Here is a 115343-nt window from a genome sequence, read left to right on the forward strand (position 1 = left end):
CTTCCCATCCCGAACAGAGTAGTTAAGCCCGCCTGCGCAGATGGTACTGCAGTTATGTGGGAGAGTATGTCGTCGCCTTTCTTTTAAAAACCCTATCCAAATCGGATAGGGTTTTTTGTTTTATATACTTTTTTTTTAAAACCATATAAGTGATGTAAGCTCAGTTTAGACTTACTTTGCGAGCCTTGCGTAAACCCCTTGCGATCCTTGCGGTAAAAAACAGTACATATGACACCATTTTGCAACCTTGTTTTCTTGCTAAATAGAAGTTTTTGCAAAAATTAGGGCAACTTTAAAACCCTATTTACTATTTTGGGAATAAATTTTATATTTTTACTTAACTATAGAACAGTAGAATTATGCAAAATATTTTTCTTAGAGAAGATTGTGATCAATTCATTAATCGAATTAATCAGTTGAACTTGGATTCAAAAGGACTTTGGGGTAAAATGTCTATAGATCAGATGTTTGCTCATTGCAATGTAGCGTATGAAATGGTCTATGATACGATTCATCCGAAACCTAGTGGCTTTGTGAAATTTATTCTTAAGACATTGGTAAAGAATAAAGTAGTCAGTGATAAGCCTTTTTCAAAAAATAATCAAACAGCGCCACAATTTATAATTGCAGGGAATCGTGATTTTCAGGCCGAAAAAAATAGATTGATTGCGTATTTGATTAAAACTCAGGAATTGGGAGAAAGTGAATTTGATGGTAAAGAATCACATTCTTTTGGAAAACTGACTTCGAAAGAGTGGAATAATCTGTTTGCCAAACATCTGGATCATCATCTGACTCAGTTTGGGGTTTAAGAAAAAAGAACGGTTTATGAAAAAATATGTCCTTATTGTATTTTTATTTATTGGATTAATAACGAATGCACAAAAACAAGAAGTCCAAAAGTCTATTGAATTATTTTTTGAAGGTTTTCATGAAAAAGATTCAATGAAAATTAAGTCTGTTTGTTCGGATAAAATTATTTTGCAGTCTATCAGTGAGAATTCTCTGAAAGGAAACAAATTATCTGATGAAAAAGCAAAAGATTTTTACAAATCGATCGTATCAATTCCTGCCAGTGTCAATTTTAAGGAGAAAATTTTAGATTATAACATTCAAATAGACGGATCTATGGCTCATGTTTGGGCTCCTTATGAGTTTTATCTTAATGGTAAATTGAGTCATACAGGAGTAAATACATTTACTTTGTTTAAAGAAGAGACTTGGAAAATTATTTATTTAATTGATACAAGAAGGAAATAGCAGTGACCTATTGTATTTGAGTTGTATAATAATGACAAGAATCAGTTATTAAACAATCCTCACATTTGGGTTTTGGCCTACAGGTTTCTCTTCCCAGGAAGGAAATTGCCATTCCAATTTCAGACCAAATTGATTTAGGTATCGCAAGCATAAGATCTTTTTCTGCTTTAATCCCGTCTTTTGCTTCTTTGATTATTCCGATTCTGGGAGCTACACGAATAACATGTAAATCTGCAATAATACCTTCCGCAGGTTTGTTGGTTTCCCTTAAAATCACATTAGCAGATTTTCTTCCAATGCCTTTTAAAGCTGTTAATTCTTTCATATTCAAAGGGATATTATCATCCTTTTGTAGTGTTTTAGCGATATCAAGCAGCCATTGCAATTTTGTTGGATAATTTCTAACCTTGGTTATATACGATTTAAATGTTTCGGGATCTGCGTACGCTAAACTTTCAAGTGTAGGAAATTTTTCAAATAAAGCGGGCGAAATTGTGTTTATATTGGCATCAGAATCTTGGGCCGACAGCACGACCATTACAAGTAACTGATACGTATTTTTATAGTCCAAGGGATGCTTTTTACCTTTGTATTTCTTTAAAATTGGTTCCAGTTTTACTTCCCAATTTGGTGTTTCTTCAAATAAATCCATTTCTGTTTTTCTTTAAAAGTGACTAATTAAAAATTATAACTATCACAAAATTAAGTAGTTTCGATGAATTCTATTGTTTTTTTGATAACATTTTGATTTCCAAGGATTTTTCGGTGCCCCAGACCATCTGTAAGCGCTAAAGTTCCGTTTTCTAAATGTTTGTGAATATGAATTGCAGCCTTTACCGGTACTTCGGGATCATCATTATCGTGAATTACCAAGACCGGAATTTTAACTTTAGAAGCAGCTCTGTAAGCAGAATAATCATCCATTTTTGTCTGATATTGGCTTTCAAAATGATCGCGTAAAAGGGTACTCATTTTAGGTTTTAACCCAACTTTTGAAGTAAAATCATCCAAAATATCCTGTACAATATCTCCACTTCCGATAACGACAGCTTTTTTTACATTTAGTCCGTCTTTTATTGCATTCAAAACAGACATTCCGCCTAATGAATGTCCAATAGCAAACTCAAAAGGGCCATACAGCTTCTCAATTTCTAAAACAGATTCTATAAAATCAGACATTATAGTTGTTTTTCCATCCGATTTTCCATGTGCGGAAGCATCAAAACTTACTGTAGCATACCCTTTTCGTAAAAGTTCGTCGGCAATTTTGAATAATTGAGTACCGCGTCCCGACCAACCGTGTACAAGTATAACCTTCCGATCACTTTTTCCGTATTCATACACCACAATGTTTTTATTTATTGCCGGAACAAGAATGGTGCGTTGAATGCTTTTGTGATCCATATCGAGTTCTCTTTTAGGAACCTTGTGTTTTATGGGGGTTGTAAAAAGTTTTGCAGCATACTTTACGGTCAATTTTGTAGAGAAAAAAGCGCAAATTTTGCAGGATATAATAATAAACTGGGGAATTTTTAAAGATTGAATAGGATTGGAAGCCTTTTTTGTCATATTGGTAAATTTTGTCTCAAGCGCAGATTTCGGTTATTTTTCCTTAAATTTAAAGAACATAAAAGTAGTACAATTAATAAATTTTTGCTTTAAAAAACAGCAAGAATTTAGTTTGGTAAATGTGTTTTTAAAATTTTAGGATGGAAATATTTCATGTAAGTGCAGAATGTTACCCTATGGCAAAAGTTGGTGGACTGGCAGATGTTGTAGGAGCATTACCCAAATATCAAAATAAGGCCGGTCATCAGGTTCGTGTGGTTGTGCCTTGTTATGATACTAAATTTAAAAGAGAAAATGAATTTGAATGTGTTCATTGGGGAAATGTTAAATTGGGGAATTTTGATTTTCCATTCAGTGTTTTAAAAGAGACAACAGAGCAGTTAGGCTATGAGCTGTATCTGATTGAGATCAAAGAATTATTTGATCGCCCAAATATCTATGGTTATGAGGATGATATTGAGCGGTTTTTATCTTTTCAGATCGCTACTTTAGATTGGATTACAGCTCGAGAAACGGTTCCGGATGTAATAAACTGTCATGATCATCATACGGGATTAATTCCTTTTTTAGTAAAATATGCCTATAAGTATGAGCGATTAAAAAACGTTAAAACGGTAATTACCATTCATAACGGCTTGTATCAGGGCTGGTTTGGTTTTGATAAGCTGCATTATTTGCCTGAGTTTGATTTAATTCATGTCGGCTTTTTAGAATGGAATACTGCTATAAATTCTTTGGCTGTTGGTATTAAATGTGCACACGCGGTTACTACGGTTTCGCCAAGTTATTTGGATGAAATTAACCGTTCTGCAAATGGTTTGGAAGCGTTATTTAACCAGGTTCGGGACAAGTCAAAAGGCATATTAAATGGTATTGATATTGAAATCTGGGATCCGTCTAAGGACCAGATGATTGTAGAAAACTATTCGGTCGAAACTTTTGGTGCAGGAAAGCAGAAGAATAAAGAAAAGTTATGCGAGGAGTTCGAATTGGATCCATCAAAACCTTTGTTCAGCTTTATTGGAAGGCTGTTTGAAGAAAAAGGCGGTGATTTATTGCCTCAGGCTTCGGCGTTGGCTTTATCAGAGAATTTTGAAAGTATCAATATTCTGATTTTGGGATCCGGAAATTCAGATATAGAAGCTCAGTTGGTTCAATTGAGGAATGATTATAAAGGGTATTACAATGTTTTTATTGGTTATAATGAAGAATTAGCGCATTTGATTTATGCGGGTTCTGATTTTATCTTAATGCCATCCCGTGTTGAACCCTGCGGTTTAAATCAGTTGTATGCGCTGCGTTACGGGACGGTGCCTATAGTTAGAAGAACCGGAGGATTGCGTGATACCGTAATTGATTTTGGTGATGATGGAAACGGAATTTGTCATGATCAGGCTTCTGTGGGGGATATTTGTTACTCGATTAATCGGGCGGTTAAACTTTATGCCGATAAATCAAATTTTAATAAAATAATTGAAAGAGGAATGCGGACGGACCATTCCTGGGAAAGGGTGTGTGAGGAATACATCGAAATTTACAACTTAATAATTCAGAAAAATGAAGTTTAAAAAGAAAAATGTAGTTGCCATTATTTTAGGAGGAGGACAAGGATCACGTTTGTTCCCTTTAACAGAAACCAGATCAAAACCGGCTGTTCCGATTGGAGGAAAATACAGATTGGTTGATATTCCAATTTCAAATTGTATTAATTCTGATATTTTTAAAATATTCGTATTGACACAATTCAATTCAGCATCTTTGAATGCTCACATTAAAAACACCTTTAATTTCAGTATTTTCAGTCAGTCCTTTGTTGATATTTTAGCCGCTGAACAAACGCCTGATAATCCTACTTGGTTTCAAGGAACGGCAGATGCTGTGCGTCAATGTATGGCTCATTTTCAAAAACATGATTTCGAGCATGCTTTGATTTTGTCAGGGGATCAGTTGTATCAAATGGATTTTAATGAAATGTTAGAAGCCCATATTGCCAGTAATGCAGAAATTTCTATAGCCACACTGCCTGTAAACGCAAAAGACGCACCTGAATTTGGTATTCTTAAAACCAATCATGAAAGTTGCGTTGAAGCTTTTATTGAAAAACCCGAAGCTTCGCTCTTGCCACAGTGGGAATCGGAAGTAAGCGGACAAATGCAGGCCAAAGGAAAAAAATACCTGGCTTCTATGGGGATTTACATCTTTAATAAAAAATTATTAGAAGAGTTAATGGCCAATCCGGATACGAAAGATTTCGGAAAAGAAATTATTCCACAAGCCGTTGGTAAACATAAAATTTTGAGTTATCAGTACGAAGGATATTGGACCGATATTGGAAATATTGAATCGTTTTTTGAAGCGAATATTGGCTTGACAGCAGATATTCCGGAGTTTAATTTGTTTGATAATGACAATAAGATTTTTACACGTCCGAGGTTACTTCCTCCGTCTAAATTTCGAAATTCAACGATCAATCAATCTTTGATTTCTGAGGGATGTATTATTAATGCTAAAGAAATTAAGAGTTCAGTAATTGGTATTCGTTCCAGAATTGGCGAAGGAACCATTCTTGAAAACTGTTATGTGATGGGGAATGATTTTTATCAGGATCTTGATGAATTGAAAGAGGATACTGAAAAGAATAAAATTCATGTCGGAATTGGAGAAAATTGTTTTATAAAAAATGTTCTGGTCGATAAAAATGTACGTATTGGAAACAATGTTCATATTAACGGAGGAAAACATTTGGACAACTTCAGTAATGAATTATACAGCATCAAAGACGGAATTGTGGTCATTAAAAAAGATGTTATACTTTCTGATAATTTTAGAATAGAATAAAAAAGAATCTAATTGTTGCCTTTAAAAACCAATTATGAATAAAGTTATTACGCACTCTCTTTTTACTGATTTTGACATCGATTTGTTCAAGGCCGGAAAGCATTTTAGATTGTATGAAAAGCTCGGAGCACATTTGACAGAAGTTGACGGAGTAAAAGGAGTTTATTTTGCGGTTTGGGCACCTACAGCAGCTACCGTTTCTGTTGTTGGTGATTTCAACTATTGGACACAGGACGAGCATCAGCTAGAGGTTCGATGGGATTCTTCCGGAATCTGGGAGGGTTTTATTCCCAATATCGAAAAAGGATCACTTTACAAATATAAAATTAGATCGAATATAAATGGGGTGGTAACCGAAAAGGCTGATCCATTCTCTTTATACTGCGAAAAACCACCGCATACCGCTTCTGTTGTCTGGGATTTGAATTATGACTGGAAGGATGAAAACTGGATGCAATCGCGTCAGGAACATAATGGTCTCGATAAGCCTTATTCGGTTTACGAAGTACATTTAGGCTCTTGGAAAAGGGGAGAAAACAATCGTTTTTTGACGTATTTGGAGCTTGCCGAAGATTTAGTTTCTTATGTTAAAGAAACAGGTTTTACACACGTAGAATTTATGCCGATTATGGAGTACCCTTATGATCCTTCGTGGGGGTACCAATTAACCGGATATTTTGCCCCAACTTCCCGTTTTGGAAAGCCTCAGGATTTTATGGTTTTGGTCGATAAATTGCATCAGGCCGGAATAGGGGTGATTTTAGATTGGGTTCCGTCTCATTTTCCTGATGATGCACACGGTTTAGGCTTTTTTGACGGATCGCATTTATACGAACATCCGGATCGCAGAAAAGGTTATCATCCGGATTGGAAAAGTCTGGTTTTTAATTACGGACGCAATGAAGTTCGGGCCTTTTTGATTAGCAATGCTGTTTTCTGGCTGCAACATTACCATGCAGATGGTCTAAGAGTCGATGCCGTCGCTTCGATGTTGTACCTTGATTATTCCAGAAAAGAGGGTGAATGGGAGGCCAATATTTATGGAGGAAGAGAAAATCTCGAGACCATTAGTTTTCTGAAAGAATTTAATGAAGTTATTTACGCTAATTTCGAAGGAGTTCAGACCATTGCAGAAGAAAGTACTTCTTTTCCGATGGTGTCAAGACCTGTGTTTTCAGAAGGTTTGGGGTTTGGAATGAAATGGATGATGGGCTGGATGCACGATACTTTAAAATATTTTCAAAAAGAAACCGTCTACAGAAAATACCACCAGAATGAATTGACTTTTTCGATGACCTATGCTTTTAGCGAAAATTTCATGTTGCCGTTTTCGCACGATGAAGTGGTCTATGGAAAAAAATCAATTGCCAATAAAATGCCGGGTGATGAATGGCAAAAGTTTGCCAATTTACGTTTGTTGTACGGGTATATGTTTACACATCCAGGCACCAAACTGTTGTTTATGGGTTGTGAATTTGGGCAAAGTGATGAATGGAATTTCGAAAAAAGCCTTGATTGGTATTTATTGCAATACGATTATCATTCGGGAATAAAAAAAGTAATTACAGATTTAAATCAGTTCTATAAATCACATCCGGCATTGTACGAAAAACAGTTTGACAATGATGGTTTTGAATGGATTAATTATTCGGATCATCAAAATGCGGTGTTGGCCTACATTCGAAAAGGAAATGTTGCAAAAGAAAATTTGATTGTCGTTTGCAATTTCACGCAAGTAATACGGGAAAAGTACCGAATCGGAATTCACCAGAAAGGGAAACTAAAGCAGGTATTTAACAGTGATGATAAAAGTTATGGAGGAAGCGGAATCAGTAATCCGGGATCTCTAAAAATAGAAGCATCACCTTACGATGGAAGAGATTATTCGATTGAATTGACCTTGCCACCTTTGAGTGTAACGATTTATTCTTTTGAATAAAATCAGTCTGTTTTTGTACGATGGGATTTTGTCATTTTTTGGCTCGTAAATTATCGATTTTTTGCTTTTTTAAGACGGAATTGTTCACTCCCACAGAGAAAACGTTTTCGTGAATAAACCTCATATTTATAGAGGTTTAACTAGTTTTTTTGTATGTTTGAAAGAGATAGAATTGTTATAATTAATTTATCAGCGATATGATTACAAACACATCATTAGAATACAAAGGCGATTTATATCCATCAAAAATTGTCTCGTATGAACATGAAGGAGATTCCATTTTTTTTCACACAGACAATAAAGTAATCTTAAAAGTTACCATTCTCAGGGACAGTTTAATTCGGTTTCGCTTTACTACAAAAGGGTATTTTAGTACTGATTTTTCATATGCAATTGATAAAACACAGTTACATGGATATAATTTCCTTGAATTAACAGAAGAAGCAACTTATTTTCAAATCAGAACCAGCAAAGTAAAATGCAAAATTCAAAAGGCCGATCTTCGTTTGTCAATTTATGATTTAAGTGATTTTCTTATTTTGGAAGACGAACTTGGTTTTCATTGGGAAGAAAGTTATGAATATGGTGGCAACATCGTAAAAATGAGTAAGTCTTCTAAAGATGGAGAATGTTTTTATGGTTTAGGAGATAAAGCAACTCAGATGAATTTAAAAGGCAAAAGAGTAGAAAATTTTGCCACAGATCAATATGCTTTTCAAAAAGAACAAGATCCGCTATATAAAGTAGTTCCATTTTATATTGGCTTACATAACAAACAATCCTACGGGATTTTCTTTGACAATACCTTTAGAACTTTTTTCGATTTTTGTCAGGAAAGAAGGAATGTTACGAGTTTTTGGGCAGAAGGAGGAGAGATGAATTATTACTTCGTTTATGGTCCCCAAATGCAGGATGTTGTGACGACCTACACCGATTTGACTGGTAAACCCGAATTACCACCACTGTGGGTTTTGGGATACCATCAGTGTAAGTGGAGTTATTACCCGGAAAGCAAAGTAAAAGAAATTACCTCAAAATTTAGGGAGCTCAAAATTCCATGTGACGCGATTTATCTGGATATTGATTATATGGAAGGCTTTCGCTGTTTTACCTGGAATAAAGACTATTTTCCGGATCCAAAACGTATGGTAGCCGAATTGGCTGAAGATGGTTTTAAAACAGTGGTAATTATCGATCCTGGTATCAAAATCGACAAAGACTATTGGGTTTACAAAGAAGCATTAGAGAAAGATTATTTCTGCAAAAGAGCCGATGGTCCTTATATGAAAGGAAAAGTATGGCCCGGCGAATGTAATTTTCCCGATTATACAAATCCTGCGGTAAGGGAATGGTGGGCGGGATTATTTAAAGAATTAATTTCGGACTTTGGTGTAAAAGGAGTTTGGAATGATATGAATGAACCGGCCGTAATGGAGGTTCCAAATAAAACTTTTCCGATGGATGTTCGTCATGTTTATGATGGGAATCCGTGTAGTCATAGAAAAGCGCATAACATTTATGGTACACAGATGGCCAGAGCGACGTATCACGGGGTAAAACGATTTGCTTATCCAAAACGACCGTTTGTGATTACAAGATCGGCCTATTCCGGTGCACAACGATATACCTCTTCCTGGACTGGGGATAATGTTGCCACTTGGGAACATTTGTGGATTGCTAATATTCAGGTACAACGAATGTCGATTTCAGGAATGGGTTTTACCGGTTCTGATATTGGCGGCTTTGCAGAACAACCAACCGGAGAATTGTATGCACGCTGGATTCAATTAGGTGTATTTCATCCGTTTTGCAGAACGCATTCTTCGGGAGACCACGGGAATCAGGAGCCTTGGGCTTTTGACGAAGAAGTGATCAATATTACCCGAAAATTTGTTAGTCTTCGTTATCAGTTATTGCCGTATTTGTACACCATGTTCTGGCAGTATATTGAAGAAGGGATTCCGATGTTAAAACCGCTTGTTTATTACGACCAGGAGGATACACAAACCCATTATCGCAATGATGAATTTATCTTTGGGAATCAGATATTAGTTTGCCCGATACTGGAACCTAATTCGTTAGGCAGACGTATGTACATTCCAAGAGGAGAGTGGTACAATTACTGGACCAATGAGTTCTCAAACGGAGGAAGAGAAGTGTGGGTAGATACTAAATTTGATGAGATTCCAATTTTTGTAAAAGGAGGCGCTATCATTCCAAAATACCCTGTTCAGCAATATGTCGGAGAGTTAGAGTTTGATGAATTGACATTGGATTTGTATTTCAAAAACGGAAAAGAAAAATCGTTTGTATACGAAGATTCTCAAGACGGTTACGATTATAAAAAAGGACGCTATAGTTTTCTGTCTTTCACAACAATCGGAAAAGAAAAAGAACTGATTGTGCAGTTGCACAAAGAAGGAAAATTCGAAACAAATTACAGCAAGTATAAAATCAATTTAATCGGATTGCCTTTTAAAGTGACGGCAATTGAAATTGATAATGAAAAAGTAGCATTTGATGAAGTTGGCTTCTCAGAAAATCAATTTTTAATAGTAAATAAAGAATTCAGCGAACTCCACATCACAGGAGAATAGTACTATTTTGATATATTTTAATTGAATTATGTAAATGAGGATTTCATAATAATCGTATTTTTGTTACTTTAAATATCAGGAATTATGAAAAAATATTGGTTAGGAGGAACAGCTGTTATTCTTATGATGGGCTGTGCAACAAATCCGATTACAGGAAAGCAAAATTTGAACTTTGTTTCAAACAGTGAATTGTTTCCGTCTTCTTTTCAGCAATACAACCAGTTTTTAACTGAAAATAAAGTGATTACGGGGACAGCAGATGCTAAAAAGGTAGAACTTGTTGGTATGAAAATTAAAGCTGCTGCAGAAAAATACCTGACGTATTTAGGACAAACACAATATTTAAAAGACTACCGTTGGGAATACAAGTTAGTTGACAATAAAGAAGTTAATGCCTGGTGTATGCCGGGCGGTAAAATTGTAGTGTATTCCGGTATTTTGCCGATCACCAAAGACGATGCAGGTTTAGCAACCGTAATGGGACACGAGGTTTCGCATGCCTTGGCTAATCACGGAGCACAACGAATGAGTGCGGCTCAATTGCAACAAATCGGAAGTGTTGCTCTGGGAGCAGCTACCAGCGGAAAAACACAACAAACACAACAAATATTCTCGCAAGCTTACGGACTTGGTACGCAGGTTGGCGTTATGCTGCCATTTAGCAGAGGAAACGAAACCGAAGCAGACAAAATTGGACTGACACTTATGGCAATTGCCGGTTATAATCCGGATGATGCAGTAGCATTTTGGAGTAGAATGTCTGCTAAATCAGGTGGAGCATCAACTCCCGAGTTCATGAGTACACACCCGTCTGACGCTACAAGGATTGCTAATATAAAAGCATTGATACCTGAAGCAAAAGCTACAGCACTTAAGGTAGGAGTTATTAAATAGGGCTTCGACTTCGCTCAGCCTGACATTTTAGGTTTTAGGTTGTTTTTTTAGTCTTTGCTTTTTTTATAACGATTGTCCTGTTGAGCGAAGCGCTTCAGCTTTGCTCAACAGGACATTTCAGTTTTCAGTCTCCATTTTATTTGCACCGATTGTCAGGCTGAGCGAAGTCGAAGCCCCTACAGCTATAACTTAAAACCATACACTTAAAACAAAATAAGCCTTTCCCTATTATTTTTGTTGATCTTTGAAAGGTGCGATGCGTTTCTTTTTTTATAAAAAATGATGTTCTTAATACTGTAATAATGAATTCTTAATAAAAAAGAGATAAATTCGCAGCTTAATTAACCAACCCATTTTTATGAAGAACTTACAAAAAGGAGATAAAAAATTGCTAAATGCCTGGGCATTTTACGATTGGGCAAACTCTGTTTATACACTTACCATTGCATCGGCAGTATTTCCAATTTTCTACGACAGCTTATTCTCAGATGACAACCATTATATAGATGTTTTTGGGATGCACTTAAAAAATTCTGCTTTGATTAGCTTTATTACAGCTGCAGCATTCTTGGTTGTTTCTTTTATTTCCCCTTTCTTATCCGGTATTGCGGATTACGTTGGAAACAAAAAATCTTTTATGAAGTTCTTTTGTTATGTTGGAGCATTATCCTGTATGGGATTGTATTGGTTCGATCTTGCTAATATTTATGTTGGGTTGGCTTTCTATTTCTTAGGATTGATAGGATATTGGGGAAGCTTGGTCTTCTATAATTCCTATCTTCCGGATATTGCTTTTCCGGAACAGCAAGATAAAATTAGCGCCAAAGGCTATTCATTAGGATACGTGGGAAGTGTTCTCTTGTTAATTATTAATTTGGTGATGATTATGGGGGCAGAAAATGGAGCAGCAAAGATGCAAGCAATGCGATATTCTTTTATCATGGTTGGTGTTTGGTGGGTTCTGTTCAGTCAATATACTTACTTTTTCTTGCCTAAAGGAAGTAAAGAAACTACTCAGAAATTATCACGTGATGTTATATTTAATGGTTTCAAAGAGCTAAAAAAAGTTTGGGGTCTTATGAAAGAGAATATTCCATTGAAACGTTACTTGGGAGGGTTTTTTGTTTCAAGTATGGCAGTTCAAACCGTTATGTTAGTTGCTACTTATTTTGGAGCTCAGGAAATTCAATGGGAGACAGAAGAAGATGGTACTATTGGTTTAATAAAATGTATCTTGATCATACAGTTGGTAGCCGTTGTGGGTGCAATTTGTACTTCAAAAGCTTCAAATAAATGGGGTAATATCCCAACCCTGATCGTAATTAATGGTATTTGGGCTACATTTTGTGCTTTGATCTATTTTATCACTTTACCAATTGAGTTTTATGTAATGGCAACCATGGCAGGATTTGTAATGGGTGGAATTCAGTCTTTGTCTCGTTCTACTTATTCGAAATTATTGCCGGAAACAGAAGATACAGCTTCGTTTTTTAGTTTCTACGATGTTGCGGAAAAAATCGGAATCGTAATCGGAATGTGTGTTTACGGAATTATTGATCAAATTACCGGAAGTCCACGTGCGGCAATCGTTATTTTAGCTCTTTTCTTCTTAACATCTATTTTTCTTTTGAGAAGAGTTCCAAAAAATGCAACTTCAAAGTAATTAGTAGGTCAAAGACCAGTTGTAAATCTATTTTAATAAAGAGTAATACCCTGATAAATCCTTTACGGATTCATTAGGGTATTAATTTTTGCAATCATCTGTTTGGCATTGTTGTTCTGGGGATTTAGCTCCAATGATTTTTTATAGTTTTGTTTTGCTAATTCTAATTTTCCGGTTAGCTCATAGATTTCACCCAGACTATCGTAAACATTAGCAGATTGTGGGTATTCGCTGCAGTTAAGTGAAAATAACTGTATAGAAAGAGCGGTTTGCTTTTTGTTATAAACACTGTATCCTAAATTGTTGATGGCCTCTTCAAAATTAAAATCAGGATATTTTTGTCTCAACTTTTTGAATGCAACAACGGCAGTTTCAAATTTAGAGTTATCAAAAATTTCAATCATCCTAGTTTGTGGAGTCCTGATTTCATCTAATGTAAGTTCCAGTTTTTTAACCGCATCACCTTGGCGGGAAATGGTGATTCCTTTTAACTCATTTTTGTTATTCAAGTTAAATTGAATGTTATTTGGGTAATTGTCAACCTTAAAAGTATTATTGCCTAGGTAGTACATTCTGCTTTTTTCGGTATCAAAATTTTCTTTGAAGAAAGGGGAATGGAGGTATAGTTTTTTGTTTTCTTCGAAGATTTTTGTCGTTCCGAGACGGTTATAGCCGTAAAGAATTTCGGTGTAATATCCTTTTATGGCATTACGTAGTGCGAAGGGAGTTTCTTTGGTTGTTTGTTCATCGACCGGAATAGTCCAATTGAGTTTGTTTATAACTTCTTTAGTGATATAACTCATTAAAGGATAACGATTAGGTTTGTCACCATTGGCTAAAATCGCAATTCCGTTCCCTTTTTTCATAGTGGCTAAAAGTTCTCCGCCAACGCCTGTGTTAGAGCCATCATGCGTAAACCAATCCTGATTGCCCCAACCTAAACTTCGTTGCCAGCCGTAACTCCAGCCTCTTGGACCGTTTAACGTCACGATTTGGGTCACTTTTTGAGCAACGGCCGTGGAAATTACAGTGTTTCCTTTTCCCAATAAAGCCTTTTGCATTTCGATGGCAATAGTGGCCAGATCAGTGGGAGTAGACCACAAACCCGAAGGAGCTACTTGTGGCGTAATCGGAATTCCGGTTTTGATAATTTCTCCTTTTGAATTATGCACTTTTGCTATATTGCTTAGAAAGCCGTTTTCATTAGGTTGAACCATGGTTGAGTTTTGCAATTTTAAAGGATCAAGCAGCTGTTCTTTTACAATTTGGGCCAACGGCTTTCCAAGACGGTCTTCGAGAGCACATTGAAGGATCACATATCCACCGCCGCTGTATTCCCAATTGGTTCCCGGTTTAAAAAGAAACTCAATTTCCTTTTTGGATCTGGGCAATAATTTTCCCTGCAGACTCTCCACAATTGTTGGAATTGAATCACCTTGATAATAATCTTCAAAACCGCCTTGACTTGTTCCGGCTGTATGAGCTAAAAGCTGTTTCCAGGTTACATTGCTGCTTTTTGTGAAGTCATTTTCGGGTAATTTCCATCTTTTAAGGTAGTTGGAAATAGGATCATCGAGATTAATTAAACCTTTTTCTTCCAGAATAGCGCAAACTATTGCCGTAATGGGCTTTGATATGGAGGCGGTTGAAAAAGCTGTATTTGCATTGATTTTTTCTTGTGAATCGGCGGCTTTAATTCCCCATTCGCTTGTCCAGATTATTTTGTAATTTTCAAATACTGCAACACTTAAGCCCTTTAGATTGTGTTGGGCCATAAGTGATGTTGTACTTGCTTTTAAACTATTTAAAGCACTTATTTCAACTGTATTTTCTTTGCTCTGACCAAAAGATAAGGCACAAGAAAGCACCAGAAGGAAAATGTAAATTGTCCGTCTCATTATTATCGGTTTTTTTAAGGAATGGTTTTTAGATTACGCTAATTCTTTGCATTTTTTAAGGCGTAACATTTTTAGTAGCAGGTTTTAAATCTGCCAAGAGACCTTCGGCAGCAGCCTCCAGATGTGTGCCTGAATCTTTATCACTTTGATTCATGATAATTGAAAAGCCTAAATTATACTCTGAGTGTATTTTAAGTATATTTTGTGTGCCATTAGAGCCTCCATCTTTGGCATAAGCAATAGTTTTATCGGGAGCTTGTTGAATTTCCCAAAAATAACCCATATCGCCATTTGTATAAATTCTTCGATGGGATTCAGTAACAACCTTGTTAGTTCTGTCCAGTTCAAATTTTATAAATTTAATTAGGTCGCTCATAGTAGATTTGAGCATCTTAGAAGCGCCCCAAAGATTGCTGGATAAAGGAGTCATTAGTAATCCGCTTGCATTATAGCCGTTGGCAAGTACATCGGTAGCAGCCAATTTAACCTTTGTGGATTTCATTCCGGCTTTGTCAAAAATATGTTGCTGTAATAAATCCTGATAGTTCTTTTTGTAAACATTCTCCAGAATATGGGCGCACAATTCAGGGCCCAGTGCTCCGTATTTAAAGGCTGTTCCCGGAAGAGTGTCCACTTTTACACGTCGCAGAGCAGTAAAAAAATCGGTTTTGGTATACGATTTATCAAGTCTGTTTTTGTGAACAAGAAAGCTGTCAGGGCTGTATTCCTGTCTAATTTCTTTGGTATCCGGAAAAGGAGTTAATATCCCGCTTCTGTGGGTAACCAGATTTTTAATTTTTATTGGGTTTTTCTGAAACTCCAAATTTGAAAATTCTTCGTTCAGATATTTCCGAATGTCATCGTCTAATTTTATTTTCCCGTCCAGGACTGCATTTGCAACAAGTGTCCCTGTAAAAATTTTTGTGGTAGAAGCGATTTCAAAAAGAGTCTCGTCAGTAGCTTTGTTTCCTTTTCCTTTGTCGATTTCGCCATAATGTCTGGTGTAGACTTTATCGTCTATTACAACACCAATAGAGACAGAATAAGACTTTGAATTGGTTAGTAATGTAGCGGCATTTTTATCGAGAGAAGCAAAAATTTCTTTTTCGCTAATTGGGTTTGCTTTTTGCTGGCTTAGACATGGAAAACCGATGCTTAATAAAAAAGCAATAATTAAATGTCTCATGATTTTTACGTTATTAATTATTGCTTTTTATGATTTTAGTTAGCTGTTTTTATGCTTTGGAAATGTTTCCAGAACCCGAAACTTTTACATCACGTTTCTCTGGATTCCCTTCATATTTGATATTACCGGATCCGGATACTCTTGCTGTTAGAGTTTCATTGCAGTTAACACGACCGTTGCCGGAACCTGAAATGTTGATATCAGCATTTTTTGATTTCAAGTCCGCTGCATCTATATCTCCTGAACCTGATAGTTTAGTAGTAAAATTATTGGCTGTTCCTTTCAATCGTACATTTCCTGATCCGCTTAAATTAAGATCCAGATCATTAGAATCGATACCTAAATTAAAGTTTCCTGAACCCGAAAGTTTAGCCGAAAATTTATCGTTTTTGATATTGTTTTTAGTTTGAATATCTCCTGAACCGGATAAAGTCACTTGAGATATTTTTTCGAACGGAATCGTAATTTGTATTTTTTGACGGGAACGAATATTGGTGTTTTTCTTCATGGAAATTTTCAAAGTATTTTCTGAAACTTCAACTTGCACCAAGGGCAGTAAATTTTCTTCTCCTTTGAGGGTAATATTTCCTTCTTTTCCGGAAACCAGGTCTACATCAAAAGAACCTGAGACTTTTATTCCGTCATAATCACTTGTATTTCGGGTTTCGGTACTTATTTTACCGTTTCCTGTTACCTTATTTGACGACTGTGCATTAGCTGTTAAGCTTAAAAGAAATGCACCACAAACTAATAATTGAATTGATTTTTTCATATTTATACTTTTTTTGGTTATTGTTTTTTAGTTAACGTTACACTGCCATAACTTGAATTGACAGCGATTTTATTTTGTCCTTTTTTCTTATAAAAGCCACTTATTCTTTTACTACTGTTTTTAGTTTCTGAAGATGAGATATCTAATGAACCATCATTTTTAATACCACCATATCGGTTGTTGATATCAAAATCAAAAGCGAAGTTGGTATCATAACCCAACGAAATATCGGAGTATTCGGAGGTTACAGTCACGTTATTGGCTTTTTCGTTTATGATTCCAACATTTAGTTTACTGTAGGTCAGATCGGCGCTTAAGCTGTTTAAAAGTTCGCCGACATTGACTGTAAGGTAATTTCCGGAACCGGCAACAGAGCCTATTTTTTCAAACTTAAATTTACCGTAATTACAATCGTATTTAACACTTTGTCCATCACCAATCACTAGGTCTGTATAATTGGTATCGAGGGTAATTTTACCGGCATCATTGATTTTTAGTCCGGAATATCGGGCTTCAATAGTTCCGCTTTTAATATAATCAATGCTTGAATTTTGACAGTACTCGATTTGAATGTTATTAGCATTTCCGTTTAATTTACTAAGTTCTACTTTGCCGTATTTGCAAAAAATATCAGTAGTAGAAGCCAAATCTCCTGTAACAATGTTTCCATATTTGTTACTAAGTTTTACCGTCCCGTTTTTCGGGATTTTAATGACGTAGTTAATTTCAAAACTATTACTGCTTCCTCTGCTTTTAAAAGAAGAACTTCCAAGCGACGTAACAGCGCTAACCATTGCTTTTAAAGCCGTAATATCTACCGTTATGCTATTTAATCTTTCGTTTACCCAATTTTCATTCCCTCCGGTTACTTTGATGGTAATGTCCAGATCAATTTTATCTTCATCCCAGGTTGTTACAGTGATGTTGCCGTATTTATTGTCAATATCTATTCCGGCATTGGAATTGACGATATAGGTTTTTTTGATTGTTTTTTGTTTTGAAATGTAGCCTTCATCGTTTGAAAATCCCAAGAAAGGAATCAAAAGAAAGAGCATCAGGAGGTTATAGTGTTTTTTCATTTGTCGTATTTTTTAAGTTTTCGTTTTCTTCTATTCGTTGTAAAACCGTTTGTAAAAAAGAGATTCGGGTTTGAAGATTGCTAATCATGGCGTAAATAATCTGTTTGTTTTCACCATTTTTCTGCAATTCGTTTATGATTTTCTGATAATCGGCATCAAAAACTTTCATCTGTTTTAAAGCGTCATTTATAATTTGCTCATTTTCAGGCGAACTTTTTTCTTTTAGTTTAACCAGTTCGTTATCAATTAAAATATTGAATATAGAATCGGTTCGTTTGGTTTCGTTGGACGCAAATTGAAACTGCTTTGGCTTCGTGTCATTGTTATAAAAAACAGATATTCCAATCAGTAAGGCAATAGACGCTGCAATTCCCCACACGGCATAATTATTTCTCTTAGGTTTCTTTTGATGGTTTAGTTTATTCAGGAAATCAAGTTGGTGATCCGGATTTATTTCCTGTACATCCCACTGATTTTCCAATTTTTTAAACAATTGTTCTAAGTTGTCATTTTCCTTTTTCATATTTCCTCTAATTTTTTTCGTAAATTTTCTTTAGCTCTGCTTAATGTGGTACGACAATTGGCATAGCTGATATTTAAAATTTCGCAAATTTCTTCCTGATCATAACCTTCAATAAAAAAGAGGGTCAAAACCATTCTGTAATTGTCTTTTAATCCTAAAATGGCATCTAAGACCTGTTTTACTTTTAAGGAGTTCAAATCAATACTTTCAGAAAAGAAACTATCATCTTCCTCAATTTTGTAAAGTGTCTTGCTTAGATCCTCGATTTGAAGAGCATTATTCTTCCTATAAAAATCAATACTGTAATTGACAATTATTTTTTTTAACCACGCCCCAAAAGCAACTTCCTGCTTATAGTCGTTAATTTTTGTAAAAGCTTTCAAAAAACCTTCCTGCATGACGTCTTGTGCAAAATGTTCGTCTTTTACAATTCTGTACGCCACATTATACATGGCTTTACAATAACGGTTGTAAACTTCGAATTGTGCTTTTTGATTGTTCTCTTTACAAAGCGTGATTAATTCTTCGATATTTTGGTTTGTTATATTCAAGTAATGGTTGCTAGTTTTTAATAAGGACTTTGCTTTTTTTGGTTTGTTACAGTTTCAATGAAAATTAATTTATTTTTTTTCTGAAATATTCTTTTTTTGTTTGATAGTCGTTGTTCATTGGGGAGTAGGAGTGGTTGTAATTGATTGTCTATTCCTGATTTGTGTTTTTATTAAAGCCGTCAGAAGGTTTAGGATTATCCACACAATAAAAATAAGGTATAAATTTGTTTTGGCACAATGATTGTCTATTTTTACGGTCTATCTTGTGGAGGATATACTTAGGATTGTTTTACCAAAAACTAGCATATCTAAGACCATATCTACAGTTAGGATTGAACTTTTAATGACAAAACGACTTATATATTATTATGTCAAACCATAAAATACTTACTATTGACAATCTGTCACTTCAAGAATTTGACTCAGAGGCAGAATTAATTCCATTATTAACTCCAGAAGACGAAGAAGAAATGAATAACGAAGAGCTTCCGCTTTCGTTACCTATCTTGCCTTTGCGTAATACTGTTTTATTTCCTGGTGTTGTGATTCCTATTTCGGCAGGAAGGGATAAGTCTATAAAATTAATTAATGATGCGAATGCCGGTGGAAAAATCATTGGTGTTGTTTCTCAGATTAATGAAGAAGATGAAGATCCGTCTAAAGATGATATTCATAAAATCGGAACGGTAGCAAGAATTCTGCGTGTTCTGAAAATGCCTGACGGGAATGTTACTGTAATTCTACAAGGAAAAAAACGTTTTGAAATTGACGAAGTCGTTTCAGAAGATCCTTATATTACAGCTACTATAAAAGAAGTTTCAGAAGAACGTCCCGATGAAAATGATACCGAATTTGTAGCGATTTTGGACTCTGTTAAAGAGTTGGCTATTCAAATTATAAAAGAAAGTCCAAACATTCCTTCCGAAGCTACTTTTGCGATTAAAAATATTGAAAGTCAATCGTTTTTAATCAATTTTGTTTCTTCTAATATGAATTTATCGGTAAAAGAAAAACAAGGTTTATTATCGATAAACGGACTAAAAGACAGAGCCCTTGAAACTTTACGTTATATGAATGTAGAGTTGCAAAAATTAGAATTGAAAAATGACATTCAGTCAAAAGTTCGTTTTGATTTAGATCAGCAACAACGCGAGTATTTCCTTCATCAGCAAATGAAAACCATTCAGGAAGAATTGGGTGGCGTTTCGCAGGAAGAGGAAATGGACGAAATGGGGCTGAAAGCAAAAACTAAAAAATGGGACGAGAAAACGCAAAAACATTTCGAAAAAGAACTGTCGAAAATGCGTAGAATGAATCCACAATCTCCTGATTTCGGGATTCAACGTAACTATTTAGAGTTGTTTTTAGAATTGCCTTGGGGTGAATATTCTAAAGATAAATTTGATTTAAAACACGCTCAGAAAATATTAGACAAAGATCATTTCGGACTTGAAGAAGTTAAGAAAAGAATGGTAGAACATTTGGCTGTACTGAAACTTCGTAACGATATGAAATCGCCAATTATTTGTTTAACAGGACCTCCGGGTGTTGGTAAAACCTCTATTGGTCGTTCTGTTGCCGAGGCTTTAGGACGTGAGTATGTGCGTATTTCGTTAGGTGGTTTACGTGATGAAGCAGAAATTCGCGGACACAGAAAAACCTATATCGGTGCCATGCCGGGAAGAATTATCCAGAGTTTGAAAAAAGCAGGAACATCAAATCCGGTTTTTATTTTAGATGAAATTGATAAACTTTCAAGCGGAAACAGCGGTGATCCTTCTTCTGCTTTATTAGAAGTTTTAGATCCGGAGCAAAACAATTCTTTTTATGATAATTTCCTTGAAATGGGATATGATTTGTCTAAAGTAATGTTTATTGCGACTTCAAATAATATGTCAGCCATTCAGCCGGCGTTACGTGACAGAATGGAAGTGATTAAAATGTCAGGGTATACGATTGAAGAAAAAGTAGAAATTGCAAAAAGACACCTTTTTCCAAAGCAATTAGAAGCACACGGTTTAACGACTAAAGATTTGACAATTGGTAAAAAACAATTGGAGAAAATTGTAGAAGGATATACACGTGAATCCGGTGTTCGTAATCTGGAGAATAAAATCGCTCAGGTCATTCGTAATGCAGCAAAAGCAGTTGCAATGGAAGAGGAATACAATAAAAAAGTTACAGACGAAGATATCGTAACTGTTTTAGGTGTGCCAAGATTAGAACGTGATAAATACGAAAATAACGATGTTGCAGGAGTTGTAACAGGTTTGGCCTGGACAAGTGTTGGAGGAGATATTTTATTTATTGAATCTTTGATCTCTGAAGGGAAAGGAGCTCTTACCATTACAGGAAATCTAGGAAATGTAATGAAGGAATCGGCTACAATTGCTTTAGAATACATCAAAGCAAATGCTAAGAAATTAGGTCTTAGTGTTGAGTTGTTCCAGAAATACAACATTCACTTACACGTTCCGGAAGGAGCTACACCAAAAGACGGTCCAAGTGCCGGTATTGCCATGTTGACTTCTTTGGTTTCTTTGTTAACGCAAAAGAAAGTAAAGAAAAGTCTTGCTATGACGGGAGAGATTACACTTCGTGGAAAAGTTTTGCCGGTAGGTGGAATTAAAGAGAAAATCTTAGCAGCAAAAAGAGCCAACATCAAAGAGATTATCCTATGTCACGAAAACAAAAGTGATATTGACGAAATAAAAGCGGAATATTTAGAAGGGCTGACCTTTCATTATGTAAAAGAAATGAGTGAAGTATTGGCTTTGGCATTGACAGATCAAAATGTTAAAAACGCTAAAACGCTGAAATAAATTTCTATATAAAATCCCAAAAATATAAATTCCAAATTCCAATAAACTGATGCTTTTTTAGTTTGGAATTTGGAATTTATATTTTTGGGATTTATTTATTTTTATAAGTTTATAATTTTATCTTCGCAGTTGCGTTATCTCCCTATAGGAACGCCTCAAAAAGCATGTTAAAACGACTTGTTGTATTTTTTATGTTATTGATTTGTTCGATTTCTTTCGGGCAAATAGGGGGACGTTACACGTATCAGTTTCTTAATTTAACGACTTCACCAAGGCAGGCAGCGTTAGGTGGAAAAACGATTACAATTTACGACGACGATGTGAATCAGGTTATGTTTAATCCGGCGACTTTAAACGAAGATATGGACAATCATCTGGCTATGAATTACGGAAGTTATTACGGGCAGGCCTCTTACGGGACGGCTTCCTACGCTTATACGTATGACAGGCACTTGCAGACTTTTTATGCCGGAGTAAGTTATGTAAATTACGGTACATTTGAAGGGTATGACGAAAACGGTCAGGCGACTTCAGATTTTACAGGTAATGAAGGAGCGCTTTCGTTAGGGTATGCATATAATATTCCTTTTACAGATGTTCATGTCGGAGCAAATGTGAAGCTAATAACTTCAACGTTAGAAACTTATAATTCTATTGGAGGTGCAATTGATTTAGGTTTTTTGTATATAATTGAAAAAAATGATTTAAATTTGGCTCTTGTAATTCGAAATATTGGAACTCAGTTCACAACTTATTCCGGAATACAGGAAAAATTGCCCCTTGAAATTATTGCAGGAGTGTCGCAAGAACTAGAGCACGTGCCGCTTCGCTGGCATCTTACTTTAGAGAATTTGCAACAATGGAATGTTTCGTTCTCGAATCCGGTTCGTGGCGAAACAAACTTAGACGGTACGGCGAGTAAAGAGAAAGTTTCTTTTGTAAACAACGCCTTACGACATGTTATTGTTGGTGTCGAGCTTTTTCCTAAAAAAGCATTTAATATCAGATTGGGGTATAATTTTAGAAGAGGTGAGGAGTTAAGAATTGAAGAACAACGTAATTTTTCGGGAGTTTCTTTAGGGTTTGGTTTAAAAATGAATCGATTAAAGTTTAATTACTCATATTCAAAATATACTTTAGCGGCTAATACTAGTCTTTTTGGACTAATGTTTAACTTTCAATAGGTGATTTTATGAAGCTATTTTATTTAATTCTCTTGGTAACTGCAGGTTTTTTTAATACCTCGAATATTGCTTTGGAAGAGGAGGATGTATTGACTGCTATAGATATTGAAAGGATAAATACCCATATCAATGAGGTAAAGGAAAAGATTGCGATTAGCTCTAATTACAATCAAAAAATTGCTTTTCTGGTTGATATGAAAATCAAATCCGGTAGAAATCGCTTTTTTGTGTACGACATTGAAAATGATAAAATTATAGATCAAGGACTTGTTGCCCACGGATCCGGATCAGAAACAGGAATTGGTGGGGAGTTAAAATTTAGCAATACACCGGAATCTAAAGCAACTGCATTAGGAAGATACTCCATCGAAAAATGTTATAAAGGAATTTTTGGTAAGGCCTACAGACTTGCTGGTCTGGATGAAACCAATAATAACGCTTTGAAAAGAGCTATAGTTTTACATCAATATTCAGCTGTTCCGGAAAACGAGCAGGATTATTATATTTCACGTAGCCAGGGTTGCCCAATGGTTAGTGAAGCCTTCTTCAAAAGAATAGAAAAAATAATTGATACTTCCAGATCAAGAATTATTTTAGATATTTACTACTAAAAAATCGTCCACACTTATTATTAATTTATAAAATCAAAAAGATTATTTTGAAAAAAATAACCATTGCAATTGACGGATTTTCGTCAACAGGAAAGAGTACTTTAGCAAAACAATTGGCAAAAGAATTAGAATACGTATACGTCGATACGGGAGCAATGTACAGAGCGGTAGCTTTATTTGCAATGCAAAATCAATTAATAGGACCTGAATTCTTCGATAAAACAGGCCTTGTGGATTTCCTTCCAAAAATTCAATTAGAGTTTAAATTCAATGCAGATTTAGGATTTGCAGAAATGTATCTGAATGATGAAAATGTTGAAAAACAGATTAGAACCATTGAGGTGTCCAGCTATGTAAGCAAAGTGGCTGAAATTTCAGAAGTGCGTGCTAAATTGGTAGAGCAACAAAAAGAAATGGGTAAAAACAAAGCTATCGTTATGGATGGCAGAGATATAGGTACTGTAGTTTTTCCTAATGCTGAGCTTAAAATTTTTATGACTGCAAGTGCGGAAACGCGTGCGCAGAGGCGTTTTGATGAATTGCAGGAAAAAGGCGATGCTGTTTCGTATGAAGAGGTTTTGAAAAATGTGGTCGAAAGAGATTATATTGATACACATCGTGCAGATTCTCCATTAGTAATTGCAGATGATGCAATTGAAATCGATAATTCTTATTTAAATAGAGAAGAACAATTTTCAGCTGTTCTTGAATTAGTAAATGATGTTGTTAAAACGGTTTAATTTTTTGCAGATATCATTTTTAATGGTAGTTTTACCGCTTCATTTATTATTTTACAAAGACAATTTTATTATATGACTATAAAATTAAGGCTGACAATTATGAATTTCCTCCAATTTTTTGTTTGGGGAATATGGTTGATTTCATTAGGTGGATATATGGGCCAGGTTTTTGGTCCTTTAGAAGGAGGTAGTATTGGCTTGTCTATAGGAAGAACTTATGCTTCTATGGGATGGGCAAGTTTATTCATGCCTGCTTTACTTGGGATCATTGCTGATAAATATTTTAGTGCGCAAAAAGTTTTGGGAATTGCTCACGTTATTGCGGGAATTGCAATTTTCTTTGCAACTAAAGCGACTAATTCAACAGAAATGTATTGGATTATTTTTGTAACAAGTTGTTTTTATATGCCAACAATAGCCTTAAACAACTCCGTTAGTTATGCGGTCTTAAATAAATTTAGTTTTGATGTTCAAAAAGCATTTACTCCAATTCGTGTATGGGGAACAGTTGGATTTATTATAGCAATGTGGGTAACTGATTTGACTGATTGGAAATCAAGTACGAATCAGTTTGTTTTTGCGGCCGTTGCCATGATTATTACCGGTATATATTCATTCTCTATGCCTGATGTTCCTGCTGAAAATAAAAACACAAACCAATCATTTTCTAGTAGATTTGGATTAGATAGTTTTGTGCTTTTTAAGCAAAAGAAAATGGCTATATTTTTTGTTTTTGCGATGCTTTTAGGTGCTGCATTACAAGTTACTAATATGTTTGGTGATACTTTTATAAGAAGTTTTGGTTCTAATCCTGAGTATCAAGGAACCTTTGGAGTGGAGCACTCCGTATTTATTATTTCATTATCTCAAATTTCAGAGACACTTTTTATTCTGACTATTCCTTTCTTTTTGAAGAGATTTGGTATTAAACAGGTAATGGTTTTTAGTATGATTGCATGGGTATTGCGTTTTGCTTTATTTGGTATCGGAAATCCTGGATCAGGTGTGATTTTCCTTGTTTTATCAATGATCGTTTACGGAATGGCTTTTGACTTTTTTAATATCTCAGGTTCATTATTTGTTGAAAGAGAAACGGATAGCAAAATTAGATCAAGTGCTCAAGGATTATTTATGCTAATGACTAATGGTATTGGAGCAATTTTAGGAGGTGAATTTGCTGGAAGAACGGTAGGTTATTTTACTGATGGAAATACAGTGCAATGGTCTAATGTTTGGTTTTCATTTGCTGGTTATGCATTTGTAATTCTAATTTTGTTTGCTTTTCTTTTTAAGTATAAACACGATCCAAAGGAGGTTGAGAATTTAAGGCATTAAATAAGATTAATTTTAGCGATTAAATGAAATAGAATGTTAAGTCATTTTTGATTTTAATTTATTCAAACCCGACAGGTTTTTAAAACCTGTCGGGTTTAATTATTTTTTAAGGTTTTAGAACTTAAAAAACATCAACTGTACTACCGCAGAAAGACTAGCCTGATAATCATTTGTATTTTATTTTGTCAGTACAAATAAATGTAGTAATTTTGCAGTCCTTTTGGCAGAGTAGAGTTTCCACTAGGTATCAACAATTTATGTAAAACAACTTCTGTTTTTTCTATCGCTTTATGAAACTCAAGAAAAACAGAATACAAATTTTTTATCAGCATGTCTGAACAATTAAAATCACAAGAAGAGTTTTTAGCAAATTTTAACTGGCATAACTTCCAAGAAGGAATTGATGCAGTAGATGAGAAAAACTTATTAGAATTCGAAGAACTAGTTTCAAAAACTTTCATCGCTACAGATCAAGAAGAAGTAGTAGAAGGTGTAGTTGTTAGAATTACAGATAGAGACGTTATCGTTGATATCAACGCAAAATCGGAAGGTGTTATTTCTTTAAACGAATTCCGTTACAACCCAAACTTAAAAGTAGGTGACAAAGTAGAAGTATTAATCGACATCCGTGAGGACAAAACTGGTCAATTAGTATTATCTCACAGAAAAGCACGTACTATCAAATCTTGGGATAGAGTTATTGCTGCAAATGAAACAGGAGAAATCGTTAATGGTTTTGTAAAATGCAGAACTAAAGGTGGTATGATCGTTGACGTTTTCGGTATTGAAGCTTTCTTACCTGGATCTCAAATTGACGTTAAGCCAATTAGAGACTACGATGTATATGTAAACAAAATGATGGAATTCAAAGTGGTAAAAATTAACCACGAATTCAAAAACGTTGTTGTATCTCATAAAGCGCTTATCGAAGCTGATATCGAAGTACAGAAAAAAGAAATCATCGGTCAATTACAAAAAGGACAAGTATTAGAAGGTGTTGTTAAAAACATTACTTCTTATGGTGTGTTTATTGACTTAGGTGGTGTTGATGGATTAATTCACATTACTGACCTTTCTTGGAGTAGAATCAACCACCCAAGTGAAGTTCTTGAATTAGACCAAAAATTAAACGTTGTAATCCTTGATTTCGATGATGAGAAAACAAGAATTCAATTAGGATTGAAACAATTAAACGCTCACCCATGGGATGCTTTAGATGCTAATTTAACTATTGGTGATAAAGTAAAAGGTAAAGTAGTTGTAATCGCTGATTACGGTGCTTTCATCGAAGTTGCTGAAGGTGTTGAAGGTTTAATCCACGTTTCTGAAATGTCATGGTCTACTCATTTACGTTCTGCTCAGGATTTCGTAAAAGTTGGAGATGTTGTTGAAGCTGTTATCTTAACTTTAGATAGAGATGACCGTAAAATGTCATTAGGTATCAAACAATTGACTCAAGATCCATGGACTGATATCACTTCTAAATATCCAGTAGGTTCTAAACATACAGGTATCGTTAGAAACTTTACAAACTTTGGTATTTTCGTAGAATTAGAAGAAGGAATTGATGGATTAATTTACATCTCTGACTTATCTTGGACTAAGAAAATCAAACACCCATCTGAATTTGTAAATGTTGGTGAAAAACTTGATGTAGTAGTATTAGAATTAGATGTTGAAGGACGTAAATTATCTTTAGGTCACAAACAAACTACTGCTAATCCTTGGGATCAATACGAAGATTCTTTCGCTGTAGGAACTATCCACAATGGTGAGATTTCTGAAATCGTTGACAAAGGAGCTACTGTAGAATTCGGAGATGATATCGTTGCTTTCATTCCTACTCGTCACCTTGAAAAAGAAGACGGAAAGAAATTGAAAAAAGGTGATACTGCTGATTTCAAAGTAATCGAATTCAACAAAGAATTCAAAAGAGTAGTTGCTTCTCACACTGCTATCTTCCGTGAAGAAGAAGAGAAAAATGTGAAAACTGCAACTGAAAATACTTCATCTACTTCTACAAATGCACCAGCTGCAACTTTAGGAGATAACAATGATGTATTAGCTGCATTAAAAGCTAAAATGGAAAAAACTGAGAAAAAATAATTCTTGATTTTTTTAAATATAGAAAGTCCCACAGCAATGTGGGACTTTTTTTTATGTTCTAATTTTTAGAATTAGGTTTCAGAAGACTCACTATTCAAATAATAGCTGGAAAAAACCTTATACTGTTATTTTAAAAGCGTTTTTGGATAAAAATTAGTCTATTTAAGAAAGATATTTGCTCTAGGTTTTGATCTGTTCTGAGAATTAACAGATTATTTAGTAAGTTCTTTTTTAAAATGAGGAGATTTCGGTTTCCTCATTTTTATTTAAAATCAGATGTACTTGCGATTTCGTAAGTTGACAAAACTAGTTAGAGGCTAATAATTTAGTTTCTTCAGGAGTAAAATCATTTGCAATTGCATAGGAGTTAATTCCTGTTATCTTCATTTCATCCAGAATATCGACCAGATTGCCGTAATTAGATTTTTTGGTAGGTTTTATAATTACTGTAATTCCACTTCCGGGTTTCCCGCGACGGGAAGAATATTCAAGCATACTTTTATTTCTAATTAAAAGTTCTTTGCGAATTCCCTCTTTTCCATAATTTAATTCTTTTGGAGCCATAATTGGATATGCCAGAAGTCCTATATATACTATCAATTTATTATTATCGTCCAGTAATATTGTTACCGAACGATTTTCACCACAAGAACCCAGACCGCAAGTATCACCACAATTAGGCATACTTAAATCCAGTGTTTTTGGCTTTGCCAATTCAGTAGCAACCATAAAGAATATTATCAACAGAAAAGAGACACTTACCATAGCAGTTAAGTCTATTTTTGGGCCTAATTTTTTACTTCTGACTTTTTTAGGGAGTTGCTGCATATTTGATGAATTTGTTGTTAAAGTAGAAAAAAAATATAAGATTATACGTGGTTTAACATGATAGTTGTAAAGTATTTAATTTAATGATAGTAAACGGTTTCTAAACAGGTAATTATACTCGTTTTTTAAATGGGCTTTTGACGTAATTTAGATGTGGTTTTCAAAATTGGAAAATCCGGTTTTTGAAATACTAATAATTGGAATGAATAATTAATTCTCCTTTTTTATTGAGGATTAAATAGTTTGAATTTTCTCCTGGAATCTATAGTATAGTAATTACCTAATTTTATTCGTTATGGACATTGTAACCGACCTCACCGCTGAAGCGATATCCTATCTTACCCTTTTTCAGGATATATTAAAAAGCAATCCTCAGAATACTTTTCCTAAAGCATTTCTTAAAAAAGATTCTTGGAGCACTCTTGTAAGTAAGGATGAAAATAAAGACAAAAACCATTATGGTATAAATCAATTGACTCCCGGTCAAATAGACGAAATAACTGACCTGGTCTGGCACAGTATTGATAAAGATGGAGAAAAGAATTTGACAAAAGTATATTTAGACATCGTTTATGATCTTTTAGAATGGCTTGCCACCAATATTGATAAAAAGTATATGGATAAGACCGAATCCAGTGAACTTTTATTGTTTAGGGTGCCTTTTTTTTGGAGGCAGCGAATACGGGCAGCACTTTATAAAGAAAATTTAGAGGAGCGAAAAAAATTGGCAACGGTACTTCGATACATGCCGGTACAGGTGGTTCAGGCCATTACCGGACAGCACAAATCAGCATATGATATTCGTCTCTATCAATTTTATGCAGCAAAAGAGAAGGAGTATGATTATTCAAATATTCTAAATGATACCGATCTTAAAAATCATAAAACATGGTGGGATGAAAACGAGGATGATGCTATAAAGTATCTCACTGATGATAGAGTACTTCTTAGACAATTGCTAAATAATAGTTCGGAAAGGAAAATCAGAACTGAGTTTCCCTTGCCGTTTGAAACCTTATTTAATGACGAACTGGATGAAATTAATAAAGCCCGTAAGAAGAGAGGCGAGGAATGGCAGGCATCCGTAACTGTTGATGAAAGTACAAATGAGAATCTGCTAAAAGTAACTTCTGACGGAGATAAAATATACGATCCGATGGTACGGGCTACAGATATGAAGCTTACCGGTATCGCTTTTTCCGGAGGAGGTATTCGTTCAGCCACATTTAATCTTGGTATACTGCAAAGACTGGCAAGTCTGGACGTTTTAGAAAAAATTGATTACATATCGACAGTATCTGGAGGTGGTTATATCGGTACCTGGTATACATCGTGGATAAAACGATCCGGTTCTTTCAGTAAAGTTACGGATCAGTTATGTCCCGAGAAATCATCCGATCCGTTTGCCGATGAAGTCCGTCCGATTCGATGGCTTAGAATGTTCAGTAATTATCTTTCTCCAAACGTAGGTATGATGTCTCCCGATGCCTGGACGTCCGGAATGACTTGGTTAAGAAATACTCTAGTCAATCAGACCTTGTTATTACTGGTGTTATTAACCGTTTTCTCTTTCATTTTGGATCTTTACAAAGGATGGGAAATTCTCGGACTCCTATTTAAAGGATTGGAGAAGAAGGATGAAATTCCGTTTTTTTGGTTGAATACGGCAATGCTGATTTTTGGAGCGCTTACAGCTGCTTTTGCCATGCGATCGTTTTATAAAGTAAAACAGAAGAGAAAAGTTGCCCGGGTTACCAAGATTTGGAATATTTTTAATATTGACATCCCCTTTCTTACCAATATCACAAGTGTTCTGCCTTATTTGCTTATCGTATGGACTATTATTTGCGCTTTTTTAGTCAGTACATTTATGTTTAATATAAGTATAGATGAAATTTGTCGTAAGAGTGAAAACCTGTATGTATGGTTTGGTCTTAATGTCTCATTGCCGGCATTTATCGCATTGATTTTAGTCGCATTGCTGGGTAATTATCACAAAAGGTATGATCTTATTCAGTTAGGAAAGGCCAATGTAGTGAAGGAAAAATTGTCTGACGAAGAAAAAATAGAGGTAAAAAATGAAATACATAAAGTTGGAGTTATCAATTGGTTTCCAATAATACTAACGGTATCTTCAGCTTCAGCTGCGGCGATTTTAAGTCTATTGTTATATTTGTTTTGGAAAAACTATGAATTGATATTGATCTCAATCAGAAATTTCAATGGAACTATATGTTCGGATAAAGTAATGTTGTTATTTGGACTTCCTATTGTTCTTGAAATTTTTTCGCTTGCGATAATAACCAGAATGGCAATATTGGGTAAAATGTTTCCCGATTACCGTCGCGAGTGGTGGGGAAGAACGGGAGGTTATATCAACCGGTTTGTGCTTTTCTGGGTCATTATTTGTTTTGCTGTATTCATTATGCCAGATTTATGGACTGATACACCAATTGTTTTGCCTGTCGCTTGGGGTGGTTGGGCCGGTATAGTTGCTTGGGGAGTAAAAATAGCATTTGCATCCAAAGGGGATGAAGACCCTAATAAGTCTAGTAACATTGTGAACATCGTTGTTAAGGTGGTACCCTTTATTTTCATGATTGGGGTATTACTAATAGGTTCCGGGATTATAAATTTCATAAGGGAAGGTAATACTGATGTTATAAATCGCCTGACAACGGGAGGATTGTTTTTGATAACACTTTTTCTTAGCTGGCGTGTGGGGGTTAATGAGTTTTCCCTTCACCATTTTTATCGCAACCGCCTTATAAGAGCTTTCATGGGCGCTACGCGTAGCAGGGAAGATCGTATTAAAACAGCAAATGCATTTACGGGTTTTGATACCAATGACGACATATTGTTATCGTCTATGAAGGTTGATGATGGTTATTTTGGTCCGTATCCTATTCTTAATACAGCCCTTAATGCAACTGTTGTTTCAGCTCTCGACCGACAAGATCGAAAAGCAGAATCATTCGTGTTTACACCCTTATATTGTGGCTATGATTTTAGTCCTACGCGTCCGTCTACATACGATGTTGATCATGTTTATGAATACGGCTATCGTCCTACCAATAAATTTTCTAATGAAAAAGGTGGGCCAACTATTGGGACTGCAATGGCAATATCCGGAGCAGCGGTAAATCCTAATTGGGGCTATCATTCTTCAGCACCTATGGCTTTTTTATTGACAATCTTTAATGTTCGTCTGGGATGGTGGATTGGCAATACAAGACTTAAAAGGTGGAAGGATTCTGATCCAAGAGGTGGTTTGTTGTACCTAATTCATGATTTGACCGGTAAATCCGATATCAATATGGATTATGTTTGTCTTTCGGATGGAGGTCACTTCGATAATATGGGCTTGTACGAACTCATCAGAAGACGCTGTCACTACATTATATTAGGAGATGGTGAGCAGGATCAGGACGTCGCTTGCGAAGGTTTAGCAAACGCCATTAGAAGATGTCGAATTGATTTTGGTGTAGAAATTACCTTTGATAATTTTAAAGATATTACAAAACATCAAGGTATGTCGAAGGAGCATATTATTAAAGGAACGATCACTTATCCGGGTATAAAAAGTACAGGTACATTAATTTATATCAAAGCTAGTTTGACAGGAAATGAACCTATTGATATACGAGAATATGCTTTGGCGAATCCCGATTTTCCACAGCAGTCTACAGCAGATCAGTTTTTTGATGAAGCACAGTTTGAGAGCTATCGCAAATTGGGCTATCATTCAATACATGATATAGGGGAATTGCACTTGCCATAATCATTAAGTTAAGCATTGTAAAAAAAAGTCTCACGCAGATTTTAGCGGATTGATAAAAAATCCGCAGAATCTGCGTGAAAAAATAGCATTAACTTAATGGCATTGCGCTTTAGCTGAAGCTAAATAGTCGGATAGGCATAATAGGCTTTAGCCAAACTAGCGGCTTATTTTGGCTAAAGCCATTAACTTTTCCATCAAACTATAACCTCCAGCTAAAGCACAATGTCATTAAGTTAAGGATCGTTTAAAAAAAGTCTCACGCAGATTCTGCAGATTTTAGCAGAATGTAATAAAAAAATCCGCAAAATCTGCAGAATCTGCGTGAAAAAATCTCTAAACTTAATGACACTGAGCTAAAGCAGGAGGCAATCCAAAATAATACTTTTATTCTTTATAAAAGGACAATATTTTTATGCCAATTTAAATGGATCCCATCTAATTAAATTGCTTTTTCAATGCTTTGACCATTAAAAAATATACTCTTCTAATTCAGAATATGGAGTGTATGCTATCTGATTTCAAACATAAACAAACCAATAATTTAAATTACTTCATAAAACAGAGTCTGCGATTTAAGTTAAAAGAAAAAAAGAATTCGATTTTTAAAATTTAATTCTTTTTCTAAAGCGTTGTTGTTTAGCGTGTTTTGAAGAATATTCAATGTAATATTCACATTTTTGAATTTTTCCTAAAACCAAAACGATTATTACAGCGTAAATGCCTTTATAACTTAAAACATTAATTATGAAAACTAGAAAATTTTTAACAGCAGCAGTTTTAGTCTTAGGATTTGCATTTACTTCAAACGCACAAAAAACAGTAATGGTTGGTGGAGCGGCGATGTATCCGAACAAAAATATTATTGAAAATGCAGTAAACTCAAAAGATCATACTACTTTAGTGGCTGCCGTAAAAGCAGCAGGTTTAGTAGCAACTTTACAGAGTAAAGGACCATTCACCGTTTTTGCCCCAACAAATGCAGCGTTTGATAAATTACCGGCAGGAACAGTAGAAACATTGTTGAAACCGGAAAACAAAAAAATGCTTCAAACAATTTTAACCTATCATGTTGTGGCCGGAAAAATGAACGCTTCGGATATTGCAAAAGCGATAAAAATGGGTAAAGGTAAAGCAACCCTAAAAACCGTAAGCGGTGGCACATTAACAGCCTGGATGGATGGAAAAACGTTATACATCAGCGATGAGAGTGGTAACAAAGCTAAAGTAACAATTGCAGATGTAAATCAATCCAATGGAGTGATTCATGTAGTAGATACTGTATTATTGCCAAAAAGCTAATTAACAGCACTTAAATGCCAAGATAAAAAGAACTGTAAATGACTATTTACGGTTCTTTTTATTTTATATGGCTAAGAATCTTATCGTTTAGCCATTAAAGTTGATCCTGCCGAAGCAATAACAACACAGGCTACCGCTATTATTTCATAAAAGTTTAGACGCTCCTGAAGAAATATAAAGCCACAAATAGCGGCCGCAGCGGGTTCTAAACTCATTAGTATACTAAACGTTCGCGGAGGTAGCTGTCCTAAAGCTTTCATTTCAAGTGTAAAAGGGATAGCACTTGATAAAAGGGCTAAAGCAATGCTTAATCCAAAAAGTTTTGGAGTAAGATTAATGAGTCCATTTTCATAAAAACCAAAAGGAAGAATTAAAAGTGAAGCAAAAAGCATTCCGACCGAAACAGCCTCACCGCTGTTCATAATTTTGGAGACTTTGCCACCCAGAACAATATAACTGGCCCAAAGTCCTCCTGCTAAAAGGGCAAAAATTACTCCTAAGGTATCTATTCTGCTATTTGTCCATGGGGCGATTAAAAGGATTCCGATTGCAGCGAGTACAACCCAGCAATAATCAAGTAAACGCTTCGATCCGACTATGGCGAGTAATAAAGGACCTATGAATTCTAAAGTAACAGATAACCCAATCGGGATTCTTTCTATTGCCAAGTAAAATATTAAATTCATCGCACCCAAATTCAAACCATATGGAATTACAATTTTCCATTGTTGTCTCGTAATTTTAAACAGATTCGGACGATAAGCAGCAAATAAGATCAGGGCAGAGATACCGATTCTTATTGAAGCTGTTCCTGCAGCACCAAGAGACGGGAATATTGTTTTAGCAATAGCAGCGCCACATTGCACGCTTATAATGGCTAATAACACAGCCGGAACCGGTGGGAGGTTGAATTCTTTGTTTTTCATTGAAAGTCTATGCTGAAACGCAAAACTACAAATAAGTAAGCACAAAAGGTTTTTGGATAGTATAAAATTAACCCGTTGGGAGGAGGCCTAGTTTCCAAAGCCTAAAAAAGACATCTTAAGTAGTATAAGACTATGTAAAAAAATGGAAATTTTCTTAACACACCTCAAATTATAAGTGTCAAAATCTATGTCTCTATGTGTTAAATTGATTTAGCTCAATCACAGTCAACACATTCGGCAGGTAGTATGTGAAAAGTTACGCGTTTCCGCGAGAAATAGTTTAAAAAATTAATCTAAAGCACGTTTAGTTACAAAGTAGCGGTACCCTATAAGTGCCATTTGCCATTTTTTTGCTTTGGTAATGTCTAAACCTTGTTTGGTCAAACTTGGTAAAAGAATTTTATTTAGTTTGGCTAAAATTTTATACATAGTAGGTTAATTTTTTTTCAAAGATATAAAAAAAGACTTTGTCATTTAACAAAGTCTTTCTGAGTAGTAATTAGTGCTGTTTTTTAGCCATATTCTTTTGTTGCTGAATCATCGCTCTTTGTTGCAGTCTCATGTCTCGCTCTTGTTGTCTCATATCTCTTTCATATTGTTTCATGTCCTTCTCATGTTGACGCATATCTTTTTCATGCTGTTTCATGTCGATCTCATGTTGTTTCATATCAACATTCGATTGCTGATCGTATTTCCCCATATCCGCATTGAATTGCTCCATGGCTACTTCGTATTTTTCCATTTCTTTTTCAAAAATAGCTTCACGTTTTGACATGACTTCATTCAACTCCTTTTCGTAAGCAGCCATTTGCGGTTCAAAGGCATCCATTTTCTTTTCGAATTCGTCCATTTCTCTCTCGTAATTTTTCATAGCCGTTTTATCATTTAGATTTGCAGGCGGAACGGGAGGTTTTGGCATATTAGCCATAGCAGTTGGAGGTGATGGCATTGCGCCGGCCGGGAAAACCGGAGGTGTTGGTGGAGTAGGAGGTGTCGTATAAGTGCCGTTTTGATATACGGTTCTAGTTTCTCTAACCTGTGCAGGACCTTCTTCATCGGTTAAACCATCGAGTTGTCCATCGGCGATTAATTTGATTTTTTTCGTTCCATTATCGTTTGTTGTAATGGCAATTCCGCAATCCTTAATGGCTTCATCACCATTAATCTGCATCGTTTGTGCTTCTCCGGCTCCTTTTTTAAGAGCTACTTTGATACAGGTTAATTCGTTTTTTGAATTTCTCTTTACTTCTGACACTACTACATCTACATCATGATTTGCTTTTAATTTTTCAGAAAGCTCCTTTAATTCCTGATCTGTGGTGTTTTTTTTGATTTTGTAAATCTCAACTGATTGCTCTTTTTCTTTGGTGACTGTCTCAATTTGTTTCTTTTCCTGCGCTACTGTTTTGATTTGAAATAAAACTACAAAAGCTACAAGTGCCGGAAGTATGGCGTAATACTTCCAATAGTTTCTCTTTTTTGATTGATTTTTGTTTAACATGACAATTCGTTTTTTGATTAATGATTGATAAAAATGATTGGTGATTGCTACACAAGTTTCATGTGTAGTTATTTTTAAAAGCGTGTATTGGTACGCTTTTTTGTCCGAAAGTTTTTTTGCAGCTTCGTTATCCGCAATAAACTCAAGGTTTTGAATAATGGCTTTTTTATAAAACCAGATGATTGGATTGAACCAAAACAGTACACAGAATAGTCTTGAAATCAGAACGTCAACTGTATGATGCTGATCACTGTGTACTTTTTCATGTTCAATAATACTCTCTAACTCTGATGCCGTGTACAGTGATGAGTTGTAAACGATATAATCAAAATAAGAAAAAGGAGCAATATTTTCGTTTGTATCGATAAATTTAAAATCAGCTTGTTGTTGCACTTTTTTACCTTTAAGAACAGTATTCAGACTGTAAAAATCTAATCCGAATTTTACTAAGAACGCAATAAAACCAATGGTATAAATAGCAATGTAAACCAGATTCCAGTTGATTTCGAAAGACTCTTCTTCTATAGCATGGACGATAGAAGCAGGAGAGTAACTCATATTTGAAACCGGTACAGGATCAATCCATACAATTTTGGTATACACTATAAGAGGAAGTACTACCGATGTAATCAATCCGGCTAGTAAAAACCATCTGTTGCTGGTAAAGAAAGTTTCTTTGCGTAATAGTAAATAATAAGCAAGGTAAAACAAAGCAACTAATGCGCTTGATTTTGCGATAAAAATGAAAAGTGCTTCCATAAACGACTATTTTTCTTCTTTTGAATTTTCAATCATAGCTAAAACTTCACGTAATTCAGCTGCAGAAATTTTTTCCTCTTTAGCAAAAAAGGATACCATACTTTTATAAGAGCTATTAAAATAATGATCAATAGCGGTACTCATAAATCCTGTGCGATATTCTTCGATGCTTACAATTGGATAATACTGATGGGTATTTCCAAAAGTAGTATGACTCACATATTCTTTTTCTTCCAGATTACGTACTATAGTCGAAAGTGTATTGTAATGTGGTTGCTCTTCTGTAATCTCGGCCTGAACTTCTTTTACAAATGCTTTTTTGAGCTTCCATAAAATGTGCATGATTTCCTCTTCTTTGTTGGTTAGCTTTTGCATAGTTTTAAGGTTGTAAATTAGCTGTAGTGCTTACTTTTTGGTTGTGATTTCAATCACACCATTTTTCCCTTTGTCGCCATATTTTTCTATAGCCTGAGTGCCTTTAAAAACACTCATTTTTTCTATATCAAGTGCGTCAATATCATCCATAGAAGTACCATCTGTCAGTACAACACCATCTACGATTATGAGTTGTTTAGCAGAACTTCCGCCTGATTTTACGATAACTTTTGGCTTAGATTGATTGTAATAGGTTATAGAAGTAGTTTCGTTTTTGTCCCCATCAGTACTTACATTCACGTTCGTATTTACATTGGTTTTGAAGGTTGTGATTACATGAGTATTTGTTGTACCATTTGTAAGATCACTTTTGCCAGTAGTAGTATTAGTTTTAACATCGGTATTGGTATTAGTTTTTTGAGTTTTCTTGATTTTTATCTTTGATCCTTCGGTTGTGTCCTTTTGAAATTCGTTTTTTGTAACGACAATTATTTTCTTAGACCCGTTTTCCTCAGTTTTAATGATAATACCACAGTCTTTGATAGCATCAGAACCCGAAATATGAAGGGCCTGCGTTTCTTCTTTACCGTTTTTAAGATCAACTTTAATAGAGGTCAATTCATTATTTGAATTCCTTTTTGTTTCAGAAATAACGGCATCAACATTGTGCTCCGCTTTTAACTTTTCGGTGATTGTTGCAAGCTCTTGATCTGTGGTTGTTTTTTTGATTTCGTAAACATCCATTCCTTTTACTTTTTCAGCAGCACTGTTTTTTTGAGTTTGCTCTTTTTCGTGGGCTACGACTTCAATCTGAAATAGAAGTACAAACGCTACAAGTGCCGGAATTACGGTATAATACTTCCAGTAATTCCGCTTTTTTGATTGATTTTGATTTAACATAACGATTCGTTTTTTGATTAATGATTGATAAAAATGATTGGTGATGGCAACACAATTTTCGTGTGTTGTTATTTTTAAAAGCGTGTACTGATACGCTTTTTTGTCGGAAAGTTTTTTTGCTACCTCATTATCTGCAATAAACTCGAGATTTTGAGTAATCGCTTTTTTATAAAGCCAGACAAGAGGATTGAACCAAAACAAAATACTGAAGATTCTGGCAATCAAAACATCTACGGTATGATTTTGATCGCTGTGCACTTTTTCATGTTCAATAATATTCTCTAATTCTGTAGCCGTGTAAAGTGATGAGTTATACACAATGTATTCAAAATAAGAGAACGGAGCTATATTCTCCTTGACATCAATAAATTTAAAATCGGCCTGTTGTTTTACTTTTTTGCCTTTTAGAATAGCATTTAAACTGTAAAAATCTATTGCGAATTTTATCAGCAAAGCCATGAAGCCAATGCCATAACAGGCTAGAAGCACATAATTCCAATTGATTTCAAAAAGAGGATTTTCAATTGTTTGCGTAAAAACAGGTTGAAAATCCGGATTTTGTGTTGAAGCAGGGGCAACCCATACATTTTTGGTGTACACTATAAAGGGCAATACTACAGAAGTGATTAAACCGGTCAATAAAAACCATCTGTTACTGGTAAAGAAGGTTTCTTTGCGCAGTAAAAAATAATAGGCAGTATAAAACAAGAGTAACAATCCACCTGATTTTGCGATATAAATGAATAGTGCTTCCATAAAATGATTATTTTTCTTCTTTTGGACTTTCGATCATGGCTAAGATTTCACGTAATTCAGCGGCAGAAATTTTCTCTTCTTTAGCAAAAAAGGACACCATACTTTTATAAGAGCTATTAAAATAATTATCGATAGCAGTACTCATAAAACCTTTGCGATAATCTTCGATGCTTACAATCGGATAATATTGATGGGTGTTTCCAAAGGCATTATGATTTACATATCCTTTTTCTTCCAGATTACGTACTATAGTCGAAAGCGTATTGTAGTGCGGTTGGTCTTCTGTAATCTCGGCTTGAACTTCTTTTACGAACGCTTTTTTTAGCTTCCATAAAATGTGCATGATTTCCTCTTCTTTGTTCGTTAGCTTTTGCATGTTTTCTAATTTTAATTCAAAACTACAACTATTTTTATAGTTACGCAACTATAAAAATAGTTATTTAACTATTTTTTACGTTTGAATTGTGTTTGAAGCGCTGTAAAGCCTCTCAAATTAGCCTGTAGAGCGTAATTGAGCTAAATGTTTTTTAACACATAGAAACATAGATTTTGAATTTACAATTTGAGAAGCTTTTAGAAAATCATGATTTTTTCACATAGTTTATATGATCTATTATAAGTGAAACTTCTTTTTAAGCTTTGCTAACTATGTCTCTATGTGTTAAAATTAAAGCACGCAAAAGCCTCAATTTAGTAGTGTTAAATTGAAAATGCGTTTACTATAATTAGAATGTGTAGTTAAGAAACCTTTTCGTCAATCAAAGCTTTCTTGATCCACAGACAACAAAGAGTAGCGATGATTCCGATAGAAGCCATGAAAAACCAGTTTATTTGATAGCCCAGTCTGGCAATAATCTCAAAACCAATTTTGGAACTCATAATATGTGCCAAGCTAAAACTCATGGTATAAAGCGCCATATAGCGGCCTTCTTGACCATGCGGAGCACGACTCAAAGCAAAAGCATTAGAGAAAGGAAAGGTTAAGATTTCTCCAATAGAGATGCAAATCATACTAATGACCAGTATTCCGGCCCAAACATTAATAAGTAACATGAAGAAACTTAAAGACATTACAAGTGAACCCAGTAAGATGATTTTTATTTTAGGGAAACTTTTTCGCTCCATAAAACCGACTATTGGCATTTCAAAAGCAAAAATCATAAGTCCGTTTAACGTCATTAATAATCCGGTTTGGAATTCGGTTAAACTAAATTTTTCGTTATGATATAAAGGTAAGGTCGTAAAAAGCTGAAAGAAAATCATGCCTGTTACAAAGCTTACAAACAAGAAAACCCAAAAGATCTTATCATGAAAAACAGATTTTATAGCCACAGGACTTTCAGTTTTGTCGTTATGTGGAACTTTTTTCTTTTCTTTTACCAATAAAGCAAAAATCAATATGGCAACAATACAAGACGCTCCATCAACCCAGAACAAACCTGAATAACCGATTCCCATAATGATCAAACCACCTAAAGCGGGTCCGGCAGCAAAGCCAAGATTTACGGCTAAACGAACCAATGTTAAGGCTCGGGTTCTGTTTTCCGGTTTTGCGTAAGCGCTTAAAGAAACAAACATAGCCGGCCTAAACATATCTGCAATGACCATTAGAACGAACATGGAAGCGCAGAGTGCCCAGAAAGTGGTTACATATTGAATAAAGAAGAGTGATACTCCACTAGTGAATAAACTAAAAATCATGATTTTATAAAACCCAATTTTGTCGGATAATTTTCCTCCGAGCCAAGATCCTAACATAGATCCTAAACCAAATGAAACCATAATCCAACCTACCTGATTGTATGAAAAATGCAGGTCCTCTTTTAAGTACTTTGATAAAAAGGGAAGCACCATAGTACCAGCACGGTTAATAAAAGTAACTAGTGTAAGTATCCAAATTTCTCTTGAAAATCCTTTAAAATTATTGATGTAGTGGGTAAAAGCAGTTTTGAGCATTGTAAATTGGTTATTTACAACAAAGTTAGAAAACTTTGTAACGTAGAGCGGTTGCTGCTTTGTTACTTTTAAACTATTTTTGCATAAAATTTTAAAGATGAAAAAATATATTGCATTTGTTTTGTTGTTGACCTGTGCTTTAGGTTTTAGCCAAAAGAAATTTAAGCAGAGCGATGCTGAAAAATTTCAGAAGAAAATTAATTCAGAATATGCTGATGCTAAGACAAGTCCGTTAATGGCGGAGGATCTTAAAACTTTTAAAGCCTTAGATTTTTATCCTGTAAATCAAGCCTTTTTTGTGAATGCTGTTTTTGAAAAAGCAGTAAATGAAAAGGTTTTTGAAATGAAAACCACCGGAACAAGAACACCGAAATACATTAAATACGGAACAATTACCTTTAAAATTAATGGAGTTGACTGTCAGTTGAATGTGTATCGAAATATAGAACTCTCTAAAAATCCCGAGTATAAGAATCATTTATTCTTGCCATTTTCAGATTTAACCTGTGGCAAAGAAAGTTATATAGGAGGAAGATATATTGACTTAGAAATTCCGAAAGGCAATACAATTGCTATCGATTTCAATCAGGCCTACAATCCGTATTGCGCCTATAATCACAAATATTCTTGTCCGATTGTTCCGTTGGAGAATGATTTGAAGGTTGAAATTAAAGCAGGTGTGAAAACCTTTCATTAATGGAATTCTTCAATTTTCATACGCATCAGTTTACCAATCAATCTGATATCCTAGAATTGGTCAATCAGTATCCACAAGAATTTGATGATAGCATTCCGTTTTATTCCATTGGAATTCATCCGTGGTACATTACGGAAGACAGACTAGAGAGCGATTTGAAAATTATTGAAGAAAAATTGCAAACGAGAAATTGCCTGGCTGTCGGGGAGTGTGGTTTAGACAAACGTACAGAAGTTCCGTTGGACTTGCAGATAACAGTTTTTGAAAAACAATTGATTCTTGCAGAAAAATACAGAAAACCGGTAGTGATTCATTGTGTAGCTGCTTTTCAGGAAGTGATTGCAATCAAAAAAAGAATGAAAATCACTGTTCCGATGATTGTGCATGGTTTTTCGAAAAACAGTCAGATCGCGAACCAACTTGTTAAAGAAGGATTTTATATTTCGTTTGGAAAGTACCTACTCAGAAATCCTGAATTAAAAACGGTTTTCCAACAAGTCCCAAACGATCGTTTTTTCCTGGAAACAGACACTACTCAGGAAACAATTCAGGAAGTATATACGCTTGCATCAGCATACAAGAATTTAAACAGTAAGGAATTGGAAGCAATCATTTCAAACAACTATAAAGCAGTCTTCCAAAAAACCTGAAACCTGAAACGTGAAACCTGAAACAAAAGAACCCTGAAACAAAAGAAACAAAAGAACAAAAGATATTAATTTTTTAAACAATACAGATAATATGGCAGAGTGGACAGAAAGAGCCGAGCTTTTATTTACCAAAGAAGGATTAGAAAACTTGCAAAACTCCAATGTTTTGGTAGTTGGCTTAGGAGGTGTGGGATCATTTGCAGCTGAGTTTTTGGCCAGAGCAGGAGTAGGGAGTATGACGATTGTGGATGGCGATGTAGTAGATATTACCAATATAAACAGACAATTACCGGCTTTGCATTCTACAGTTGGTGAACCAAAAATCAAGATCGTAGGAGACCGTTTGATGGATATTAATCCCGAATTAAAACTGACGCGAGTTCAGGAATTTTTATCTCCTGAGCGTGCTTTTGAAATTGTTACTCCTGAATTTGATTACGTTCTGGACTGTATTGACAGTATTACTCCGAAGTTAAATTTAATATTTGCTGCAAAACGAAAGAGAGTGAAAATCATTAGTAGTATGGGTGCTGGCGGAAAAATGTTAGCTTCGAAAGTAAAAGTTACTGATATTTCTAAAACCATAAATTGCTATTTTTCAAAAACCATTCGTAAGCGTTTGAAAGAAGCAAAAATCAATAAATTGAAAGTCGTTTTTTCTTCAGAAATTCAAGACGAGAAAAGTTTGAAATTAACAGACGGAAAAAACTTCAAAAAATCATTCTACGGAACCAACAGTTATATGCCCGGTTTATTTGGTCTTCATGCTGCAGAGACGGTTATTAGATATTTGCTTACTAAAGCTTAGTCGCAGTTTACAGTCGCAGTTTACAGTTGCAGTTTGCAGTCACAGTTTACAGACACAGTTTACAGACACAGTTTACAGACACAGTTTACAGACACAGTTTACAGACACAGTTTACAGACACAGTTTACAGACACAGTTTACAGACACAGTTTACAGACACAGTTTACGGACACAGTTAACAGACACAGTTAACAGACACAGTTAAAAAAACTCAGAAGCTTAGCAGCTCAGAACCTCAGAGACTTAAAAAAAATGATAAAAACAGTAATTTTTGATATGGACGGCGTTATTGTCGATACAGAACCCGTTCACCGTTATGCTTATTACAAACAATTTTCTGAGCTCGATATTGAGGTTTCAGAAGAAATGTACACTTCGTTTACCGGATTTTCGACGCGAAATACGTTTCAGACGTTAAAAGGGCATTTCCCGACTATAACACTCGAAGTAGAGGATTTGATTCAAAGAAAAAGAACAATTTTCAACGATGCTTTCGATACCAAAGAAGATTTATATCTGTTGGAGGGTGTGGAAGATTTGATCAAAGATTTATATGCGAGCGGAATCCAGTTAATTTTAGCATCTTCTGCATCGAAAGTAACCATTGAGCGTGTTTTTAGCCGATTTAACTTGCATCAGTATTTTACGGATCTTGTGAGTGGGGAAGACTTCCCGCAATCAAAGCCCAATCCGGCTATTTTTTTGCATGCGGCCTCCCTTTCAAAAGCACCGAAAGAGAACTGTATCGTGATTGAAGACAGTACTAATGGTGTGCTGGCTTCCAAAGGAGCAGGTATCTTTTGTGTAGGTTACAACAGCCCTCATTCTAAAATGCAGGATTTGTCAGCTTCGGATTTAATTATCAACAACTTCAAGGAATTAAATGCTAAAAAAATATCGCAATTAGGCGCTTGAATTATGTAAAATTTAACATTTGTTAGCTGATTGAATTGTAAATTTGAATAAAACAAATAAACCTAAAACAATGAAAAAACTACTTATTGCATTAGCCCTTTTTATGGCTCCTTTTGCTTCAGAAGCACAGGTTAGAACACCACAGGCAAGTCCAAAAGCTTATATCAAACAAACGGTTGGTTTAACCGATGTTGAGGTTACCTATTCAAGACCCGGAGCGAGAGGTAGAGCTGTATTTGGAAATTTAGTTCCGTTTGGAAAATTGTGGAGAACTGGTGCTAATGAAAATACGATCATTAACTTCGGCGATGATGTTGTAATTGATGGTAAAACATTAAAAAAAGGGAAATATGCAATTTATACGATTCCAAAAATAGAAAGCTGGGAAGTGATTTTCTATCTTTCTACTGACAACTGGGGATTGCCTGAAAATTGGAACGATGCTTATGTTGCCTTAAGAACTACAGTGAAAGAGGACGCTTTGCCAAAACCGGTTGAAACTTTTACAATTGGTATTAATGGTTTAGATCCTAATTTCGGTTTTCTGGAAATTGCATGGGAAAACTCACATGTTGCTTTAAAATTTGAAGTTCCAACTGCAAAAACAGCTACGGCAAGTATCGAGAAAGTATTAGCAGGACCATCATCAGGTGATTACTTTGATGCAGCACAATATACATTTCAGTCAAACGGAAATATTGCCGATGCCAGAACTTATGTAGACAAATCATTGGACATGAGTGCTGAAAAACCATATTACATTTTAAGATTAAAATCACTAATTCAGGCAAAACAAGGCGATAAAAAAGGAGCAATTGAAACAGCAAAAGCCTCTTTAGCAGCTGCTGAAACCGCCAAGAATCAGGATTACGTAAAAATGAACAAAGACAGCATCACGGAGTGGAGCAGATAAAAAAAGATTCTTTGAATCTTTTTTAAATTTCAAAATATTTAAAATTCCAAATTCCAAATTTAGTGGGATTTGGGATTTTTTTTGTGTTTTAAATTGCTTTGCAATATGATTTTTTGGTGTGCTCTTTCTCTTTGATCGAATGGATTAGCTAATAGTATTTTATTTTTAGTCATGCATTTTTTCTTGCAACCTTGTCATTTCGAAGAATGAGAAATCGCACTAGCTGCTCCGTTTCTATTTTCCACAATTTGGCCATACTGAGGAATGAAATAATTCCGTAAAGTCAAGCTCAACGGTATCGATTCAGCAAACGTAGATTCTTCGTTCCTCAGAATGACAAACTGTACGGAGTTTCTATTTTCCACAATTTTGTCATTTCGAAGAATGAGAAATCACACAAGAAGCTCCGTAAAGTGAAGCTCAACGGTATTGATTCAGCAAACGTAGATCCTTCGTTACTGAGGATGACAAACTGTACGTGGTTTCTATTTTCTACAATTTTGTCCTACTGAGAAAGGAAGTATCTTCACAAGTAATTCCGCAAAGTGAAGCTCAACGGTATCGATTCAGCAAACGTAGATCCTTCGTTCCTCAAGAATGACAAACAGGATGGAGTTTCTTGTGTGATTTCTCATTCTTCGAAATGACAAAAAGTGAATGGTAAGCTCGTAAAAAGGTAAAACTTTAAGGAAAAATCAGGAATAAACTTTACGATCCTACAAAGTCTTAAATCGAAGATGAGGCTTAGGATATCGAAACCTGAAACCTGAAACTTCAAACCTGAAACAAAAGAAACAAAAAAAACAAAAAATCCCCCTCCCTCTAAGTTTAATTCAAGCTAGGCGATTCAGGAATTTTTACAGTTTTCTTTTTCTTAATAATCAGCAGGTAAAAAGTAATCCCACCCAAAATGACAAGTAAGGCAATCTGAAGTTGCCCAAGGCTATTATTACCGCTATGCATGGCATTCGCGGCTTTTAATTTTTCCTTTCCTTCTGTAATTTGAATTTGAGAGAGTAATTCTAACGTTTTTAAAGCTTCATCGCTTGCTTTTGAAATTTGAATCCAGTTTTTAGCTTGAGATTGTTTATGGATGGTCTCGCATGAATTTAGAAAGGCTTGAAAATAAGTTTTCTCTTTTGGTGTCAGAACTGTTTTGGCATATAGATCATCTATGGTTTGGATAATCTTTAAGGTACTTGCGATTTCATTCTTTTTGATGGTATCGCTGAGGTTTAATTTTTCGGCTTCTGTTTTTATAAAATGAAGCTCTTTGGAGTATTGAAAAATATAATGCGCTACTACTAAACGATCTTTATAAATCGCATTAATGTTTTCGTTAACATTTTTGGAGTTTAGTAAGGTGTTGAAATTACTCAAAATAATAAGAAGCATGACAATAAGCAGAATGAAAGCCGCTTTGGTTTTGTTGCTGTATTTTTTTAAGTCTTTCATAATGGCGTTTTTGGAATGGTTAGTTTTTCAAAGATAGAGATTTTGAGGTTGAAAAATAACCTTGAAATTAAGGAGTAGTTTGATTTCTAGTCTGAGCCGTACATTATATTCAGTTTAACTAAACTTTCCTTTCGCTATTCTCTACAAATTGTACAACGAAACTACCTATGATTCTTTATTTTTTTCTTGCTTTTTCAATCATATTTCCTGCATAAATAAAAAATACGCCTAAAAGTAACTGGCAAAGAAATAAAGTCTGGTTTTTAGATCTGACCGTTTCGAATTTTAATTCTGTCTTTCCGTCTATGTCAATTTGAAAAATTTCGGGATTTAAATTATTTAGATCCCACTTCTTAATCCACACAACGACCTTTTTTGAACTTTCTAAATAAGACCCTATTTTATCAGATTCATTATAACCATTAAACAATGGATTAGAAGAGCCTTCTGATAAAATAAACTGATTGTCAAATTCATTTAATGAAAAAGTCAAAGTTGTTTGCCTGCTTTTAATTTCACGCCCGGATTTCTTTTCATTTGAAACAATTCCTGATGTAACGTTTGATGACTTAACTGTTCCTTCAAGCGGCATCAGGAAATTCTTTGGTAATAAAACGGTTGGTGCAAAAAAATACAAACTAAGTAGTATCGTAAAAGTACCAATAATGGATAATCTGTTCTGATATAATAGTTTAATTTTTGACAACATAAGTATCAGCTTATAACTCATTCAATTCAAGCTCATTTCGCTTAAAAACAAATAATTGCATCAATAAAGCCAAAACGATTGTCAAAATTGCCCCAATAAAGTTCAACCACAAATACCCTAATTTTTCCTGACCACTCGGGTAAATATGAATCATGAAATAATAGATGATAAAAATGGTAATCTGACTGATAATGGCACTGTAAAACATGGCTTTTGCCTGAACATGACGCAAATAAAAACCAACCAGAAAGATTCCTAAAACTGTTCCGTAAAAAATAGAACCAATAATATTGACCAACTGAATGAGGTTTTCAAATAATGTTCCTACACAGGCAAAAAGTATGGCGATAATTCCCCAGAAAAGGGTGAAAAATTTGGTTGCATTCAGATAATGTTTCTCTGATTTTTCGGTTTTTAAGTTTCGTTTGTAGATGTCAATGGCGGTTGTTGAAGCCAATGCATTTAATCCGGAAGCGGTTGAAGACATGGCAGCCGAAAGAATTACGGCTAATAGTAATCCAATAAGGCCTTTTGGCAGATAGTGAAGTATAAAATGAAAAAATACATAATCTTTATCATTCGTTTCACTGTTGCTGTCTGCCTTAGAAATGATTTCTTTGGCACGGTCACGTAAGTCTTTTTCCTTATTGGATAAAGCAACCAACTCTTTTCGCAGAATCGGGTTATCATAATCCTGATTCAACTGATCAATGTATAACAGATTGATTACTTTTTTATCCTCAGAAAGTGTGTTTAATTTTTTCTCTAACGTATGATATTCTTCTTTGAATGCCGATTTCTCGATTACAATTTTATTGTTTGGATTAAAATTTAACGGAACCGGATTAAATTGAAAAAACACAAAAACCATAATTCCAGTTAGCAGGATAAAGAATTGCATAGGCACTTTTAAAAGCCCGTTCATTATTAGTCCCATCTGACTTTCGCGAACTGATTTTCCGGATAGATAACGCCCCACCTGAGACTGATCTGTTCCAAAATAAGCAAGTGCAAGGAAAAAACCTCCTGTAATCCCGCTCCAGAACGTATATTTTTCTTCAGGATTAAAAGAGAAATCTACAATATTCATTTTGTCATTTGCTCCGGCAATATGCATGGCACTGGAGAAAGTCATGTCATTTGGCAGGTAATGTAAAATGAGGAAAAAGGTGATAAACATTCCGGTCATAATGACGAACATTTGTTGTTTTTGAGTTACGTTTACCGCTTTTGTACCTCCGGAAAATGTATAAATAATTACCAGCACACCAATGATAACATTCATAAAGGTCAGGTTCCAGCCTAAAAGAGCCGATAAGATAATTGCCGGTGCGTAAATGGTCAATCCGGTTCCTAAACCTCTTTGAACAAGGAAAAGAATTGCGGCTAAAGATCTGGTTTTAAGGTCGAATCGTTTTTCCAGAAATTCGTAGGCAGTATAAACTTTTGCTTTATGATACAGCGGAATAAAAGTCACACAAATGACAATCATGGCAATTGGTAATCCAAAGTAAAACTGTACAAAACCCATTCCGTCATGATAAGCTTGTCCGGGTGTTGACAAGAAAGTGATGGCGCTTGCCTGAGTTGCCATTACAGAAAGTCCGACGGTATACCAAGGCGTTTCATTATTGCCGAGAATAAAATCCTCGACATTTTTACTTCCTTTGGTTTTCCAAGAGCCGTATCCAACAATAAATAAAAGTGTAACAATTAGAACGATCCAATCAAATAGTTGCATAGGTTATGAGTATAATTGCATGATTAAGAGAAAAATCAGAATGTAAATGGCATTGGCCACCAAAACGTAGGTGTAGCTTTTTTTCCATTTTTTTGTTTTTTTATCTTCCATTTTTGAAAATTTATTGCTTTAATTGCTGTTTAGGAGCTTCAATAGGCTGTTTCAATGAGATAATATTCGAAAGCAAACGATATGCTCCCGCAACACCCTCAGGTAATTCTCTAAAAAAGCTTAAACCGGTGTAAATGTAATATCCTTTTCCATATGGTGCCACTAATAAGGCTCCATTTTTAGCAGACTCTCCTTTATCATGTGACGATAAAATAGGAGTGAAGGCAGGGTCATATTGATCTGGATAATAGAGACCCTGTTCTTGTGTCCAGCCTTCAAAATCTTTAGTACTGATTTTATTTGGTGTATTTAAAACAGGATGATTGGGCGCCAAAAACGTGATTTTTGCGTTTTCTTCTGTTACTCGGTCATTTGATATTTTCAATGGATATGGTGCAAGTTGATCGGTTACTAGTCTGCCGTACGTATTGTATTGCACAATCATATTTTTACCGCTTTTCACAAAGTCAAAGAGTACTTTTTGCTTGTTTGCCAAAGCATTGACGGTATTATAAGCACGAACTCCGGTAATCACCGTATTAAAAGAATCTAATTTTTCAGGTGTAATTTCCTCAGGTTTCAAAAGAGTTACTTTATACCCCATTTGTGTAAGACTTTCAGGAACCTCATCACCCGCTCCCATAATATATCCAACGGCATCTCCTGAAGTTTTTAAGTCAATACGGATGCATTTTGATTCCGCTGACTTCAGGATCATTTGTTTGGTTATATGACTGTAATCAATGATCGTTATGCTTTTGTCAAAACGTTCTTTATCTATAGCAATGACACTTTTTGCAATGGCTTCTTCGGGTTGAACGGGTGGTGTCACTTCAAAATAAAAGGTCTGTTCCATTCCCTTTTTTTCTAAGGCAAATGAAATTTGGTTTGGCGAAATCAACCAGCCTTTTCCTAATTCTAATTGCACGTTTCCTTTTATGTTGTCTTTTCCGGCACGAACTTTTACCGGGACCAATTTGCTTTTGGTATCCTTAAAAATCAGCACTTTTTCTACGATTGAAGTGGTTGCTTCAGGTACAATATCCAGAAAATTGTACATTTCACCTTTTACGCCGTCATTGTATTTGTAAATAACAGTACGCTCAAACGGAATCTCAATACCATTAATTTTTACATTAAAAAGAACTTTTACTTCTCTTATAATATCAGGAATTCCAATATTTTCCTGATTGGATACGGTATAAATTCCTTCTGAAGCTTTTTCTTTTAGCCAATACGGTTGGGTATACTCGATTGTGGAAGGTAGCTGAGTTTGCAGGCTTATTTTTTGATCGTTATTATTTTTTAGAACCGTGTTTTGAGCCGTAGTTTTATGTTCCGGTAAAGTCGTTACACTTGTCAGTACCATTTCTACAGCAGATCGGTTAATCGCTTCAAGACTTAGTTTAACAATACTTCCTGGAGTAGCTTCCTGTTCGCTTGCAGCTGCTTCCAGATATAAACCGGCAGAAGACGCAATAATATTTTTTATGGCAGCAGATTTTACACTTTTCCAGTGCTCATCTTCTAAAGATTCAATCATCGTGTACGCTTTTACCAAATCCGGTATGCTTGCCGACGGGTTGCTGAAATTGTAGTTGGTTATAATTTTAGAAATCAGTTCACCGATTGGTTTTCCGTTTTTAACGCGATTCCAGCTGGTGTCAATTCCTTCAAACAAAACATTCGGATCTTTGGGAGCTTCTCCGTTAATTAGTTCTAAATATTCGGTTTCATTTCCGCGAACTCCTGTACTTCCAAAACCTTGGGATTGATGGCGACTGCGACTTAGGGCAGCAATTTCCTGATTTGATTTACCAATTCCGGTATAATAAACACCGGTTTCTAAGGTTGCAAATTTAGATTTATTGGCTGCTTCAAAATTTTCCTGACTTCCATAAAACCACCATGAAGTATTAAAGTATTGGCGTTTTACCTGCCAAGGCTTCACATATTTTAGTTGTTCAGGATATATTTTGGGGTCATTGGTCAATTTAAAACTTTCAACACTTAACATAGCAGACGAAGTATGATGCCCATGTGTTGAACCGGGTGTGCGGTGATCAAATCGATTGATAATTACATCCGGCTGGAATTTTCTGATCGTCCAGATAACATCGGCCAAAACCTTGTCTTTGTCCCAAATATGCAAAGTTTCCTCTGGATTTTTTGAGTAGCCAAAGTCATTCGCTCTGGAGAAAAATTGCTCTCCACCATCTACTTTTCTTGCTTCAATTAATTCCTGAGTTCTTATAACACCTAACAATTCACGCAATTGTGGACCAATTAAATTCTGACCTCCATCACCACGAGTTAAAGACAAATATCCGGTTCTGGCATTCATTTCATTAGCGAAATAAGAGATCAGACGGGTGTTTTCGTCATCAGGATGTGCAGCCAGATACAATACAGATCCCAGAAAGTTTAATTTCTTGATTTGATTGTAAATTTCTACGGCATTTGGTTTCTGTGGTTGTTGTGCAAAAGAAATGGAAGTTCCGACTAAAAAAAGAAGAAGAATTTGTATCTGTATTTTTCGCATGGTTGGTTTAGGTGTTTTTTGAAAGAAGTTCAAAAATACTAATTATATTATTGAAGATAGTGCAAATGAAATGTTAACGGTTGATTTTTTTGCTATTAAAACAGACAAAAAGAGAGTATCAGGATCCTGATACTCTCTTTTTATTTAGGAAAGAATTACCTTCTTCCCGGGCGGTAAGGGCCATCATGTCTGCGATCGTGATCGTGGTCATCATCATCGTCGTCATCGTCATCATCTCTGTCACGTTTCTTATAATGTTTATCATAGTTTTTGTGATTTCTGTGATTGTCATTATAACCGTAAACCGGTCTTGGTCTGCAACTTCTTTGTGGCGCTCCGTGATATCCTTTATAATATCTTACTTTGTGTCTGTTAAAGTAGGTGTAAGGAGTTCTACCGTGATAATCTGTTAATACTACTTTATACCCGTCGTATAAATCGTAGTTGCGATATTGTCTTGGTAAACGGTTTACTCTGGACCATCTTCCTCCTCCATAACAAATAAATTGCGAGGCTCTTACATCATAATAAGCTTCAATGTCGGGTAAGTAATAGTACTCTGTTTGTTCATAACCTGCAGGGCCCCATGCTGGTGGAGATCCTATGTTAACATTTACAGATACCTGGGCTTGCGTGGCGTTTGCAACCAAAAGTAATAATCCTGCGATTGCTATTTTAACTGTTTTCATTTTTTTAGTTTTTTGTTAATTTTAACTCTAATAGGCAATATTCATATACTGTGCCAAAAATAAAAACAAAATGCATTTTAACCGATAAATGATGCTTTTTATCGATATTATTTTGTTAATGATTTGTAAAGTATTTGATTTTTAAAGTGTTGCGAATTTAAAAAAAATCTAAAAAAAAGTTCAACGCAAAGCAAAATACAAAATAGGAGCTTGCAGCTTATTTATACTTTACAATTCTTGGTTTGGCGAGTTCAAAACTCTGTAAACCACCATAATCAGTAGTTTCAAAGGTGTTGGTTTTGAATAGATTATCGCCTTGCATCGGGATAGTAGGGTAGTAGGATAGTGATAATTGAAAGGAACTGAAAACCAAATAGTCATTGCTAATCAATAAACCTATAGTCAATTTAGAGTACGCTTTATTCTTAAACATGGCGTCATTCTGGCTTCCGAGAACACCTATCGCGTAATTAAAAAACGGATTCAGACGAAAACCCAAAAGTTCATAAGGAGAATAGGTTTGGGTTTGCAGTGCCAAAACCATTTTACTTGTTCCGTAGAGTGGGGCATTGAAGCCTGCTAATCCATTCTGTTCGTTTAAATTTAAGCGATCTCCCATACTGTCTGCCCGATTGATTCCCAATATCAATTGTGGATTAACAAATTGCCTTAATTTCCAATTACCAATACTGTATAATTTTGTAAAGTAGTTGGATTCGAGCAATATTGAGGTTTGATAGGTTTTAGATTGATGAAAGTAAGTACCGGCCTCAAAATTCATACTTAAAAAACCTAATCTGTAATAATTACCAAAAGAAAATTGAGCACCCAGATAAGGGCGCCAAATGGTGTTTTTGTATTGATAACCGAAGGTGATACCATAAATTCGCCCGATAGGAATGTCTTCTGTCCGTCCATTTCTAAAGATATAACTGTCCTTAACGAATTTTCGGGTGTTAAATCCAATTCCGCCTAAAAAGAGTTTTTCATTTGAATAAAAATTAATAGAGTCGTATTCAATAGTTGGACTTTCTTTGTAATCGATATTAAGGAAACGTGTAGAGACAATCAGATTGGTTATTCCATGATGTTCATCTTCAAAAACTTTTGAAGCATTTCCGACCCAAAAATCCTGAAAACGGTATTTAAAGGGCTGAAAAGCAAATTTTAGATCCGGCCCCTGCAAACTGTCTTTTTTATAACTTTCACCTAAGTAAACACCGCCAGCCCATTTGGTTAAAGGGGAATAGAAAGCACGTTCCATATCAATGCTTTTGTTATAGTTATTGTCAAAGTCTATATTGTATTTCAGTACAGTGCTGACAAAAGTGCGTGCAATATTAGGTATAGTATAGGTTCCATCATGCCCATCTGCACCATCGGCAAAACGATTTGTGAACTTGTAATCTAATTGCTGTCCCGTTCCGAAGAAGTCCTTTTCTTTTAATCCGATACCAACCCGACTGCTCGAAATTGAAAATCTCGGAATAGTACTCCACGAATCTAAAACGCGGATGGTAACATCGATAGAATCTGATGCTTTGCCGGCTAATTTGTTTGAAATTTTCACAGCAGTTACATACCGTTGCGATCGTATGATACGTTCCGATTCCTGCATTTTATAAGAATCATAAGGTGCATTCCTTTTTAATAGCAATAAATTGTAAATGGCTATTTTTTTTGTTTTTAAATGAAGCCTGTTACCGGTTCTTTCTCCCCAATTTCGAGGCATAGCAGTGGTGTCTGAAACAGAATGTCCAAAGGGATCTAAAGTAACAATTGTTATTTTTCGAATGATTTTACCATTGTAATCAGTGGTGTCTTTTTCTACCGGTTCCGTTTCTTTTTTTCGGGGTTTGCTGGTTCTGAAAAAGAGTTTGTGTAACGTTTTGGTAAATTTGTTTTTTTTAGAATAGTTTCGAATTTTGGTATATATTTCGGTACTGTCTTTTTTTTGTTTCGTATCCTGCGCACAGAGGCTTTGCAGGTTAAAACAAAGGAGTAAGACAATAACTATTTTTATTTTTCGAAACATTCAGATCTATTTGATAGCTTAAGATGATTTTTAAAGGAAATATAAGCTAAATATTATTCATATTTTGTATCGATTATAATTTAGTTTTCAATCTTTGCTTTTTTAATTCTCCAAATAAACCTTTTTGGCATGTGATTGCCCATTAAATACCCCCAGGGTTCCAGCGATTCGATTCTGTCAAAAATAATTTTTAAAATCGCTAAAAGCGGTATTGCCAGAAACATGCCTGAAATTCCGGCTGCCGCGCCTCCCACTATAATCCCCATGATAGAGACAAAGGCATTAATTTCTACCTTAGAATTGATAATTAAAGGCACTAGTACATTATTATCAATTAACTGAACAATAAGATTCACAATTAAAATACCCAGTATTATCGATGTTTCTGCTGAGCCGGTAAGTGAGGCCAGAATCGTTATTATTCCTGCAGCTGTGATCCCAATATAGGGGATAAGATTTAAGAGGCCGGTTATTAGTCCTAGTAGTATAAAATATTTTACACCAATAATCCAAAGACCTAAGCTGGTTAAAACAGAAACAACGATCATTTCTAAAATTAAACTTACGATATAATTATTGATCGAAACTTTTATCTGAGTCAAGATATCCTTTAATACGGAATGATTGTCTCTGTCGATTAGTTTGGCCAGAAAGAGTATAAAATGATCTTTATACAGTAAAAATAAGAAAGTGTAAATCGGTATAATGGTACAATCTAAAAGGAGATCACTTAGTGAGATTATGGCAGAACCTAAAGTTGCATTTCCATTGGCAACAGAGTCTTTCGTCACATTCGTAATGTATTTTTTCTGCTCCCCAATGCTAACATTAAAATTGTCTTTTATAAATTTATGAATGTCAGTAATAAATGCACTTGCGTTCTTTTTGATCGTCTCGAAATCATTTGCCATATCCGTGACTTCATAAGAAATGAAAATGAAAATTCCGGCAACAAATAAAGCAAAAAGCAATACACAAAGTAATGCAGCGAGATATCTTGGAAATTTGAATTTGGTGTTTAAAAGTGTAAATACCGGAAGTAACAGTACTGAAAACAGAAATGCCATTAATACAGGAGTAATTACATCTTTTCCAATACAAAAAATAAAGGCAAAAGACAGCAGACTTACCATTATAAGGGGAAGTTTAGCATAAAATGGCAATTGTACAGGTTCCGTCATTTTTTTGAGATTTAAATAAAACTAAAAAGTTTGCTTAACAAATATTATACTTTATTCTAATACTATTGTTTTAGCTTTTCTTCTTTAGATTATAAAATTCCCATTCAATTATTATGTGATTAAGTTAAGATGTTTTTCACGCAGATTTTGCGGATTTTTTTATTTTAATCCGTTAAAATCTGCGTGAGACTTTTTTGATAATCCTTAACGTAATGTTATTGTGTTTCAGATAGAGGTAAATGGTTGAGAGGTATATTAGCTTTAGTCGAAAGAATCGGGGTATAATTCGGCTAAAGCCCTTAAATCTTGAACTAATTGCATTCCTCCAGCTAAAGCAGGAGGCTATTCAAAATAATGCTTTTGCAAATAGTTTAATTTTTACTAGAAATTTAAATTATTATAATTCAGAGATGAGGAAAGAGGGTTAAAAAAGTGCCACGCAGATTTAAGTAGTATTAAATAAAAAATCCGCAAAATCTGCGGAATCTGCGTAAAAAAATAGCTTAACTCAATGATATTTAGCTAAAGCAGGAGGCTATTCAAAATGATGCTTTAACAAATCTTTTAATTTTTAGAGATAAGAGAGCAGGGAATTTTAATTAATCAAAAAACTCTTTCTCTTCGTAATGAACCGGCATGATTGAAATTCCTTTTTGTAGTAGTAAGTTGTTTGGGAAAATAATTTTCTCGCCCTCTTTGGTTTTTAAATTCACATGGAAGGCACTAATATCCTCAATTTCGGCTTCGATCGGGAAATCTTTATCGTGAATTTTTATAGTGTCACCAATTCTAAAAGGGAATGAAAAGAACAAAATCATCCCTGAAGTAATATTGCTCAGTATAGACCATTGCGCAAACATTGCAACACCAATTACAGTAGCAATTGAAGATACAGTGATAAAAATGTCCTTCGTATCAACACCCCAAATTACAATCAGGCTGATGATTACTAATATATTCATTAACAAATGAATGTATTTGATCACCAAATTTGTCCGATGCTCTAATAATTGACTGGAACTGGCATAACGACGGATTAATTTGGCAATAATCATTCTTAAACTAATCAGTGTAAAAAGGAGAATTCCCGTCGTTATAATTTCTTGGCTATACTCTTTAAAAGTAAACATAAACTTATTTTTTAATCTAAAGTACTCAAATATTCATAAACTTTAGCAGTTGGAAGTCCCATTACATTGGTATAAGAACCTTCAACCTTAACAACGGCCATAAAACCAAACCATTCCTGGATACCGTAAGCACCAGCCTTGTCATAAGGTTTGTAATTGGCGATATAATACAAAATAGCTTCGTCAGACAAATCTTTGAAAGTAACTTTGGTAACATCATTTATTACAGTAGAAGCAGTGTTGGTCTTAAAACAAACCGAAGTAAAAACTTCATGTGTGTCGTTTGACATTGATTTTATCATTTCAAAGGCTTCTGCTGCATCTTTAGGTTTTCCTAATGCTTTGTTCTGATGCCAGACAATAGTATCGCTGGTCACTAAAATTTCATTCGGTTGGAGTTCACCCTCAAAAGCATTTGCTTTTAGTACTGCTAAATAATCCGTTATTTCAACGGCTTTTAATTCGGGAGGATAGATTTCTTCTACGTCCTTTAATCTAATTTCAAAGTCTAAATCCAGATCTTTGAAAAATTGCTGCCTTCTTGGAGATCCTGAAGCCAGAATCAGCGTGTATTTTTTAAGTTTTTCTTTAAGCATTGTATTTAATATTTACGGCAATGACTATAATTGATAAAATTCCAAAAAGCAAAATCAGTTTTAAAACGGTACTTAAATGATGAAAGTCCTTTTGCGATTTTGCTCCGACTATTTTGACAATAAAATACAAGAGAGGTGCTAAAACAAACGCAAAAGCATAAAAAGTAACGATAAAAAGATTGTTTTCTATAAAATATTTATTGATATAAAGTACCAATAAAATAAATGGAATAACAGCTAGCCCTAAAGCAATTTTTGCCGTTCTAGTGCTTCCAATAGCGATTGGCAACGTATTCATTCCCTGATTGTAATCGCCGTTTACATCTTCGATATCCTTGATTATTTCACGAATAAAATTAATCATAAAAGCAAATAAAGCATAATCGATTAAGATAGAAAACAAACTTGCCATTTGTGCCTGATTATCCGTATTTGTAGCCGGAAAAATATCGAAAACACCAATAATTACTACACTAAAAGCTAACAACAAGGCTACAATCAAATTGCCTAAAATCATGATTTGTTTTAGGGACGTTGCATAAAAATAGAGCAGTGAAGCGATCAGAATAAAAATCGTAGCAAAAGTAGGCCTCATTATAACATTAGATAAATAAAAACCTATGGCAACACCACTAATAGTAAGGGCAATGTAAATGTTATAAGCAGCTGTCTCCGTTATCCCTTTACCCACCACAACATCATTGGGCTTATTAATGGTGTCTGTAGCAACATCAAAAATATTATTGATTACATAACCCGCCGCTGCAATTAAAACGGTGCTTAAAACCAATAATCCGTATTGCCAGTCGGCCAAAGCCAGCGGGATATCCTGCTGTTCTAAAAATGCATACCGAAATAAAAGCTGCATAAAAGCAAGCATAAGTAGGTTCTGATATCGAATGAGCTTGAGGAATTTCATTTTTTTTAATGTAAATTGTAACTGAGACTATAATCTGTGATTAAAAACTGAGACTAAAAACTGAGACTGAAAACTAATCATGTTTCCCACTAAAATGCTCCATCCATTTCCCTTGAACTTTCATTACTTGCTCGATAACATCACGTGCAGCACCTTTACCGCCTTTTACATGAGAGATATAACGACAAATATTTTTGATCTCAGGGCTTGCATCCTGTGGAGAAGTAGGTAATCCCACCAATTGCATCACATGAAAATCCGGAATATCATCCCCCATATACAATACATTTTCCGGTTTGATGTTGTGCATATCCGTATATTCTTTGAACGTTGCTACTTTATCAGGCGTTCCTAAATAGATATCATTAATTCCTAAATTACGCAAACGAATACGAACGCCTTCATTGCTTCCTCCCGAAATAATGCAAACATTATAGCCGCTTTCTACTGCCGCTTTCATGGCGTAACCATCACGAATATTCATTGTGCGAAGCATTTCTCCTTCATTGGTTACAAAAACCGAACTGTCTGTAAGTACACCATCAACATCAAAAACAAAGGTGTTGATGTCATTCATTATTTCTTTATAATTTCTTGTCATTATTCTGTATAGATTGTGTTAATATAGTATAGATATTTTTTTGTTTTTCGTTGGTCAAATACGCTAAATGAGCTTCAATTGTGGTCGAATCGTTGCGTTTTGCAGGCCCCGTTTGAGCATCAACAGGGTTTAATGTTTTTATTTTCTCGGCAGTTTCCTGAATTAAAGGTTTTAAGATTGCAAAAGGGACTTGGTGTTCTTCACAAATTTCCTGTCCGATTTGATACAAATGATTGGTGAAATTATTGACAAAAACGGCCGAAACGTGGAGCGCTTTTCGCTGTTCCGAATTAATTGGGTAAACCGCAGTTGAAATACTCTTGGCTACCGTCTCTAAAACGCGATAATCATAAGGGTTTTCTGCTTCCAAACAGATCGGAACGGTTGAAAAATCAACCTCTTTGGTTTTAGAAAAGGTTTGAAGCGGATAAAAAACACCATTTCTGTTCTTTACATCTAAAACAGCAAGTGAAGCGGTTCCTGAAGTATGAACGACAATTCGGTTTTGAAACGGCAATTGTTTAGAAACTTCCGAAATAGCTTTATCCGAAACCGCAATGATATACAAATCGGCTTCTTTTAAGTCTTCTAAAGCACTTACAATTTTTTCAAAACCAATTAGAGAAGACAACGCTTCTTTTTTTCTGGAAAATACCTGCACAATCTCAACAAGGTCACTTTTAGTAAAAGCCTTTATTAAATGCTGGGCGACATTTCCCGAACCAATTACAGTTATTCGAATCATACCGCAAAATTAGCATTATTTTTTCTAAAGTTAATTGCTTTTAATTCGTTTGTCATTTGAAGAAAAGTAAAGCGCACTTCTTTAATATTTTAGAAGAAAAGAGCAATTCATAGCACAGTTAAATTAGAATTTCAAAACTACTTTGTAAACCGTTTCCTTGCTGATTGTTCTATTTTAGGATCATCTAAAATCAAAGATCAGGTTCAATTTAGGAATGTTTTTTTTTGAATTAACAGATTTAAGCAGTAGGAGGGAGTAATCTGATCTATTTTTTGGTTTTAATTAACAAATGACAAATATTGGAACTCAACATTTTTAAGTACTTTTGTCGCACTTTTATACAATGTAATTCCTCAAAAATGGATAAAAAAATATTCTCTTTTTTGTTTTCTACACGATTAATGGCTGTTCTTTTTTTAACATTTGCTTTGGCAATGGGTATCGGAACTTTTATCGAAAGTAAGTACAATACTGATACAGCCCGAATTTTAATTTACAATACCTGGTGGTTTGAAGCGATAATGGTCTTTTTTATGATCAATTTTATCGGAAACATCAAACGTTATCAACTATTAAGAAAGGAAAAGTGGGCTACTTTATTGCTTCATATTGCCTTTATTTTTATTCTTTTGGGTGCTTTTATAACCCGTTACATCAGTTATGAAGGGATGATGCCAATTCGCGAAGGAGCAGCAGAAAACCAAATTTACTCTGATAAAACATTTTTAACTGCTTTTGTTGACGGTGAACATAAAGGTGAAATGAAACGAAGAGTTTTTGAAGAAAAACTTTTGTTATCGCCCGTTACAAATAATGATTTTTCTATTTCAGGTAAATTTTCTGAAACTCCTTTTGAAATCACGTACGTAAATTACATTATGGGCGCTAAAGAGGTGGTGAAACCAGATCCAAAAGGTACTTTATACCTTAAATTAGTCGAAGCCGGTTCGGGCGGACGTGAAGAGCATTTCCTGAAAGAAGGAGAAGTGCAGAACATTCACAATGTTTTGTTTGCTTTAAATAAACCAACCGAAGGTGCTATTAACATTAATACTACCGGTGAAAAATATACCATTCAGACCCCTTTTGAAGGGAACTTTATGCGAATGGCGGATAAATTTCAAGGAAAAGTCACTAAAGATAATGTACAACCTTTGATGATGCGTTCTTTGTATAGCATTGGCGATATCAGAATTGTATTTCCGGATCCCGCTATGAAAGGGAGTATTACTTATGAATCGAATAATGATTACAAAGCAAAAGACCATCATGATGCTTTAGTCGTAAAAGTAAAAGCAGAAGGACAGGAAAAAGAAGTGATGCTTTTGGGCTCTAAAGGAAGTGTTGGAGAACCAAAAACCGTTAAGATTGGGAATATCGAATATTCCTTGTTTTATGGAAGTAAAGCTTATGTTTTGCCTTTCAAAGTAAAACTAAACGATTTTATTGCAACAAAATACCCGGGAACAGAAAAAAGTTATTCTGCTTTTAAAAGTAAGGTAACCGTTCAGGATTCTACAGATACATTTGACGCAGATATTTTTATGAATCACGTTTTAGATTACAGAGGCTACCGTTTCTTTCAGTCTTCTTTTAGTCCGGACGAAAAAGGAACTGTATTGTCTGTAAATCATGACTTTTGGGGAACTTCTATAACTTATTTGGGTTATTTTATGTTGTATTTCGGTTTAATGGTTATTATGTTCACCAAACACTCCCGTTTTGGCGATCTAAAACGCAAATTAGAAGTTGTGAAAAAGAAAAAAGAGAAACTAATTACCATTTTCGTTTTGCTGTTTAGTTTGAATGGTTTTGCACAAGAAGCGCCACACGTTCATACTCCGGGACATACCCACGAACATAATAAAAATGAAGATCCAAACAATCACGCCAATCACGTAACGGCTCCACCAAGTCAGAAACAACTAGATTCGTTATTGACGATTTATAAAGCACCGAAAGAACACGCCGCAAAATTTGGGCGTTTGATTATTCAGGATGCCGGTGGGCGTATGAAACCAATCAATACTTTTTCATCTGAATTGCTTAGAAAAGTAAGTCATAGTGATAAGTATAACGGCATGAACTCAGATCAGGTATTTTTGTCTATGACACAGTACGCTCAGGTATGGATTCAGGTCCCTCTTATTTATATTAATACCAAAGATGATAGTATTCGTAAAATTATCGGTATTGACAGAAAAGCAAAGTTGGCTCCTTTCGTGAAGTTTTTTGATGAAAATGGAAACTATAAACTTTCTCCTTATTTAGATGCTGCTTATAAAGCTGCTAATCCGAACAGTTTTGAGAAGGATTTTATCGAGACAGATAAAAAGGTAAATTTAATGGAATCTGCTTTAAGTGGAAGTATTTTAAGAATTTTCCCGGTTCCAAATGATCCAAACAATAAATGGGTTTCTTTTTTAGAACGTGAAAGTGCCGGTCTCAAAGGAATGGACTCGACTTATGTAAAACAAATTCTACCCTTATATTTCAGTGCTTTAAACAATGGTTCTATTTCTAAGGATTTTAGTACAGCCGATAATTTAGTAGAAAGCATCAACGGTTTTCAAAAGAAATTTGGTTCTAAAGTGCGTCCTAGCGAAGAAAAAATCGATCTTGAAATTGCTTACAATACCTATGATATTTTACCAAAAATGCTTTATTGGTATTCCATGGCAGGAATTTTCATGCTGATTTTTACTTTATTGAGTATTTTCTTTAATAAAAAGTTTCTACGCATAACCGTTAATGGTTTTCATGTCTTAATAGGAGGAATATTTGCATTACATACCCTTGCTTTAATTGCACGTTGGTATATTTCGGGTCACGCACCTTGGAGTAATGCTTACGAAGCGATTGTATACGTAGCTTGGGCTACCATGTTCTTTGGATTGGCTTTTGATAGAAAATCAAAACTAACGGTAGCTTCAGCCGCTTTTGTAACTTCTATGATCTTTTTTGCCGCAGATGCAAACTGGATAGATCCGGAAATTGCCAATTTACAGCCCGTTCTTAACTCGTATTGGTTAATGATTCACGTAGCAGTAATTGTGGGAAGTTACGGCCCATTGGCATTAGGAATGATTTTAGGCTTTGTAGCTTTAGTTTTAATTTTCTTTACCAATGATAAGAACAAAGCCAAAATGAGCTTGAACATCAAAGAAATCAGTTATATCAACGAAATGTCATTGACCATTGGTCTGATTATGTTAACGATAGGAAACTTCCTTGGAGGACAGTGGGCCAACGAAAGTTGGGGACGTTACTGGGGATGGGATCCAAAAGAAACTTGGGCTTTAATTTCGATTATGATCTACGGATTTGTAATTCACGCCAGATTTGTACCTGCATTAAGAGGAAAATGGTTCTTTAACCTAATGAGTATGTTTGCCTTTGTATCGATCTTATTCACCTACTACGGAGTAAACTTCCACTTAGTTGGTTTGCACTCGTACGCGAGTGGAGAAGCACATTCTCTAAGCTGGATTTGGTATTCTTTAGGAACCATTTCGGTAATTGGAGCCGTGACATATCCGAAGTATCGAAAGTATTACAAAAACAGTAAATAATAATAAAAAGGTTCAACGCGAGTTGAACCTTTTTTATTTGCAATCTTTAGAAAGTAATATAAGTTTAGTGATTTGAAGAAGTTTCTTAAATCTCTTTTAGTGACGCAGATTTAGTAGATTTTTTTTGATTCATTGGAAAAAAAACTGCGTAAATAAATCTGCAAAAACTGTTGAATCTGCGTGAAAACTTTCAAATCAAAAAAATACAAACCTTTCTATTTCAATTTTTTAAACAAGTACTCCGTTTGATTATTATTTGTAGTTTTGAAGAGTAACACAAATCATTCCCTCAAATTATGGTTATTTTAGAAATTATTCTGTTTATTGTTGCTTATACGGCCTTGATTGTTTCTTTGGCGTTTGGCATCGTGTGTTATAAGCGAAATATAGAACCCAAAGAAACCATTGCACTAACTATTTCTTTATTGTTACTCATTGTTTCGATATCAATTTCTCCACTGCTAAAAAGCTTGAAATACGATGATTTATCAAATATTCTGATAGTATCAAATATGACTATCGTGGGATGTACTACTTTCTTGAACACCTTAAAAGAACGCAAGCATAAACTTAAAAAAATATATAAAAAGATCCATGCCGGAATAGGTTTGCTTATTTTTAGCGCTGTTATTATAAGTCCTCTTTTGAATATAAGTCCAATTGCAGAACGCTTCGCAATTGGGTATTTACTGTTTTCTATTACAGTATCAATGGTTATGATTAGAGTTACTAAACCTCAAATTAAGATGGTTCAAAAAATAAATCCAGATCGATTATTTGCAATTGCGTTTCTTATAATTGTTCCTTTATACTTAATCCTACAATTTGGTTTTAGCAATTATCACATAAATTTTCCGATAGGATTTTTGCTTCCTGTTATTTTTACTTTATTAGCAATTAATAAAATCATAGAAGATATAAATCGTCTCCATATTTTAAAGAACAAAGTACAAAATCTGCAAAATGATCTTTTCAAGTACGGATTTACCGATCGCGAAGTGGAAGTAGCGCGATTATTAGTCAAAGGATGTAGTTATCAATCTATTTCAGAACAGTTGTTTATTTCAGTTCCAACTGTAAAAACACATACCGGAAATGTTTACAGAAAATGTAATGTAAAAAGCAAATACGAATTAATGGTATTGATAACTGCTTAGTAATCAGATCTCATACTTTTGTATGAAATTAGGAATGCATTATATTTCATACCAATTGCCGATATTTTGCGTGCTTTCAGCTACCTACTTTTGTCTCAAACAATTAAAGACAGAAGTATGTTTAAAAAAATTGCATTTAGTTTATTTATATCTTGTACAGCACACTTATATGCACAAGATTCGATTTCCAGAAATACCAATAGACAACGGTTAGATTTTGCAAAGATGTATTTTGAATTTGGAGGAACTTATGTGAGTTCTTTTAAAGGAAAGCAAATTCAGGATAATACAATTACGACGTTTAATCACCCCGCCACAGTAAACCAATACCTTACATGGGGAGGATTTCATTTTTGGGGACATGCCGAATTTTTTGTTGTTGTTCCGTTGGGACAATTAAATCTGAAAAAAAATACGGTAGAAACGTACGAATTAGATCAATCAGTCGTTACGGGCTTAAGGATATATCCTTGGGCAATGCAAGATAAAAAGGCAAGACCTTTTGTTGGTGTCAACTGGGGCGCGGTGGACTTTAAACAAATCATCAACTCCGATGAAAATAGTACGGTATTAACGAAAGATTTTTTATTGAATTTTGAAGCCGGACTACTTTATAACTACAAAAGTTTTGGGCTTCGTTTGGGAGTAAATTACAATGCTGACAATAAATGGGATTATCCTTTAGACAAAGAGAAAAAAGCAGAAATTAAAACGCCCGAAATCACTGCGTCCCTAGGTTTACTTTATGCTTTTGACTCCACAAAAGACACTAATAAGGAAAACATAGACAGGTGGAACAGCTATCCTGAGTTTAGCAAATTATCGTATAAGGCCAGAAGAAAAGGAGCTTTTTTTATCGGGGTTGGGCCTTCATTCTCTTTCTCTCTGAGTAAATCGGATTACAATCAGATGAAACTTCCTTATTTAAATGATAAAATAGCTTCCAAAAACTATTTTGATATGGCCTTAGGCTATCATTTTACTAAAGCAAATCTATTTACCGCATTGTCTTTCAGAAATCCAAAGTTTGAAACGGAAGGGTATGGGAGCTCGCAGACGATAAAAAAGACAGCTTTAGCATTGGAGGTCAACAAGTTTTTAATGGATTATTCCGGTTTTGCACCCTTTGTAGGCCTAAATATTTCTTACGACAAACTGCGTTACGAACAAGAAATTGAGGGCGTAAAGAGCGCTATTAAATTTAAAGGAAAATTTGAGCCCGGTCTCACATTTGGTTGGGATATTGTCCCGGGAAAAACGGATGAAGTTTTAGTTTTAAGAACAAATCTAAGATGGTATCCATTATCAGAGTTTGATGTCAATGGTCAAAAGTTTAGTTTCAGACAATTGGAGTACAATCTGATACAACTCGTTTTTTATCCCGAAAGAATGAAAAAAAGTAAGATGTGAAACACGAAACGTCAAACATGAAACGTGAAACATGAAACGTGAAACATGAAAAGCAGCATATAAAAATGATTACTTCTCACCTATAAATTTCCCGTCATCCACAGAACAAGAGCTGCAATCAGAAAGAATAGAAATAGAAAAATGAGATGACTTAGAAGTGACAAAAAGAAGACTTTTGTTTTGGATATTTTATTGAAGAATTGCATGTTGGTCCATAGAATCAAAACGAGATCAATAGCATACAAAACAACTGTGACGGTTTTAATTTGTGGAGTTTCACTAAAAAAATAGGCTAATGGAAATAATAGAATTCCAATAACTAATTTTTGAGACGCTTTGAAAGTATTCAATACAAAATACTCCACAAAATTGCGACCTTGATTTCTAAAACAGATGTAAGTTCCGATCGTAAAAAGCGGAATGGAGGCAATGGTAACCCAGGAGAAATGAGTAGAAACCCATTCATTAAACTTAACTAAATTTAAGGGATTATCGGAATCAGTTTGAACTAAGTCAACGTGGAAGAAATGGTACAAAACCCCATATAACGTTGCCAAAACAGCGACTAACGAAAGGGGTTTAAAATGTCTTACACGTTTACCTTCAATAAATTCACGGATACTATGTCCCGGTCTTGTAAATAATTGTTTGACCGTGTAAAGAATACCTTTATCAAAATGAAGTAATCCATGCTGAATGTCATGCCATAAAAAATGCCAATTTATTAAATGAGTTTCAGCAGATTGGCCACAATTATTACAATAGTGGCCAGTATAAATTTGATGACAGTTTTTGCAGGTAATCTCCATTATTTTAATAGTTATAATGAAAGTGTAAGGAATGGACTAATTTTATTTCTAAACATTATTCTTTTTAAAACCATTCGGATACATAATAGCAACAAGTACTACGATGAGTAAAAAATTATATTCCATACCGTTTCTGCCTCCTCCAACAACAAACCAGCCTTCCTGGAAGTGTACTAAAATTATCCCCATAATAAGGACCAGTATGGTTACAAAGCTGGCTAATTTTATATATTTATTTAATAACAGCAGCACCGCTGCAACTACATGCGATAGTTTTATGGACCAGGCTAATGCTACACCAAAAGGGGCAAAGCCAATTTGGTTCAGATACAAATTGCCAAAATCATTAATACCGTTGTTAAACATTCCAAATACGGAATGCGTTAGAAGGATAATCGCAACCGAAATTCTTAAGAGTAAAGTTCCATTCATTGTTTGGTGGTTATAGTTAATTTTCAATCTAAAATAATAAAAAAACGCATATTAAATTGATTAATATGCGTTTAGTATGTAATAAATTAGTTTTTAAACTTTTCCTAAAGTATACAACTGTTCCATTGTCGGAGTTAAACTTCCTCCCGCAGGCTCAAGTGTAATTCCAAAAGCTTCCGCTGAAACGGTTTGGTCTACAGCAAATATTTTTTGATTGTTGCCTTCAAAATCACTTAACAAACCAATGCTGGTAGGAGTTAATACAGGACTCAATTTTAGCGCCCATACCTGATACACCATTCCTTTTGGAGGTTTTGGCAAACCAGCAGCATCAATGTACGTCGTTTTAGTATCCTTATTCCAGTATACTTTTGCAAATGACGTTGGCGAAACAGCCTGACCACCAAGTGTAACTCCGGTATTCTTGATGTCTCTTACAATAGTCAAACTCTTTTCTGTTTCTTTGTTTTGCTGATCTAAATAAGCAAACTCTCTTTCGATTTTAGTTTTCTCATTACCAACAGTCGAAATAGCCTCTTTTGTTTGAGTCAATTGTAACGTTTGGTACCCAAGACCTAAAAGAAGTAAGACCGCAGCAGCCCAGCCCACATATTGAGACCAGTTTGAAGTCGGTTTCATCTCGACTACTTTGCCATGTTTAAGCTCTAGGCGCGCTTTGATTTTCTCAAAATTAGACACCGAATGGAAAGGAGAAAAACTGGACGACAAAGCAACAATCGCTTTCTCGATCGATAGGATTTCCTGATCTACTTCGGGGTTATTTTTAGCCAGTTCTGCTATTTCCAGATTTTCCTTTTCGGTTAATAAACCGTAAACGTATAATTCCAGAATTCCTGATTCAATATACTCTTGTGCTTCCATTATATTTTTAAATAATTACGTAAATCGTTAATACAGTTTCTGTTGTTCGTTTTGATAGTCCCCAATGGCATTGCCAATTCTTCTGAAGCTTCTTGTTGGGTGTATCCTTTGAAAAATAATAAATCGATGATCTCAATACATTTCGGCTTTAATTTTTTTACAAATTCCTGAATACCAATTGTATCAATTTTGTTGACTAACTTATTACTGTCATCTAACAGATTTACGAAATTATCGGAGGAAAGGTTTTTTTGACTGTTATTAAAATTTTTGGATCGCAGCTTGTCGATAGAAGTATTCCTAGCAATATTAAGGATCCACGTGTAAAAACGACCTTTACTTTCATTATACGAATCAATGTTTTTCCAGATTTTGACAAAAACTTCCTGCAAAACATCTTCAGCTTCTTCACGATTTTTTATTAGCACGTTTATGACCGAAAATAAACTTTTCGAATACATATCGTACAAATGGGTAAAAGCTCTTTCGTCTTTCTTGTAAATTAAAACTAATAATTCTTCTTGACTCATAGGTTGGATTTTTAAGCTTAAACAAAATTTTAAAAACGTTTTTTTATTACCTGAGATAAAGGTAATTTATTTTTTTCTGTAAACGGTAATTATTTTAACAGGCTTATCCTTAGTAAAATAAGGGGTTTATAAAAAAAATCATTTTTTTTTACTTTTTTTAAAACCAAAAGCAAACCAATTACGTAAATGCTATTATGACATGTGAAAAAGATCATATCATATAGCAAACTGGTCAAGATTTCTTATAAAATGAATGGACTGACAGTGGTTTTGTTTTAAACAGATAATTATAGTTTACATTTTTTAATAAATAAATAGTAAAGTAAATCTCATTAAAAACGGAGTTATGCAAAAATCGAAAAATCTAATAATATTGATTGTAGGATTAACAAGTGTTTTAGCACTTGCCAATTTTAATAAGAGTCATTTTAGGCAAGAGAGGGTAGAGGAGCATAAACCGAATTTAAATTTTTCAGTTGTCTTGTAAAAGCAAAGCAGATAAGAAATAAAAGAGAATACTTTGAATTAGTAAACAAAGAGTATTTGGGGCGGAAGTTAAACTGGTCAACATTTATGAAGGGTTGTATTTTTTTAACTTCTGAAAAATTAGGCGCCGATTATAAGCCATTAAAAGTGAAGATGTTTCCGAAGGAGAAAAGTACACTACGATGGCGCCTGATTTTATTTAAAAAGAGAATCGGAATTTTAGTAGAGGACTTATTTAGCTGCTATTTGAAAGAAGATCGAATAATATAAAACGAGTTCGGAAGTGTTGAAGAAATTCAGTAAAACACCCGGAACTCCCTGAAAATCTAAAGCAGAGATGCTTAAAAGATTCAAATTTCATGGTTTGATTTGTTTGTATGGGGAGAAGCCTAACGTCTGATTAACGTTAGGCTTCGTTTTTTTATTTAACTTATGTTTAATACAGAATATAGAGAGCAAAAAGTACCAACAAAACTGTTTTTGATTAATTTTATAAAAAATTAGAACAATGAAAAAAGTATTATTTATGGTTTATGGCGCACTATTTCTATTTAGTTGCCAAAATCAAGCACAAACAAATAAAACAAAAACTCCTAAAACGGATAACGTCATGGCAAAAGAAACTATTTACCAATTTAAAGTGGAAGATTTATCAGGAAACCCTTTTGATTTTGCCTCTTTAAAAGGAAAAAAAGTAATGATCGTAAATACCGCTTCAAAATGCGGATTAACGCCTCAGTACAAAGATCTGGAAGCAATTTACAAAGAGTATAAAGATAAAGGCTTCGTGATTGTAGGTTTTCCGGCAAATAATTTTGCTTCACAAGAGCCTGGAACAAACGAAGAAATAGGTGCTTTTTGTCAGCAAAACTACGGAGTAACTTTCCCTATGATGGACAAAGTTTCTGTAAAAGGAGACGATATGTGTGAGGTTTATAAATTCTTAACGCAAAAAGCGAAAAATGGTGTAGAAGATTCAGAAGTAGAATGGAATTTTCAAAAATACCTGATCAATGAAAAAGGAGAATTGGTAAAAGTAATCAAGCCAAGAACTTTACCTACAGATCCCGAAATCATCAATTGGATAAAAAGCTAATAGTTGAAATTACCCAAAAAATAAAATCCACAAATTTGTTAATCAGATTTGTGGATTTTTTTATTAAAGTTTCCCTGTTTCAAAGAATAAGAAAAAGCACCCTGTTTAGAAAATACACACTTAATTTGTCATTTCGAATTTAGAGGCATTATGTTTAAAATATAGGAGATTTCGGGGATAATCCTTCGACTTCGCTCAGGGTGACATTTAGGGGAAGTTTGGAATTTGGAATTTTAGTATTAGAATTTCAGACCCTTTTTTTGTCATTTCGAGGCACGAGAAATCACACAAGGAATTCCGCGCAGAAATTGCCAGTCTTTGCCGATCTACTTGTGTGATTTCTCGTGCCTCGAAATGACAGAACTACAAGAAATAAGGCTTGACGGTTCGATACTATAACGATCTAAGTAAAGCCTCGTAAGTAGCTCCACAACCTTTGGACTTAATCCAAAACTTTGCGAACCTTGCGTATTCCCTTGTGTACTTTGCGGTTAAGCAGATATTCCCGAACGCAGTCCGCAACTAAACCAAAATCAACTGCATAAAAACAAGATCAAGCCAATGATCAAATTTATACCCAACTTCACGAATCGTTCCTGTTGCTACAAAACCAAATCGCTCATGAAAAGCAATACTTCCCGCATTATCAGCATCTATAGCGCCAATCATCACGTGATAGCCTTGTTCTTTGGCCAATCGAATGATTGCTGTTAGCAATTTAGAACCTATTCCTTTTCCAATCACAGTGTCAACAACGTAAACAGAATGTTCAACAGTATATTGGTATCCAATTTTCTCTCTAAAAGGGCCATAACTGCCAAAACCAACAACTTCGCCATCAAGATCAGCCACAACTATTGGTAGATTTTTAGCCTGTTTGTCCTCAAACCATTTGGTTTGCACCTCCAATGTTTGAATGTCATAACTATAATTAGCAGTGGTATGCAAAATCGAATGATTTACGATGTCAAGAATTTTCTTTAAATCGTTTGTTGTAGCAGGTCTAAGTACAATGTCCATATTTATTTTAAATTTTGTAGCACTATTTTGTGCCTAATTCAGCCAGTAAAGTATCCACATCTTTGGTGCTCCAGGTCATTTCAGTGCAGATTACCTTTGCTTTTTTTGCGTATTTCAAGGCTGTTTTTTTATCTTTTATTTTGTTGTAAAGTCGGGCCAGAAGTAAGTTTCCATCATAAGAATCAGTAAGTTCTAAGGAATGATTGACCCAAAAAATAGATTTTTTCAATGCATCAATATCCTCGATGTGTTTGAGATAGGTTTGCCCAATATCCTTCAGAAAAGAAGCATCATTCCAAACTAGCTTTTGAGTATCTTCTAAGGTCACTTTTTTATAGAACTTCCATTTTTCAGTGCGTTCAGCCAAAGTCAGATCAAATTTAAAAACCAAAGAATCAGTTTTTTGTAATCGGATAGATTTTGCAACTTCCCTTTGTTTGTAATAGTTTACCGTATCTAAATTATCTACGAGAGGACGCAATAATTCACTAACGATACTCACCACTTTACGATCAACACGGTTTTGCGAAGCCACAGTAGCAAATTCTTTTTGATGCTTTAAAACATATTGAAATTCTCTCGAGTTAATATCGGTAACCCCATTGGCAATCACACGCCAGTTGGTTTCACTAATCAGTTGTGCATCCGATTGGGTGTTAAGATAGGTATGAGTAGCCGGTGATAAATCGGTTCTGTCTTTGCCTTTTCTTAGAGTGTTCAAATAAGCAAAGAATTTTGTTGAATTGCTTGGGTCAGCTAAGAATTCTTTCTCTAAAAAAGGCAATTGCAGTTTTGGATTTAGAGCATTATTCGCCTCTGTCATAAATTCTGCTGTTTTCATTTCGCCTTTTAAAGTGTAAAGAAGCGTTTCATTGGCATCCAAAAACAAAAACGTAGGCAGTGATTTGGTATTGAACTTTTTCTGGATCGCTTTTCCTTCTTCTTTTTCAATATTCAACCAAACGCACACATAGTTCTTTTTTAAAAAATCCATCACGGTCGGATCACTAAAGACCTCTTTTTTCATCAGATTGCAATGCGGACACCAATCAGCATAAAGCATTACAAAAAGAGATTTGGTTTCTTTTTTAGCAGTCTCGAGACCAGTTTTGTAAGTGGTGTCATCGGGAATAAACTGATTCTGCGAATTTATAGTTTGTAGTGTAACGAAAAGTAAAAGCAAATAGAGATAGCGCATAAGTAGTTCTGTTTTATTCGAAAAATTAGCTTTTACAAATATATTCTCTTTTTCCAGAAATTGTCTTAATATCTCGCCATTTATAAGTTAAATGAACGTCGAAGTTTGTAACTTTGTGGTATAGAAAATTGATGATTTTCTTTCAAAAATAATACGTTATACGAATGATTTACCCCAAAATACCGCTTGCTCAAAGCATTATTGAGATTTGTTTGAAAAAAGGAATCACCAATATTATAATTTCTCCGGGATCCAGAAATGCTCCTTTAACAATTGGATTTGCTCAAAACCCTGATTTTACCTGTTACAGTATTGCAGATGAGCGATGTGCTGCTTTTTTTGCATTGGGAATTGCCCAGCAAACCAAACAGCCAACGGCAGTTGTTTGTACTTCAGGATCAGCATTATTAAATTATTATCCGGCTGTTGCCGAAGCTTTCTATAGTCAGATACCCTTAATTGTAATTTCGGCTGACCGTCCTCAGAGTAAAATTGATATCGGTGACGGGCAAACCATCAGGCAGCAAAATGTATATGAAAATCATTCCGTTTTTAATGCCAATTTAACAGAAGATGCTTCCGCTGAAAACGATTTAAAAATCAATACTGCAATTGACACTGCCATTTCTAAAAAAGGTCCTGTACACATTAATGCGCCTTTCGAAGAACCTTTATACGAAACAGTTGAAGCACTTTCTGTAAATTCAAAAATCACAAATTCAGAACCTTTAGCGGAAACTAAAAACATAGAAAACGGAGAAGAATTTGTCTCGATTTGGAATTCAGCCAAGCGAAAATTAATTATGGTTGGCGTAAATGAAGTCAACACGATTGCAGAGGAAGTAATTGAAAGTTTAGCCAAAGACCCTTCGGTTGTGGTACTGACAGAAACAACTTCAAATCTACATCATCCGAGTTTTATTAACAGCATTGATACTTTAATTACACCCTTTGATGATATTGAATTTAAGGACTTTCACCCCGATCTTTTAGTAACTTTTGGAGGAATGATTGTTTCAAAAAGAATCAAAGGATTCTTGAGGAAATACAAACCAAAACACCATTGGCATATTGATACGTTGCGCGCTTACGACACTTTTAATGCGCTAACAAAGCATTTTGTAATGCAACCAAATGCTTTTTTTAAAGACCTATTATCAAAAGCAGTAACTACAGAAAGTGATTATTTTGATACTATAAACAATAGCTACGCATTAAGAAAAATAAGAAAAAAGGAATATTTAAATAAGATTCCGTTTTCAGATTTTAAAGTTTTTGAGAAAGTAATAGCATCTTTGCCTAAAAACAGCCAGCTGCAGATTAGTAACAGTTCTGCCATTCGCTATGCACAATTGATAGATATTGATTCTTCGATAGAAGTTTTTTGCAATAGAGGCACAAGTGGAATTGACGGTAGTACTTCAACAGCGATTGGCGCTGCAGTAGGAAGCGGAAAACAAAACGTTTTTATAACGGGTGATATTAGCTTTTTATACGACAGTAACGCCTTGTGGAATGCTTATATTCCTAAAAACTTCAAAATTATTTTAATTAATAATGGAGGAGGAGGGATCTTCAGAATTTTACCCGGACATGAAGAAAAACCGGTTTTTAATACGTATTTCGAAACTTCACATCACTTAACGGCGGAGCATCTGGCCAAAATGTATCAGTTGCGTTATTATGCCGCTTCGGATTTGAATTCGTTGGAAAAAAGTATAGAATTGCTTTATGCCGAGAATGATGTTCCGGTGTTGCTGGAAATTTTCACGCCGACTTCTGAAAACGATATTATTTTAAAACAGTTTTTTAAAGAACTAATTTAATTTATTTGCAAGTAAATTAGTGTTAAAATTAATGTATTCTTTTGATTATAAGAGATAAAGCTATAAGTTTGATGTTATTAAATAGTACCAAATCTTTATAAATTTTATTATGAATACAAGAGAAGAATTAATCGCAAAGTATGCAGAAGATCTGAAAGAGAAATGTGGTATTGTTCCAAACATGGAACTATTGACAAAAGTAACAATAGGCTGTGGACCATCGATTTATAATGATGATTCCTCTACGGTTGCCGGAACACAGCGATCGGAACTGGAAACGGTACGAAATAATTTTTTAATCAAGAAGTTAGGACTGCCTGAAAATGCAGCTTTAGACGAAGACATTCAAGCCGTTCTGGAAAAGTACGGTAAGTCAAATACGAATAAGTACCGAGTTGTAGTTTATTATCTCTTGATCTTACACTTTAAAAAAGAAGATCTCTATAAATAAAAGAAGCTTTATTAGAAATCAAAAAAGTCGCTGCCCAACAAATTAAGGCAGCGACTTTTTTGTATTTAAAAGTTGGAATTTGGAATTTAAAATATTAGAATTTAAAACCCCCAGTTCTCAATCATAAGAGTATATTGATCAATAAGGCAGCAATATTTCTGTTTCAAAAGTTGGAATTTGGAATTTAAAATATTGGAATTTATAACCCCCAGTTCTCAATCATAAGAGTATATTGATCAATAAGGCAGCAATACTTCTGTTTCAAAAGTTGGAATTTGGAATTTAAAATATTGGAATTTAAACCCTCTAGTGCCCAATCACAAGGTCATCTTTGTCAGAAAGAGCTACTTTTTCTTTGATAAAACGTTTTCCGATATTTAGAACAATAAAAGCCGTAATCGTTGTTGTAGTCATAATGGCTACCATTGGAGTAATCGAATCTTTCACGAAAACTCCCACCGCAAATGAAGCCAATGCGCCTAAGCCAAGTTGAATAGCACCCATTAAGGCCGAAGCACTTCCGGCATTCTTTGCAAACGGAGCCATAGTAAGTCCCGCAGTATTTGGATTTGATATTCCCAGGCAAGCCAGGTATATAAAGAGCATTCCGATTGTTTCATACAACCCTAAAAGGTTCTTTAAAGACAAGATTAAGAATAGTATGCTTATGACTGATTGTGAAATTAAAGCCCCAAAAATCATTTGTTCGCTTGAGAATTTCTTTAGTAAAATCGAATTTAACTGGCTCGAACCAATAAAACTAAGCGACATAAATGCGAAAATCCATCCATAGGTCTTAGGATCAACATGATAAATGTCCATAAAAACGATAGGGGAGGCCGCTACGTATGAAAATAAGCCCGAAAATGCGATCGCACCCGTAAATGCATACGTGTAAAATTGAGGCTCTTTTAAGACCAACAAAAAGTTGGTGATTATAGGTTTTGGCTTTAATGAAATTGAAGTATCCGGTTTATACGAATTTGGTAAACCAACTTGGGAAGCAATTAAAATAAGAATTCCCATAAACATCAAAATAAGAAAGACCATATGCCAGCCATAATCTTCGGTAACGTAACCGCCGACTGTTGGTGCCAACATTGGCGAAAGACCAACAACAAGCATTAACATAGAAAAAACTTTGGGAATGTCTTTTACAGGAAATAAATCTCGTACCATCGCAACTGAAGCAACTGTCGCCGCACAGCTTCCGATAGCCTGAATGAATCTTAAAAAGATAAACGAGTCAATATCTGTTACATACACACAACCTAAAGAAGCTAAAATATAGACCATTAAACCAATAAATAGTGGTTTTTTTCGTCCAAAGCGATCTAATAATGGTCCATAAAGCAATTGTCCGGCAGAAATTCCGACAAAATAACTGGATAAACTCATTGCGACCTGAGCTACAGAAGTATGTAAATCTTTGGCTATTTCTGAGAATCCAGGCAAGTACATGTCTATTGAAAATGGACCAAGAGCTGTCAAAGAACCTAAAATCAGGATCAGTTTTATGTATTTTTTTGTTGTCATTATCTTAAAAAAAGGCTTTTAATTTTTTGCAAAGGTAAAGATTTCATATCTTTCTAAGTGATTAAAGTCTTTTTAATGGAAAGACTGAATTTTTAAACCTGGTTAAGTTGCTATGTGATTACTAATCTAAAATTAAAAATTATGAAAAAGTACGTTTTATTATTATCGCTTGTATTTACATCAATTTCATTTGCTCAGACCATTAGCTCAAAAATTGAGACGACAAGCCCCGAGCAGTATGAATTTCTTAAAAAAGTCAGTGAATATTATTCGGATATTCCACTTACAAAACAAATCACCAATTTTTATGCAGACGGCAAGATTATCGATTCTAAGCAAGAATTTGATCTTAGGGGCACACCATTTAGCGCATATAGCTTAGGACTTGGACCTTATAATCAAAAAGTCACGTTTAATTACACCACAAAAGCCGATGGAAAATCTCATGGTGATGTAACTCTTTTTGACGGAGATTATTATAAAACAATCTACTATGACGACAAAAAAGAGTTTGAATTGTTTGTCAACGGAAAATCAGTTTACGTTAAAAAATAAAACAATAGAAATTGCTTTTCAAAAACCTCTGTAATTAGTTTACAGAGGTTTTTTTTGCAGTATATTTGAAAAGTAATTTACAAAAAAAACTCTTTTTATATGAAGAAAATCAGCTTACTTTTTCTATTTTTTTCTTTGGCAGGATATTCCCAAACCAATTTGTTTACCGGAACCTGGAGCAACGAAAATTGCAAAGATTGCAGTAAAAAATACATTTTGAATCTCATCTTGGCTCAATCAAATTCAAACATTTTTGGAACAGCTGAAATAATCCACAACGACGAAAAACGGAACACTGGTATCATGGAGGTCACCGGATTTGTTTATCCTCTTGGCGAAAAAGCTATTGTAAAACTTAAAGGTAAAAATGGCATTGGTGCAAGTATTATTCTTGATGTAAGTGATAAAAATATTCAGTTTACCAAAAGAGCCGGTTCAGACTTGATTCCGCAAGAAACGATTTTGACTAAGTTGTATGATTAAAAAAATAAGCACGCAGATTTAGCGGATTTTAGCGGAAGATCATAGAAAAAATCTGCTAAATCTGCGTGAAAATATAAAAGAATAAATAATTATACCTTAATAAAAAAGCTTGTAATGATAAAATTATGGGAGAAGCAATTACTATAACAGATTGGATTACAAAAGTTGATTACAGAGTTCAAAAATCTCAAGTTACTTGTCAATTTATTAAAAAAGTTTCAGTAGACGGGAAATTTTATGACACTAATGTCGTAAGACTAAGTTGTGGATTAGAAATTCACATGGCTGGTTTTCTGAGTTAATTACCATATATTACTTATATTAGTGGATAATTAGTTATGTTATAAATGAATCATAATTTATAGTATGGAAAACTGTTTTTTTCGGAAGTAATTTGTATCTTTGTCATTGTATTTTATCAATAAGAGCCAAGATGTTAGCGCATCGTTTGAGGCTCTTTTTTTTTGGGTTGAACTTAAGTATTTGATATTGTAGCGCTTATGGCTACGCCAGTGAACGAATTAATAATATAACCTAAAAATTTAGCTCTGCTTTATCTCTGGTAATAAATCCGATTTTTGGACCACATTGGCCATTTTCTAACTTTTGGTATATTTTTAAATAGCGAAAATCCTCTTTGCTTCTCCAGTAGTAACTGAGATATTGCAAAGAGGCTTCTTTAAACTTAAACCAACAGGAATTAGTTCCATTCGCTAGTATATGCGAAAAAGTGACTTTTAATAAGCCGTTTTTTAGTTTTGTAGACATGATATGTATTTTATCAACGAGAGACTGTTAGCGCAGTCATTTTAAATCTCGTAGAAGTTTCCCCAAATATACATACTATTTTCAATTTAAATGTTAAAATGTAAGAGTTTTTACCTCCCCTACTCGATAGGGCATATTTAAAAAAAATCTTACATAGGGATGAAGTCAATATTGCAAAGTGGTGATAAATAAGTATTTGCTTTTCTAAAGTCACCATCTTTGATTATTTGCATGTCAAAAAATTCGGTTGACATTATCAATCTTTCCAAATCCGTTAAATCAATACATGGGTGCGGTTCTCTCTTAAAAAAAACGCCTTGTCGTATGTTTATGAAGATTAAATCTTCTGGAATAAGAATTGATGTATCTAATGTATCGCACTTAATAGTGTTTATGGTATAATTCCTGTTTAGGTAATACAGGGTATATCCTTCGTCTGCTGATGGTAAAGCCATAAATTAAATTTTTAAATATCGTCTGAGATAGGTTAATTCGTCTTTGTCCAAGAATTTTAAAATGTCACTTCTTAAATTTCTAGAGTTAGTATCTACTTCGTAGTATAATTTTTCAAGAATCGCAAAATTATTCCTTTGGTATACTAAGGTTTTTCGTGCCGACTTGTCATTTTCTGTCCAACCTCGAGGGTCTAAGAAATTCCACCAATTACCCGCATCTTTGTATTTAACCCCTAAATCATGTGATAATGACGCACTAGCAGCCCAAAGAGCATTACTAGAGGTTATCGCTTTTCTTTTTTGATTCTGCGATAATGGATTGCCATTTTCAACAAGTTTTATGTCTTTTAAAATTTCGGCTTTCGCTTCCGCTTCTTTTACAAAGTTATCGCCTTGATTGATAATGTTTTTGGTGTTTTGGTCTTCTAAATAGCGCTTAAGATATGGAATGACTAGGAGCATTCCCGCTATGATTAACCAATTGCGTTTAATGAAGTCAAAGGCATCATTAAACGCATGGTTTTGATTGTTTTTACTATTTTTTATCATGAATAAAAACTTTGTATCCTAAAGCAATTACGCCTATCATTAAGCCTGCGATAATCACGACTTGGTTTGCAAATATGAATGATTTAAATTTTTCCATTTTAATAATTTTTATAAGTTTTTAAATTTGTTTTTTTGGTGCGCTGCTGATTAATCAAAAAAAAAGCACTAAAAATGTTAAGACTGGTAATAGTGGTCTGAAATTCTTTTTAATAGTCACCGTTAGCGATTTTGTGGAGACCTCTCCGAGTAATTCTAAAGCTTGTTGGATATCAGAATCTTTAACCTCTGTATGTGCTCCCCCTAATTCTACTTTTAAAATTGCACGAACCAATAAGGTCAAGAACTCGTTATTAATGGCTGTTATTTTATCATCAGGTTTGACACCTATAGACTTACAAACCCTCAAGATGTAAGCTGCGGTATTGTTTTCTGATTTCGGCGCATATTCGTTTATTAATTTAGTAACGGTGTTCTTGCCTTTATTGATATCGTGTATTAAGTCTTTTAACATGGCTCTAAGCCCCCATTTTAAAGAGGTAAATTGCTCGAATCTTGCATCTTTACTCTGCGGGAAAGGTATTTTTCCTTGCCATGCATCGGGGGTTCTTACTAAATTGCCCGGATTGTTGTTTCGTAAGCCTCTTACAGCGTGGTTATTCAGAAAGGATTTGCTCATTTGCTTCTAAATTTTGTGGTTCTTTTGGTTGTAAATCTTCTATTGTATCGATAGCATATTGAATAATTTTCAAGAATGCCACAGCGTAAATGCTGAATTTAGCGACGGTTTTTAAGCCGTTTAAAATGCCTCCTAATTTTTTCATATTTATCTCGATTTAAAGTTTTTACCAAAATAGCCCGTTACACGTTTACCGCTTCTCGTTACACCGCTACCGTTAGGGGTGATGCACAAACCTAAATCCTGAATTACAATGACCTGTGTTTTCACATTCATTAAAACATGATAGGTTTGATTAGTACCTATGGAAGTGTTTTTAATGGTACAAATCATTTTTTGGTATTCTTTGTCTTGATTGCCCGATTTTCCCTGAGAATTGACGATTTCTAAACCTTTACCATTTCCACCGCTATAAGGGGTTACAGTTGCTTGCATGAGCCCCATTTTAGTCTTTCTCCAAGCGTTTACAATTGTATTGCCTTCAAAATTTCCGTTTCTGATTTTAGAGTAAACCGCTCCGCTACGCTTGAATATTTGCCCCTGTTGTGGAGTCTGATTTGGCGCAGCAACAAAAGAGTTATTTCTTTGGAAATTATTTGCTGTATTTCTTTGATTGCCTACGGGATAAAAATTGCCGTCTGAGCCTTTATAAAAAGTTTGTGACATTAGATTTCTGTGTTTTGATTACTGATTACTTCTTTAGGTTTTTTAAGCATTTTCCATGCTGTAATTACTCCGATTATCAATTGAATAGCAATTTTAATAATCTCACTCGTTGGAGTGGGAGAGGGCATGGCTTCAACTCCTTGAATTGCGCCAATACCCATTGTTCCAGTTAATAAAGTCATATTAAAACCTCCTTTTTTGCGTTGTCTTTTTTGAGGTCTGTTTGTACAAGAAGATTGCACCGACTAAGACACCTAAACCGATTAATAATTTATTTAAGTGTTTGGTAAACCAAGCCTTAATGGATTGGTCTGCGATTTCTGCCCCAATACTACCCGCAGCTTCTTTTGTTCCCGCAGAGGTTTGCGCAATGAGTTCATTTGTTGCCCCTTTTGCAAAATTTTTAAAGACACCACCCGCCTGTTGTCCTACTAAAGCACCTGAGGTAGCCGCTTTTTCCTGAGCCACTTGCGCCCAGTATTCTGCTTGCTGTTGATTTCCCGCTTCAATTGCTGCTTTTTCTTGTTTTCTCGCCTCATGCGCTTCTGAGATACCTCCCACAACGTTTTGAGCTAAACCGCCAACAACTGGTATCATTGATAAGAGTGGAGTTCCTATCTTTACCACGTTTTTTAAAGAGACTTGTTTAAGTCCTTTTTTGACAGCCTTTCCGATTTTTTTAAACAAACCCATTACGATTCAATTCGGCATAAAAGGTTAACAATAGCGCCCTGTGCTTTTCTAACGTTAATCGATTTAACTCCAAATAATGGAAGTTGCAATTTTGAAGCAAAAGCACTCTTTGTTGTTCCATCTTGGCGCACATATGCTACGGGGTCAACCTGACGGCTAAGACATCTTAACTCATGAAGTGTGTATTTTACTACTACATCATTGAAAAATGTATAAGCAATTTCCGTGATAGTATCAGAGTTGTCGATTAAAGCAAGATCGCAGTGTTCAATTTCGAAATTTTTGTCTTTATCGTCCGATGCCATTGATTTATTCTCAAAGGACAATACTTTCTCTGACATTTGAGGTTCTTCGATGCCATTTAAAACATACGTTTCAGCAGCTTTTAAACCAATTAATTCGATTTTGATAACGTCTTTTTCTTCCAAGAAGACAAAACCATCCTCAGCGATTTCACATACTGCGGTTGTTTTAAAAGCAGTATCAGCCGTTACAGCGTCATCGTTAAAAGTAGTTAAAGCAATAAAATCAAAAAGCGACATAAACCCTTTGGTAATCTCCAAGTTACCCGTTTTACGCTCGACCTCAATTTTAATTTGCTCCGTTGTTAAAGCTTCCAAATCTAAAGACGTAGAAACAATTAAAGAACCAACTGATTTGGTTAAAAGCAAAACACCTGATTTAGTCAAGTTTTTGCCTTGTGAAGTAAATAATTCCATTTTTATAAATGTTTTTTGATTGATGATTGGGTCAAAATTGAGCATAAAAAAACCCCGTAATTCGGGGCTTGTGCTAATTTGTGCGCTAATGTGTCTTTTTGTACTTATTTGGCATTAACTTTGAAATACGAATTAACATGACATAATAAAACGGTTGTAATAGCGTATTCCTGTTTTATATCTTTTATAAAACTTTTTGCGGTATTCACATGAACACCCATTGAATTGGCTAATTCTTTAGCTGTAATGACTTTTAACTGTTCCATAGGTTATTGATTTTTTTGGGTTTGGATAGGAGAGGGGTGCAACCCTCTCTTTTTTATTTTAATAGATTTTTTAATATTTTTTTTTCAAATTTTAGCATTTCTAAATCTTTACTCATTCCAAAGAGTGAGAACGGCCTATATATAATTAGCGCAGAATGATTTTGTATTTGAATATCAATCATTTTAATTCTAGTTTTTACTTTTTTCTTAATCATGGGAATAAATTTAATTGGTTTACTGGTGGTAATTTTGATAAGTCGACGAGGGGCTCGAAGATTTCCTTTTCAGACAAATTTTGTTTCTCGAGAAACCATTTACAGGAATTTCTTTTAAAAGTTACCTCCGTGAATTTTCCGCACATTCCAGCGTCTCGAGTGGCGTGATGATGTAGGAATTTGGTTCGGTCGAATGAGGCACAATTTTCACATGTTTTTTTCATATTTTAGATTTTAGCAGATTAACAAATTTGTTAAATGAATCCCGACTATCATTAGTCGGGATTTTGGGAAATTTTAAGACCGAGAATTAAGCCGATTAAAAGGCAAATTATATATATAAAAATGTCATTCATTTTTGTAAGAATTTAGACAGTTATTTTACTTGTCAATAGTTTCACGTTATTTAATCTTATTATTCCTGGACAAATGGGTGCTTTTTAACGTTGTTTTAGTCAGCTGCAGAAAAGATCCGGAAACAACTTTCACGTTATTTTTCCATAATCCAACCAAATAAATCTTTCAAATTATCTAATCTTCTTTCATAATGTGACAAGCTTTGTTTTGTTTTAAATAATTCTTCTTTTAGCGTTTTAATTTCTTCTAGCTTCTTGAAATAATTTATTACAGAATGTTCAACCGCTTTAGAATTTGTACTAATGTCAAATTCTTTCTTTATCCTGTTAACTTCGGTTTCAAACTCTAAAGAGATGTTTCTTAAATCTATATTCATATCATTTGTTTTTGGTGGATATTAAGTTCGCTTTTAATCCATTTTAAAAGCGCAATTTCTTTTTGAACTGCTTTGTATTCGCCTGTATACTCTTTTCTTAAAATGAAAGAATACTCTCCGCGATCTAATTCTCTTTGCAAGTTATCTGAGTACTCATTTAGGGCTTGCAGCCTTTTTTCGTAAAAGTCATTAAATATCTCCATGTGTCTTGTTTTAAAGGTCTACACCTAAGTTTTGTAAAAATTGGTTACTACGTTCGTTGCTTTGAATTTTAATATTTAGATTCTTATCACGGTTTTTTAAATCATCAATCAATTTTTTTGCTTTTGATTTTGTACGTGATTTTGATACAGGGCAGTTAATTAAGTAGGTGAAGCCTAAAAGTTTTTCTTCATCAAAACCCAATTTTATGAGATTTTCAATATAAAATTGAACCATAACATCACTTGGATTTAACTCAGAATCGACTTTAGATTTGGTTTTAGGCTCTATGTAGTGTTTAATGCCGCTTTTAGCTATTAAATGCAACTCTTTAGGATTTGCCTTTAATAAATCAAAAAGTGTTTTAAAATCAGCTTTAAAACCTTGTTTACATAGATATTCTTTATGCTTATGTGCTTTAATTGTAAACTCATAGCGTACAAGATTATCAATTACGCTTGTTCTCATAGGTTCAAGAAAAGCCTTATAAAAGGTGATTGACTTTGATAAAAGTTCAAAGCCTTTATGATAAATTTTACAGTAAGGTGTTGTATTTGTTGCTTTTTCACGTTTATTAAAATCTAGTCCTAAATTATTTGTGTTTTTTAAAGTGTTTGATTGGGAAATATGATGTAATAGTGGTTTTTTTCCTGAATTTGGATTTTGCAGAATTAAACTAAATGCAGTTTTTAAGCTTTTTAAGTCAATTAGCTGATTAATACAAATGTCAATATCAGAAACAAGACCTTCCAAAAAGTCTTTATTAGAAATACGCAGGACACCGAAAGAATTAATATCAGTAACAATACTTGCATAATTATCTGACGTAATTCCTTCAAAATAACGTTCTTTAAGCATCTTAGCTGAGATTTGAAATACAACATATTCATGAGCGAGTTTTTTTGAATCAATAAAGGCTTTGATGTAAAACCTATAAGTAATTCCATTAATAATTTTTGTGAATGGTTCAGCTTTGCGAAAATTATCGCCAAGCTTTTGATTTTCATTTCCATCATTATCCAATGCTTCAATATCTGGGTAATATGCAATGAAGTCAGTTATCAGACGTTTATCGAGAATTTTAACTTTTTCAAGCTTTACTCGAATCTTTAACGAATCTATTAATCCAGTATTAAACATAACAACAGAATTAAGGTTAATAAATTGACTGCTAAATAGATAGCGACACTTTTGAACCATAATTTATATTATGTAAAATAGACTTTTTCAGAACCCCACTGAGCTAACTTATCACAGATTTGTAATAGAAACAATATAACGATCAAGAAAGTCTTGATTAACATATACTTCACTATCATAGGTTTAGAATAATAAATAAGAAAAATAATGACTATTAAATCAGATATTCTGAGATTTATTTAAAATCATGAAGATGCTTTCATTGTAAGAGTTTATTTTATTATTTTTACATTCGATACTTTAAAAAAAATTATCAAATCTATGAATACAATTGCTGAGCATATCGCGGATTTTTTAAAAGAATACCAGCCGTTTAAAAATCTGACTTTTCAAGAACTATCAGATATTGCAACCAATATTCGTGTTATTAATTTAGAAAAACACGCCGTATTGTTTCAAAATAATGATGTGCTGCATGATAGTTTTTATGTAGTCGCTTCGGGTGTTATAAATTTAACAACGATTGCCGATGCTGAGGAAACGATTATAAACAAATGTAATGAAGGCGATATTTTTGGCTTGCGTCCGTTTTTTGCCAAAAATAACTATATGATGTCGGCCAAAGCACGTGAAGAAAGTATCGTTTATGCGATACCTATTGCTGTTTTTAGACCTTTTGTGGCTAATAATTCGGATGTTTTAAACTTCTTATTGGAAAGTTTTGCAACAAATTCAAGACATACCAAGGACAATGTAAGTTCAAACGGAAAAGCAATTTCTGATACTTCTTTTTATGTAGATCAGCAGTCAGAAATGCAATATATTCAATCCCTTACCTATAATGTTGCTCCATTAAAAACAGAAGCGCATCATATTGTAAAAGATGTGGCGATTTTAATGACGGAATCAATGGTGGATAATATTGTCGTTTGCGAAAAAAACCATCCAATTGGAATTGTTACAGACGCCGATTTATCTTCTAAAATTGCGACAGGCCGCTTTCCTATTACGGAAACGATTGACAAAATCATGTCGTCGCCGGTTGTTACGGTATTAGAAAATGTTTCTTTGGCGGAAGCACAATTATTGATGTTGAAACACAATGTGACGCATTTATGTGTAACAAAAGACGGTACAAGTAAATCTGCCGTGCGAGGAATTATCTCTGAACACGATTTGATTGTGGCTCAGGCCAGTAATCCGGGAGTGTTAATCAAGGAAATTAAGCGTTCACAGCTTCCGAAAGATTTAAAACAAATACGTGATCGTTTGTCTGATCTTATTCAGAATTCGATTCAAAAGAATATTCCGATTTCACATGTTAGTAATATTGCCAGTGAAATTAATTTAGCTATAATCAAACGATCTGTTGAATTGTCAATTTTAGATTTAGGCTCACCTCCTGCTCGTTTTGCATGGTTAAGTATTGGTAGTCAAGGGCGTAAGGAGCAATTGTTGCTTACGGATCAGGATAGTATTTTAATCTTTGAAGATGTAACTGCTGATAAATACAGAGACGTTAAGGATTATTTTTTAAGATTAGCAAAAAGAACTACTGCTATCTTAGAAAAAGTGGGTTACGAACTTTGTCCAAATGGGCATATGGGAAGTAATATGTTGTGGTGTAAGTCATTGACAGACTGGACAAAACAATACAACAGTTGGATGAATACTCCAGGTGAAAACAGTAACGATTTGAGCAGTATTTTCTTTGATTATGAAATTGTTTTTGGGGAACCAAAAATTGAAGAAGCTATAGAAAATGTTATTTTCAAAAATGCTGTCAACAATACCTTGTTTTTTGACTTTTTAGGAAATGATGCTTTGAAGAGGAACTCCCCTTTGAGTTTTTTCAAAAAATTTCTTATTGAAGAAGAAGGTCCGCATAAAGGAGCATTCGATATTAAAACCCGTGCTTTAATGCCTTTGATTGATGGAGCGCGTTTGTTAATTTTGAATTCAAATATAAAAGGAATACAAAACACTTATTTAAGATTTAAGCAATTAGCGATAACAGATTCTAAAAATGCGGAGATTTATTTAAGTTGTGCTGAGGCTTTCTTGACATTGTCAAAATTTAGAACGGTTGAAGGACTGCGAAATGATGATTCGGGACAATATATCAATTTAAAAGAAATGTCTAAAAATGATAAAGAGAAATTAAAAAATGCTTTGTCGCCAATGAAAGATCTGGAAGAATTAATTAAAAGTAAATTTCAACTTACACAATTCTCTTAATATATGCTAGACTGGCTTAAAAATATTAACAAAGAACATCCTGAATTCTGGAAAGATTATCTGGCTAAATTCGAAACAAAACCAAATCGGTTTGTCGTTTTGTCTACAGAAACGTCTGGCTTGAATCCAAATAAGGATGTGATTTTGTCTTTAGGAGCATTTTCTGTAGTGGATGACAGTATCCATATTAAGGATAGTTTTGAATCTGTTTTATTGCAGTATAAGTTTTTACAGGATAATGGGCTTTCTAATGAATTTATTATTGAAACTAAAATGATAAAAATGCCCGAACCTGAAGCAATTGAAGCTTTTATTAGTTTTTTGGGTAATGCTGTTTTGGTCGGACATCACATTAATTTTGATCTCGAAATGCTAAACAGTGCCCTGGAACGTTTGGACTGCGGAAGGCTTAAAAATGAAGCACTTGACGTTGATATGATGTACAGAAAGTTAATGGATATCAATGACAAACAGTTTTCACTAGATGATTTATGTGATATCTATAAAATCCCAAAAAGTGACCGAAATTCCTCTACCGAAGACGCGTACAGAATTTCGTTATTGTTCTTAAAATTAAAATCCCGATTGGGAATAAAATAAAAAAAGCCTCTAATTTAAGAGGCTTTTTGTATCTGTTAGTTTGAGAATATTAGATTTTCTCTTTTGTAATTTCATCTACAATTTCAGGGTTTAATAGTGTTGAAGTATCTCCAAAACTAGAGAAGTCTCCTTCAGCAATTTTACGTAAAATTCTACGCATAATTTTTCCTGAACGTGTTTTTGGTAAACCGGACACGAATTGAATTTTGTCTAATTTAGCAATTGGCCCAATGTGGTCTGAAATATACTGATTGATTTCTTTACTTAAATTGGCTCTGTCTCTGTATTCACCTGTTTCTTTTAAGATAACAAAACCATACAAAGCATTTCCTTTAATATCATGCGGGAATCCAACAATAGCAGATTCTGCAACTGCCGGGTGCTCGTTGATTGCATCTTCAATTGGAGCTGTACCTAAATTATGACCCGAAACAATGACAACATCATCTACTCTACCGGTGATTCTGTAGTACCCTACTTCGTCTCTTAAAGCACCGTCTCCTGTGAAATATTTACCAGGGAAAGCGGAAAAATAAGTGTCTTTGTAACGTTGGTGATCTCCCCAGATTGTTCTGGCGATTCCCGGCCAAGGGAATTTAATGCACAAACTACCCACTACCTGATTACCTTCAATTTCGTTGCGTTTTTCATCCATCAAAACAGGTTGAATTCCTGGTAATGGCAAAGTAGCATAAGTTGGTTTTGTAGGTGTTACAAAAGCGATTGGCGAAATCATGATTCCACCAGTCTCAGTTTGCCACCAAGTATCAACAACCGGACATCTTTTGTCTCCAACGTGGTCATTAAACCAGTGCCAAGCTTCTTCGTTTATAGGCTCCCCTACTGATCCGATTACTTTAAGTGATTTTAAAGGATATTTTTGAACATAATCCAAGCTTTCTTTTGCCAGAGAACGAATTGCTGTTGGCGCTGTGTAAAACTGAGTTACTTTATGTTTTTCGATAATTTCCCAAAAACGACTGAAATCAGGATAAGAAGGTACTCCTTCAAAAATTACGGTTGTTCCTCCATTCAATAATGGTCCGTATAATATATAAGAGTGACCTGTAATCCAACCGATATCTGCGGTACACCAGAAAATATCATTTTCTTCGTGATTGAAAACATTCTTAAAAGTATAGGCGGTATAAACCATGTAACCAGCTGTGGTATGCACCATTCCTTTTGGTTTTCCGGTTGATCCGGAAGTGTATAGAATAAACAAAGGATCTTCTGCGTCCATGATTTCTGCAACACTATTGTCCAGAGCAGCATCTAATAAAGGTTGTAACCAAATGTCACGGCCTTCTTTCATTTTAATTGCAGTTTGTGTTCTTTTAGCAACCAAAACTTTTTCAACAGATGGGCAGGTTTCTAATGCTTCATCTACAATCCCTTTAAGGTCAATTGTTTTGTTTCCTCTGTAACCACCATCAGAAGTGATGACCATTTTACATTCGCAATCGTTAATTCTTGCAGATACTGCTGATGCTGAAAATCCTGCAAAAATTACTGAATGTATTGCCCCTATTCTGGCACAAGCCAAAACAGCTACGGCCAATTCCGGGATCATTGGTAGATAAATACAAACACGGTCTCCTTTACGAACGCCTTGCTCACGCAACACGTTGGTCATTTTAGATACACGTTCGTATAATTCGTTATAAGTTATATGTAAAGCGCTTTCTGAAGGATCGTTTGGTTCAAAAATAATCGCTGTTTTTTCTCCTCTTTTGCTTAAATGTCTGTCGATACAGTTTTTTGTAATATTCACTTTAGCTTCAGTAAACCATTTTACTTCAGCATCGCCCATATTAAAATCAACTACTTTTTCCCATTGTTGGTACCAAGTGAAATTTTCTTCAGCTATTTTTCCCCAAAATTTTCTTGGTTCTCTTATTGACTTATTGTAATGCTTAAAATATTGTTCTAAATTTTCAATTTTATAATAACTCATTTTGGATGGATTTTTTTTTTATAAATGTATTAAATCTGTATGTATTCTTAAAATTATTTAATTTATAAATTTTAGCATAAAAAAACACATAGTAAAAAAAATGTTACTTTTTTATGGGTATTTCATAAAAATAAGGGTTTTATGGCAAAACAACACCATAAAAAAGGCATAATAAATTAATATCATGCCTTTTCGTTTTAACAATTTCAATAACAATTAATTTTTTTTTGTAATGCTGCATTACAATGCTCTTTTCTATTTTGAAAATAGCAACATTTTGATTAATCAATATAGAAATCGATACAAGTATGTTTATTGCTAAACATACCCCATTAATTGGGACTACCTTCACCTAACTCAGAAACTTAAAAGTTAAGTGATTACAATATGCATCTATATCTATATTATCTTAATAAATGCTTACTAATTCAAAATATTACGTAAAAGAGATACAGTGCAAACCCCAATTTATTATCCAATTTTTTTCATTGCAGTCATCGATTCTCTCAACCATGCTCCTACTTCTTCGATAGGATGTTGACGAATTTCTTTATTAACTGCTATTAGAACCGCATTGTCTACTCCGTTTGAAGTTGAGAATGGTTTTCCAATTATGTTTGTTTCTACTTTTTTCATGAACTCAGTCAACAACGGTTTACAAGCGTGGTCGAATAAATAACAACCGTATTCTGCTGTGTCTGAAATAACACGGTTCATTTCGAATAATTTTTTTCTTGCAATCGTATTCGCAATCAAAGGCAATTCGTGTAAGGATTCATAGTAAGCTGATTCTTCGATGATACCTGCTTCCGTCATGGTCTCAAAAGCCAATTCAACTCCCGCTTTTACCATTGCAATCATTAATACGCCATTGTCAAAATATTCTTGTTCTGCTATTGGAGCTTCTTGTGGAGCTGTTTTCTCGAAATTAGTTTCTCCGGTTGCTGCTCTCCATTTTAATAAGTTAACATCGTCATTCGCCCAGTCGGTCATCATTGTTCTTGAGAATTCTCCTGAAATAATATCATCCTGATGCTTTTGAAACAAGGGACGCATAATGTCTTTTAATTCATCTGCAAGTTCGTAAGCTTCAATTTTTGCAGGGTTAGAAAGACGGTCCATCATATTAGTGATTCCTCCATGTTTCAAAGCTTCTGTGATGGTTTCCCATCCGTATTGGATCAGTTTTGAGGCATATGCTGCGTCAATTCCTTTTTCAATCATTTTATCAAAACATAAAATAGAACCTGTCTGCAACAAACCACAAAGAATAGTTTGTTCTCCCATTAAGTCTGATTTTACTTCTGCAACGAAAGATGATTTTAAAACTCCTGCTTTATGACCACCTGTACCTACTGCATATGCTTTTGCCTGATCTAAACCAGTACCATTTGGGTCATTTTCAGGGTGAACCGCAATAAGGGTTGGTACACCAAAACCTCTCTTGTATTCTTCACGAACCTCAGATCCAGGGCATTTAGGGGCACACATAATTACAGTAATGTCTTTACGGATTTGCATTCCTTCTTCTACGATATTAAAACCGTGAGAATACGATAAAGTAGAACCGTTTTTCATTAATGGCATAATCGCAGTAACAACAGCAGTGTGTTGTTTGTCCGGAGTAAGATTACAAACTAAATCGGCACTTGGAATTAATTCTTCGTAAGTTCCCACTTTAAAACCATTTTCTGTAGCGTTTTTAAAAGAAGCTCTTTTCTCAGCGATTGCATCGGCACGTAGCGCGTATGAAATGTCTAATCCGGAATCTCTCATGTTTAAACCTTGATTTAAACCTTGTGCACCACAACCTACAATAACAACTTTTTTTCCGGCCAATGCTGCAATTCCGTCAGCAAATTCTGATTGCTCCATAAATTCGCAAACGCCTAATTGTTCTAATTGTAATCTAAGTGGTAGTGTGTTGAAATAATTTGCCATTTTTTTAATACTATTTAATGAATGTGTAATTTAATAATTGATACTATTTAAGTGTCTCTAACATTGTTGATATTTCCATTTTCTCTTTAGAAACGGATATTCTTCCCGAACGTACAAACTGCATGATACCGTAAGGCTTAATTTTTGTGTATAATTCTTCGATTTCAGAACGTCTTCCTGATTTTGAAATCACAAAAAAGTCACGTGATACGGTCACAATGGTAGATTGACTTTCTTTGATGATGTTCTGAATTTGTTTTTCATCAAAAAGCAGATTCGAAGCGATTTTGAACAAAGCATTTTCTAAATAAATAGTCTCTTCATCTGTGTGATAGAATGCTTTAATAACCTCAATTTGTTTTTCGATTTGTCCGACAATATTCTTAACCCATTTTTCAGTAGTGTCTACTACAATTATGAATCGTGAAACATTCTCAATTTCTGATTCTGAAACATTTAAGCTTAATATGTTAATGTGACGCTTTAAGAATATTCCTGATATTCTATTCAACAAGCCCACGTTATTTTCCGAGTATACCGATATGGTAAATGTTTTATCTTCCATGTTATTTTGTTTAAAGTTTTTCTTTGTTTCAAGTTTCACGTTATTAAACTTGAAACTTGAAACCTGAAACTTTTTCTTTAGCTTAATCTAATTTGAGAAACACATGCTCCCGTTGGAATCATTGGGAATACGTTGTTTTCTTTTTCTACCATAACTTCTAAAAAATAAGAATCTTTTGAAGCCATCATTTCGGCTACAGCAGCATCCAAATCTTCACGTTCGGTGACTTTTTTAGATTTAATATGATATCCTTCGGCAATTGCAACAAAATTGGGGTTGATCATTTTTGTTGAAGCATATCTGTTATCAAAAAACAATTCCTGCCATTGGCGCACCATTCCGAGGAATTCGTTATTTAAAACAACAATTTTTACAGGCACCTTCGTCTGAAAAATGGTTCCCAATTCCTGAATCGTCATCTGGAAACCACCGTCACCAATAACAGCGACAACTTCACGATCCGGTCTTCCCATTTTAGCTCCAATTGCAGCCGGTAAAGCAAATCCCATAGTTCCTAAACCTCCCGAAGTAATGTTACTCTTGGTTGAATTAAACTTCGCATAACGACAGGCAAACATTTGATGTTGACCAACATCTGAAACGATAATCGCATCCCCTTTGGAGTGTTTGTTGATCATTTCGATGGTTTCACCCATCGAGATTCCTTTGTTGTTTGTTGGTTTTAACTCCTCATCGATAACCGAATCAAATTCGATTTTATATTTTTCTTTGAATTCGTTGTGCCAAGCGTCATGTGCTCTGTCATCAATTAGAGGCAATAAAGCATTTAGTGCTTCTTTTACATCGCCTAAAACGGCCACTTCTGTTTTTACATTTTTATCTACTTCTGCCGGATCAATTTCAAAATGAATCACTTTTGCCTGTTTGGCATAGGTTTTTAAATCTCCGGTAACACGATCGTCAAAACGCATTCCAAGTGCAATTAAAACATCGCATTGGTTAGTCAGTAAATTAGGGCCGTAATTTCCGTGCATGCCTAACATTCCTACATTCAAAGGATGAGCTGTAGGTAATGCAGAAAGTCCAAGAATCGTCCAACCTGCCGGAATTCCTGACTTTTCGATGAATGCTTTTAATTGTGCTTCGGCTTCCCCTAAAATAATCCCTTGGCCAAAAACAATAAAAGGTTTTTTGGCGCTATTGATTAAAGCTGCTGCTTCGGCAACTTTATCTAATTTTAATTTTGGAACCGGAGTATAACTTCTGATAGCTGTGCATTTTTCATAACTAAATTCAAATTCATCAAACTGTGCATTTTTAGTTATGTCAATCAAAACAGGCCCTGGACGACCAGAACGTGCTATGAAAAAGGCTTTTGCCATAATCTCAGGAATTTCGGAAGCTTCCGTAATCTGATAATTCCATTTGGTTACCGGAGTTGAAATTCCGATAATGTCTGTTTCCTGAAAAGCATCAGAACCTAGTAAATGTTTTCCAACCTGGCCTGTGATACAAACCATTGGTGTTGAATCGATTTGTGCATCGGCGATTCCGGTCACTAAGTTGGTTGCTCCGGGTCCTGAAGTAGCAATTGCGACTCCGACTTTTCCTGTAGCTCTCGCATATCCCTGAGCGGCATGTGTTGCGCCTTGTTCGTGACGTACTAAGACATGGTGTAATTGCTCCTGGAATTTATATAATTCGTCGTAAACCGGCATTATGGCTCCTCCCGGATATCCATATATTAAGTCTACTCCTTCTTCTAATAAACATCTTATAACGGCTTCTGCCCCTGATATTTTCATTGTATCTGTTTTTTTCAAAAATCTCGTCTAATGTTAAAATCAAAATCAATTTCTAGTTTTCTGTTTGAAATTTACTTTTGCTTTTATTATTGTTTATATACAATTGATTTTTGATGTTGTTATTGAATCATTATTTATCGGTAACGCAACCTGTTGAGGCGCTGGAGACCGATCTCGCGTATTTCAGTAATACTCCTTTTGAAGCTTTTAGAGGCGGTTGAATCCAACTTGCCTTTCTGGCTGCAAATTCAGCATCAGATATTTTAAGATCAATGGTGTTTTTTACTGCGTCAATGGCGATTAAATCCCCATCATTAACCAGTGCAATACCACCACCATCATATGCCTCGGGTGTGATGTGTCCTACCACAAAGCCATGTGAACCTCCGGAAAATCTACCGTCTGTAATCAGAGCAACGCTGTTTCCTAAGCCGGCTCCAATAATAGCTGATGTAGGTTTTAGCATTTCGGGCATTCCCGGACCACCTTTTGGTCCACAATACCTAATGACGACTACATCTCCCGGTTTTACTTTACCGGCCTGAATACCCGGAATTACATCAAATTCGCTTTCAAAAACAACTGCTGTTCCTTGAAAATATTCTCCTTCTTTTCCGCTTATTTTAGCAACACAACCTTCAGCAGCAAGATTTCCGTACAAAATCTGAATATTTCCGGTTGGTTTTAGTGCTTTTTGAATCTCATGAATAACCTCTTGTCCGTCTTGTAAGTCCGGAATATTGGCTAAATTTTCGGCTACTGTTTTTCCGGTTACGGTTAAACAATCTCCATGAATTAATCCTTCTTTTAGTAAGTATTTCAAAACAGCCGGAACTCCTCCAACTGCATGTAAATCTTCCATCATATATTTACCACTTGGCTTTAAGTCGGCCAGTACGGGTGTTTTGTCGCTAATTTTTTGGAAATCTGTTAAAGTAATTTCAACATCAACCGCATGAGCCATCGCAATTAAGTGCATTACCGCATTGGTAGAACCTCCTAAAACAGCTACCAGCGTAATTGCATTTTCGAAAGCCTTGCGGGTCATAATGTCTTTGGGCTTAATGTCTTTTTCTAATAAAACTCTGATGGCTTTTCCGGCATCAAGACATTCTTGTTTTTTCTCTTCGCTTAAAGCTGGATTTGACGAACTGTATGGCAAACTCATTCCTAAAGCTTCAATTGCAGATGACATGGTGTTTGCCGTATACATTCCGCCGCAAGCACCAGCTCCCGGACATGCATTTTGAATAACGCCTTTGTAATCTTCAGGAGAAATGGTATTGTTGAATTTTTTTCCTAAAGCTTCAAATGCAGAAACGATATTCAAAGATTCCCCTTTCCATTTTCCGGAGTGAATTGTTCCGCCGTAGACCATAATTGCCGGACGATTTACTCGACCCATTGCCATTAAAGCACCGGGCATATTTTTATCACAACCCGGAATCGCAATTAAACTGTCGTACCATTGCGCTCCCATAACGGTTTCGATAGAATCTGCAATTACATCGCGGGACACTAAAGAAAAACGCATTCCGTCTGTACCATTAGAAATTCCGTCACTTACACCAATGGTATTAAAAATAAGTCCGACCAGATTTGCATCCCAAACACCTTTTTTAACATCTTTTGCTAAATCATTCAGGTGCATGTTGCAGGTATTACCATCGTAACCCATGCTAACAATCCCTACTTGTGCTTTTTTTAAATCTTCTTCAGTTAAACCAATACCGTACAACATGGCTTGCGCTGCAGGTTGTGTTTGATCTTGAGTGATGGTTTTGCTGTACTTATTTAATTCCATTATGTATTTTTTATTTAAATTTTATCCAAAAAAAAACCTTCCAATATTTGGAAGGTTTCTAATATATTTTTTCAATTATATTTATACCATTCCTGATGCAGATGTGTTAATCACATTGACAACAATAACAGAAATAATAATAATTGAGATTTGCATCTTTTCTTTTTTAGTTTCACAAAAGTATAAAAACTTAAAGGACTAAAAAAATAAAATCTCAACATTTATGATACTTATTGTTGTTTTTTGTATTATTTTAATAAAAACACTAAACAATTGTTGATTGTCCAATGTGAACATTATCATTATTGAAATAAAGTAAGTCGTCTTTGCTGAAAATGAAATTGGAAACGAACTCCCCTACTTCATTTGTGCCAAATTTTGAATCTGCTTTCAAATCTGTTGTGACTACTTTAAATTCAATTGCTTTTTCAACCGCCTGATACACCACATTTGCTTCTTTAAACAGCCCGAAATGTTCTAATAACATTGCAGCAGATAAGATGGAAGCAATTGGATTTGCGATATTTTTTCCTTTTGCTTGTGGGTAAGAACCGTGAATGGGTTCAAACAACGCATTTTTTTCTCCTAAAGAAGCCGAAGCTAATAAACCGATAGAACCTGTAATAACACTGGCTTCATCAGACAAAATATCACCGAACAAATTTTCTGTCAAAATCACATCAAATTGTTTTGGATTTAAAATGATCTGCATGGCGGCATTATCAACAAATAAGAAGTCTAGAGCAACATCGGGATAACTCTCCCCTATTTTCTGAACTACTTTTCTCCACAATCTTGAGGTTTCCAAAACATTGGCTTTGTCTACCATGGTTAGTTTTTTACGACGATTTTGTGCCGCTTTAAACGCTAAATGTGCAATTCGGGTAATTTCTTCCTCTGAATATTCGCATAGATCAGAAGCATGCGTTCCTTCTTCGTTTAGGGTTTTGGTCCCGAAATAAGCTCCGCCTGTTAATTCTCTGAAAATAGTAAAATCAGCACCATCGATAATTTCTCTTTTTAAAGGAGAAGCATCAATCAATGATTTATAAGGTTTAATTGGACGGATATTGGCAAACAAACCCAGTTCTTTACGCAGTTTTAATAATCCTTGCTCCGGACGCACCTTTGCATTTGGATTGTTATCATATTTAGGATCTCCAATCGCCCCAAACAAAACAGCATCTGTATTCAGACACAGGTTTAGAGTTTGCTCTGGTAAAGGATTTCCTGTTTTGTCGATAGCGATCGCTCCCATAAGCGCTTCTTCAAAAACAAATTCATGATTGTATACCTCGCCTATGGCGTGTAAAGCTTTTTTGGCTTGTAAAATTACTTCCGGTCCAATACCATCTCCTGGTAAAACTGCTATTTTCAAATTCATAACGTCTCGTTCTTTATGTATTTAAATCTTTTTTTTTCTCTAATTAATTTCTGATCAAGTCACCCTCAATCTTAGAAGCTTCAATGATTTGATGAATATCTACATCTAATACTTCTTTTTTGATATCTGCGAATTTTAAAAACTCGATGTATACAATATCCAATTGTGTTTTGGTAAGTTCATAACCTACCTTTTTAGCACGGTAAGCCAATGCAGCTCTACCACTTCTTGCTGTTAATATTATAGATGATTCATTAACTCCCACATCAAGCGGATCCATGATTTCATAAGTTGCTCTGTTTTTGATTACTCCGTCCTGGTGAATACCGGAACTGTGAGCAAAAGCATTCGCACCAACAATAGCTTTATTGGGTTGAACGATCATTCCCATACTTTCAGAAACTAAACGGCTCATTTCGTTTAATTCTCGGGTATTGATATTGGTATCTAAATTCAGATATGGGTGTTGTTTGAAAATCATTACAATTTCTTCCAACGCTGTATTACCGGCTCTTTCGCCAATACCATTTATAGTACATTCTATTTGTCTTGCTCCATTTATAGCCCCTGCAATTGAGTTTGCAGTCGCCATTCCTAAATCATTATGACAGTGGCAGGAAAGGATTACGTTTTCGATTCCTTTTACGTTTTCTTTTAAATATTTAATTTTTGCACCGTATTCTTCAGGTAAACAATAGCCTGTAGTGTCGGGGATATTTAATACTGTTGCTCCCGATTTTATTACTTCTTCGCAAACTTTTGCAAGGAAAGCGTTGTCTGTTCTACCGGCATCTTCGGCATAAAACTCCACATCTTCAACATAAGATTTTGCATGTGATACGGCATATTTTGCTCTGGCGATAATATCTTCTTTTGTCGTATTTAGTTTATGGAGTATGTGAGATTCTGATGTTCCGATTCCGGTGTGGATTCTTGGTTTTTTAGCATGTTTTAAGGCAGCTGCAGCAACATCGATGTCGTTTTTTACGGCTCTTGTTAGTCCGCAGACGGTTGCGTTTTCTACAATTTTACAAATCTCAGAGACCGATAAAAAATCGCCCGGACTTGACACAGGGAAACCTGCTTCAATGATGTCAACTCCCATCTTATCAAGTCGTTCTGCGATAACTAATTTTTGTTTCGTATCTAACTTGCATCCCGGGACCTGTTCACCATCACGCAAAGTGGTGTCAAAAATTTGAACTTTCTCTCTATTCATATTCATTTATTTAATGTAATTTCACATCTTGATAACAAATATATGTTGTACTACTTCTGTATGAAATTCATTTTAATGAGATTATACTGTTTATAAAACAATTTATACGCTATTAAATAACTAAAAATCAATAAGTTACATTATTATATTTTACAATGGCTAACCATCAAAAAGATTTCTTATTTGTTCTGATAAAATCACTTTCAAAATCTGAAAAAAGGCAGTTTAAAATTTTTGCAAGTCGTTTGGAAACGAGTTCAAATACAAAATTTATTGAATTGTTTAATATTTTAGATAAGTCTGAAACTTATGATGAAAAACTCATTCTTAAGAGCGGAATCATAAAAAAAGTACAGCTATCTAACTTAAAATCATATCTGTACAAGCAGATATTGGTGAGTATTCGATTGAATATTCCAAGTCAGAACATTCGTTATCAGTTGCGGGAACAGATTGATTTTGCTGTTATTCTTTATAATAAAGGACTTTATAGACAGAGTTTAAAGATCCTTGACAAGACAAAAATTCTGGCGCTGGAGAATGATGAAAAATATATGGCATATGAGATTGTCGAATTCGAAAAATTAATCGAATCACAGTATATTACCAGAAGTATTCAGGGTCGCGCAGATGAATTAGTCGTGCAGGCCAAAGAATTGAACTATCGCAATACAATTTCAAGTAAATTATCGAATTTATCACTGCAATTGTACGGAATCATGTTAAAAACGGGTTACGTAAAAAGTGATGAGGAATATAAGTATATAGACGATTACTTTAATAAACACATCGCCAAACTGGACGAGTCTAAGTTTGGTTTCCGTGAGAAGTATTGGTTTTATAATGCCAATCTGTGGCGTAGTTTCCTTGTTCAGGATTTTGTAGCAAGTTATAAATATGCTTATAAATGGGTGACTTTGTTTTACGATAACCCTAATATGATTTATTTAAATCCTGTATTTTTCTTAAAAGGGAATCATTATTTTCTGGAATCGCTTTATATGTTGAAATATAAAACGAATTTCAAGAAGTATTTGACACTTTTGGAAGAAACCATTCAGGATCCTAAATTTCCTGTGAACGATAATATTGCGTCGCTATCCTTTTTATACGTTTATAACAACAAACTAAATCTGCATATATTAGAAGGTACTTTTGCCGAAAGCGAATACCTGATCCCGGAGATTCTGGAGAAAATAAAACTGCACAACGAACATCTTGATGAACATCACGAAATGGTGTTCTATTATAAAATTGCGTGTATTTATTTTGGGAATGAGAAGTACAATGAGTCTATTCACTATTTGGATAAAATCATCAACAACAAAAATTTATCGATGCGCGAGGATTTAATGTGCTTTGCGCGTATCTTGTCTTTGATTGTACATTATGAGTTAGGGAAAGATTATTACTTGGAAAATCACCTTAAAAACACATATAAGTTCTTACTGAAAATGAACGATCTGCATGAGGTTCAAAAGGAGATTATCAAATTCTTAAAGAACCTGAATAATTTTTATCCTGCCGATATTAAAAAGGAGTTTATTAAAATGAGGACTCGTTTTATAGAACTGGAGAAAATTACCTATGAAAAAAGAGCCTTTCTGTATTTAGACATTATTTCATGGTTGGAGAGCAAAATAGAAAACAGGAAAATTGCCGATATTATGAGGGAAAAGGCAAAACTTAATAGGTAAAGGAAGGGAAATTCCAATATTTTGAAATTCCAAATTCCAAAAATTAAAAACAAACCCGACAGGTTTTTAAAACCTGTCGGGTTTAAATTTGCAAACGAAATTCTATTTAAGGTAATAAAAACCATAAAAAAAATCCCAACCTCCAACAATTGGAATTTGGGATTTTAAAATATTGGAATTTACTACAGTGTTATTCTATAATATTAGAAGTCGTAACATAGAAGTTTTTGTCTACTTCCAGTTTAGGTTCTTTACCTTCAATTTTTTCTGATTTCCATTCCTGAGTTGGTTTCAACCAGATTTCTTTTCCGTCTACCGTTACTTTTACCGGCATGTCGAATTTATTTACACAGTTTGTCCAGTGGTATCCCAGTTGTCCGTCTTTAAACATATATTCAAAAACCGGAATTTTGGTACTTCTCAAATACTGATTGAAAATTTTACTCAAATCAATTCCGGTTTGTGTACTCATATAATCTTCAATCTGTTTAGTTGTAACGGTTTGATGATAAAAAGTACTGTTTAAACCTCTTAAAATTGATTTCCATTTGGCATCATCATTTACAATCTGACGAATCGTATGAAGCATATTGGCTCCTTTTGGATACATATCGCCGGAACCTTCATTATTTACTTCATAATTACCTATAATCGGTTTGTCGTTTTGAATGTTTCTTCTGCATCCGATAACATATTCAGCTCCTGCTTCTTTGCCATAGTAATATTCTACAAAAAGACTCTCCGAGTAATTGGTGAAACTTTCGTGAATCCACATGTCTGCAATGTCTTTGTAGGTGATATTGTTTGCAAACCATTCGTGACCAGATTCATGAATGATGATAAAGTCAAATTTCATTCCCCATCCGGTACCGCTTAGATCATGACCTAAATAACCGTTTTTGTATTCATTACCATAGGTTACAGAGCTTTGGTGCTCCATACCTAAATAAGGCGCTTCAACCAATTTATAGCTGTCTTCGTAGAAAGGATAAGGTCCAAACCAGTTTTCAAATGCTTTTAGCATTCTTGGTGCATCTTTAAAGTGCTCTTTGGCTTTGTCTAAGTTGTCTTTTAAAACATAATAACTGCAGTCCAGATCTCCTTTTTCGCCTTTATACTTCTCAGAAAAATGAGCATAATCTCCAATATTAATGTTTACACCGTAATTATTAATCGGATTGGCCACGTACCAATTAAAGGTTCTCGTGCCATCTTTTTCTTTTTTAACGCTTTGTAATCTTCCATTAGAAACATCGGTCAAATCTCCCGGAACATTCACGCTGATCAACATGTTCTCCACTTCGTCATACATATGATCTTTGTTAGGCCACCAAACACTGGCGCCCAGACCCTGACAAGAGGAAGCAATGAAGTCTTTCCCGTTTTTGTCTTTTTTCCACGTAATTCCTCCGTCCCAAGGTGGTTTTATTGCTTCTTTAGGTTTTCCACCAAATGAAACTACAATTTCCTTTTTGTCTCCCACTTTTTGAGCAGCGGTTAATTCAATGAAAAAAGCATTGCCATCTCTCACAAACTTTAGCTCTTTCCCATCCTGAGTGACTTTATAAATCTGCATGGGCTGCTGTAAGTCTATTTGCATTTTCGTCCCTGTTGACAAAACCGTATATCGAATCGTATTAGATCCGGTTATCGTTTTCTCAGAAGGGTTTACTTTAATATCCAGATGGTAATATTTCAAGTCCCACCAAGCTCTTTCTTTTGTGATGCTTCCGCGTAAGGTGTCCTGATGTGTAAAAGTAGTTTCAGACTTATTAAGAAGTCCTTGAGCATTGGTTCCGAAACTAACCAGAAAGGCTATAACAAAGCCTCCAAAGTAATTTTTCATAAATTTAGAAATTTGTAATAAATAAGGTATTTAAGCCAACTTAATCTGTAACAAATGTAAACATTCAGATTAAGTTATCTGAAATTTTATGATTTCTCTTCGAAATATTTAATGTTAAAATTCATTATTCTTCAGTATTTTAGCTTTTCTAAAAAACACCGCTTACTTTATGAAATCCAATTTAATACTATTTGTTTTATGTTTAGTTTTTTCTGTAACAGCTGGTGCCCAAACAATTCCAATTCATAAAACAAAAGGGAAAATAAGTATCGATGGTGATTTAGCTGATTGGAAGACACCATTTAAAGGCCCGTTTGTTATACATAACTCAGGTGGAAAGGCTACCCAACAAACTACTGTTTCTTTTGCTTGGGATGATGAAAATCTTTATGTGGCGTATCGTTCTCAAGATGCTAAAATTGTCGGATCAAAGAAGCAAAACGACTCGCAAATATTTAATAGTGATGATTTAGTTGAAATTTTTATAGATCCTGATGGAGATAGGCAAAATTATCTGGAAATAGGAGTTAATGCTTTCTCAACGCATTACGATATGCTCATCAAATGTATTTCACCTGGTTGTGGAGGTTGGAATACTTCTATATCGTTTAATCTTTCCGGCATGCAAGCAGTTAGTAAAATAACTCCAAAAGGTTTTACTACCGAAATAAAAATTCCATTTTCGGGTTTGAAAAACATTCCGAATGGCAATTTTAACAAACCGAAAATCGGCACCAAATGGAGAGGAAATGCTTTTAGAATCGATTACGGTAATACGAGTGAATATCTTGCATTAGAGCCTTATAAGAATCCTGTATTTGGTTTCCATAAACCGGAGGAGTTTGCAGTTTTGGAGTTTGTGGAGTGAAAGGGGTGTTAATGGTTTGTTTCAGGTTTTAAGTTTCAGGTTTCAGGTTTGAAGTTTCAGGTTTCAGGTTACTGTTTACTAGTTTTAGGGTTGTTGCAATTCTGTCATTTCGAGCGAAGTCGAGAAATCACACAAGCTGCTCCATTTCTATCTTCCGCAATTTTGTCATATTGAGGAACGAAATATCTTCGCAAGTAATTCCGTAAAGTGAAATTCAGCGGTATTAATTCAGTAAACTTATGTTCTTCAGGACGACAAACTGTACGGAGTTTCTGGTGTGATTTCTCGACTTCGCTTGAAATGACAAAAAAAAGTATATTATAGTGCTGTAAGTATATTAATTTTGCTTTATGCTATTGAATACCCCCTTCTACTAAATACTTAAAAAACTCATTTTCTTTTTTCATTTTATCAATTTCAGTAGAGGTCTTCTTTTTTTGAAAATGGATATTTTGCAAAAAACGATCATTTAAATTTCCTTGACACGTATAAGTCTCTAAAAACATTGTTATCCCTTTTTTTAAGACTGTTGATTTTGGAAATTTATCCATCATAAAGGTACGAACAGAGTTGTCCTTTGCAACAAATAATTCTCCGGTGCTTTGGTTGATTATACTGTAATACGAATTCTCTTTTTCTAAAAAAAGAATCAATTTTTGTCCTGTTTTTGGTTTTTCAATTCGGCGATCACACATCCAATCCTCAAAAATTTCGACTTTGATTTTTTGGGTTGATTTGCCTTTAATAAACTGATTTATTAAAAGTTCGTATTTGCCTTTCGAGACACTTGTGATAGATCCTTCGACAATTAAATCAGCCTTTGAAATAACTATGGAATAGGGTAAAATTCTCTTCTTGTAATCGAAATTAACTGAAGGATTCAAAAATAATAAGAAGCATATAAAAAGTTTCATGATCTGATTTTTTTAAACTAAAATACTACTTAATTCTGCTTTTAAGTTTATTAAACTAAAAAAACATCGAATAACTATTTCTGACGTTTCTTCAAAACATTTACAACGTCTTCCAGCTGAAAACCTTTGGCTTGTAGCAAAATTAAATAATGAAAAAGTAGATCAGCACTTTCACTTAAGAACAAATCATCATTATCGTCTTTGGCTTCGATTACCACTTCTACGGCCTCTTCCCCTACTTTCTGGGCGATTTTATTGATGCCTTTTTCAAATAGTGAAGCCACATAACTTTTCTCGGAATCAGCATTTTCTCTGCGGACTTTGATTGTGTTTTCTAAATTGGAAATAAAACCATAAGACTCTTTATTTTCTTCCTGCCAGCAGGTATCTGCCCCTGTGTGACATGTTGGACCAACGGGTTTTGCCTGAATTAATAAGGTATCGCCATCACAGTCATTTTTAATGTCTACCAAGTTTAAAAAGTTACCACTCTCCTCCCCTTTTGTCCAAAGTCTTTGTTTGGATCGGCTGAAAAAAGTAACTTTTTGAGTCTCTATCGTTTTTTGAAATGATTCTGCATTCATATAACCCAGCATTAAAACTGTTTTAGTCTCTGAATCCTGAACTATTGCCGGAATTAAACCGTCTGTGTTTTTTGAGAAATTTATGTTCATTATGATTTTATATTTTTGAATTCAGACCTTAGATTGCTGAATCCCGTTATAATTAATAAGTATTGGAATTTGGAATTTAAGAAATTTGGGATTTAAATTCTAACTTCAATACCATTGTTTTTAAGTTCTCTTTTTAAAGCTTTAATTTCGATTTCTTTAAAGTGAAAAACACTCGCAGCCAAAGCGGCATCTGCTTTTCCAATTTTAAATGAATCGACAAAATGTTGAATATTTCCGGCTCCTCCCGATGCAATAATCGGTATATTTACCAGTTCAGAGAGTTTTGCCAAAGCCTCGTTTGCAAATCCGTTTTTAGTTCCGTCATTATCCATTGATGTGAATAAAATTTCGCCTGCACCACGTGCAGCAACTTCTACGGCCCAATCGAATAAATTTAGTTCTGTTGGTACTTTTCCGCCTACTAAATGTACAATCCATTGTCCGTTAATTTGTTTGGCATCGATTGCTACCACAACGCATTGACTTCCGAATTTCTGCGCCAAATCATTGATTAATTGCGGGTTTTTTACAGCCGATGAATTAATGGAGACTTTATCAGCTCCATTGTTCAAAAGGATTTCAACATCCTCGACCGAAGAAATCCCTCCTCCGACCGTAAATGGAATATTGATTTTTTCCGCAACATGGCGCACCATATTTACTAAAGTCTTTCTACGTTCTTCTGTAGCGGAAATATCCAGGAAAACCAGCTCATCTGCCCCTTCGGCTGAATATAACGCAGCAAGTTCTACAGGATCTCCCGCATCGCGCAAATCAACAAAATTGACGCCTTTTACGGTTCGACCGTTTTTTATATCTAAACAAGGTATGATTCTTTTTGCTAACATTTTTTTAGTTTGTTAATGAGGGATTGTGTTAATTAGATAATGTGTCAATTGGATAATTTGAAAATTATATAATTACTTGATACATATGGTTTTCTTGAAAATAGCATTTTTTTTGTTGTTATGATTTGCATGTCATGATGCATCGTAGATACGTGCCATGGGACGTACCGTAGAGGCGCACCGCATAGACGCACCGTTGAGACGCACTGCTGTGCGTCTCTACATTGATAATATGTAATTTTCCAATTGTTTCAACGAAATTCGTCCTTCGTAAATCGCTTTTCCGATGATGGTTCCTTCGCAGCCCAATTCGGCCAATTTTGGTAATTCATCGAAAGTTGAAATTCCGCCTGATGCGATTAATTTAATCTCTGCTCTGTTTGTTTTGACGGTACAATTCTCTATTATTTTTTTATATAAATCAAAACTAGGGCCTTCTAGCATTCCGTCTTTGGCAATGTCCGTGCAAATAACGTATTGAATTCCTTTGCTTTGATAGTCTTGAATAAATGGAATTAAATCTTCATTTGAGTCTTCTAACCAGCCTGAAACTGCCACTTTTTCATCTTTGGCATCTGCTCCCAGAATGATTTTATCAGAACCGTATTCTGCAATCCATTTTTGGAATAATTCTTTGTTTTTTACTGCGATACTGCCACCTGTGATTTGATTTGCACCACTTTCAAAAGCAATTTTCAGATCGGAATCTGCTTTTAGTCCGCCTCCGAAATCAATCTTCAGTTTGGTCTTTGTTGCTATTTGTTCTAAGATTTTATAATTGACAATCTTGCTTGACTTGGCACCATCCAGATCTACTAAATGCAGATACTCGATTCCGTGTGCTTCAAATGATTTTGCGACTTCAAGCGGGTTTTCATTGTAAATTATTTTGGTATCATAATCTCCTTTGGACAAACGAACACATTTTCCGTCAATGATATCTATGGCTGGTATTATTCTCATGTTTATTATTTTAGATTTCTGATTTTAGATTTTAGATTCTAAAATTGGAATTGAAATGGATGTTTTTGGTTAAATTGGAATTTAAAATATTTAAATATTCAAAAAATTCCCCAATATTTTCTCTCCAATGTCTCCGCTTTTTTCGGGGTGAAACTGGGTTCCGTAAAAATTATTTTTATGTAAGGCCGAGGCGTATTCCACATCGTAATGGGTTGTTGCTATGGCTTCAGGGCAATTTGGAGCATAAAAACTATGTACCAAATACATGAATTCGTTCTCTGGAATTCCTCTAAACAAATCTGATTTCAAATTATAGATCTGATTCCAACCCATTTGAGGCACTTTTACGTTTGATGTGAATTTGACCACATCAACATCAAAAATACCTAATCCTTTAGTGTTTCCTTCTTCAGACGATTGGCACATCAGCTGCATTCCCAGACAAATTCCTAATACGGGTTGTTTTAGATTTGGAATCAAACTGTCCAAACCACTCTCAATCAGTTTTTCCATTGCTGAACTTGCTTCGCCAACTCCGGGGAAAATCACTTTGTCGGCAGCCAGAATTTCTTCGGGATTATTGCTCAGGATGGCCTTGCAACCCAGTCTTTCAATAGCAAACATGATGCTTTGAATATTTCCTGCCCCGTAATTTATGATAACTATTTTCATTTTTTGGTGTGTTTTGTTTTTGTTTCAGGTTTCAAGTTTCACGTTCTGTGCGTAACTTGAAACCTGAAACCTGAAACCTGAAACAATTTTAAACTTGTTAAAGCATCCCTTTCGTTGATGGTAGAATCATTTTCTCTGTATCTCGTTTTACTGCTACTTTTATCGCTTTGGCGAAGGCTTTAAAGATCGCTTCGATTTTGTGGTGTTCGTTTGTTCCTTCGGCTTTTATGTTTATGTTGGCTTTGGCTCCATCGGAGAATGATTTGAAGAAGTGATAAAACATTTCTGTTGGCATTTTTCCAACCATTTCACGTTTGAATTCGGCTTCCCAAACCAACCAATTTCTTCCGCCGAAGTCAATGGCAACCTGCGCGAGGCAATCGTCCATTGGAAGACAGAAACCATAGCGCTCTATTCCTAACTTATTGCCTAGCGCTTTTGCGAATACTTCACCTAAAGCAATTGCAGTATCTTCAATGGTGTGGTGTTCATCGACTTCTAAATCCCCTTTTACCGCAATTTCTAAGTCCATTTGACCGTGACGTGCAATCTGATCTAACATATGATCAAAAAAGGCAATTCCGGTTTCGATCTTGCTTTTACCGGTTCCGTCTAAGTTTAAACCAATAAAAATATCGGTTTCGTTTGTTTTTCTTGTAATTGAGGCTGAACGTTCTTCTAATTTCAGAAATTCATAAATCGTTTTCCAGCTTGTTGTTTGAAGAATGATAGTATCGTTTAATTCTTCTCGTTTTATGCTGATTTCATTGGTGCCGATTCCATCAGTATCGTTTATAAAGATGGCTTTTGCTCCTAAATTTTTAGCCAGTTCAACATCAGTTAAACGATCTCCTAAAACAAATGAATTCTCTAAATCATACTGGGGATTATTTAGATATTTAGTTAACATTCCGGTTCTGGGCTTGCGTGTTGGTGCGTTTTCTTCAGGGAAAGACTTATCAATGAAGATATCATCAAACAATACGCCTTCATTTTCAAAGGCTTTAAGAATAAAATTTTGTGTTGGCCAAAAGGTGTCTTCAGGGAAACTGTCTGTTCCTAATCCGTCTTGATTGGTTACCATAGCCAATTCATAGTCGAGTTCGCTGGCGATTTTAGCTAAATATTGAAATGCTTTTGGATAAAATTCTATTTTATCCAGGCTGTCTAATTGATAATTTTCGGGTTCTAAAACAATCGTTCCGTCACGATCGATAAAAAGTACTTTTTTCATAGTTTGATTCTTTTTTTTTGCCACTAATTTCGCGAATTGCACTAATTTGATTGCAGAAGGTGAATTTTTAATTGGCCACAGATTAACACAGATTAAACGGATTTTTTTTCTTTGCCGCTACTTTGCGTTCTTCGCGTAATCCTTTGCGAACTTTGCGGTTAATTTTTTACTTCAACAACTTCAATTCCTTAATTAAAACTGCATTTTCCTCTGGGATTCCGATTGTGAATCGAAGACAGTTTTCGCATAAAGCTTGTGTTGTACGGTTTCTGATTACGATTCCTTTTGCAATTAATTCATCATATCTTTTGTTGGCATTGTCTACTTTTACAAGAATGAAATTGGCCTCTGTGGGATATATTTTTTCGACAAAAGAAACTTTGAGTAAAACTTTAAGTAATTCCTCTCTTTGTTCAATAATAGAACTAATTTCAGATTTTATTTTTTCTGAATCATTCAAACGAACTATCGCTCTTTGTTGTGTCAATTCATTTACATTATAAGGAGGTTTTATTTTATTCAAAACCGAAATTACTGCTGCTGAAGCGTAACAAATTCCCAATCGGATTCCAGCCAAACCGTAGGCTTTAGAAAGTGTTTGTGTGATGACTAAATTTGGATATTCATCCATTTCGGTGAGCCAGCTTTCTTTGTCTGAAAAATCAATATAGGCTTCATCAATTACGACCAAACCTTTGAAGTTCTGAAGTAATTTTACCACGCTTTCATCCGAAAAAGAATTGCCCGTTGGATTATTTGGAGAGCATAAAAAGATGATTTTTGTATTGTCATCAACGGCATCTAAAATTTTCTCTACCTGTGGTTGAAAATCAGTCGAAAGTAAAACCTCTCTGTTTTCTACTGCGTTTATGTCGGCTAGAACGCCATACATGCCGTAGGTGGGTGGCAACGAAATGATATTGTCTTTTTTAGGTTCACAGAAAGCTCTAAAAAGTAAATCTAAGACTTCATCACTACCGTTCCCGAGTAGAATCTGATTTGGGTTGACTTTATTGTTTTTTGCTAAAATAGCTTTCACCGAATTTTGCTGTGGATCCGGGTAGCGATTTACACCATTTTGAAACGGATTTTCATTCGCGTCCAAAAAAATCATGTTCGCAGTATTAAAATCCTCAAATTCGTCTCGTGCAGACGAATACGGCTTTAAGGTTTTTACGTTTTCACGTGTTATTGTATTTAGGTTGAATTTCATTTTTTCATTTTTTAAAGGTGTGAGATGAAGACAAAACAAACTAGTATGGATGATTTTGAGTTCAAGAATCTTCACTCTCTATGTTCTTTATTCTATTCTCTTTACTCTTTCCAACTTACTTCACGCTCTCCATTAAACTTTCCAATCGTAGTGTTACAGCGTTTTTATGGGCTTGCAAACCTTCTGCTTCCGCCATAAGTTCGATTGCTTTTCCGATATTTTGAATTCCTTTTTCTGATATTTTCTGAAACGTCATTGATTTCATGAAACTGTCCAAGTTTACACCGCTGTAATTCTTGGCATATCCGTTAGTCGGTAATGTGTGATTGGTTCCTGATGCGTAATCTCCGGCACTTTCAGGAGTGTAATTCCCGATAAAAACAGAACCAGCGTTTAGTACGCCGTTGCAGTAAAAATCATCATACTCGGAGCAAATAATAAAGTGTTCGGGACCGTAATCATTAATTAAGTCCAAGGCAATTGTATCATTTTCGACTAAGATTAGTTTGGAATTTTCGATCGCCTTTTTTGCTATCGCTTTTCTTGGAAGAGCCTCAATCTGAATCTGAATTTCCTTTTCTACCGCGTCAATTAGTTTTTTTGAAGTCGAAACTAAAATTACCTGACTGTCTGTTCCATGTTCCGCCTGTGATAACAAATCAGAGGCTACGAAAGCAGGAACCGCTGTGTTATCGGCCACAACTAATAATTCTGAAGGTCCGGCTGGCATATCAATCGAAACACCAAATTGAGTAGCGAGTTGTTTGGCAACTGTAACAAACTGATTTCCGGGTCCAAAAATTTTATATACTTTTGGTATAGATGGTGTCCCAAACGTCATTCCGGCAATTGCTTGAATACCACCTACTTTTATGATTTTGGTTACGCCACATAAAGTAGCTGCATACAATATCGCGGGGTTAATTTTTCCTGTTTTGTCCGGAGGTGAACATAAAACAATTTCTTTGCAGCCAGCAATCTCAGCCGGTACAGCCAACATCAGAACAGTCGAAAACAAAGGTGCAGTTCCGCCAGGTATGTACAATCCTATTTTCTGAATAGGTCTTTTTTCCTGCCAACATTTTACGCCTTCCATTGTTTCTATGGAGATTCTGTCTGTTTTCTGGGCTGTGTGAAACTTGTAAATATTGTCTTTTGCAAGTTGAATGGCTTCTTTTAATTCACTTGAAACCAGACCGATCGCTTCTTGTATTTCTTCGCTAGTAACTACATAAGTATCTAAAGCGATTCCGTCAAAAATAGAAGTGTATTTTGCGATGGCTTCATCTCCTTTTTTTTGTACTTCTTTGAAGATTTCCTTAACGGTAACTTCAATGTCGTCTATCGTTTTGGTAGGTCTTTGTAATAGTTCTGACCAGGTTTCCGGTTTGGGATTATCTATTCTATTCATTTGTATTTTTATTTGAATTTCAAATTCTTACTTGGTTTTTAACTGCAAAGACTCGCAAAGTCATTATCACGTTCTAAATTTAGAATTTGGGATTTCATTATTGGAATTAGTTTTTTTAACGTTGGAATTTAATTTACAGTACCATTTTTTCGATTGGGCAAACCAGAATTCCCTCTGCTCCTGCTTCTTTTAATTGATCGATTACATCCCAAAAAGTATCTTTATCAATTACGGAGTGTACACTGCTCCAGCCTTCCTGCGCTAAAGGCAGAACCGTTAAACTTCTTAAAACCGGAAGGATTTTTCCAACGGCTTCAATTTTATTGTTGGGAATATTCATTAAGATGTATTTTGAATTTCGAGCTCTTAAAACAGCCTGAATTCTAAATTTCAACGTATCAATGTGTTTTTGAATCTCAGGAGAAACTTTTGGAGAAACGGCCAAAACGGCTTCGCTTTTTAATATTACTTCAACTTCTTTCAGATTGTTTTTGAATAAAGTACTTCCGCTGGAGACAATATCCACAATTGCGTCGGCAAGACCAATGTTAGGTGCAATTTCTACGGAACCTGAAATTTGGTGAATATCAACCGTTACACCAAAAGAATTAAAATATTCATTTACTGTGTTGGGATAAGAAGTAGCAATTCGTAAACCGGCAAGGTCTTTAACGGAGTTGTATTCGAAGGTTTTCGGAACTGCTACAGAAACCTTGCATTTAGAAAAGCCTAATTTTTGAACCACTTCTATTCCTTTTCCTTTTTCAACCAGAAGATTGTCTCCGACTATGGCCAGATCAACAACCCCGTCGATTAAGTATTGCGGAATGTCTGAATTTCTCAAATACAGCACTTCGAGAGGGAAATTAGAAGCTTCGGCTTTAAGTTGATCAATGCCGTTATTGATTGAGATGCCACAATCTTTCAGAATTTGAATGCTGTCTTCGTTTAAACGACCGGATTTTTGAATTGCAATTTTTAAAGTACTCATTTTTTTAGTTTTTTTGGATTAAATAGTCTGAGTACAAAGAGTTGGAAATAAAAAACCCGTTTGATGTACTCAAACGGGTTTTAAAATATGATGATTTACACGCATATCATTAACACATCGCTTGAGAGCAATAATGAAAATGATGATGATGTAATTGAATAGAAATCATGACTTGTTTTGTTTTATAATTCTTTGATTCGGTTGCAAATATACTAGTTAATTTCATAAAAAAGCATTTTTTAATTTAACTTAATGATATTTTATTGTTAAATAATATTTGAAGTGCTGTTTTTACTACGTTCTTTTAATTTACGATAACGTTTTCATAGGCTGCTTAAAATCTAAAATTACAGTGGTTCCCTTCCCTTTATTGCTATTTACCTTAAATATAATAGACAACAAATCTGCGATTCTTTTCACAATAGAAAGTCCTAAACCGGTTCCTTTGATTTCCGGATGCTCAGATGATTTTGATCTGTAAAAGGGGTTGAAAATCGTTTCGAGATCTTCTTGATCAATTCCAATTCCGTTATCGGTAACGGTGCAGCGGATCTGATCTTCTTGTCTGGTTAATGAAATTGAGATTTCTCCGGCTTCACTGGTGTATTTTATAGCATTTGAAATAATATTTCTCAAAATTGTCAATACCAAATAGTTGTCCGAATGGATATAATAATCAGCTTCGGCTTCAAATTTCATATTGATTTTTTTATGGTTTATTTTTTCTGAATTTAAAGTCAATACATCCAAAATCAAGGCATTCAAATAAACGGATTCGTATTTTATATTGTCATTTTTGTTCTCAGAACGCGCCATTAAAAGCAGCTGGTCTACCAACCTGTTCAAGTGATCAACTTCTGCAATACAAAAGTTTACTTTTTCTTCGTATTCCTTGCTGTCTCTTTGTTTGCGTATCAGTACTTCAAGTGTACCTTTAATAACGGTTAGTGGTGTTCTTAGCTCGTGTGAGGCGTCTGAAGTGAATTGTTTTTCGCGTTCGATAGCGTCTTCAATTCGGTTTAAAAGACTATTTATTGTTTCGGAGAGCGTGTATAATTCATCTTTCGTTTTGGGTAATGGGATTCTTGTTTTCAGGTTATCTCTGGTAATACTCTTAGAGGTGTTGGTAATGGCGTTTATTGGTTTGATGCTTCGTCCGGCAAAAAAGCGGGCTATAAAAAACAACAACAATAGAATTACCGGAAATGCCAGGCACATAATTTCGAATAGATTATTAAGAACCATTCGGGAACTAGTCAGTGACATAGCGATCATGAGATAGCCAATGTTTTTAGATTTGATGATAAGAGGAACCTGAACTTGCCGAATAATATTATTGCCAATTTTGGTGTCGAATAATTCGTAATCTTCTACGCTGTCATGAAAAACGAGTACTGCTGTATTGAGATTTGGAGATTTTTCAGTTATTCTTTTGTTGGTATCCAGGAATTGAACAAAAACAGGGTTTACATCAACTGTATTGTGTTCTCGTTCTTCCCACTCTTCCTTGTCTACTAAAATTACAGTGCCATTTGTTACTTTAATTTCTTTGAGGTGATTTTGTATTTCTACATTTATGCCTTCATCAATATGACTGTAAACGGAGTGTTTAACAATAGCGTAAATAGTAAAAAAAACCACTAAAATCAGCAAACCTGTTGTGATAATGTAGTTTAAAGCAATTCTGTTTTTAAAGGAAAGTTGCGCCATTTATTAGTCGTTAGCAATGTAACCAACACCGCGAATTGTTTTTATATAATCTTCTTCAATTTTTAGATTGAGTTTTTTTCGGATGGCATTCATAAAGACATCGATAACACCGGTATCGTATTCGAAATTGATTTCCCAGACATCTTTTAGAATCTGATTTCGGGTACATACTTTTCCTTTATTGCGAATCAGATACGCCAATAACTCAAATTCTCTTTGTGTCAGGGAAACTTCTTCATTGTTTTTTAGTACAATGTATTTTGTCAAATCAATTTTGATAGTGCCAAGTGAAAGAATCTCTTTGCCTTTATGTTTTCGAAAATGAATTTTTATACGCTCGACCAATTCTTCAAAACTAAAGGGTTTCTTGATGTAATCGTTTGCCCCCGCTTTGAGGCCTTCAATGGTCTCCTGTACCGTGTCTTTGGCTGTCAGAAATATAATTGGCGTGGTCTGGTCTTTAATTCTAATGGCTTTACAGAGTTCTAAACCATTAATTTTTGGAAGCATCCAATCCAGTAAGATTAAATCAAATTGCTGTTCTTGCGTTAGCTCAAACCCTTTTGCACCATCATTTGCTGTGGTCACTTTATATCCTTCCTCCTGCAAACCTTGTTGCAGAAACTGAACTATACCTAATTCATCTTCAATTATTAAAATATGCATTTTTTAAGATTTTAATTAGGAAATGTACTACATTTTTTACTGATTTACAATTCAAAGATACAAATTTAAAAAATTAGAAAATCTCTAAAACCTTTCTCTATTAATGAAACGAACATCTTAAGCGAACATTAAGTTAACACTAAGGAAGGTAAAAGAGGAACTTAATCTGGTGTTAATCAATCAAAATTACTTTTGTTAAAAAAAATAATAATGATATTTTATAAGAAACTTGCCCCGTTCTACTATCTTGGATTATTCTACTTTATTGTAAGTTTTATAGTTAGGGTTGTTTTGTTTTTTCATCCTATCACACAGAGTTCTTTTAGCATTGCGGAGAGTCTTAAAATTTTTGTTTTAGGTCTTATTTCTGATTTTTTCGTATTTGTTGTGGCCAGTTTCTTTCTATGGCTTTATCTGATTTTTATTTCTAATTCTAAATACAACAAGCTCTCGGGGTTTATTATTCTGGGGATTTTTGTGCTGCTGTTTCTTTATATTGCTTCCGGAAGAAGTATATTGGATGAATATGGTGGTGCGTTACCTGGAATTGTCCTAATTTTTGTGGGGATTAAAACAGTACTTTTTGCTCTTTTGCTTTTTCTTCCAAAACACCGCGACAAAATCCGATTTTGGTTATTTGCTTTTGTAATTTTCTTGTATGTTTTATTGATTCTTCAAAATGCATTGAGTGAGTATTTTTTCTGGAATGAATTTGGAGTCAGATACAATTTTATCGCAGTAAACTATCTGATTTATACCAATGAGGTGATTGGTAACATTATGGAATCGTATCCCGTGATCCCATTATTTTCTATTCTGTTTCTGATAACAGGAGCTTTTACATATTTTATCTTGAGAAAATCCAGAAGCTATATTGATGCAATTCCAACATTTAAAGAGAAGGTCAAAATTTCTGCTCTGTATATCAACTTGTTGGTTGCTTCTTTGATTTTAATTCCGGCTTTGGCGTTGACAGAAAACTCAAAAAATGTATTCGTCAATGAATTGCAATCGAATGGTTTGTATAAGTTTTATTTAGCTTTCCATAATAACAGTTTAGATTATTTTAAATTTTATAAAACACTTCCGAACCAGCAAGCTTTTACAGTTTTGAAACAGCAATTACCTACGATTACGGGGAATAGCACGATCCGAAAAATAGAAAGTGATTCGGCTGAAAATCGAAAAAATGTGGTGCTTATCACCATTGAAAGTTACAGTGCCGAATTCATGGAAATGTATGGAAACAAGGAGAAAATAACGCCGTTTTTAGATAGTTTATCTCAAAAGAGTCTTCAATTTACTAATTTGTATGCTGCCGGAAACCGTACCGTACGTGGACTTGAAGCAGTAACCTTATGTCTTCCGCCAACTGCCGGAGAAAGTGTTGTAAAAAGAGAAGACAATAAAAACAAATTTTCGACCGGAGCTCTTTTCAAGCAAAAAGGATACAATGTGAAATTTATGTACGGTGGTGATGCGTTCTTTGATAATATGAGGGACTTTTATACTGGAAATGGCTATGAAATCATAGATAAATCAAATTTTACAGCCGATGAAATTACCTTTTCTAACGTTTGGGGTGTTTGCGATGAGGATATGTACAACAAAGCCATAAAGGTTATGAATACCGAAGCAAAAGAAGACAAACCCTTCTTTAACCACATCATGACCGTCAGTAATCACAGGCCTTTTACCTATCCAAATAATAAAATTGATATTCCCGGAGACATCAAGTCACGTGATGGCGGGGTAAAATATACGGATTATTCGCTTAAAAGATTCTTTGCAATGGCCAGTAAACAACCTTGGTTTAACAACACTATTTTTGTCATTGTTGCAGATCATTGTGCCTCGAGCGCGGGTAAAACACAGCTCCCGGTAGATAAATACAGGATTCCCGCATTCATTTACAGACCCGGAGTTAAACCTGAAAAATACAATCAGGTAATGTCACAGATTGATCTTATGCCAACAGTGTTTGGATTGCTTCACTTCAATTATCAAAGTAAGTTTTTTGGACAAGACGTTTTCAAACCGGATTATAAACCAAGAGCCTTTATTGCGACTTATCAGGATTTGGGTTTAATAAAAGACAATGTCCTGACTATCTTATCGCCTAAGCAACAAGTCAAACAATTTGAATTGAAAGTAAAACCAACAGCAGGTCTTTCACCGGAATATTATATTTATTATGATGAGGTACCATTAAAGAAAGAAAGAACTGATTTGGTCAATGAAACCATATCTTTTTATCAAACCGCTTCTGATGTTCTTAAGCACAAGAAGTATCAAAAGTAAGAGAAAGTGAAATTGTAATTTTCAACGGAATGCAATCCATATTATAAAGTAAAAAAAAAGTCTCAAATTCATTTAGAATTAGAGACTTTTTTGTTTGTCAATACTCGAATCAAGAGACCGTTTTAGTCATTCTGATTTTGCATTCCGAAAAGATATCCGCTTTGAAACAATTTTAAATCGTCTCTTAAAGCTTGGTTGTTTCTTTGTGTAACTGTCGATGCATCCAAATCACTTAAATCCGGTTTTCCTGCG

At 34.7% G+C, this 115343-nt stretch carries 103 protein-coding genes and 1 rRNA gene (1 of these 104 running past the window's edge); 36 read left to right on the forward strand and 68 right to left on the reverse strand.

The annotated features are described in order from the left end of the window. The 3 genes from rrf to ACHRV3_RS00015 form a co-directional block, all read left to right on the forward strand. Positions 1-81, forward strand: a 5S ribosomal RNA gene (gene rrf / locus ACHRV3_RS00005); the annotation flags it as partial. 278 nt (positions 82-359) lie between these two features. After that, the gene (locus tag ACHRV3_RS00010; RefSeq protein WP_395436131.1) at positions 360-812 is read left to right on the forward strand and encodes a DUF1569 domain-containing protein; all 453 of its coding nucleotides are present in this window, start codon (positions 360-362) and stop codon (positions 810-812) included. Positions 813-828: 16 nt separating this feature from the next. Beyond that, positions 829-1260, forward strand: a complete 432-nt coding sequence (locus tag ACHRV3_RS00015; RefSeq protein WP_395436132.1) for a nuclear transport factor 2 family protein — start codon at positions 829-831, stop codon at positions 1258-1260. A 7-nt stretch (positions 1261-1267) separates the two neighbouring features. Here the strand turns inward: ACHRV3_RS00015 and nth are convergent, their stop codons facing one another. Together nth and ACHRV3_RS00025 are read right to left on the reverse strand one after the other, a co-directional pair. Continuing rightward, a complete protein-coding gene (gene nth, locus ACHRV3_RS00020; protein ID WP_395436133.1) occupies positions 1268-1912 on the reverse strand; it encodes an endonuclease III domain-containing protein in 645 nt (214 codons plus the stop codon). A gap of 50 nt (positions 1913-1962) precedes the next feature. Further along, positions 1963-2829: an alpha/beta hydrolase gene (locus ACHRV3_RS00025; RefSeq protein ID WP_395436134.1), complete on the reverse strand. Its 867-nt coding sequence runs from the start codon at positions 2827-2829 to the stop codon at positions 1963-1965. Positions 2830-2969: 140 nt separating this feature from the next. Between ACHRV3_RS00025 and ACHRV3_RS00030 the strand changes: the two genes are divergently transcribed. The 6 genes from ACHRV3_RS00030 (at position 2970) to ACHRV3_RS00055 (ending at position 12760) form a co-directional block, all read left to right on the forward strand. Further along, a complete protein-coding gene (locus ACHRV3_RS00030) occupies positions 2970-4397 on the forward strand; it encodes a glycogen synthase (protein WP_395436135.1) in 1428 nt (475 codons plus the stop codon). Then, entirely contained in the window at positions 4387-5667 is a 1281-nt protein-coding gene (locus ACHRV3_RS00035) for a glucose-1-phosphate adenylyltransferase (protein ID WP_395436136.1), read from the forward strand. Before ACHRV3_RS00030 ends, ACHRV3_RS00035 begins: the two co-directional genes overlap by 11 nt. 34 nt (positions 5668-5701) lie before the next feature. Then, complete coding sequence (glgB, locus tag ACHRV3_RS00040) at positions 5702-7606, forward strand: 1,4-alpha-glucan branching protein GlgB (RefSeq protein ID WP_395436137.1); 1905 nt, start codon at positions 5702-5704, stop codon at positions 7604-7606. 197 nt (positions 7607-7803) lie between these two features. Beyond that, on the forward strand, positions 7804-10203 hold the full coding sequence (locus ACHRV3_RS00045) for a glycoside hydrolase family 31 protein (protein WP_395436138.1): 2400 nt from the start codon (positions 7804-7806) through the stop codon (positions 10201-10203). Between the two features lie 84 nt (positions 10204-10287). Further along, entirely contained in the window at positions 10288-11097 is an 810-nt protein-coding gene (locus tag ACHRV3_RS00050; protein WP_395436139.1) for a M48 family metallopeptidase, read from the forward strand. A 358-nt stretch (positions 11098-11455) separates the two neighbouring features. Continuing rightward, positions 11456-12760 carry an MFS transporter gene (locus tag ACHRV3_RS00055; RefSeq protein WP_395436140.1) on the forward strand — a complete coding sequence of 435 codons (1305 nt, stop codon included), beginning with the start codon at positions 11456-11458 and terminating at the stop codon, positions 12758-12760. 62 nt (positions 12761-12822) lie between these two features. Here the strand turns inward: ACHRV3_RS00055 and ACHRV3_RS00060 are convergent, their stop codons facing one another. The 6 genes from ACHRV3_RS00060 to ACHRV3_RS00085 are packed head-to-tail and all read right to left on the reverse strand — an operon-like array spanning position 12823 to position 18769. Beyond that, positions 12823-14658: a serine hydrolase gene (locus ACHRV3_RS00060; RefSeq protein ID WP_395436142.1), complete on the reverse strand. Its 1836-nt coding sequence runs from the start codon at positions 14656-14658 to the stop codon at positions 12823-12825. Positions 14659-14713: 55 nt separating this feature from the next. Continuing rightward, on the reverse strand, positions 14714-15844 hold the full coding sequence (locus ACHRV3_RS00065) for a serine hydrolase domain-containing protein (RefSeq protein ID WP_395436143.1): 1131 nt from the start codon (positions 15842-15844) through the stop codon (positions 14714-14716). A gap of 49 nt (positions 15845-15893) precedes the next feature. Continuing rightward, entirely contained in the window at positions 15894-16616 is a 723-nt protein-coding gene (locus ACHRV3_RS00070) for a head GIN domain-containing protein (RefSeq protein ID WP_047779162.1), read from the reverse strand. A 17-nt stretch (positions 16617-16633) separates the two neighbouring features. After that, complete coding sequence (locus tag ACHRV3_RS00075; protein WP_395436145.1) at positions 16634-17695, reverse strand: hypothetical protein; 1062 nt, start codon at positions 17693-17695, stop codon at positions 16634-16636. Beyond that, on the reverse strand, positions 17679-18218 hold the full coding sequence (locus tag ACHRV3_RS00080) for an anti-sigma factor (protein WP_395436146.1): 540 nt from the start codon (positions 18216-18218) through the stop codon (positions 17679-17681). Before ACHRV3_RS00080 ends, ACHRV3_RS00075 begins: the two co-directional genes overlap by 17 nt. Continuing rightward, the gene (locus ACHRV3_RS00085; RefSeq protein ID WP_047779159.1) at positions 18215-18769 is read right to left on the reverse strand and encodes an RNA polymerase sigma factor; all 555 of its coding nucleotides are present in this window, start codon (positions 18767-18769) and stop codon (positions 18215-18217) included. Before ACHRV3_RS00085 ends, ACHRV3_RS00080 begins: the two co-directional genes overlap by 4 nt. Positions 18770-19137: 368 nt before the next feature. Between ACHRV3_RS00085 and lon the strand changes: the two genes are divergently transcribed. The 6 genes from lon (at position 19138) to rpsA (ending at position 27567) form a co-directional block, all read left to right on the forward strand. Then, on the forward strand, positions 19138-21591 hold the full coding sequence (gene lon / locus ACHRV3_RS00090) for an endopeptidase La (protein ID WP_047779158.1): 2454 nt from the start codon (positions 19138-19140) through the stop codon (positions 21589-21591). Between the two features lie 164 nt (positions 21592-21755). Next, complete coding sequence (gene porQ / locus ACHRV3_RS00095; protein WP_047779157.1) at positions 21756-22775, forward strand: type IX secretion system protein PorQ; 1020 nt, start codon at positions 21756-21758, stop codon at positions 22773-22775. An 8-nt stretch (positions 22776-22783) separates the two neighbouring features. Continuing rightward, positions 22784-23386: a murein L,D-transpeptidase catalytic domain-containing protein gene (locus tag ACHRV3_RS00100; RefSeq protein WP_395436147.1), complete on the forward strand. Its 603-nt coding sequence runs from the start codon at positions 22784-22786 to the stop codon at positions 23384-23386. Positions 23387-23433: 47 nt separating this feature from the next. Continuing rightward, positions 23434-24126, forward strand: a complete 693-nt coding sequence (gene cmk / locus ACHRV3_RS00105) for a (d)CMP kinase (protein ID WP_395436148.1) — start codon at positions 23434-23436, stop codon at positions 24124-24126. Between the two features lie 72 nt (positions 24127-24198). Next, positions 24199-25461 carry a nucleoside permease gene (locus ACHRV3_RS00110; RefSeq protein WP_395436149.1) on the forward strand — a complete coding sequence of 421 codons (1263 nt, stop codon included), beginning with the start codon at positions 24199-24201 and terminating at the stop codon, positions 25459-25461. A gap of 330 nt (positions 25462-25791) precedes the next feature. Continuing rightward, positions 25792-27567 carry a 30S ribosomal protein S1 gene (gene rpsA, locus ACHRV3_RS00115; protein ID WP_047779153.1) on the forward strand — a complete coding sequence of 592 codons (1776 nt, stop codon included), beginning with the start codon at positions 25792-25794 and terminating at the stop codon, positions 27565-27567. Positions 27568-27873: 306 nt separating this feature from the next. On the opposite strand, the gene ACHRV3_RS00120 is transcribed toward rpsA, so the two are convergent. After that, positions 27874-28395, reverse strand: coding sequence for an ExbD/TolR family protein (locus ACHRV3_RS00120; RefSeq protein ID WP_395436150.1), 522 nt, complete (start codon positions 28393-28395; stop codon positions 27874-27876). Between the two features lie 295 nt (positions 28396-28690). Here ACHRV3_RS00120 and ACHRV3_RS00125 point away from each other — a divergent pair, with 295 nt between their 5' ends. Both ACHRV3_RS00125 and ACHRV3_RS00130 read left to right on the forward strand, forming a co-directional pair. Beyond that, positions 28691-32176: a patatin-like phospholipase family protein gene (locus tag ACHRV3_RS00125; RefSeq protein WP_395436151.1), complete on the forward strand. Its 3486-nt coding sequence runs from the start codon at positions 28691-28693 to the stop codon at positions 32174-32176. Between the two features lie 744 nt (positions 32177-32920). Then, entirely contained in the window at positions 32921-33475 is a 555-nt protein-coding gene (locus tag ACHRV3_RS00130; RefSeq protein ID WP_395436152.1) for a fasciclin domain-containing protein, read from the forward strand. Positions 33476-33555: 80 nt separating this feature from the next. On the opposite strand, the gene ACHRV3_RS00135 is transcribed toward ACHRV3_RS00130, so the two are convergent. From ACHRV3_RS00135 to ACHRV3_RS00165, 7 genes are all read right to left on the reverse strand, one after another. Next, positions 33556-34401 carry an EamA family transporter gene (locus ACHRV3_RS00135; RefSeq protein WP_395436153.1) on the reverse strand — a complete coding sequence of 282 codons (846 nt, stop codon included), beginning with the start codon at positions 34399-34401 and terminating at the stop codon, positions 33556-33558. Between the two features lie 288 nt (positions 34402-34689). Then, positions 34690-34830, reverse strand: a complete 141-nt coding sequence (locus ACHRV3_RS00140) for a hypothetical protein (protein WP_047779148.1) — start codon at positions 34828-34830, stop codon at positions 34690-34692. Between the two features lie 70 nt (positions 34831-34900). Next, on the reverse strand, positions 34901-36661 hold the full coding sequence (locus ACHRV3_RS00145) for a M56 family metallopeptidase (RefSeq protein ID WP_395436154.1): 1761 nt from the start codon (positions 36659-36661) through the stop codon (positions 34901-34903). A 6-nt stretch (positions 36662-36667) separates the two neighbouring features. Then, positions 36668-37036 carry a BlaI/MecI/CopY family transcriptional regulator gene (locus tag ACHRV3_RS00150; RefSeq protein WP_047779146.1) on the reverse strand — a complete coding sequence of 123 codons (369 nt, stop codon included), beginning with the start codon at positions 37034-37036 and terminating at the stop codon, positions 36668-36670. Positions 37037-37066: 30 nt separating this feature from the next. Then, positions 37067-38692, reverse strand: a complete 1626-nt coding sequence (locus ACHRV3_RS00155) for a M56 family metallopeptidase (protein ID WP_395436155.1) — start codon at positions 38690-38692, stop codon at positions 37067-37069. Positions 38693-38699: 7 nt separating this feature from the next. Next, positions 38700-39068, reverse strand: a complete 369-nt coding sequence (locus ACHRV3_RS00160) for a BlaI/MecI/CopY family transcriptional regulator (RefSeq protein ID WP_047779144.1) — start codon at positions 39066-39068, stop codon at positions 38700-38702. 362 nt (positions 39069-39430) lie between these two features. Continuing rightward, positions 39431-40648: an MFS transporter gene (locus ACHRV3_RS00165; RefSeq protein WP_230001861.1), complete on the reverse strand. Its 1218-nt coding sequence runs from the start codon at positions 40646-40648 to the stop codon at positions 39431-39433. A 97-nt stretch (positions 40649-40745) separates the two neighbouring features. Here ACHRV3_RS00165 and ACHRV3_RS00170 point away from each other — a divergent pair, with 97 nt between their 5' ends. The 5 genes from ACHRV3_RS00170 (at position 40746) to ACHRV3_RS00190 (ending at position 44631) form a co-directional block, all read left to right on the forward strand. Beyond that, positions 40746-41345 (forward strand): DUF1684 domain-containing protein, encoded by a 600-nt coding sequence (locus tag ACHRV3_RS00170; RefSeq protein ID WP_395436156.1) that lies wholly within the window; start codon positions 40746-40748, stop codon positions 41343-41345. Continuing rightward, positions 41345-41995, forward strand: coding sequence for a TatD family hydrolase (locus ACHRV3_RS00175; protein WP_395436158.1), 651 nt, complete (start codon positions 41345-41347; stop codon positions 41993-41995). Before ACHRV3_RS00170 ends, ACHRV3_RS00175 begins: the two co-directional genes overlap by 1 nt. Positions 41996-42086: 91 nt before the next feature. After that, positions 42087-42803, forward strand: a complete 717-nt coding sequence (locus tag ACHRV3_RS00180) for a ThiF family adenylyltransferase (RefSeq protein WP_395436159.1) — start codon at positions 42087-42089, stop codon at positions 42801-42803. 252 nt (positions 42804-43055) lie between these two features. Continuing rightward, on the forward strand, positions 43056-43718 hold the full coding sequence (locus ACHRV3_RS00185; RefSeq protein WP_395434071.1) for an HAD family hydrolase: 663 nt from the start codon (positions 43056-43058) through the stop codon (positions 43716-43718). 70 nt (positions 43719-43788) lie between these two features. Next, positions 43789-44631: a DUF2911 domain-containing protein gene (locus ACHRV3_RS00190; RefSeq protein WP_047779137.1), complete on the forward strand. Its 843-nt coding sequence runs from the start codon at positions 43789-43791 to the stop codon at positions 44629-44631. 828 nt (positions 44632-45459) lie between these two features. On the opposite strand, the gene ACHRV3_RS00195 is transcribed toward ACHRV3_RS00190, so the two are convergent. The 12 genes from ACHRV3_RS00195 to ACHRV3_RS00250 all read right to left on the reverse strand — a co-directional run bounded on the left by ACHRV3_RS00195 (position 45460) and on the right by ACHRV3_RS00250 (position 59085). Continuing rightward, positions 45460-46086: an MCP four helix bundle domain-containing protein gene (locus tag ACHRV3_RS00195; protein WP_395434073.1), complete on the reverse strand. Its 627-nt coding sequence runs from the start codon at positions 46084-46086 to the stop codon at positions 45460-45462. Positions 46087-46261: 175 nt separating this feature from the next. Then, positions 46262-46795, reverse strand: coding sequence for a hypothetical protein (locus tag ACHRV3_RS00200; protein ID WP_395434074.1), 534 nt, complete (start codon positions 46793-46795; stop codon positions 46262-46264). 10 nt (positions 46796-46805) lie between these two features. Next, positions 46806-48536 carry a sodium:solute symporter gene (locus tag ACHRV3_RS00205; RefSeq protein ID WP_395434075.1) on the reverse strand — a complete coding sequence of 577 codons (1731 nt, stop codon included), beginning with the start codon at positions 48534-48536 and terminating at the stop codon, positions 46806-46808. Positions 48537-48657: 121 nt separating this feature from the next. Then, positions 48658-51189 (reverse strand): PIG-L family deacetylase, encoded by a 2532-nt coding sequence (locus ACHRV3_RS00210; protein WP_395434077.1) that lies wholly within the window; start codon positions 51187-51189, stop codon positions 48658-48660. A gap of 155 nt (positions 51190-51344) precedes the next feature. After that, positions 51345-51878, reverse strand: a complete 534-nt coding sequence (locus ACHRV3_RS00215) for a hypothetical protein (RefSeq protein WP_047779132.1) — start codon at positions 51876-51878, stop codon at positions 51345-51347. A gap of 217 nt (positions 51879-52095) precedes the next feature. Then, positions 52096-53913, reverse strand: a complete 1818-nt coding sequence (locus ACHRV3_RS00220; RefSeq protein WP_395434078.1) for a hypothetical protein — start codon at positions 53911-53913, stop codon at positions 52096-52098. Positions 53914-53993: 80 nt separating this feature from the next. After that, positions 53994-55094 (reverse strand): AI-2E family transporter, encoded by a 1101-nt coding sequence (locus ACHRV3_RS00225; protein WP_395434079.1) that lies wholly within the window; start codon positions 55092-55094, stop codon positions 53994-53996. A gap of 599 nt (positions 55095-55693) precedes the next feature. Further along, positions 55694-56224 carry a mechanosensitive ion channel domain-containing protein gene (locus tag ACHRV3_RS00230; protein ID WP_047779129.1) on the reverse strand — a complete coding sequence of 177 codons (531 nt, stop codon included), beginning with the start codon at positions 56222-56224 and terminating at the stop codon, positions 55694-55696. 11 nt (positions 56225-56235) lie between these two features. Then, positions 56236-56820 (reverse strand): Maf-like protein, encoded by a 585-nt coding sequence (locus ACHRV3_RS00235; RefSeq protein WP_395434080.1) that lies wholly within the window; start codon positions 56818-56820, stop codon positions 56236-56238. Continuing rightward, a complete protein-coding gene (locus ACHRV3_RS00240) occupies positions 56813-57739 on the reverse strand; it encodes a geranylgeranylglycerol-phosphate geranylgeranyltransferase (protein WP_395434081.1) in 927 nt (308 codons plus the stop codon). The genes ACHRV3_RS00235 and ACHRV3_RS00240 overlap by 8 nt, the downstream gene beginning before the upstream one ends. A 73-nt stretch (positions 57740-57812) precedes the next feature. Further along, on the reverse strand, positions 57813-58340 hold the full coding sequence (locus ACHRV3_RS00245; protein ID WP_395434082.1) for a KdsC family phosphatase: 528 nt from the start codon (positions 58338-58340) through the stop codon (positions 57813-57815). Next, on the reverse strand, positions 58324-59085 hold the full coding sequence (locus tag ACHRV3_RS00250; protein WP_395434083.1) for a Rossmann-like and DUF2520 domain-containing protein: 762 nt from the start codon (positions 59083-59085) through the stop codon (positions 58324-58326). The genes ACHRV3_RS00245 and ACHRV3_RS00250 overlap by 17 nt, the downstream gene beginning before the upstream one ends. Before the next feature lie 359 nt (positions 59086-59444). On the opposite strand from ACHRV3_RS00250, the gene ccsA reads away from it, so the two are divergent. The 3 genes from ccsA to ACHRV3_RS00265 all read left to right on the forward strand — a co-directional run bounded on the left by ccsA (position 59445) and on the right by ACHRV3_RS00265 (position 65224). Continuing rightward, a complete protein-coding gene (gene ccsA, locus ACHRV3_RS00255) occupies positions 59445-62657 on the forward strand; it encodes a cytochrome c biogenesis protein CcsA (RefSeq protein ID WP_395434084.1) in 3213 nt (1070 codons plus the stop codon). A gap of 296 nt (positions 62658-62953) precedes the next feature. After that, positions 62954-63814 (forward strand): helix-turn-helix transcriptional regulator, encoded by an 861-nt coding sequence (locus ACHRV3_RS00260; protein ID WP_395434085.1) that lies wholly within the window; start codon positions 62954-62956, stop codon positions 63812-63814. Positions 63815-63931: 117 nt separating this feature from the next. After that, positions 63932-65224 (forward strand): hypothetical protein, encoded by a 1293-nt coding sequence (locus ACHRV3_RS00265; protein WP_395434086.1) that lies wholly within the window; start codon positions 63932-63934, stop codon positions 65222-65224. Positions 65225-65304: 80 nt separating this feature from the next. Here ACHRV3_RS00265 and ACHRV3_RS00270 read toward each other — a convergent pair whose 3' ends face one another. The 4 genes from ACHRV3_RS00270 to ACHRV3_RS00285 all read right to left on the reverse strand — a co-directional run bounded on the left by ACHRV3_RS00270 (position 65305) and on the right by ACHRV3_RS00285 (position 67877). After that, positions 65305-66033, reverse strand: a complete 729-nt coding sequence (locus ACHRV3_RS00270) for a DUF3667 domain-containing protein (protein WP_395434087.1) — start codon at positions 66031-66033, stop codon at positions 65305-65307. Positions 66034-66081: 48 nt separating this feature from the next. Further along, the gene (locus ACHRV3_RS00275) at positions 66082-66465 is read right to left on the reverse strand and encodes a DoxX family protein (protein ID WP_395434088.1); all 384 of its coding nucleotides are present in this window, start codon (positions 66463-66465) and stop codon (positions 66082-66084) included. Between the two features lie 93 nt (positions 66466-66558). Continuing rightward, the gene (locus ACHRV3_RS00280) at positions 66559-67347 is read right to left on the reverse strand and encodes an anti-sigma factor domain-containing protein (RefSeq protein ID WP_395434090.1); all 789 of its coding nucleotides are present in this window, start codon (positions 67345-67347) and stop codon (positions 66559-66561) included. Further along, positions 67347-67877 carry an RNA polymerase sigma factor gene (locus ACHRV3_RS00285; RefSeq protein ID WP_047775000.1) on the reverse strand — a complete coding sequence of 177 codons (531 nt, stop codon included), beginning with the start codon at positions 67875-67877 and terminating at the stop codon, positions 67347-67349. Before ACHRV3_RS00285 ends, ACHRV3_RS00280 begins: the two co-directional genes overlap by 1 nt. Positions 67878-68871: 994 nt before the next feature. Here ACHRV3_RS00285 and ACHRV3_RS00290 point away from each other — a divergent pair. Beyond that, positions 68872-69459, forward strand: a complete 588-nt coding sequence (locus tag ACHRV3_RS00290; protein WP_047775003.1) for a glutathione peroxidase — start codon at positions 68872-68874, stop codon at positions 69457-69459. A 522-nt stretch (positions 69460-69981) separates the two neighbouring features. Here the strand turns inward: ACHRV3_RS00290 and ACHRV3_RS00295 are convergent. Beyond that, positions 69982-70479: a GNAT family N-acetyltransferase gene (locus tag ACHRV3_RS00295; protein ID WP_395434091.1), complete on the reverse strand. Its 498-nt coding sequence runs from the start codon at positions 70477-70479 to the stop codon at positions 69982-69984. A gap of 22 nt (positions 70480-70501) precedes the next feature. After that, positions 70502-71677: a thioredoxin family protein gene (locus tag ACHRV3_RS00300; protein ID WP_395434092.1), complete on the reverse strand. Its 1176-nt coding sequence runs from the start codon at positions 71675-71677 to the stop codon at positions 70502-70504. Between the two features lie 164 nt (positions 71678-71841). Between ACHRV3_RS00300 and menD the strand changes: the two genes are divergently transcribed. Beyond that, positions 71842-73503 (forward strand): 2-succinyl-5-enolpyruvyl-6-hydroxy-3-cyclohexene-1-carboxylic-acid synthase, encoded by a 1662-nt coding sequence (menD, locus tag ACHRV3_RS00305; RefSeq protein WP_395434093.1) that lies wholly within the window; start codon positions 71842-71844, stop codon positions 73501-73503. A 109-nt stretch (positions 73504-73612) separates the two neighbouring features. After that, positions 73613-73954, forward strand: a complete 342-nt coding sequence (locus ACHRV3_RS00310; RefSeq protein WP_395434094.1) for a DUF2853 family protein — start codon at positions 73613-73615, stop codon at positions 73952-73954. Between the two features lie 306 nt (positions 73955-74260). Here ACHRV3_RS00310 and ACHRV3_RS00315 read toward each other — a convergent pair whose 3' ends face one another. Further along, positions 74261-75490, reverse strand: coding sequence for a multidrug effflux MFS transporter (locus ACHRV3_RS00315; protein ID WP_395434095.1), 1230 nt, complete (start codon positions 75488-75490; stop codon positions 74261-74263). Positions 75491-75631: 141 nt separating this feature from the next. Here ACHRV3_RS00315 and ACHRV3_RS00320 point away from each other — a divergent pair, with 141 nt between their 5' ends. The 3 genes from ACHRV3_RS00320 (at position 75632) to ACHRV3_RS00330 (ending at position 76830) form a co-directional block, all read left to right on the forward strand. Beyond that, entirely contained in the window at positions 75632-76045 is a 414-nt protein-coding gene (locus ACHRV3_RS00320; RefSeq protein WP_047775013.1) for a hypothetical protein, read from the forward strand. 99 nt (positions 76046-76144) lie between these two features. Then, on the forward strand, positions 76145-76528 hold the full coding sequence (locus tag ACHRV3_RS00325; protein ID WP_395425324.1) for a hypothetical protein: 384 nt from the start codon (positions 76145-76147) through the stop codon (positions 76526-76528). Positions 76529-76653: 125 nt separating this feature from the next. After that, positions 76654-76830: a hypothetical protein gene (locus tag ACHRV3_RS00330; RefSeq protein WP_395434096.1), complete on the forward strand. Its 177-nt coding sequence runs from the start codon at positions 76654-76656 to the stop codon at positions 76828-76830. Between the two features lie 232 nt (positions 76831-77062). Here the strand turns inward: ACHRV3_RS00330 and ACHRV3_RS00335 are convergent, their stop codons facing one another. The 13 genes from ACHRV3_RS00335 to ACHRV3_RS00395 form a co-directional block, all read right to left on the reverse strand. Continuing rightward, positions 77063-77296, reverse strand: a complete 234-nt coding sequence (locus ACHRV3_RS00335; protein WP_047775020.1) for a hypothetical protein — start codon at positions 77294-77296, stop codon at positions 77063-77065. Positions 77297-77445: 149 nt separating this feature from the next. Then, complete coding sequence (locus tag ACHRV3_RS00340) at positions 77446-77751, reverse strand: hypothetical protein (protein ID WP_047775021.1); 306 nt, start codon at positions 77749-77751, stop codon at positions 77446-77448. Between the two features lie 3 nt (positions 77752-77754). Further along, positions 77755-78300, reverse strand: a complete 546-nt coding sequence (locus ACHRV3_RS00345) for a hypothetical protein (protein ID WP_395434097.1) — start codon at positions 78298-78300, stop codon at positions 77755-77757. 151 nt (positions 78301-78451) lie between these two features. Next, complete coding sequence (locus ACHRV3_RS00350) at positions 78452-78976, reverse strand: hypothetical protein (protein WP_395434098.1); 525 nt, start codon at positions 78974-78976, stop codon at positions 78452-78454. After that, complete coding sequence (locus ACHRV3_RS00355) at positions 78954-79121, reverse strand: hypothetical protein (protein ID WP_395434099.1); 168 nt, start codon at positions 79119-79121, stop codon at positions 78954-78956. The genes ACHRV3_RS00350 and ACHRV3_RS00355 overlap by 23 nt, the downstream gene beginning before the upstream one ends. Before the next feature lie 2 nt (positions 79122-79123). Further along, on the reverse strand, positions 79124-79642 hold the full coding sequence (locus ACHRV3_RS00360) for a hypothetical protein (protein ID WP_047775024.1): 519 nt from the start codon (positions 79640-79642) through the stop codon (positions 79124-79126). Further along, positions 79642-79824, reverse strand: coding sequence for a hypothetical protein (locus tag ACHRV3_RS00365; RefSeq protein WP_047775025.1), 183 nt, complete (start codon positions 79822-79824; stop codon positions 79642-79644). Before ACHRV3_RS00365 ends, ACHRV3_RS00360 begins: the two co-directional genes overlap by 1 nt. A 1-nt stretch (position 79825) precedes the next feature. Then, on the reverse strand, positions 79826-80329 hold the full coding sequence (locus tag ACHRV3_RS00370; RefSeq protein WP_131701518.1) for a hypothetical protein: 504 nt from the start codon (positions 80327-80329) through the stop codon (positions 79826-79828). A gap of 5 nt (positions 80330-80334) precedes the next feature. Further along, positions 80335-81054 (reverse strand): hypothetical protein, encoded by a 720-nt coding sequence (locus tag ACHRV3_RS00375; protein WP_395434100.1) that lies wholly within the window; start codon positions 81052-81054, stop codon positions 80335-80337. A gap of 104 nt (positions 81055-81158) precedes the next feature. Further along, the gene (locus tag ACHRV3_RS00380; RefSeq protein ID WP_395434102.1) at positions 81159-81320 is read right to left on the reverse strand and encodes a hypothetical protein; all 162 of its coding nucleotides are present in this window, start codon (positions 81318-81320) and stop codon (positions 81159-81161) included. Positions 81321-82025: 705 nt separating this feature from the next. After that, positions 82026-82268, reverse strand: coding sequence for a hypothetical protein (locus ACHRV3_RS00385; protein ID WP_047775032.1), 243 nt, complete (start codon positions 82266-82268; stop codon positions 82026-82028). After that, on the reverse strand, positions 82265-82471 hold the full coding sequence (locus tag ACHRV3_RS00390; RefSeq protein WP_047775033.1) for a hypothetical protein: 207 nt from the start codon (positions 82469-82471) through the stop codon (positions 82265-82267). Before ACHRV3_RS00390 ends, ACHRV3_RS00385 begins: the two co-directional genes overlap by 4 nt. A 10-nt stretch (positions 82472-82481) precedes the next feature. Next, the gene (locus tag ACHRV3_RS00395) at positions 82482-83609 is read right to left on the reverse strand and encodes a hypothetical protein (protein WP_395434103.1); all 1128 of its coding nucleotides are present in this window, start codon (positions 83607-83609) and stop codon (positions 82482-82484) included. Between the two features lie 321 nt (positions 83610-83930). Here ACHRV3_RS00395 and ACHRV3_RS00400 point away from each other — a divergent pair, with 321 nt between their 5' ends. After that, positions 83931-85847 carry a DUF294 nucleotidyltransferase-like domain-containing protein gene (locus ACHRV3_RS00400; protein WP_230001889.1) on the forward strand — a complete coding sequence of 639 codons (1917 nt, stop codon included), beginning with the start codon at positions 83931-83933 and terminating at the stop codon, positions 85845-85847. Positions 85848-85850: 3 nt separating this feature from the next. Further along, positions 85851-86447, forward strand: coding sequence for a PolC-type DNA polymerase III (locus ACHRV3_RS00405; protein WP_047775038.1), 597 nt, complete (start codon positions 85851-85853; stop codon positions 86445-86447). A gap of 49 nt (positions 86448-86496) precedes the next feature. On the opposite strand, the gene acs is transcribed toward ACHRV3_RS00405, so the two are convergent. The 7 genes from acs to ACHRV3_RS00440 form a co-directional block, all read right to left on the reverse strand. Beyond that, complete coding sequence (gene acs / locus ACHRV3_RS00410; protein ID WP_047775039.1) at positions 86497-88404, reverse strand: acetate--CoA ligase; 1908 nt, start codon at positions 88402-88404, stop codon at positions 86497-86499. A gap of 471 nt (positions 88405-88875) precedes the next feature. Then, positions 88876-90345 carry a ketol-acid reductoisomerase gene (gene ilvC / locus ACHRV3_RS00415; RefSeq protein WP_230001890.1) on the reverse strand — a complete coding sequence of 490 codons (1470 nt, stop codon included), beginning with the start codon at positions 90343-90345 and terminating at the stop codon, positions 88876-88878. 43 nt (positions 90346-90388) lie between these two features. Next, positions 90389-90910, reverse strand: a complete 522-nt coding sequence (ilvN, locus tag ACHRV3_RS00420) for an acetolactate synthase small subunit (RefSeq protein ID WP_047775043.1) — start codon at positions 90908-90910, stop codon at positions 90389-90391. 77 nt (positions 90911-90987) lie between these two features. After that, positions 90988-92676 (reverse strand): biosynthetic-type acetolactate synthase large subunit, encoded by a 1689-nt coding sequence (gene ilvB, locus ACHRV3_RS00425; protein WP_047775044.1) that lies wholly within the window; start codon positions 92674-92676, stop codon positions 90988-90990. A gap of 130 nt (positions 92677-92806) precedes the next feature. Continuing rightward, positions 92807-94480 carry a dihydroxy-acid dehydratase gene (gene ilvD, locus ACHRV3_RS00430; RefSeq protein ID WP_047775046.1) on the reverse strand — a complete coding sequence of 558 codons (1674 nt, stop codon included), beginning with the start codon at positions 94478-94480 and terminating at the stop codon, positions 92807-92809. 265 nt (positions 94481-94745) lie between these two features. After that, positions 94746-95864 carry a 3-isopropylmalate dehydrogenase gene (leuB, locus tag ACHRV3_RS00435; RefSeq protein WP_395434105.1) on the reverse strand — a complete coding sequence of 373 codons (1119 nt, stop codon included), beginning with the start codon at positions 95862-95864 and terminating at the stop codon, positions 94746-94748. Positions 95865-95907: 43 nt separating this feature from the next. Continuing rightward, the gene (locus ACHRV3_RS00440; protein ID WP_082210609.1) at positions 95908-97083 is read right to left on the reverse strand and encodes a 2-isopropylmalate synthase; all 1176 of its coding nucleotides are present in this window, start codon (positions 97081-97083) and stop codon (positions 95908-95910) included. A 155-nt stretch (positions 97084-97238) separates the two neighbouring features. On the opposite strand from ACHRV3_RS00440, the gene ACHRV3_RS00445 reads away from it, so the two are divergent. Next, complete coding sequence (locus tag ACHRV3_RS00445; protein ID WP_047775051.1) at positions 97239-98780, forward strand: hypothetical protein; 1542 nt, start codon at positions 97239-97241, stop codon at positions 98778-98780. 190 nt (positions 98781-98970) lie between these two features. Here the strand turns inward: ACHRV3_RS00445 and ACHRV3_RS00450 are convergent, their stop codons facing one another. Beyond that, positions 98971-100626, reverse strand: coding sequence for a M1 family metallopeptidase (locus ACHRV3_RS00450; RefSeq protein WP_047775053.1), 1656 nt, complete (start codon positions 100624-100626; stop codon positions 98971-98973). A gap of 169 nt (positions 100627-100795) precedes the next feature. Between ACHRV3_RS00450 and ACHRV3_RS00455 the strand changes: the two genes are divergently transcribed. Then, positions 100796-101494, forward strand: coding sequence for a carbohydrate-binding family 9-like protein (locus ACHRV3_RS00455; RefSeq protein ID WP_395434106.1), 699 nt, complete (start codon positions 100796-100798; stop codon positions 101492-101494). Positions 101495-101847: 353 nt separating this feature from the next. Here the strand turns inward: ACHRV3_RS00455 and ACHRV3_RS00460 are convergent, their stop codons facing one another. From ACHRV3_RS00460 to ACHRV3_RS00510, 11 genes are all read right to left on the reverse strand, one after another. Further along, positions 101848-102408, reverse strand: coding sequence for a hypothetical protein (locus ACHRV3_RS00460; RefSeq protein WP_395434108.1), 561 nt, complete (start codon positions 102406-102408; stop codon positions 101848-101850). Between the two features lie 74 nt (positions 102409-102482). Beyond that, positions 102483-103082 carry a bifunctional phosphoribosyl-AMP cyclohydrolase/phosphoribosyl-ATP diphosphatase HisIE gene (gene hisIE / locus ACHRV3_RS00465; protein WP_395434109.1) on the reverse strand — a complete coding sequence of 200 codons (600 nt, stop codon included), beginning with the start codon at positions 103080-103082 and terminating at the stop codon, positions 102483-102485. 92 nt (positions 103083-103174) lie between these two features. Beyond that, on the reverse strand, positions 103175-103930 hold the full coding sequence (hisF, locus tag ACHRV3_RS00470; protein WP_395434110.1) for an imidazole glycerol phosphate synthase subunit HisF: 756 nt from the start codon (positions 103928-103930) through the stop codon (positions 103175-103177). Positions 103931-104149: 219 nt separating this feature from the next. Continuing rightward, the gene (hisA, locus tag ACHRV3_RS00475; protein WP_395434112.1) at positions 104150-104893 is read right to left on the reverse strand and encodes a 1-(5-phosphoribosyl)-5-[(5-phosphoribosylamino)methylideneamino]imidazole-4-carboxamide isomerase; all 744 of its coding nucleotides are present in this window, start codon (positions 104891-104893) and stop codon (positions 104150-104152) included. Between the two features lie 90 nt (positions 104894-104983). Continuing rightward, the gene (gene hisH / locus ACHRV3_RS00480; RefSeq protein ID WP_395434113.1) at positions 104984-105565 is read right to left on the reverse strand and encodes an imidazole glycerol phosphate synthase subunit HisH; all 582 of its coding nucleotides are present in this window, start codon (positions 105563-105565) and stop codon (positions 104984-104986) included. 97 nt (positions 105566-105662) lie between these two features. Beyond that, complete coding sequence (gene hisB, locus ACHRV3_RS00485; protein WP_395434114.1) at positions 105663-106799, reverse strand: bifunctional histidinol-phosphatase/imidazoleglycerol-phosphate dehydratase HisB; 1137 nt, start codon at positions 106797-106799, stop codon at positions 105663-105665. Between the two features lie 166 nt (positions 106800-106965). Next, positions 106966-108012 carry a histidinol-phosphate transaminase gene (gene hisC / locus ACHRV3_RS00490; protein WP_395434115.1) on the reverse strand — a complete coding sequence of 349 codons (1047 nt, stop codon included), beginning with the start codon at positions 108010-108012 and terminating at the stop codon, positions 106966-106968. 115 nt (positions 108013-108127) lie between these two features. Next, positions 108128-109423, reverse strand: coding sequence for a histidinol dehydrogenase (gene hisD / locus ACHRV3_RS00495; protein ID WP_395434116.1), 1296 nt, complete (start codon positions 109421-109423; stop codon positions 108128-108130). A gap of 133 nt (positions 109424-109556) precedes the next feature. Then, complete coding sequence (hisG, locus tag ACHRV3_RS00500; RefSeq protein WP_047775068.1) at positions 109557-110414, reverse strand: ATP phosphoribosyltransferase; 858 nt, start codon at positions 110412-110414, stop codon at positions 109557-109559. A 309-nt stretch (positions 110415-110723) separates the two neighbouring features. After that, positions 110724-112124 carry a sensor histidine kinase gene (locus ACHRV3_RS00505; protein WP_395434117.1) on the reverse strand — a complete coding sequence of 467 codons (1401 nt, stop codon included), beginning with the start codon at positions 112122-112124 and terminating at the stop codon, positions 110724-110726. A gap of 3 nt (positions 112125-112127) precedes the next feature. Then, entirely contained in the window at positions 112128-112790 is a 663-nt protein-coding gene (locus ACHRV3_RS00510; protein WP_047775072.1) for a response regulator transcription factor, read from the reverse strand. 210 nt (positions 112791-113000) lie between these two features. On the opposite strand from ACHRV3_RS00510, the gene ACHRV3_RS00515 reads away from it, so the two are divergent. After that, a complete protein-coding gene (locus tag ACHRV3_RS00515) occupies positions 113001-115091 on the forward strand; it encodes an LTA synthase family protein (RefSeq protein WP_395434118.1) in 2091 nt (696 codons plus the stop codon). A 122-nt stretch (positions 115092-115213) separates the two neighbouring features. Here ACHRV3_RS00515 and ACHRV3_RS00520 read toward each other — a convergent pair whose 3' ends face one another. Next, a protein-coding gene (locus tag ACHRV3_RS00520; protein WP_047775073.1) for a zinc dependent phospholipase C family protein crosses the window boundary here: on the reverse strand, positions 115214-115343 show its 3' portion. The gene runs 869 nt beyond the window's last position; only the last 130 of its 999 coding nucleotides appear in the window; the start codon falls outside the window, past its right edge; it ends in the stop codon at positions 115214-115216.

This window comes from Flavobacterium sp. FlaQc-49, from assembly GCF_044005985.1.
Lineage (GTDB): Bacteria > Bacteroidota > Bacteroidia > Flavobacteriales > Flavobacteriaceae > Flavobacterium > Flavobacterium cupriresistens.

Excerpts from the sequence above, each read along its gene's own strand:
- ACHRV3_RS00010 (WP_395436131.1), top strand. The coding sequence starts at position 360 with ATGCAAAATATTTTTCTTAGAGAAGATTGTGATCAATTCATTAATCGA.
- ACHRV3_RS00015 (WP_395436132.1), top strand. The coding sequence starts at position 829 with ATGAAAAAATATGTCCTTATTGTATTTTTATTTATTGGATTAATAACG.
- nth (WP_395436133.1), bottom strand. The coding sequence starts at position 1,912 with ATGGATTTATTTGAAGAAACACCAAATTGGGAAGTAAAACTGGAACCA.
- ACHRV3_RS00025 (WP_395436134.1), bottom strand. The coding sequence starts at position 2,829 with ATGACAAAAAAGGCTTCCAATCCTATTCAATCTTTAAAAATTCCCCAG.
- ACHRV3_RS00030 (WP_395436135.1), top strand. The coding sequence starts at position 2,970 with ATGGAAATATTTCATGTAAGTGCAGAATGTTACCCTATGGCAAAAGTT.
- ACHRV3_RS00035 (WP_395436136.1), top strand. The coding sequence starts at position 4,387 with ATGAAGTTTAAAAAGAAAAATGTAGTTGCCATTATTTTAGGAGGAGGA.
- glgB (WP_395436137.1), top strand. The coding sequence starts at position 5,702 with ATGAATAAAGTTATTACGCACTCTCTTTTTACTGATTTTGACATCGAT.
- ACHRV3_RS00045 (WP_395436138.1), top strand. The coding sequence starts at position 7,804 with ATGATTACAAACACATCATTAGAATACAAAGGCGATTTATATCCATCA.
- ACHRV3_RS00050 (WP_395436139.1), top strand. The coding sequence starts at position 10,288 with ATGAAAAAATATTGGTTAGGAGGAACAGCTGTTATTCTTATGATGGGC.
- ACHRV3_RS00055 (WP_395436140.1), top strand. The coding sequence starts at position 11,456 with ATGAAGAACTTACAAAAAGGAGATAAAAAATTGCTAAATGCCTGGGCA.
- ACHRV3_RS00060 (WP_395436142.1), bottom strand. The coding sequence starts at position 14,658 with ATGAGACGGACAATTTACATTTTCCTTCTGGTGCTTTCTTGTGCCTTA.
- ACHRV3_RS00065 (WP_395436143.1), bottom strand. The coding sequence starts at position 15,844 with ATGAGACATTTAATTATTGCTTTTTTATTAAGCATCGGTTTTCCATGT.
- ACHRV3_RS00070 (WP_047779162.1), bottom strand. The coding sequence starts at position 16,616 with ATGAAAAAATCAATTCAATTATTAGTTTGTGGTGCATTTCTTTTAAGC.
- ACHRV3_RS00075 (WP_395436145.1), bottom strand. The coding sequence starts at position 17,695 with ATGAAAAAACACTATAACCTCCTGATGCTCTTTCTTTTGATTCCTTTC.
- ACHRV3_RS00080 (WP_395436146.1), bottom strand. The coding sequence starts at position 18,218 with ATGAAAAAGGAAAATGACAACTTAGAACAATTGTTTAAAAAATTGGAA.
- lon (WP_047779158.1), top strand. The coding sequence starts at position 19,138 with ATGTCAAACCATAAAATACTTACTATTGACAATCTGTCACTTCAAGAA.
- porQ (WP_047779157.1), top strand. The coding sequence starts at position 21,756 with ATGTTAAAACGACTTGTTGTATTTTTTATGTTATTGATTTGTTCGATT.
- ACHRV3_RS00100 (WP_395436147.1), top strand. The coding sequence starts at position 22,784 with ATGAAGCTATTTTATTTAATTCTCTTGGTAACTGCAGGTTTTTTTAAT.
- ACHRV3_RS00110 (WP_395436149.1), top strand. The coding sequence starts at position 24,199 with ATGACTATAAAATTAAGGCTGACAATTATGAATTTCCTCCAATTTTTT.
- rpsA (WP_047779153.1), top strand. The coding sequence starts at position 25,792 with ATGTCTGAACAATTAAAATCACAAGAAGAGTTTTTAGCAAATTTTAAC.
- ACHRV3_RS00120 (WP_395436150.1), bottom strand. The coding sequence starts at position 28,395 with ATGCAGCAACTCCCTAAAAAAGTCAGAAGTAAAAAATTAGGCCCAAAA.
- ACHRV3_RS00125 (WP_395436151.1), top strand. The coding sequence starts at position 28,691 with ATGGACATTGTAACCGACCTCACCGCTGAAGCGATATCCTATCTTACC.
- ACHRV3_RS00130 (WP_395436152.1), top strand. The coding sequence starts at position 32,921 with ATGAAAACTAGAAAATTTTTAACAGCAGCAGTTTTAGTCTTAGGATTT.
- ACHRV3_RS00135 (WP_395436153.1), bottom strand. The coding sequence starts at position 34,401 with ATGAAAAACAAAGAATTCAACCTCCCACCGGTTCCGGCTGTGTTATTA.
- ACHRV3_RS00140 (WP_047779148.1), bottom strand. The coding sequence starts at position 34,830 with ATGTATAAAATTTTAGCCAAACTAAATAAAATTCTTTTACCAAGTTTG.
- ACHRV3_RS00145 (WP_395436154.1), bottom strand. The coding sequence starts at position 36,661 with ATGGAAGCACTTTTCATTTTTATCGCAAAATCAAGCGCATTAGTTGCT.
- ACHRV3_RS00150 (WP_047779146.1), bottom strand. The coding sequence starts at position 37,036 with ATGCAAAAGCTAACCAACAAAGAAGAGGAAATCATGCACATTTTATGG.
- ACHRV3_RS00155 (WP_395436155.1), bottom strand. The coding sequence starts at position 38,692 with ATGGAAGCACTATTCATTTATATCGCAAAATCAGGTGGATTGTTACTC.
- ACHRV3_RS00160 (WP_047779144.1), bottom strand. The coding sequence starts at position 39,068 with ATGCAAAAGCTAACGAACAAAGAAGAGGAAATCATGCACATTTTATGG.
- ACHRV3_RS00165 (WP_230001861.1), bottom strand. The coding sequence starts at position 40,648 with ATGCTCAAAACTGCTTTTACCCACTACATCAATAATTTTAAAGGATTT.
- ACHRV3_RS00170 (WP_395436156.1), top strand. The coding sequence starts at position 40,746 with ATGAAAAAATATATTGCATTTGTTTTGTTGTTGACCTGTGCTTTAGGT.
- ACHRV3_RS00175 (WP_395436158.1), top strand. The coding sequence starts at position 41,345 with ATGGAATTCTTCAATTTTCATACGCATCAGTTTACCAATCAATCTGAT.
- ACHRV3_RS00180 (WP_395436159.1), top strand. The coding sequence starts at position 42,087 with ATGGCAGAGTGGACAGAAAGAGCCGAGCTTTTATTTACCAAAGAAGGA.
- ACHRV3_RS00185 (WP_395434071.1), top strand. The coding sequence starts at position 43,056 with ATGATAAAAACAGTAATTTTTGATATGGACGGCGTTATTGTCGATACA.
- ACHRV3_RS00190 (WP_047779137.1), top strand. The coding sequence starts at position 43,789 with ATGAAAAAACTACTTATTGCATTAGCCCTTTTTATGGCTCCTTTTGCT.
- ACHRV3_RS00195 (WP_395434073.1), bottom strand. The coding sequence starts at position 46,086 with ATGAAAGACTTAAAAAAATACAGCAACAAAACCAAAGCGGCTTTCATT.
- ACHRV3_RS00200 (WP_395434074.1), bottom strand. The coding sequence starts at position 46,795 with ATGTTGTCAAAAATTAAACTATTATATCAGAACAGATTATCCATTATT.
- ACHRV3_RS00205 (WP_395434075.1), bottom strand. The coding sequence starts at position 48,536 with ATGCAACTATTTGATTGGATCGTTCTAATTGTTACACTTTTATTTATT.
- ACHRV3_RS00210 (WP_395434077.1), bottom strand. The coding sequence starts at position 51,189 with ATGCGAAAAATACAGATACAAATTCTTCTTCTTTTTTTAGTCGGAACT.
- ACHRV3_RS00215 (WP_047779132.1), bottom strand. The coding sequence starts at position 51,878 with ATGAAAACAGTTAAAATAGCAATCGCAGGATTATTACTTTTGGTTGCA.
- ACHRV3_RS00220 (WP_395434078.1), bottom strand. The coding sequence starts at position 53,913 with ATGTTTCGAAAAATAAAAATAGTTATTGTCTTACTCCTTTGTTTTAAC.
- ACHRV3_RS00225 (WP_395434079.1), bottom strand. The coding sequence starts at position 55,094 with ATGACGGAACCTGTACAATTGCCATTTTATGCTAAACTTCCCCTTATA.
- ACHRV3_RS00230 (WP_047779129.1), bottom strand. The coding sequence starts at position 56,224 with ATGTTTACTTTTAAAGAGTATAGCCAAGAAATTATAACGACGGGAATT.
- ACHRV3_RS00235 (WP_395434080.1), bottom strand. The coding sequence starts at position 56,820 with ATGCTTAAAGAAAAACTTAAAAAATACACGCTGATTCTGGCTTCAGGA.
- ACHRV3_RS00240 (WP_395434081.1), bottom strand. The coding sequence starts at position 57,739 with ATGAAATTCCTCAAGCTCATTCGATATCAGAACCTACTTATGCTTGCT.
- ACHRV3_RS00245 (WP_395434082.1), bottom strand. The coding sequence starts at position 58,340 with ATGACAAGAAATTATAAAGAAATAATGAATGACATCAACACCTTTGTT.
- ACHRV3_RS00250 (WP_395434083.1), bottom strand. The coding sequence starts at position 59,085 with ATGATTCGAATAACTGTAATTGGTTCGGGAAATGTCGCCCAGCATTTA.
- ccsA (WP_395434084.1), top strand. The coding sequence starts at position 59,445 with ATGGATAAAAAAATATTCTCTTTTTTGTTTTCTACACGATTAATGGCT.
- ACHRV3_RS00260 (WP_395434085.1), top strand. The coding sequence starts at position 62,954 with ATGGTTATTTTAGAAATTATTCTGTTTATTGTTGCTTATACGGCCTTG.
- ACHRV3_RS00265 (WP_395434086.1), top strand. The coding sequence starts at position 63,932 with ATGTTTAAAAAAATTGCATTTAGTTTATTTATATCTTGTACAGCACAC.
- ACHRV3_RS00270 (WP_395434087.1), bottom strand. The coding sequence starts at position 66,033 with ATGGAGATTACCTGCAAAAACTGTCATCAAATTTATACTGGCCACTAT.
- ACHRV3_RS00275 (WP_395434088.1), bottom strand. The coding sequence starts at position 66,465 with ATGAATGGAACTTTACTCTTAAGAATTTCGGTTGCGATTATCCTTCTA.
- ACHRV3_RS00280 (WP_395434090.1), bottom strand. The coding sequence starts at position 67,347 with ATGGAAGCACAAGAGTATATTGAATCAGGAATTCTGGAATTATACGTT.
- ACHRV3_RS00285 (WP_047775000.1), bottom strand. The coding sequence starts at position 67,877 with ATGAGTCAAGAAGAATTATTAGTTTTAATTTACAAGAAAGACGAAAGA.
- ACHRV3_RS00290 (WP_047775003.1), top strand. The coding sequence starts at position 68,872 with ATGAAAAAAGTATTATTTATGGTTTATGGCGCACTATTTCTATTTAGT.
- ACHRV3_RS00295 (WP_395434091.1), bottom strand. The coding sequence starts at position 70,479 with ATGGACATTGTACTTAGACCTGCTACAACAAACGATTTAAAGAAAATT.
- ACHRV3_RS00300 (WP_395434092.1), bottom strand. The coding sequence starts at position 71,677 with ATGCGCTATCTCTATTTGCTTTTACTTTTCGTTACACTACAAACTATA.
- menD (WP_395434093.1), top strand. The coding sequence starts at position 71,842 with ATGATTTACCCCAAAATACCGCTTGCTCAAAGCATTATTGAGATTTGT.
- ACHRV3_RS00310 (WP_395434094.1), top strand. The coding sequence starts at position 73,613 with ATGAATACAAGAGAAGAATTAATCGCAAAGTATGCAGAAGATCTGAAA.
- ACHRV3_RS00315 (WP_395434095.1), bottom strand. The coding sequence starts at position 75,490 with ATGACAACAAAAAAATACATAAAACTGATCCTGATTTTAGGTTCTTTG.
- ACHRV3_RS00320 (WP_047775013.1), top strand. The coding sequence starts at position 75,632 with ATGAAAAAGTACGTTTTATTATTATCGCTTGTATTTACATCAATTTCA.
- ACHRV3_RS00325 (WP_395425324.1), top strand. The coding sequence starts at position 76,145 with ATGAAGAAAATCAGCTTACTTTTTCTATTTTTTTCTTTGGCAGGATAT.
- ACHRV3_RS00330 (WP_395434096.1), top strand. The coding sequence starts at position 76,654 with ATGGGAGAAGCAATTACTATAACAGATTGGATTACAAAAGTTGATTAC.
- ACHRV3_RS00335 (WP_047775020.1), bottom strand. The coding sequence starts at position 77,296 with ATGTCTACAAAACTAAAAAACGGCTTATTAAAAGTCACTTTTTCGCAT.
- ACHRV3_RS00340 (WP_047775021.1), bottom strand. The coding sequence starts at position 77,751 with ATGGCTTTACCATCAGCAGACGAAGGATATACCCTGTATTACCTAAAC.
- ACHRV3_RS00345 (WP_395434097.1), bottom strand. The coding sequence starts at position 78,300 with ATGATAAAAAATAGTAAAAACAATCAAAACCATGCGTTTAATGATGCC.
- ACHRV3_RS00350 (WP_395434098.1), bottom strand. The coding sequence starts at position 78,976 with ATGAGCAAATCCTTTCTGAATAACCACGCTGTAAGAGGCTTACGAAAC.
- ACHRV3_RS00355 (WP_395434099.1), bottom strand. The coding sequence starts at position 79,121 with ATGAAAAAATTAGGAGGCATTTTAAACGGCTTAAAAACCGTCGCTAAA.
- ACHRV3_RS00360 (WP_047775024.1), bottom strand. The coding sequence starts at position 79,642 with ATGTCACAAACTTTTTATAAAGGCTCAGACGGCAATTTTTATCCCGTA.
- ACHRV3_RS00365 (WP_047775025.1), bottom strand. The coding sequence starts at position 79,824 with ATGACTTTATTAACTGGAACAATGGGTATTGGCGCAATTCAAGGAGTT.
- ACHRV3_RS00375 (WP_395434100.1), bottom strand. The coding sequence starts at position 81,054 with ATGGAATTATTTACTTCACAAGGCAAAAACTTGACTAAATCAGGTGTT.
- ACHRV3_RS00380 (WP_395434102.1), bottom strand. The coding sequence starts at position 81,320 with ATGGAACAGTTAAAAGTCATTACAGCTAAAGAATTAGCCAATTCAATG.
- ACHRV3_RS00385 (WP_047775032.1), bottom strand. The coding sequence starts at position 82,268 with ATGAATATAGATTTAAGAAACATCTCTTTAGAGTTTGAAACCGAAGTT.
- ACHRV3_RS00390 (WP_047775033.1), bottom strand. The coding sequence starts at position 82,471 with ATGGAGATATTTAATGACTTTTACGAAAAAAGGCTGCAAGCCCTAAAT.
- ACHRV3_RS00395 (WP_395434103.1), bottom strand. The coding sequence starts at position 83,609 with ATGTTTAATACTGGATTAATAGATTCGTTAAAGATTCGAGTAAAGCTT.
- ACHRV3_RS00400 (WP_230001889.1), top strand. The coding sequence starts at position 83,931 with ATGAATACAATTGCTGAGCATATCGCGGATTTTTTAAAAGAATACCAG.
- ACHRV3_RS00405 (WP_047775038.1), top strand. The coding sequence starts at position 85,851 with ATGCTAGACTGGCTTAAAAATATTAACAAAGAACATCCTGAATTCTGG.
- acs (WP_047775039.1), bottom strand. The coding sequence starts at position 88,404 with ATGAGTTATTATAAAATTGAAAATTTAGAACAATATTTTAAGCATTAC.
- ilvC (WP_230001890.1), bottom strand. The coding sequence starts at position 90,345 with ATGGCAAATTATTTCAACACACTACCACTTAGATTACAATTAGAACAA.
- ilvN (WP_047775043.1), bottom strand. The coding sequence starts at position 90,910 with ATGGAAGATAAAACATTTACCATATCGGTATACTCGGAAAATAACGTG.
- ilvB (WP_047775044.1), bottom strand. The coding sequence starts at position 92,676 with ATGAAAATATCAGGGGCAGAAGCCGTTATAAGATGTTTATTAGAAGAA.
- ilvD (WP_047775046.1), bottom strand. The coding sequence starts at position 94,480 with ATGGAATTAAATAAGTACAGCAAAACCATCACTCAAGATCAAACACAA.
- leuB (WP_395434105.1), bottom strand. The coding sequence starts at position 95,864 with ATGAATTTGAAAATAGCAGTTTTACCAGGAGATGGTATTGGACCGGAA.
- ACHRV3_RS00440 (WP_082210609.1), bottom strand. The coding sequence starts at position 97,083 with ATGAATAGAGAGAAAGTTCAAATTTTTGACACCACTTTGCGTGATGGT.
- ACHRV3_RS00445 (WP_047775051.1), top strand. The coding sequence starts at position 97,239 with ATGGCTAACCATCAAAAAGATTTCTTATTTGTTCTGATAAAATCACTT.
- ACHRV3_RS00450 (WP_047775053.1), bottom strand. The coding sequence starts at position 100,626 with ATGAAAAATTACTTTGGAGGCTTTGTTATAGCCTTTCTGGTTAGTTTC.
- ACHRV3_RS00455 (WP_395434106.1), top strand. The coding sequence starts at position 100,796 with ATGAAATCCAATTTAATACTATTTGTTTTATGTTTAGTTTTTTCTGTA.
- ACHRV3_RS00460 (WP_395434108.1), bottom strand. The coding sequence starts at position 102,408 with ATGAAACTTTTTATATGCTTCTTATTATTTTTGAATCCTTCAGTTAAT.
- hisIE (WP_395434109.1), bottom strand. The coding sequence starts at position 103,082 with ATGAACATAAATTTCTCAAAAAACACAGACGGTTTAATTCCGGCAATA.
- hisF (WP_395434110.1), bottom strand. The coding sequence starts at position 103,930 with ATGTTAGCAAAAAGAATCATACCTTGTTTAGATATAAAAAACGGTCGA.
- hisA (WP_395434112.1), bottom strand. The coding sequence starts at position 104,893 with ATGAGAATAATACCAGCCATAGATATCATTGACGGAAAATGTGTTCGT.
- hisH (WP_395434113.1), bottom strand. The coding sequence starts at position 105,565 with ATGAAAATAGTTATCATAAATTACGGGGCAGGAAATATTCAAAGCATC.
- hisB (WP_395434114.1), bottom strand. The coding sequence starts at position 106,799 with ATGAAAAAAGTACTTTTTATCGATCGTGACGGAACGATTGTTTTAGAA.
- hisC (WP_395434115.1), bottom strand. The coding sequence starts at position 108,012 with ATGAAATTCAACCTAAATACAATAACACGTGAAAACGTAAAAACCTTA.
- hisD (WP_395434116.1), bottom strand. The coding sequence starts at position 109,423 with ATGAATAGAATAGATAATCCCAAACCGGAAACCTGGTCAGAACTATTA.
- hisG (WP_047775068.1), bottom strand. The coding sequence starts at position 110,414 with ATGAGTACTTTAAAAATTGCAATTCAAAAATCCGGTCGTTTAAACGAA.
- ACHRV3_RS00505 (WP_395434117.1), bottom strand. The coding sequence starts at position 112,124 with ATGGCGCAACTTTCCTTTAAAAACAGAATTGCTTTAAACTACATTATC.
- ACHRV3_RS00510 (WP_047775072.1), bottom strand. The coding sequence starts at position 112,790 with ATGCATATTTTAATAATTGAAGATGAATTAGGTATAGTTCAGTTTCTG.
- ACHRV3_RS00515 (WP_395434118.1), top strand. The coding sequence starts at position 113,001 with ATGATATTTTATAAGAAACTTGCCCCGTTCTACTATCTTGGATTATTC.